This window comes from Ruegeria sp. AM5, assembly GCF_056540645.1.
In genome coordinates this window covers 167,567-248,495 of sequence record NZ_JBQFXC010000005.1, presented here as the reverse complement: position 1 = coordinate 248,495, position 80,929 = coordinate 167,567, and the positions used below count along the sequence as shown (strand labels likewise).

Annotated in this window: 81 protein-coding genes (1 of these 81 only partly in view); 43 read left to right on the top strand and 38 right to left on the bottom strand. The window is 57.8% G+C overall.

The genetic code is table 11. The features are described from left to right. Positions 1–95: 95 nt before the first annotated feature. Positions 96–881: a 23S rRNA (adenine(2030)-N(6))-methyltransferase RlmJ gene (locus ACR0AH_RS14645; protein WP_480592494.1), complete on the bottom strand. Its 786-nt coding sequence runs from the start codon at positions 879–881 to the stop codon at positions 96–98. Positions 882–1,035: 154 nt separating this feature from the next. Here ACR0AH_RS14645 and ACR0AH_RS14640 point away from each other — a divergent pair, with 154 nt between their 5' ends. The 6 genes from ACR0AH_RS14640 to ACR0AH_RS14615 are packed head-to-tail and all read left to right on the top strand — an operon-like array spanning position 1,036 to position 7,595. After that, on the top strand, positions 1,036–2,082 hold the full coding sequence (locus tag ACR0AH_RS14640) for a rod shape-determining protein (protein ID WP_039523195.1): 1,047 nt from the start codon (positions 1,036–1,038) through the stop codon (positions 2,080–2,082). A gap of 56 nt (positions 2,083–2,138) precedes the next feature. Further along, positions 2,139–3,041: a rod shape-determining protein MreC gene (gene mreC, locus ACR0AH_RS14635; RefSeq protein ID WP_170408296.1), complete on the top strand. Its 903-nt coding sequence runs from the start codon at positions 2,139–2,141 to the stop codon at positions 3,039–3,041. After that, positions 3,034–3,570: a rod shape-determining protein MreD gene (locus ACR0AH_RS14630; RefSeq protein WP_170423786.1), complete on the top strand. Its 537-nt coding sequence runs from the start codon at positions 3,034–3,036 to the stop codon at positions 3,568–3,570. Before mreC ends, ACR0AH_RS14630 begins: the two co-directional genes overlap by 8 nt. Further along, the gene (mrdA, locus tag ACR0AH_RS14625; RefSeq protein WP_170733605.1) at positions 3,567–5,516 is read left to right on the top strand and encodes a penicillin-binding protein 2; all 1,950 of its coding nucleotides are present in this window, start codon (positions 3,567–3,569) and stop codon (positions 5,514–5,516) included. Before ACR0AH_RS14630 ends, mrdA begins: the two co-directional genes overlap by 4 nt. Next, positions 5,513–6,652 carry a rod shape-determining protein RodA gene (rodA, locus tag ACR0AH_RS14620; RefSeq protein WP_170395892.1) on the top strand — a complete coding sequence of 380 codons (1,140 nt, stop codon included), beginning with the start codon at positions 5,513–5,515 and terminating at the stop codon, positions 6,650–6,652. Before mrdA ends, rodA begins: the two co-directional genes overlap by 4 nt. Before the next feature lie 10 nt (positions 6,653–6,662). Beyond that, complete coding sequence (locus tag ACR0AH_RS14615; RefSeq protein WP_480592491.1) at positions 6,663–7,595, top strand: 2-hydroxyacid dehydrogenase; 933 nt, start codon at positions 6,663–6,665, stop codon at positions 7,593–7,595. Here the strand turns inward: ACR0AH_RS14615 and ACR0AH_RS14610 are convergent. From ACR0AH_RS14610 to ACR0AH_RS14585, 6 genes are all read right to left on the bottom strand, one after another. Beyond that, on the bottom strand, positions 7,592–9,607 hold the full coding sequence (locus ACR0AH_RS14610) for a M3 family metallopeptidase (RefSeq protein ID WP_480592489.1): 2,016 nt from the start codon (positions 9,605–9,607) through the stop codon (positions 7,592–7,594). The two genes, ACR0AH_RS14615 and ACR0AH_RS14610, sit on opposite strands and share 4 nt — an antisense overlap. Before the next feature lie 52 nt (positions 9,608–9,659). Next, positions 9,660–10,718 (bottom strand): HesA/MoeB/ThiF family protein, encoded by a 1,059-nt coding sequence (locus ACR0AH_RS14605; protein WP_480592487.1) that lies wholly within the window; start codon positions 10,716–10,718, stop codon positions 9,660–9,662. Further along, positions 10,718–11,173, bottom strand: a complete 456-nt coding sequence (dut, locus tag ACR0AH_RS14600; protein WP_480592485.1) for a dUTP diphosphatase — start codon at positions 11,171–11,173, stop codon at positions 10,718–10,720. Before dut ends, ACR0AH_RS14605 begins: the two co-directional genes overlap by 1 nt. Before the next feature lie 26 nt (positions 11,174–11,199). Beyond that, positions 11,200–12,396, bottom strand: a complete 1,197-nt coding sequence (gene coaBC / locus ACR0AH_RS14595) for a bifunctional phosphopantothenoylcysteine decarboxylase/phosphopantothenate--cysteine ligase CoaBC (protein WP_480592484.1) — start codon at positions 12,394–12,396, stop codon at positions 11,200–11,202. Positions 12,397–12,459: 63 nt separating this feature from the next. Next, entirely contained in the window at positions 12,460–13,281 is an 822-nt protein-coding gene (locus tag ACR0AH_RS14590; protein ID WP_170395880.1) for a ChaN family lipoprotein, read from the bottom strand. Continuing rightward, positions 13,278–14,156: an RNA polymerase factor sigma-32 gene (locus ACR0AH_RS14585; RefSeq protein WP_170566354.1), complete on the bottom strand. Its 879-nt coding sequence runs from the start codon at positions 14,154–14,156 to the stop codon at positions 13,278–13,280. The genes ACR0AH_RS14590 and ACR0AH_RS14585 overlap by 4 nt, the downstream gene beginning before the upstream one ends. A 103-nt stretch (positions 14,157–14,259) precedes the next feature. On the opposite strand from ACR0AH_RS14585, the gene cobU reads away from it, so the two are divergent. From cobU to ACR0AH_RS14565, 4 genes are read left to right on the top strand one after another with little or no spacing between them, the layout of a single operon-like run. Then, entirely contained in the window at positions 14,260–14,781 is a 522-nt protein-coding gene (gene cobU, locus ACR0AH_RS14580) for a bifunctional adenosylcobinamide kinase/adenosylcobinamide-phosphate guanylyltransferase (RefSeq protein WP_170514161.1), read from the top strand. After that, on the top strand, positions 14,778–15,356 hold the full coding sequence (locus ACR0AH_RS14575; protein WP_480592482.1) for a histidine phosphatase family protein: 579 nt from the start codon (positions 14,778–14,780) through the stop codon (positions 15,354–15,356). The genes cobU and ACR0AH_RS14575 overlap by 4 nt, the downstream gene beginning before the upstream one ends. 58 nt (positions 15,357–15,414) lie before the next feature. Further along, positions 15,415–16,299, top strand: a complete 885-nt coding sequence (locus ACR0AH_RS14570) for a glutathione S-transferase N-terminal domain-containing protein (RefSeq protein WP_480592480.1) — start codon at positions 15,415–15,417, stop codon at positions 16,297–16,299. A 47-nt stretch (positions 16,300–16,346) separates the two neighbouring features. After that, positions 16,347–17,861: a YifB family Mg chelatase-like AAA ATPase gene (locus ACR0AH_RS14565; protein WP_170733597.1), complete on the top strand. Its 1,515-nt coding sequence runs from the start codon at positions 16,347–16,349 to the stop codon at positions 17,859–17,861. On the opposite strand, the gene gshB is transcribed toward ACR0AH_RS14565, so the two are convergent. The 3 genes from gshB to rsmI all read right to left on the bottom strand — a co-directional run bounded on the left by gshB (position 17,858) and on the right by rsmI (position 20,082). After that, positions 17,858–18,790, bottom strand: coding sequence for a glutathione synthase (gene gshB / locus ACR0AH_RS14560; protein ID WP_170733596.1), 933 nt, complete (start codon positions 18,788–18,790; stop codon positions 17,858–17,860). The two genes, ACR0AH_RS14565 and gshB, sit on opposite strands and share 4 nt — an antisense overlap. Positions 18,791–18,851: 61 nt before the next feature. After that, the gene (locus ACR0AH_RS14555) at positions 18,852–19,223 is read right to left on the bottom strand and encodes a YraN family protein (protein WP_170395869.1); all 372 of its coding nucleotides are present in this window, start codon (positions 19,221–19,223) and stop codon (positions 18,852–18,854) included. 1 nt (position 19,224) lies between these two features. Then, positions 19,225–20,082 carry a 16S rRNA (cytidine(1402)-2'-O)-methyltransferase gene (gene rsmI, locus ACR0AH_RS14550; protein ID WP_170626156.1) on the bottom strand — a complete coding sequence of 286 codons (858 nt, stop codon included), beginning with the start codon at positions 20,080–20,082 and terminating at the stop codon, positions 19,225–19,227. Positions 20,083–20,169: 87 nt separating this feature from the next. On the opposite strand from rsmI, the gene ACR0AH_RS14545 reads away from it, so the two are divergent. Genes ACR0AH_RS14545 through murJ form a run of 3 tightly spaced genes read left to right on the top strand, consistent with a single transcriptional unit; the run spans position 20,170 to position 25,659 of the window. Then, on the top strand, positions 20,170–21,342 hold the full coding sequence (locus tag ACR0AH_RS14545) for a penicillin-binding protein activator (RefSeq protein ID WP_170395865.1): 1,173 nt from the start codon (positions 20,170–20,172) through the stop codon (positions 21,340–21,342). Beyond that, a complete protein-coding gene (locus ACR0AH_RS14540; protein ID WP_170408311.1) occupies positions 21,302–24,121 on the top strand; it encodes a [protein-PII] uridylyltransferase in 2,820 nt (939 codons plus the stop codon). The genes ACR0AH_RS14545 and ACR0AH_RS14540 overlap by 41 nt, the downstream gene beginning before the upstream one ends. After that, complete coding sequence (gene murJ / locus ACR0AH_RS14535; RefSeq protein WP_170802379.1) at positions 24,118–25,659, top strand: murein biosynthesis integral membrane protein MurJ; 1,542 nt, start codon at positions 24,118–24,120, stop codon at positions 25,657–25,659. Before ACR0AH_RS14540 ends, murJ begins: the two co-directional genes overlap by 4 nt. A gap of 6 nt (positions 25,660–25,665) precedes the next feature. Here the strand turns inward: murJ and ACR0AH_RS14530 are convergent, their stop codons facing one another. Further along, entirely contained in the window at positions 25,666–26,352 is a 687-nt protein-coding gene (locus ACR0AH_RS14530) for a rhomboid family intramembrane serine protease (protein WP_170423757.1), read from the bottom strand. 86 nt (positions 26,353–26,438) lie between these two features. Between ACR0AH_RS14530 and trpS the strand changes: the two genes are divergently transcribed. Next, complete coding sequence (gene trpS / locus ACR0AH_RS14525; RefSeq protein WP_170408313.1) at positions 26,439–27,467, top strand: tryptophan--tRNA ligase; 1,029 nt, start codon at positions 26,439–26,441, stop codon at positions 27,465–27,467. Between the two features lie 66 nt (positions 27,468–27,533). On the opposite strand, the gene ACR0AH_RS14520 is transcribed toward trpS, so the two are convergent. Beyond that, positions 27,534–28,583, bottom strand: a complete 1,050-nt coding sequence (locus ACR0AH_RS14520) for a Glu/Leu/Phe/Val dehydrogenase dimerization domain-containing protein (RefSeq protein ID WP_170395855.1) — start codon at positions 28,581–28,583, stop codon at positions 27,534–27,536. Between the two features lie 129 nt (positions 28,584–28,712). Between ACR0AH_RS14520 and ACR0AH_RS14515 the strand changes: the two genes are divergently transcribed. From ACR0AH_RS14515 to ACR0AH_RS14455, 13 genes are all read left to right on the top strand, one after another. Continuing rightward, on the top strand, positions 28,713–29,174 hold the full coding sequence (locus tag ACR0AH_RS14515; RefSeq protein ID WP_170408315.1) for an Lrp/AsnC family transcriptional regulator: 462 nt from the start codon (positions 28,713–28,715) through the stop codon (positions 29,172–29,174). A gap of 59 nt (positions 29,175–29,233) precedes the next feature. Next, positions 29,234–30,097, top strand: coding sequence for a branched-chain amino acid aminotransferase (locus ACR0AH_RS14510; protein WP_170408316.1), 864 nt, complete (start codon positions 29,234–29,236; stop codon positions 30,095–30,097). 73 nt (positions 30,098–30,170) lie between these two features. After that, entirely contained in the window at positions 30,171–30,626 is a 456-nt protein-coding gene (locus ACR0AH_RS14505; protein WP_170733589.1) for a universal stress protein, read from the top strand. 9 nt (positions 30,627–30,635) lie between these two features. Further along, positions 30,636–31,229, top strand: a complete 594-nt coding sequence (locus ACR0AH_RS14500) for a 2-hydroxychromene-2-carboxylate isomerase (RefSeq protein WP_170776382.1) — start codon at positions 30,636–30,638, stop codon at positions 31,227–31,229. A gap of 69 nt (positions 31,230–31,298) precedes the next feature. Continuing rightward, positions 31,299–31,862 (top strand): NifU family protein, encoded by a 564-nt coding sequence (locus tag ACR0AH_RS14495; protein WP_170395847.1) that lies wholly within the window; start codon positions 31,299–31,301, stop codon positions 31,860–31,862. After that, positions 31,852–32,442 (top strand): tRNA (adenosine(37)-N6)-threonylcarbamoyltransferase complex dimerization subunit type 1 TsaB, encoded by a 591-nt coding sequence (tsaB, locus tag ACR0AH_RS14490; RefSeq protein ID WP_480592476.1) that lies wholly within the window; start codon positions 31,852–31,854, stop codon positions 32,440–32,442. Before ACR0AH_RS14495 ends, tsaB begins: the two co-directional genes overlap by 11 nt. After that, the gene (locus ACR0AH_RS14485) at positions 32,439–32,870 is read left to right on the top strand and encodes a GNAT family N-acetyltransferase (RefSeq protein ID WP_480592474.1); all 432 of its coding nucleotides are present in this window, start codon (positions 32,439–32,441) and stop codon (positions 32,868–32,870) included. Before tsaB ends, ACR0AH_RS14485 begins: the two co-directional genes overlap by 4 nt. Before the next feature lie 135 nt (positions 32,871–33,005). Further along, positions 33,006–34,004, top strand: a complete 999-nt coding sequence (locus ACR0AH_RS14480) for a BMP family lipoprotein (protein WP_170395841.1) — start codon at positions 33,006–33,008, stop codon at positions 34,002–34,004. A gap of 81 nt (positions 34,005–34,085) precedes the next feature. After that, positions 34,086–35,615 (top strand): ABC transporter ATP-binding protein, encoded by a 1,530-nt coding sequence (locus ACR0AH_RS14475; protein ID WP_170395839.1) that lies wholly within the window; start codon positions 34,086–34,088, stop codon positions 35,613–35,615. Positions 35,616–35,618: 3 nt separating this feature from the next. Continuing rightward, positions 35,619–36,713 (top strand): ABC transporter permease, encoded by a 1,095-nt coding sequence (locus ACR0AH_RS14470; protein ID WP_170733584.1) that lies wholly within the window; start codon positions 35,619–35,621, stop codon positions 36,711–36,713. Beyond that, the gene (locus ACR0AH_RS14465) at positions 36,713–37,723 is read left to right on the top strand and encodes an ABC transporter permease (protein WP_170408321.1); all 1,011 of its coding nucleotides are present in this window, start codon (positions 36,713–36,715) and stop codon (positions 37,721–37,723) included. The genes ACR0AH_RS14470 and ACR0AH_RS14465 overlap by 1 nt, the downstream gene beginning before the upstream one ends. A 260-nt stretch (positions 37,724–37,983) precedes the next feature. Beyond that, positions 37,984–38,904: a sulfite exporter TauE/SafE family protein gene (locus ACR0AH_RS14460; RefSeq protein WP_170395834.1), complete on the top strand. Its 921-nt coding sequence runs from the start codon at positions 37,984–37,986 to the stop codon at positions 38,902–38,904. A 1-nt stretch (position 38,905) separates the two neighbouring features. After that, positions 38,906–39,670, top strand: a complete 765-nt coding sequence (locus ACR0AH_RS14455) for a TIGR02186 family protein (protein WP_170395832.1) — start codon at positions 38,906–38,908, stop codon at positions 39,668–39,670. 3 nt (positions 39,671–39,673) lie between these two features. On the opposite strand, the gene ACR0AH_RS14450 is transcribed toward ACR0AH_RS14455, so the two are convergent. From ACR0AH_RS14450 to ACR0AH_RS14425, 6 genes are all read right to left on the bottom strand, one after another. Next, positions 39,674–40,402, bottom strand: coding sequence for an SDR family oxidoreductase (locus ACR0AH_RS14450; RefSeq protein WP_480592471.1), 729 nt, complete (start codon positions 40,400–40,402; stop codon positions 39,674–39,676). Continuing rightward, positions 40,399–41,931: an AAA family ATPase gene (locus ACR0AH_RS14445; protein WP_170733582.1), complete on the bottom strand. Its 1,533-nt coding sequence runs from the start codon at positions 41,929–41,931 to the stop codon at positions 40,399–40,401. Before ACR0AH_RS14445 ends, ACR0AH_RS14450 begins: the two co-directional genes overlap by 4 nt. Before the next feature lie 60 nt (positions 41,932–41,991). Continuing rightward, positions 41,992–42,630, bottom strand: coding sequence for an acyl-homoserine-lactone synthase (locus tag ACR0AH_RS14440; protein ID WP_170589699.1), 639 nt, complete (start codon positions 42,628–42,630; stop codon positions 41,992–41,994). An 83-nt stretch (positions 42,631–42,713) separates the two neighbouring features. After that, entirely contained in the window at positions 42,714–43,433 is a 720-nt protein-coding gene (locus tag ACR0AH_RS14435; RefSeq protein ID WP_480592468.1) for a helix-turn-helix transcriptional regulator, read from the bottom strand. A gap of 367 nt (positions 43,434–43,800) precedes the next feature. Then, positions 43,801–45,087, bottom strand: coding sequence for a crotonyl-CoA carboxylase/reductase (ccrA, locus tag ACR0AH_RS14430; RefSeq protein ID WP_480592467.1), 1,287 nt, complete (start codon positions 45,085–45,087; stop codon positions 43,801–43,803). Positions 45,088–45,198: 111 nt separating this feature from the next. Continuing rightward, the gene (locus ACR0AH_RS14425; protein ID WP_480592465.1) at positions 45,199–46,581 is read right to left on the bottom strand and encodes a 1-acyl-sn-glycerol-3-phosphate acyltransferase; all 1,383 of its coding nucleotides are present in this window, start codon (positions 46,579–46,581) and stop codon (positions 45,199–45,201) included. Between the two features lie 145 nt (positions 46,582–46,726). Here ACR0AH_RS14425 and ACR0AH_RS14420 point away from each other — a divergent pair, with 145 nt between their 5' ends. The 3 genes from ACR0AH_RS14420 to deoD all read left to right on the top strand — a co-directional run bounded on the left by ACR0AH_RS14420 (position 46,727) and on the right by deoD (position 49,850). Beyond that, the gene (locus tag ACR0AH_RS14420) at positions 46,727–48,694 is read left to right on the top strand and encodes a protein meaA (protein WP_170733580.1); all 1,968 of its coding nucleotides are present in this window, start codon (positions 46,727–46,729) and stop codon (positions 48,692–48,694) included. Between the two features lie 115 nt (positions 48,695–48,809). Continuing rightward, positions 48,810–49,121: an H-NS histone family protein gene (locus tag ACR0AH_RS14415; protein WP_170647115.1), complete on the top strand. Its 312-nt coding sequence runs from the start codon at positions 48,810–48,812 to the stop codon at positions 49,119–49,121. Positions 49,122–49,139: 18 nt separating this feature from the next. After that, positions 49,140–49,850: a purine-nucleoside phosphorylase gene (deoD, locus tag ACR0AH_RS14410; RefSeq protein ID WP_170395810.1), complete on the top strand. Its 711-nt coding sequence runs from the start codon at positions 49,140–49,142 to the stop codon at positions 49,848–49,850. A gap of 12 nt (positions 49,851–49,862) precedes the next feature. Here deoD and ACR0AH_RS14405 read toward each other — a convergent pair whose 3' ends face one another. From ACR0AH_RS14405 to ACR0AH_RS14355, 11 genes are all read right to left on the bottom strand, one after another. Beyond that, a complete protein-coding gene (locus ACR0AH_RS14405) occupies positions 49,863–50,726 on the bottom strand; it encodes a DUF1989 domain-containing protein (protein ID WP_170513058.1) in 864 nt (287 codons plus the stop codon). A 286-nt stretch (positions 50,727–51,012) separates the two neighbouring features. Then, positions 51,013–51,153, bottom strand: coding sequence for a hypothetical protein (locus ACR0AH_RS14400; RefSeq protein WP_170395806.1), 141 nt, complete (start codon positions 51,151–51,153; stop codon positions 51,013–51,015). Positions 51,154–51,290: 137 nt separating this feature from the next. Continuing rightward, a complete protein-coding gene (locus tag ACR0AH_RS14395) occupies positions 51,291–52,070 on the bottom strand; it encodes a succinate dehydrogenase iron-sulfur subunit (RefSeq protein ID WP_170408332.1) in 780 nt (259 codons plus the stop codon). A gap of 12 nt (positions 52,071–52,082) precedes the next feature. Then, positions 52,083–53,891, bottom strand: coding sequence for a succinate dehydrogenase flavoprotein subunit (sdhA, locus tag ACR0AH_RS14390; protein ID WP_480592463.1), 1,809 nt, complete (start codon positions 53,889–53,891; stop codon positions 52,083–52,085). Between the two features lie 12 nt (positions 53,892–53,903). Beyond that, the gene (locus ACR0AH_RS14385; protein WP_170395800.1) at positions 53,904–54,287 is read right to left on the bottom strand and encodes a succinate dehydrogenase, hydrophobic membrane anchor protein; all 384 of its coding nucleotides are present in this window, start codon (positions 54,285–54,287) and stop codon (positions 53,904–53,906) included. 13 nt (positions 54,288–54,300) lie between these two features. Next, positions 54,301–54,684 (bottom strand): succinate dehydrogenase, cytochrome b556 subunit, encoded by a 384-nt coding sequence (gene sdhC / locus ACR0AH_RS14380; RefSeq protein ID WP_170597276.1) that lies wholly within the window; start codon positions 54,682–54,684, stop codon positions 54,301–54,303. A gap of 204 nt (positions 54,685–54,888) precedes the next feature. Next, positions 54,889–55,563 carry a DUF1194 domain-containing protein gene (locus tag ACR0AH_RS14375; RefSeq protein WP_480592461.1) on the bottom strand — a complete coding sequence of 225 codons (675 nt, stop codon included), beginning with the start codon at positions 55,561–55,563 and terminating at the stop codon, positions 54,889–54,891. Positions 55,564–55,629: 66 nt separating this feature from the next. After that, on the bottom strand, positions 55,630–56,658 hold the full coding sequence (locus tag ACR0AH_RS14370; RefSeq protein ID WP_480592459.1) for a MaoC family dehydratase: 1,029 nt from the start codon (positions 56,656–56,658) through the stop codon (positions 55,630–55,632). Next, positions 56,658–56,864, bottom strand: coding sequence for a DUF1737 domain-containing protein (locus tag ACR0AH_RS14365; protein ID WP_170408336.1), 207 nt, complete (start codon positions 56,862–56,864; stop codon positions 56,658–56,660). The genes ACR0AH_RS14370 and ACR0AH_RS14365 overlap by 1 nt, the downstream gene beginning before the upstream one ends. Before the next feature lie 12 nt (positions 56,865–56,876). After that, positions 56,877–57,431, bottom strand: coding sequence for an NnrU family protein (locus tag ACR0AH_RS14360; protein WP_170395794.1), 555 nt, complete (start codon positions 57,429–57,431; stop codon positions 56,877–56,879). Between the two features lie 6 nt (positions 57,432–57,437). Further along, positions 57,438–58,295 carry an HpcH/HpaI aldolase/citrate lyase family protein gene (locus tag ACR0AH_RS14355; protein ID WP_480592457.1) on the bottom strand — a complete coding sequence of 286 codons (858 nt, stop codon included), beginning with the start codon at positions 58,293–58,295 and terminating at the stop codon, positions 57,438–57,440. Between the two features lie 175 nt (positions 58,296–58,470). Here ACR0AH_RS14355 and ACR0AH_RS14350 point away from each other — a divergent pair, with 175 nt between their 5' ends. Beyond that, positions 58,471–58,770 (top strand): hypothetical protein, encoded by a 300-nt coding sequence (locus ACR0AH_RS14350; RefSeq protein ID WP_170513929.1) that lies wholly within the window; start codon positions 58,471–58,473, stop codon positions 58,768–58,770. Here ACR0AH_RS14350 and ACR0AH_RS14345 read toward each other — a convergent pair. Next, the gene (locus ACR0AH_RS14345) at positions 58,767–59,522 is read right to left on the bottom strand and encodes a sulfite exporter TauE/SafE family protein (protein WP_170395788.1); all 756 of its coding nucleotides are present in this window, start codon (positions 59,520–59,522) and stop codon (positions 58,767–58,769) included. The two genes, ACR0AH_RS14350 and ACR0AH_RS14345, sit on opposite strands and share 4 nt — an antisense overlap. Before the next feature lie 161 nt (positions 59,523–59,683). Here ACR0AH_RS14345 and mdh point away from each other — a divergent pair, with 161 nt between their 5' ends. The 10 genes from mdh (at position 59,684) to ACR0AH_RS14295 (ending at position 70,776) form a co-directional block, all read left to right on the top strand. After that, positions 59,684–60,646, top strand: coding sequence for a malate dehydrogenase (gene mdh / locus ACR0AH_RS14340; RefSeq protein ID WP_170353522.1), 963 nt, complete (start codon positions 59,684–59,686; stop codon positions 60,644–60,646). 309 nt (positions 60,647–60,955) lie between these two features. Further along, entirely contained in the window at positions 60,956–62,149 is a 1,194-nt protein-coding gene (gene sucC, locus ACR0AH_RS14335) for an ADP-forming succinate--CoA ligase subunit beta (protein ID WP_480592455.1), read from the top strand. A gap of 4 nt (positions 62,150–62,153) precedes the next feature. After that, positions 62,154–62,666: a hypothetical protein gene (locus tag ACR0AH_RS14330; RefSeq protein ID WP_480592453.1), complete on the top strand. Its 513-nt coding sequence runs from the start codon at positions 62,154–62,156 to the stop codon at positions 62,664–62,666. Between the two features lie 15 nt (positions 62,667–62,681). Continuing rightward, on the top strand, positions 62,682–63,563 hold the full coding sequence (gene sucD / locus ACR0AH_RS14325; RefSeq protein WP_058278790.1) for a succinate--CoA ligase subunit alpha: 882 nt from the start codon (positions 62,682–62,684) through the stop codon (positions 63,561–63,563). 34 nt (positions 63,564–63,597) lie between these two features. After that, complete coding sequence (locus tag ACR0AH_RS14320; protein ID WP_170395785.1) at positions 63,598–64,137, top strand: DUF805 domain-containing protein; 540 nt, start codon at positions 63,598–63,600, stop codon at positions 64,135–64,137. Then, on the top strand, positions 64,134–67,091 hold the full coding sequence (locus tag ACR0AH_RS14315) for a 2-oxoglutarate dehydrogenase E1 component (RefSeq protein WP_170395783.1): 2,958 nt from the start codon (positions 64,134–64,136) through the stop codon (positions 67,089–67,091). Before ACR0AH_RS14320 ends, ACR0AH_RS14315 begins: the two co-directional genes overlap by 4 nt. Before the next feature lie 3 nt (positions 67,092–67,094). Continuing rightward, a complete protein-coding gene (gene odhB, locus ACR0AH_RS14310) occupies positions 67,095–68,615 on the top strand; it encodes a 2-oxoglutarate dehydrogenase complex dihydrolipoyllysine-residue succinyltransferase (RefSeq protein ID WP_170408343.1) in 1,521 nt (506 codons plus the stop codon). A gap of 1 nt (position 68,616) precedes the next feature. Continuing rightward, positions 68,617–68,886 carry a hypothetical protein gene (locus ACR0AH_RS14305; RefSeq protein WP_170395780.1) on the top strand — a complete coding sequence of 90 codons (270 nt, stop codon included), beginning with the start codon at positions 68,617–68,619 and terminating at the stop codon, positions 68,884–68,886. 71 nt (positions 68,887–68,957) lie between these two features. Further along, positions 68,958–70,346 carry a dihydrolipoyl dehydrogenase gene (gene lpdA, locus ACR0AH_RS14300; RefSeq protein ID WP_170408344.1) on the top strand — a complete coding sequence of 463 codons (1,389 nt, stop codon included), beginning with the start codon at positions 68,958–68,960 and terminating at the stop codon, positions 70,344–70,346. A 121-nt stretch (positions 70,347–70,467) separates the two neighbouring features. Beyond that, positions 70,468–70,776 carry an EthD family reductase gene (locus ACR0AH_RS14295; RefSeq protein WP_170513910.1) on the top strand — a complete coding sequence of 103 codons (309 nt, stop codon included), beginning with the start codon at positions 70,468–70,470 and terminating at the stop codon, positions 70,774–70,776. Between the two features lie 17 nt (positions 70,777–70,793). Here the strand turns inward: ACR0AH_RS14295 and ACR0AH_RS14290 are convergent, their stop codons facing one another. From ACR0AH_RS14290 to ACR0AH_RS14275, 4 genes are read right to left on the bottom strand one after another with little or no spacing between them, the layout of a single operon-like run. Then, positions 70,794–71,399: a pyridoxamine 5'-phosphate oxidase family protein gene (locus ACR0AH_RS14290; RefSeq protein WP_170612867.1), complete on the bottom strand. Its 606-nt coding sequence runs from the start codon at positions 71,397–71,399 to the stop codon at positions 70,794–70,796. Next, complete coding sequence (locus tag ACR0AH_RS14285) at positions 71,386–72,126, bottom strand: lysophospholipid acyltransferase family protein (protein ID WP_480592451.1); 741 nt, start codon at positions 72,124–72,126, stop codon at positions 71,386–71,388. Before ACR0AH_RS14285 ends, ACR0AH_RS14290 begins: the two co-directional genes overlap by 14 nt. Continuing rightward, positions 72,126–73,025, bottom strand: coding sequence for an FtsX-like permease family protein (locus tag ACR0AH_RS14280; protein ID WP_170408348.1), 900 nt, complete (start codon positions 73,023–73,025; stop codon positions 72,126–72,128). Before ACR0AH_RS14280 ends, ACR0AH_RS14285 begins: the two co-directional genes overlap by 1 nt. Next, positions 73,022–73,699: a cell division ATP-binding protein FtsE gene (locus ACR0AH_RS14275; protein WP_170423929.1), complete on the bottom strand. Its 678-nt coding sequence runs from the start codon at positions 73,697–73,699 to the stop codon at positions 73,022–73,024. Before ACR0AH_RS14275 ends, ACR0AH_RS14280 begins: the two co-directional genes overlap by 4 nt. A 182-nt stretch (positions 73,700–73,881) precedes the next feature. Between ACR0AH_RS14275 and ACR0AH_RS14270 the strand changes: the two genes are divergently transcribed. Next, on the top strand, positions 73,882–74,649 hold the full coding sequence (locus ACR0AH_RS14270) for a zinc-ribbon domain-containing protein (RefSeq protein WP_480587270.1): 768 nt from the start codon (positions 73,882–73,884) through the stop codon (positions 74,647–74,649). Here the strand turns inward: ACR0AH_RS14270 and ACR0AH_RS14265 are convergent. The 4 genes from ACR0AH_RS14265 to argH form a co-directional block, all read right to left on the bottom strand. Next, entirely contained in the window at positions 74,646–77,132 is a 2,487-nt protein-coding gene (locus ACR0AH_RS14265; protein ID WP_480592500.1) for a TIGR02302 family protein, read from the bottom strand. The two genes, ACR0AH_RS14270 and ACR0AH_RS14265, sit on opposite strands and share 4 nt — an antisense overlap. A gap of 96 nt (positions 77,133–77,228) precedes the next feature. Further along, positions 77,229–78,494 carry a diaminopimelate decarboxylase gene (gene lysA, locus ACR0AH_RS14260; RefSeq protein WP_480592449.1) on the bottom strand — a complete coding sequence of 422 codons (1,266 nt, stop codon included), beginning with the start codon at positions 78,492–78,494 and terminating at the stop codon, positions 77,229–77,231. 294 nt (positions 78,495–78,788) lie between these two features. Beyond that, positions 78,789–78,971: an argininosuccinate lyase gene (locus ACR0AH_RS14255; RefSeq protein ID WP_480571486.1), complete on the bottom strand. Its 183-nt coding sequence runs from the start codon at positions 78,969–78,971 to the stop codon at positions 78,789–78,791. Further along, a complete protein-coding gene (gene argH / locus ACR0AH_RS14250; RefSeq protein WP_480592447.1) occupies positions 78,971–80,359 on the bottom strand; it encodes an argininosuccinate lyase in 1,389 nt (462 codons plus the stop codon). The genes ACR0AH_RS14255 and argH overlap by 1 nt, the downstream gene beginning before the upstream one ends. A gap of 21 nt (positions 80,360–80,380) precedes the next feature. Between argH and ACR0AH_RS14245 the strand changes: the two genes are divergently transcribed. After that, positions 80,381–80,929, top strand: the 5' portion of a protein-coding gene (locus ACR0AH_RS14245; RefSeq protein WP_170395758.1) for a TlpA disulfide reductase family protein. It continues 18 nt past the right edge of the window; the window shows 549 of its 567 coding nt (coding positions 1–549); the start codon lies at positions 80,381–80,383; its stop codon lies off the right edge, out of view.

Sequence of the window (80,929 nt, the reverse complement as noted above, 5' to 3'; positions counted from 1 at the left end):
GCGCGCCTCTGGCGCGCTGCCGGGCCCAACGCGTTTGACGGCATCTTTGATGCGGGCAAACAGGACGGGAGCTTTCCCTGTGTAATTCTTGCTTATCAAAGCTGAGCGAACAGCTCCGACAAGCGGCGCGTTTCGTCTTCGATCCCGAAGGGTGCATTCAACATGAACATACCTGATCCGACCATGCGATGACCTTCCCGCGCCGGAGGGAACGTGACCTCATGGCAAATCGTTTTGGGATATCCAGCGGATTTCAGAGACGAAATCATAGCCTTGTGACGTGCATCCGTCAGGATTGGATACCAAAGTGCGATCACACCCACATTCCATTTGCGGTGCAGCTTCGCGATCACCCCAGGCAAACGGTCATACTCGGCTTTCACTTCATAACTGGGATCGATCAGCATCATGCCCCGCCTCGGGGTCGGAGGCAGCAACGATTGGGCCAACTCAAACCCATCCTGCCGATAGACCTTCGCCCCGAAAGGAGACAGCGCCAGTGAAAGTGCCGTATGTTCCTGCGGATGCAGCTCGGCGAAATGCAAGCTATCCTGTTTTCGCAGCAGGTTGGCCGCAATCAGAGGTGAACCGGGATACGCTTGCACGCCGTGACTGGCCTGTATGGTATCCAGCACCCGCGCCATTGGATGATCGGAATCAAACCAACCTTCGCGCCTGACGCGCCCGATCCCGGCGACAGATTCACCCGTTCGAACCGCCTCAGCCGCGTCAAGGTGATATAGTCCACGCCCGGAGTGCGTTTCGATATAGCTGAGGGGTTTGTCCTTTTGGGTCAAATAACGCAGCGTCCACGCCAATAAAGCGTGCTTTTGTACATCAGCCAGATTTCCTGCGTGGTAAATGTGTTGATATGAGAGCATCTTGCCTTCTAAAGTCCCCATCAATAAGGCGGAAAGGTGCTGACTGTCGCGGAATCAGCCCTTTAACCGGGCGAGTTGGCACCCTATAAGGCATCCGTCCCGGAACCGTCGAGTCGCGGGCAGTGGAAATTCTGACAAACGGGATCAGGGAAATATGGGCATCTTTGGCAATCTGGGCGGCCTGTTCACAGCGGACATGGCTATCGACCTTGGAACAGCGAACACGCTGGTTTATGTCAAAGGGCGCGGAGTGATCCTGTCTGAGCCCTCGGTCGTTGCCTACCACGTCAAGGATGGGGTCAAGAAAGTCCTTGCTGTTGGCGAGGACGCCAAGCTGATGTTGGGCCGGACCCCGGGCTCCATTGAAGCCATCCGTCCGATGCGCGAGGGTGTCATCGCGGACTTCGACACCGCCGAAGAGATGATCAAGCATTTCATCCGCAAGGTGCATAAACGCTCGACATTCTCGAAACCCAAGATCATTGTTTGCGTCCCTCATGGCGCAACCCCGGTTGAAAAACGCGCAATCCGCCAGTCGGTTCTGTCCGCAGGCGCGCGCCGCGCGGGCCTGATTGCCGAACCAATTGCGGCTGCGATTGGCGCGGGGATGCCGATAACCGATCCGACCGGCAACATGGTTGTCGATATCGGCGGCGGTACCACCGAGGTCGCGGTTCTGTCGCTGGGCGATATCGTCTATGCCCGCTCGGTCCGCGTTGGTGGCGACCGGATGGATGAGGCGATCATCTCGTACCTGCGGCGTCAACAGAACCTGCTGGTGGGTGAATCAACTGCGGAACGGATCAAGACCACCATCGGTACCGCACGGATGCCGGACGATGGCCGTGGCCAGTCGATGCATATCCGGGGTCGCGACCTGCTGAACGGTGTGCCCAAGGAAATCGAGATCAGCCAGGCTCAGGTGGCCGAAGCGCTGTCTGAACCCGTGCAGCAGATTTGCGAGGCGGTAATGACAGCTCTGGAAACCACGCCGCCCGATCTGGCTGCCGATATCGTGGACCGGGGTGTTATGCTGACCGGAGGCGGAGCTTTGCTAGGTGACCTTGACCTTGCTCTGCGCGAACAGACCGGTCTGGCCGTGTCGATTGCCGATGAAAGCCTGAATTGTGTGGCTTTGGGCACGGGCAAAGCACTCGAATACGAAAAACAACTGCGCCACGCGATTGACTACGAAAGCTAAGGCGCGCACCCTGATCGGGTGAGAACTCGGGCACGAGCAGCACGGGAAGGTAACCTGTGGCAAAGGACCGATCACAGCGCGATGAATACACGACACCCCTGCGCCGATTGCTTCTGGGGATCGTTGTTCTGTGCCTGCTTGGTATTTTCCTCGTCTGGCGCATTGACAGCCCGCGCGTTGAACGGTTCCGCGCGCAGGTGGTGGATACGGTTGTCCCCTCGATGGAGTGGGCGATGGTTCCGGTCACTGCGCTGGTGAACCTGTCTCGTGATTTCCAAAGCTATCAGCGGCTCAGCGAGCAGAACCAGGAATTGCGCAGCGAGCTGCGCCTGATGCGCGCCTGGAAAGAGGCCGCGCTGCAGCTGGAACAGGAAAACGCCCGCCTGCTGGACCTTAACAATGTTCGGCTTGATCCGCGCCTGACCTATGTCACCGGGGTGGTGATGGCGGATAGCGGCTCACCCTTTCGGCAATCTGTGCTGCTGAACGTGGGGGAGCGTGACGGGATCGTGGATGGTTGGGCAACGATGGACGGGATCGGAGTGGTCGGGCGCATATCGGGTGTTGGCCCGGATACCGCGCGCGTGATCCTGATGACCGATGCCTCAAGCGCGATCCCGGCGACGATCCAGCCTTCGGGGCAGACGGCGCTGATCGCAGGTGACAATACTTCGGCCCCTGCAGTGGAGTTTCTGGAAAACCGGGAACTCGTGCGACCGGGCGACCGGGTCGTTACATCAGGCGATGGTGGCGTGTTCCCCGGTGGCTTGCTGATCGGTCAAATCACGGTTGATCCCGGTGGCAGGTTGCGCGTGCGGCTGTCAGCAGATTTCGAGCGGCTCGAGTTTCTGCGCGTACTACGCTATCAGTCGGCCCCACCAATCACGGAATCCGGTGATATCGTCGGCCCGCGTCAACCCGAAGCATCCTTGACCCCATCCGAGGTCAATGATGGATAGGTCGGTCTCAGGTCTGTGGGCCAAGCGCGGTCTCTATGTCGCTCTGGCGGCATTTGTGGTGTTTCTGCACCTGTTGCCGCTGGATACAAAACCTGATCGCCTGCCCTTTCCTGACATACTGATCGCTCTTACTTACGCTTGGGTTTTGCGGCGGCCGGAATATATTCCGATCCTGATCATTGCCATGGTCATGTTCATGGCCGATTTGCTGTTGCAACGCCCACCGGGGTTGCTTGCTGCGTTAGTGGTTCTGGGTGCAGCCTATCTTCATTCCACTGCAGCTGGCATGAAAGACAGTGGGTTTGTGGGCGAATGGGCAACCGTCGGGGCAGTGATCACGGTTGTGTTTGTGCTCTATCGACTCATTCTTGCTATCCTCTCGGTGCAACAGGCAACTCTGGGACCGGTAGTGGTGCAAGTTATTCTGACAATCGCAATCTATCCTGTGATGGTTTTGATGAGCCAAACTGTGTTTGGCGTAAGGCGCAAATCTGTTGCCGACAGCACGATGCCACGGGTGCGGCCATGAAGCAGCGCAAACCAAAGCCCAAGGGCCTTGCTTACAAACGTTTGCCGCGCCGCGCCTTGATCCTCGGTGGGCTACAAGCGGCCTTTATCGGGGGGCTGGCAGCCCGGATGCGGTTCATGCAGGTGGATCAAGCGGATGAATACCGTCTGCTGGCCGAAGAAAACCGGATCAACATCCGTCTGATCCCACCAACCCGGGGCCGGATATATGACCGGAACGGGCAGATCATAGGATTAAACTCTCAGTCCTATCGCATCGTCATCGTGCGCGAGGATGCAGGCGATATCGACAAGGTTATCGCCAAGCTTTCGGAACTGATCCCATTGACCGAGGATGAGATCGAACGTGCCATAACCGAGATGCGTCGATCGGCCCCGTTTCTGCCGGTCACACTGGCTGATCAGGTAACTTGGGAGGATATTTCAAAAGTCGCAGTCAATGCCCCTGCATTGCCTGGCGTCACGCCCGAGGTCGGCATGACGCGCCAGTATCCACGTTACGAGGATTTTGCCCACGTTGTTGGCTATGTCGGCCCGGTCAGCGATTACGATCTAAGCCAAATTGAAGACCCTGAACCGGTACTACGTATTCCAAGGTTTCAGATCGGTAAGGTCGGGCTGGAAGCCAAGCAAGAGATCACATTGCGCGGTAAGGCGGGCGCCAAGCGGGTTGAGGTCAACGCCACAGGCCGGGTGATGCGCGAGCTGGACCGCCAGGTCGGTGAAGCCGGGGCAGATTTGCAATTGTCAGTCGACGCCAATCTGCAGCAATACGCGCAGGCGCGATTGGCTGGGGAAAGCGCCGCTGCGGTCGTGATCGATTGCGAAACCGGCGACATTCGCGCCATCAGCTCGGCCCCCAGCTTCGATCCGAACCTGTTCGTGCGTGGGATCTCGGTGGCGGACTATCAGATGCTAACGCAGGACAAGTATCGCCCGCTTGCCAATAAGACGGTGCAGGGCACCTACCCTCCTGGATCGACTTTCAAAATGATTACCGCCATGGCTGCGCTCGAAGCCGGGGTGATCAGCCCTTCCAGCACGGTGTACTGTCCGGGTCACATGAAAGTGGGCAGCCGCCGCTTTCACTGCTGGAAACGCGGCGGGCACGGGACGGTTGACCTTGAAACTTCGCTGAAGCGCAGTTGCGACGTCTACTATTACGACGTGGCAATACGCGTCGGGATCGACAGGATTTCCGAGATGGCACGCACCTTCGGACTGGGTATCAAACATGACATTCCGATGTCTGCCGTTGCTGCCGGGCTTGCCCCCAATCAGGAATGGAAGCAGCGGGTTCACGGACAGGACTGGCTGGTAGGCGACACCGCAAACGCGTCGATCGGTCAGGGGTTCATGCTTGCCTCACCGCTTCAATTGGCCGTGATGACCGCGCGTTTGGCGACAGGTCGCGCCGTGCAACCACGCCTTGTTCGATCAATCAATGGGGTTGAGCAACCCTCGGGCGCGGGTGAACCGCTGCAGGTGAACCGCAACAACCTTGAGCAAGTGCGCAAAGCCATGTTCACAGTCTCGAATAACAGGCGTGGCACCGCGTATCGCAGTCGCATCATCGCCGATGAGTTCCGCATGGCAGGCAAAACCGGCACCAGTCAGGTGCGCAATATTACCAAGGCAGAACGCGCCGCAGGTGTGATCCGAAACGAAGACCTGCCATGGGAGCGTCGAGACCACGCCCTGTTCGTCAGCTTCGCCCCCTATGACAATCCGAAATACGCTGTGGCTGTGGTGGTGGAACACGGCGGCGGCGGCTCCAAAGCCGCGGCCCCAGTGGCGCGCGATATCATGCTGCAGGCACTCTACGATGGCACGCCACCGCTCGAGGCGTATCCGGCCGGAGACCGAGAGCGCATCAAAGAACAACAGAAACGGCTGGAGGGTGACCGTCGCCCCAAAGCGCGTCCTGACGAGAAGGACCGCGCATGAGCTATCTTGAATATGCCGTCAAATCCACGCCGTCAGGGTTTCGCAAGTTCCTTTATATGAACTGGCCGCTCACCCTGTTGCTGATCAGCGTGGCAAGCGCGGGGTTCCTGATGCTCTACTCGGTCGCGGGTGGATCCTGGATGCCGTGGGCGGAACCGCAAATGGAACGGTTCGGTCTGGGCTTGGCAGCCATGTTTATCATCGCGCTTGTGCCTATCTGGTTCTGGCGGAACATGTCGGTTGTGGCCTATCTGGGCGCGATCGGTCTACTGATCGTGGTCGAACTGTTTGGAACGATCGGCATGGGGGCGCAGCGCTGGATTGATCTGGGCTTCATGCGGCTGCAACCCTCAGAAGTAATGAAAGTGGCGTTGGTGATGGTGCTGGCCGCCTATTACGACTGGCTGCCGGCGCACAAAACCTCGCGCCCGCTCTGGGTGATTATCCCGGTCATTCTGATCCTGATCCCTACATTCATGGTGCTGCGCCAGCCCGACCTAGGCACATCGATCCTGTTATTGGCTGCTGGTGGTGGTCTGATGTTCCTTGCCGGGGTGCATTGGGCCTATTTCGCTGCCGTGATTGCAGCGGGGGTTGGCCTGATTGCTGCAGTGTTCAACAGCCGAGGGACTGAATGGCAGTTGCTCAAAGATTACCAGTTCCGACGCATCGATACGTTTCTGGATCCTTCAACCGATCCGTTGGGAGCGGGATATCACATCACGCAATCGAAGATCGCTCTGGGTTCGGGGGGCTGGAATGGGCGCGGTTTCATGCAGGGAACGCAATCACGTCTTAACTTCCTGCCCGAAAAACACACCGATTTCATCTTCACCACCTTGGCCGAAGAGTTCGGCTTTGTCGGCGGCATCACACTGTTGATCCTTTACGGTCTGATCCTGATCTTCTGCATGGTCACGGCGCTGTCGACCAAGGATCGTTTCTCGTCTCTGGTGACACTTGGGATCGCGCTGAATTTCTTCCTGTTCTTTGCCGTCAATATGTCGATGGTGATGGGGCTGGCCCCAGTGGTCGGAGTACCGCTGCCGATGGTCAGTTATGGCGGCTCGGCCATGCTGGTCCTGATGGCCGCCTTTGGCATCGTTCAAAGCGCCCATATACATCGTCCCCGCTGAAAGGTTTCCCATGCCCGTGAATGTCCTGTTTTCCGCGCGCCCTGAGTTGTGGCCCGAGTATGAAGCTCTGATGCATCAATACTTGTCGGACGCAGGGCTAGATTTTCATCTGGCCACGGACATCCCTGCCGGTCAGGTCGACTACATCGTTTACGCCCCGAACGGAGGGGTGCAGGATTTCTCCCCCTTCACACGGCTCAAGGCGGTGCTGAGCCTCTGGGCGGGGGTTGAGAAAATCTCGGGTAATGAAACCTTGACCGTTCCGCTGGCGCGTATGGTTGACGGGGGGTTAACGCAAGGCATGACGGAATGGGTGGTGGGCCATGTGCTGCGCTATCACCTTGGGATGGACCAACACATTACGTTACAGGATGGGGTCTGGACACCTGATGCGCCACCACTGGCCCAGCAACGCACCGTCTGCATCTTGGGTTTGGGCGCATTGGGTGAGGCATCGGCCCACGCGTTGGCAGCGTTGAATTTCCATGTCATCGGTTGGAGCCGTACCGCCAAGACTATTCCCGGCGTGACCTGCCTGCATGGTAAGGACGGGCTGCGCGATGCACTGTCCCAGGCCGAGATAGTGGTTTTGCTGCTGCCAGATACTCCGGCGACCGAAAACACGCTCAACGCCGAAACACTGGCGCTGTTGCCGAAAGGGGCCAAGATCATCAATCCGGGTCGCGGGCCGCTTATCGATGATGAGGCCCTGCTGGCCGCGCTGAATTCAGGGCAGGTCGGGCACGCCACGCTGGATGTCTTCCGCACCGAACCCCTGCCGACCGAGCATCCCTATTGGGCACATCCCAATGTGACGGTGACGCCACATATAGCCTCGGAAACCAGACCTGTTACCGCAGCTCAGGTGATCTGCGAGAACATTCGCCGAGGTGAAGCGGGTGAACCCTTTCTCCACCTCGTTGACCGAAAGCTTGGGTACTAGGCCGCGATCAGCCCGCGGCCTTTCAGCAAGGCTTCGACGCCAGGCAGACGTCCACGGAAGGCCAGATACAGCTCTTCCGCCTCGCGGGATCCGCCAGTTGACAGGATGTGTTCCTCCAGTGCCTTGGCGCGTTCGGGATCAAACGCACCGCCCGCTTCTTCAAAGGCGGCAAAGGCGTCGGCATCCATGACTTCGGACCACATATAACTGTAATAGCCCGAGCTATAACCGTCGCCCGCAAAGACATGGGCGAAATGCGGGGTGGCGTGGCGCAATCCAATGGCCCGAGGCATGCCGATTTCGGCCAGCACCTCGGCCTGTTTCTCCATCGGATCAGCGGGGGCAGCCCCCTCATGAAACGCCAGATCGACCAGGGCCGAGGCGACATATTCCACCGTCTGGAACCCCTGATCGAAATTGGCGGCCTGTAGCACCTTCTGCAACATCTCTTGCGGCATCGGTGCGCCGGTTTCGGCGTGGGTCGCGAACTCGGCCAGTACATCAGGCACTTCCAGCCAGTGTTCGTAAAGCTGGCTGGGCAGTTCAACGAAATCACGCGCCACCGAGGTGCCCGAGATGCTCTCATAGGTCACATTGGACAGCATCTGGTGCAGGGCATGGCCGAACTCGTGAAACAACGTTCGGGCGTCATCATAGGACAAAAGCGCTGGTTCACCTTTGGCAAAGTTACAGACGTTGATCACGACCGGAGCCTGTTCTTTCGGGTATTTCGCCTGCCCGCGCATTGCGCTGCACCATGCACCCGACCGTTTCGATCCGCGTGCAAAGTAGTCACCGATGAACACCGCAATATGCTGCCCGTCACGGGTCACCTCCCACGCACGGCAATCGGGATGATAGAGCGGCACATCAAGCGGCGCGAACTCCAGCCCGAACAGCCGTGTGGCGCAGGCGAAAGACGCCTCGATCATCCGGTCCAGTTGCAGGTACGGCTTCAGCGCCGCTTCATCGAGATCATGTTCGGCCTTGCGGCGTTTCTCGGCATAGTAGCGCCAATCCCACGCCTCCAGCGGGCCATTTACGCCATCCTCTTGCATCATTGCCGTCAGCACCTCGGCATCTGCGTCGGCGCGGGTTTTGGCGGGCTCCCACACATCCAACAGTAGCTCTCGCACGCGATCTGGTGTGCGGGCCATCTCGGTCTCAAGCTTGTAGGCGGCGAAGCTGGCATACCCCAGCAGCTTGGCGCGTTCTTCGCGCAGGCGCAGGATGTCCGCCGCAATCTCGCGGTTGTCGGTCTCACCTCCATTCGCCCCCCGCGCAATCCACGCGCGATAAGCCTTTGCACGCAAATCCCGGCGGGGCGAGAATTGCAGAAAGGGCACGATAATCGACCGAGAGAGGGTCACCACCGGGCCATCCGCCCCCTTTTCCTGACCCGCTGCGCGCGCTGCATCGATAACAAAATCCGGCAAGCCTTGCAGGTCTTCTTCGGTCAAATCCATGAACCAGTCGCGTTCATCCGCCAGCAAGTTCTGCGTGAAGGACGTGCCCAGAGACGCCAAACGGGCCTTGATCTCTTGCATTCTCGCATCGTCGGCGCCGGTCAACGCCGCCCCCGCCCGCACGAACCCGCGATGAGACAGCATCAAAAAGCGCGCCTGTTCATCGGTCAGGTCCAGATTATCGCGCCGGTCCCATAAATCCGCCACCCGCTTAAACAGTGCTTTGTTTGATGAGATGCGTGAGTAGTGTGCCGCCAGCTTGGGTGAAAATTCGCGTTGCAGTTCTTCACGCTTGGGGTTGCTGTCCGCACCTGCAACGGTGAAAAAGACCGACAGAACCTTATCCATCTGCTCGCCTGCAGCCTCCAGCGCTTCGATCGTATTGGCGAATGTGGGCGTGTCCGGACTCGCTGCTATCGCCTCAATCTCGGCATCATGTGCGTGCATCGCCTGTTTCAGCGCGGGGGAAAAATCATCATCCGAGATTGTGTCAAACGGTGCGATTTCGAAAGGCGTGTTCCAGTCAGAAAGGATCGGGTTGGTCATTGAGGTCTCCTTTGACCTCATAGCTAAGACCGCCCGACACAATGATCCAGAGCTAGTCTGAACTTTGAACCCCTGACCCGCAAATCGGGCAATCTGCGCGGCGCGCCAGGGTGATCTTGCGGCTTTCGCCGTAAAGCGCATCGTAGATCAACATCTCACCCCGCAACGCCTGCCCAGCGCTGGTGATGACCTTGATCGTCTCAATCGCCATCATCGAACCAACCACGCCGGGCAGTGGGCCGATCACCCCTGCCTCGGCGCAAGAAGGCGCAAGGCCGGGGGCGGGTGCTTCGGGGAAAATGCACTGATAACATGGGCCGGTGGTGGCAGGGTCAAAGACGCTGAGCTGCCCTTCCCACTGCGACAGCGCGCCAGATATCAGGGGTTTTCCCAGTGCAACCGCCGTACGGTTTGCAAGGTAGCGGGTGTCGAAATTGTCAGTGCCGTCGAGGATCAGATCAAAATCAGCAAACAGATCTGCTGCAATCTCTTCGGTCAGGCGACGGTGGTACGGCAAGACGACCACGTTGGGATTCTGCGCCACCATCGCCTGCTGGGCCGAGAACACTTTGGGCATGCCGATATCTGCGTCGCGGTGGATCACCTGCCGCTGTAGGTTGGCGTTCTCGACCACGTCATCGTCGATCACGCCGATTGTTCCCACTCCGGCGGCAGCCAAATATTGCAGGGCGGGCGCGCCGAGCCCCCCCGCACCGATTACCAGCACTCGCGCCTGTTTCATTCGCTTTTGGCCGGGACCGCCCAGTTCACGCAGAACGATGTGGCGGGCATAGCGTTCAAGCTCGGTCTCGCTGAACTGTTCGGATGGCTTGGCGGGCTCCGACGTCTGGCCGGACGCGGCGCGATTTCGCAACGCCTTCAAACCCCGCCCATAAAGCAGCACCAGCACAGCCGCTCCAGCGAGGATCAGCCACATCGCTGCCGACCCACCGGTCGCCTGACGCAACGGGTTTCCCTCAGGCAGCAGAAGTTGAGCAATAATCACGCCTGTCAAGAGCGCGCCAACAGAAACCAGCCGCGCGCTGCGCGACACCCCGGCGATATAGCCGACACCCCAAAGCCCGGCAGCAAGGATCAGAACCAGCAGCATCAGCCCCGCCCGGTTGAACCGAACCCGCCCGCGCCGCGATCAGTCTTGGTCAGAGCCTCAACGTCCTGGAACATGGCCTGCACCACCGGTGCAACGATCAGTTGCGCGATACGTTCGCCATGCGCAATCTCGAAGGGGTCCTGACCCGCGTTCATCACGATCACGCCCAATGGCCCGCGATAGTCGCTGTCGATTGTACCCGGAGTGTTGGGCAAGGTGATCCCGTGTTTCAAGGCAAGGCCCGATCGTGGACGCACCTGAACCTCGAACCCCTGCGGAATTTCGATCCTAAGGCCTGTCGGTATCAGCGCACGACGGCCCGGTTCCAGAATAATAGACGTACCATCCGGCAGATTGGCGCGCACATCCGCCCCGGCAGCACCCGCGGTTTCGTATGAAGGCAAGGGCACCAACGGGTCAGCCCCCTCCTCTCGGATCACGCGAATTGCCACCATACCTGTACCTCTTGTCTTTATGGCTGCTATCTGGTCAACGCGCCGGCGATCTTGGCTGCTAACCGCTTTGCCACATCATCCTTGCCCATACGCGGCCACTCTTCGGCACCTTGCTCTGAGATCAGGATCACCGCATTCTCAGAACCGCCCATGATACCTGTCGCGGGGCTGACATCATTCGCAACGATCCAGTCACATCCCTTGCGGGCACGTTTGGCCGTAGCATGTTCGATCACGTTGTCTGTTTCGGCGGCAAAACCCACCACCAAATCGGGCCTGCCACTTCCCATTCGCGCGATGCGCTTCAAAATGTCGGGATTCTCGGCAAACTCTAGCGCGGGCACCCCGTCGCGGCTTTTCTTCAGCTTCTGGTTCGAGGCACTGGATACCCGCCAATCGGCCACTGCAGCTGCAAATACCCCCGCATCCACCGGAAGCGCCGCGTCGACCGCATCCGACATTTGCAGCGCGGTCTCTACACGCACGACCTTTACGCCGTCTGGCGGAGGCACGTCAGCCGGACCCGTAACAAATGTAACATCGGCCCCCAGCGCAGATAGCGCGCGTGCAACAGCTGTTCCCTGAGCGCCCGACGATCGGTTGGCGATGTATCGTACCGGATCAATTGGTTCATGTGTCGGACCCGATGTCACCAGAATACGTTTGCCAGCCAAAGGCCCATCCCCGAACTGCGCCTCGATCGCCGCGACAATTTCAAGTGGCTCCGACATGCGGCCCGGACCGTATTCACCGCAAGCCATATCGCCTTCGTTCGGGCCGACAAAACGCACGCCGTCTGCTTCCAGTTGCGCATGGTTACGCCGGGTTGCGGGATGCTCCCACATGCGGACATTCATCGCAGGCGCACACAGAACCGGCGTATCGGTCGCCATCAAAAGGGTCGAGGCCAGATCATTAGCTAACCCGCCTGCCATCTTACCCATCAGATCGGCCGTTGCCGGAGCAACCACGATCAGATCAGCCGAACGGGAAAGCTGAATATGACCCATCTCCGCTTCATCGGTCAGATCAAAGAGATCTCGATAGACCTTTTCACCGGCCAGGGCAGACACGGATAACGGAGTTACGAATTCTTCGGCAGCACGCGTCAAAACCGGCGTGACCGCCGCACCACGTTCCCGCAACCGCCGGATCAGGTCCAGCGACTTGTAGGCCGCAATCCCACCGCCGATAATCAGCAAAATACGTTTCGATGACAGCATGGCTCGCCCTTCCCGTCCCGGTCGGCCCTGACATTAGGCAACGCTGGCGGGCAGTTCCAGCAGTTAATTCTGCACCTCAAAGGCTTTGCAGGGGTCTTCTCGCTCGACTGTGGGGCTATCGATAACAGCATCAAAATCCCCGCTCACGACCCCATCTTCGGATTGTCCAAGTACAAAGACCTTCAAACCGGGGCGCAGTCGCGACAGAAAAGTCGGAATTCCGCGATCCTTACGGGCATGGCCATTGCCAGTGATGACCGCGACAGGCCCACCAGTTTCGTCGGTGGCGCGCAGAATGGCTCGGGTCAACACAGCGTCCCTCAGACGTTGAATGGCTACCATCTGCGGTAGAACTTCAGCGGGCAATGCGTCGCAATGTGCCGCCAGTTGATCAGCCTCGCGTGCGGCTTGATCTTCATCCGACAGGGGTACCGTCAATCCATATCTGGCCGCATCAGCCCCCAACGCTGTGGCCGCCCCGCGTTCCATAGCAGCGCGGGCCGCCTCACGCGGAACCATCGCGCCATACACCGGCACATCCGCGGCCTGAAAAATGGGGTAGTACATTCTGAGAGGCGGCCAGCCGGATTCTGCCCAGCGCAGAATTCGGGACAGCTCCTCGGGATTGGTTGCCGCTTTTTGAGCCAACCGCTGAGCACCTTCTTCGGTCACCATCTCCCAGACAACCGCCGTGGGCGTGATTGCTTCAACTGCTTCGGCTTGGACCAGATGATGCTGAGGGTTGTCATGTATCTCGCCCAGAATGACGACATCCGCGGCCCGCATGTCGGCCAACACGTCCTGAGGGATAAATTCAGCAGCTCGAACCGTTTGAGGCAAAGTGGCGAGCAACACAAAAGCTGTAAGAATCGCAAGAGGTTTCATGCGAAGAAGTGTTGCACCTCGCGCGATTGCGCTTCAAGGTTCTTGCGCATCTTTGTGAACGCTGCCGCCTCGAGCTGGCGCACACGCTCTTTCGACAGGCCAAGCTCTTTCCCAAGACTTTCCAGCGTCCGGGCAGGCTCACGCAGTTTTCTTTCGCGAACGATAAACCGCTCGCGATCGTTCAAAGCTTGCATCGCCGCCACCAGCCATTCGCGCAGTTGCTGGTTGTCGTGGCTGTTCTCTACTACCTCGGCGGCTTGTTCGCTGTCATCTTCCAGCGCATCAATCCACTCGCGCCCGTCCTCATCTGCAGACTGCACCGCATTCAGCGAGAAATCGGACCCTGCCAGACGGCCTTCCATCATCTCGACATCACGCAGCGGGACTCCGATTTCGGCGGCAATCTTCTGATGCAACTGATGGCGATCCAGCTCCAGCCCCTCAGTTGCGGCTTCGCGCTCCAGACGCGCCTGTACCCGACGCATATTGAAAAAAAGCGATTTCTGGGAGGAGGTCGAACCAGTGCGCACCATCGACCAATTGCGCATCACATAATCCTGAATGCTGGCCTTGATCCACCACACTGCATACGTTGAAAACCGCACACCCCGATCCGGATCGAACTTGTCGGCGGCTTTCATCAAGCCCAGTCCCGCCTCCTGAATCAGATCATTCATCGGCGCGCCGTAGCGTTTGAATTTCGCCGCCATTGATATCGCCAGCCGCATATAAGCCGTAATGAGGCGATGCAGCGCCTGCTCATCGCGTTCATCGCGCCAGGCATAGGCCAGTTTCAGTTCTGTCTCGGCATCCAGCAACTCGGCCTTCATTGCCTTACGGGACATCGAAAAATCATGTGCGTTGTCGAGTGCCATGCAATTCTCCCCTTTTATCACGGGCGATGGGCCGGGCTTGCCTTGCCGACTTGTGGTCGATACGCAGGACAAAACCGGGTGGATCACCAGAAAGGTAATAAAAGTGCATGCCGATTTAACCTTTATCTTAGGCGGCGCTGCATCCGGAAAATCTGCTTTTGCGGAGCAACTTGCTGTTTCAACTGGGAAAAGTCGCGTTTACCTTGCGACATCACAAGTGTTTGATGACGAGATGCGCCTAAAAATCAGGCAACATATTGCACAACGCGGCAGCGGGTGGACGACGATCGAAGCGCCATTTGATCTATTGCCGGAACTCGCCAAGCTGACAAATGATCAGATTTGCCTGATCGATTGTGCAACCATGTGGCTGACAAATCACCTGCTGGCAGAGAATAACCTAGAGGAAGCACAGGCCGGACTGCTTGAGGCGATGAAGACCTGTGCCGCCCAGATCGTCGTGGTATCAAACGAAGTCGGCCACGGGATCGTCCCCGACAACGCCTTGTCCCGTCGATTCCGCGAGGCGCAGGGACGGCTGAACATCGCTCTGGCTGCGCAGGCAGATCGGGTGGTGCAGGTTACGGCCGGGCTGCCGCTGGTTCTCAAAGGGCAACCCCTATGACGCGCCTGCATTTGGTACGGCACGGCCCCACCCATGCTAAAACTATGGTAGGCTGGTCCGACCTTCCTGCCGACTTGAGTGATGAGGCCGCGATTGCACGGCTTGATGCGCATCTGCCTTCCAATGCCGTCGTAATCTCATCAGACTTGTCACGCGCCAGCGATACGGCCAGCGCCATTCAAGGCACGCGCCTCCGCCTTCCGCACAACCGCGATCTGCGCGAAATCAATTTCGGCAACTGGGAGATGCGCCCCTTCGCCGAGATCGAGGCGGAAGACCCCGAGCTTTGCTTTGCCTACTGGGATAATCCGGGCGAGGTCAGGCCTCCAAACGGGGAAAGCTGGAATGAGGTCCGCGCGCGTGTCGATAGGGTCGTCGACACCCTGATCGCGGCCCATACCGGATGTGACCTAGTCCTGGTCGCCCATTTCGGAGTGATCCTGACTCAGGTCCAACGCGCTCTGGACGTGGACGCCCAACACGCGTTTGGTCACCGCATCGATAACCTGTCCGTCACCGAGATCACGCGCCATAACGATGGTTGGACTGTAGGTCGGATTAATCACCGACCGTGATAAGGGTGCGCACAAATCTCTGATTTACCGACGCGTCTCTGTCCGACATCGTTGCCGCATGACATATGAGCTCTTTATCGGTGACCGGTTATTTTCCAGCTGGTCCATGCGCGGATGGCTGATGCTTGAGAAATTCGGCCTGCCATACCGCACCCACATGATTGGCCTTTATTCCGGCACCATGGCGGCGGATATAGAACCACTGGCCCCGGCGCGCCTTGTTCCTGCGCTGCGTCTTCCAGACGGAACCGTGGTCGGCGAAAGCCTCGCGATGGCAGAGACATTGGCAGAACGCCATCCCGAAGCAGGGCTTTGGCCGTCAGACCCCTCCGCCCGCGCCACAGCCCGGTGGCTTTGTGCTGAAATGGTTGCCGGTTTCACAGCGCTGCGGGGGCAATGCCCCATGCAGTTGAAACATTGCTGGGAAGGGTTCAAACCTTCACCTGAAACGATAACTGATTTGCAGCGGATTGAAACCCTCTGGGCCCATGCACGGAAGGTCTCTGGCGCCGCGTCGGGCTCGCTGTTTGGTGCCTATTCTCTGGCTGATGTTTTCTACACGCCGGTCGCTGCGCGAATTATTGGCTACGGACTGCCCGTCTCCGAAGACAATCGCGCATACTGCATGCACCTGCTCTCGGATATCGCAGTTCGACAATGGCGCGCCATGGGCATGACGATCGCGTATGAGCCCTTCCCGTACCCGCAAGACCTTCCCGCACACAGCTGGCCAATTGGTGGGGATTCAGAGGCATTGGCAGTCAGCACAGGCCCCTCGGTCAACACAGCCTGCCCCTATTCCGGCAAGCCTGTACAAGAATATCTGGAACTCGATGGCAAGATTTGGGGCTTTTGTAATCCGTTTTGCCGAGACAAGACCATTGCCGACCCTGAGGCGTGGCCGAAATTTACGGCGATGGTTGCTGACGTTAACGATTCTTAAACTGCAGCCATGGCAGCAACGTCCTGTTAACCAAGAACAGGATTGCCATGGTCGCCCGCGCCCACACTGTTGCCTTTCAAGGAGTCGATGCCCGCCCGGTCGAGGTGCAATGCGCCGTCTCACCGGGCCTTCCGGCCTTTTCCATCGTGGGATTGCCTGACAAGGCAGTCTCCGAAGCACGGGACCGGGTACGCAGCGCGCTAAGTTCGATGGCGATCGCGCTGCCGTCGAAACGGATCACGATTAACCTTTCGCCTGCCGATCTGCCCAAAGAGGGCAGCCATTTCGACCTGCCTATCGCCGTCGCTTTGTTGACTGCGTTGGAAATCATCCCAGCGGATGCTGCCGAGGGCGCTGTCGCGTTGGGCGAGTTGTCTTTGGATGGTTCTCTGGTACCCGTCGTCGGCGCGCTGCCCGCTGCCATGACAGCAGCCGCCGATGATCGCAGCTTGCTTTGTCCCAGCGCCTCGAGCGCCGAAGCCGCGTGGGTGGATGCCACGCAGGTGATCGGAGCGGGCTCGTTGGGGGATGTAGTAAGGCACTTTACCGGTCAGTCTGCGCTGCCCGCTGCGACACCGGGCGAAGTGAAACTATCACCCAACGCACGGGACCTGCGGGACGTGAAGGGGCAAGAGCGCGCCAAACGCGCCTTGGAAATCGCCGCAGCCGGGCGGCATCATTTGATCATGATCGGGACACCGGGTTCCGGCAAATCCATGCTGGCGGCGCGTCTGCCGAGTATTTTGCCGCCTCTGAGCCCGGTCGAAGCTTTAGAGACATCGATGATCCAGTCGCTTTGCGGCTTACTGGACGAAGGTGGCATCAGCCGCGCCAGACCGTTTCGCGAGCCGCACCATACCGCTTCGATGGCCGCGATCGTGGGCGGTGGCAAAGGCGCGAAACCCGGTGAGATTTCACTGGCGCATAACGGCGTCCTGTTCATGGACGAGTTTCCCGAATTTCCGCGCACAGTTTTAGAAACCCTGCGCCAACCTATTGAAACCGGCAAGGTAATGGTCGCCCGCGCCAACGCCCATGTGAAATACCCATGCCGCTTTATGCTGGTAGCCGCCGCGAACCCGTGCAAATGCGGATACCTGACGGACCCGTCCCGCGCCTGTTCACGCGCACCGGTCTGTGGCGAGGATTACTTGGGGCGTATCTCAGGGCCGTTGGTGGACCGGTTCGATCTGCGCATCGAAGTCCCTCCGGTCGGATTTACCGATCTCGACCTGCCGCCTACCGGCGACAGCTCTGCGACCGTCGCAGAGCGGGTCGAAGCGGCGCGCGCCATACAAGCAGATCGCTTTCGCGACACGCCAAATACCCGTCAAAACGCAGATGTCGAAGGCAATGTGCTGGAAGAAATCGCCGCCCCTGATGCCCAGGGCAAAGAACTATTACTGAAAGCCGCGGAACGCTTTGGCCTGTCGGCCCGCGCCTTTCACCGCATCCTACGCGTGGCCCGCACCATTGCCGACCTCGAAGGTGAGCCGGATGTGCGCCGCCCCCATGTCGCAGAGGCGCTGAGCTTTCGCATCAGCGCCAAAGCAGGAGCTTAAAGTTTCGCCTCAATCGCTTGCCAGATTTTCTCGGCGATGTTCACGCCATTGAAGCGCTCAAGCTCCTGAATACCAGTGGGTGAGGTCACGTTGATCTCGGTCAGGTAGTCGCCAATTACATCGATCCCCACAAAGATCTGACCACGTTCCTTCAATAACGGTCCAATCGCAGCGCAGATTTCCATATCTCGCTCGGACAGGCCGATTTTCTCGGGGCGCCCGCCCACATGCATGTTCGAGCGGGTCTCGCCCTCAGCCGGAACGCGGTTGATGGCGCCCACCGGCTCACCATCGACTAGTATGACCCGCTTGTCGCCATTGCGCACGTCCGGCAGGAATTTCTGCGCAATCAATGGCTCACGAGAAAAGCCGGTGAACAGCTCATGTAGCGATGTCAGGTTGCGGTCATTCGCATCAAGACGGAACACGCCAGCACCTCCGTTGCCGTAAAGCGGCTTGAGGATGATATCGCCATGCTTTTCCTTGAACGCCTTGATGGTTCGCAAATCCCGCGCAATCGTGGTGGGCGGAGTCAGTTCAGGGAAATCCAGAACCAGCAGCTTTTCGGGATAGTTTCGCACCCAAAACGGATCGTTAACCACCAGGGCCTGCCCCTTTAGCCGGTCAAGCAAATGGGTCGAGGTGATGTAGTGCATGTCAAACGGGGGGTCTTGGCGCAGCCAGACGACATCAAATTCAGCAAGGTCCACTTCACGCTCAGGGCCCAACACTGCCGGGTTGCCAGCGACTCGTTGCACCGTCATGTCATGGCCGCGCGCCGTGGTCTTGCCTTCCTGGTAAGCCAGTTGATCCGGGCCATAAAAAAACAGCTGGTGGCCGCGCACCTGAGCCTCTTCTGCCAGACGGAAAGAGCTGTCGGCGTTGATATCCACGGCCCCGATTGGGTCCATCTGAAAGGCGATCTTCATGGTGTATCCCTCAATTCCACGCTCGATACATGGCGCAGAGGCTTGACGGGTTCAATGGGGGTCAGTCCAAACCAAAGGCGTTTTCGATGATTTGAACAGTTCCAGTGTCATCAACCAGTGCCGCATCAAACCGAGTATTCGTCAGCTGACCAGCAGGCTCCTGTTCAAGAAACTGGGCAGCGGATGCGCAAATTCGATCCATCTGTCGGCGACTAATCCGAGCGGCTGCACGGTCAAAACTACGGCTTTTCTTAACCTCAATGAAGACCAACCCATCTGCGTTGCGCGCGATCAGATCTATTTCACCGCCAGCACCGCGCCACCTGCGTCTTGCGATTGAATAACCCCGGCGCACGTATTCGGCGGCCACGCAAAGTTCGGCGGATTGTCCAGCGTGATAAGATACAGAACCCCGAACGGATCTCTGTGCCATATCATCCCTTTCCCAGCTTCAGAGCCATCTGATAGATCGGGCGGCGCGGCAGGCTGAACATCTCTGACACCAAATCTGCCGCATCACGCACCGAATGCGTTTGCAAAGCTTTTATCAATGCCTCTTCTACGTCAGAGTCCTTAACAGATTGCGAATGGGCGCGATCCACAAGCAGAACCACCTCGCCCTTTACCGATGCGCCCTCGTACTCTGTTGCCAGATCAGCGAGCGTCCCTCGGCGAGTTTCTTCAAACTTTTTGGTGAGTTCACGGCACAGGGCCGCCTGTCGGTCTCCACCCAAAATATCCGCGAGATCAGAGAGGCAGGCAGCCACGCGCTTCGGCGATTCATAGAAGACAAGCGTTCCGGGGACGCTGCGCAGGGATTCGATTCGTGAACGCCGTGCGCCAGAGGCATTGGGCAAGAACCCGGCAAAGAAAAATGCATCCGTGGGAAGCCCCGCCAATGTCAGCGCCGTCAAAACAGCAGACGGTCCCGGAGCACATGTCACGTTGTGCCCAGCCTCAGCCGCCTGACGGCCCAAATCATAGCCGGGATCGGCGATCAGCGGCATTCCCGCCTCGGACGCGTAAGCCACCGATTGCCCTTGTTCCAGCGCCTCAAGTATTTTGCCCCGCGCGCCCGCGCCGCTGTGATCGTGATAGGCCAATATACGGCGCCCTTCGAGCGGCACGCCATGGATTTCCATCAAACGTCGCAAGCTGCGTGTATCTTCGGCAGCAATCATGTCCGCCGAGGCCAAAACATCGAGCGCCCTGAGCGTAATATCGCGTGCCGTCCCGATTGGGGTGGCAATAAAGTACAGCCCAGCGGCCAATCTGATCTTTTGGAAATTCAAAGCTGGACCCTCACAGCGTGACGTTTATTATCGCGGTTCAATAGACCAAGGTGCCCTCAGACGCCGGATCAGGGAGTTTTCTTTTAGATGTTTACCGTTTGCAAGCCCGCACGCAAACTGGCGAAATCCGCCATAGTACTGGCCACGGCCGCTTTTCTGGCCGCCTGTGAAGTCGGCGGCATCAGCGGAGGCCCCTCGATCGACACCTCTGACCCGGTTCCGGTGGCCCTGTTGGTCCCAAGCGGATCACCTCAGTCTGGCGATGCGGCCCTTGCCCGTAGTCTTGAGAACGCAGCGCGGCTGGCTATAGCGGATTTGCCGAACGTCAAGATTGATCTGCGCGTCTACGACACGGCCGGCAATGCCGGAACGGCCTCGGCGGTTGCACAGCAAGCTGTAGCGGACGGGGCCAAGATCATTCTTGGGCCAGTGTACGCACAAGCCGCAAACGCGGCAGGACTTGCGGTGCTAAACAACAATGTGAACGTGCTGTCCTTCTCGAACAACACCAGCATTGCGGGCGGCAATGTCTATGTGCTTGGCCCCACTTTCCAGAACACGGCCAACAGGCTGGTGAACTACGCCGGACAGCAGGGTAAAAACAGTACTGTCATTGTGCACAGCAATGACTCAGCGGGCCAGCTAGGCCAGTCTGCCATCGCTGCCGCGCTCAGCAACAGCCGCGTCAACAATGCGGGCACAGTTGGATATGACCGGTCTCAGCAGGGCGTGATCGATTCTGTTTCGGCGATTAAAGCAACGGTCGATTCGACCGGCGCAGATTCGATTTTCCTGACCGCGACAACCGCAGGCGCGCTGCCGCTTTACAGCCAGTTGTTGCCCGAGGCTGGTGTGTCTCCTGCGACAACTCAGTATATCGGCCTGACACGTTGGGATATTCCAGCCCAAACGCTGGAATTGCCTGGCGTACAAGGTGGCTGGTTCGCACTTCCCGATCCGGCAAAGGCACAGGCGTATCGCCAGCGTTACAACAACACCTACGGTGAGGCACCACACCCGATCAGCGGGCTTGCCTATGACGGAATCGCTGCGATCGGAGCCTTGGTTAGCCAGGGCAAATCGAACGCGTTGACAGGTGCAGCATTAACCCAGAACGCCGGTTTTCAGGGTGTCGGCGGTATTTTCCGCCTGCGGCCGAACGGTACGAACGAACGCGGTCTGGCTGTTGCCACGATCCAGAACAAACAGGTGGTTGTGATTGACCCTGCCCCACAAAGCTTCTCTGGCGCCGGATTCTAATCGACCGGCGCAGGGCTCTGCGCCCGATGTCAATCTGATCTGCGCGGCTGACGAGATTTTTAACAACGCCGAGGTCAATGCCAACCTGTCCGCCGCTGTTGAAAACAGTTCGGACAACGCAGCCTTGCGCGCCGAGACGGTGCGCATACTGCGAGAGGCGCAAAAGACAGGCCGCAAGGCGATTGCGGACGCCTTTGCCGAGCGCCCATTTGATGCACTGCCGCTGACGCATTCCTATACCTATCTGACGGACCAGATGGTCGGCACAGCGATGCGCATCGCCAGCGAGCATCTGCATCCGCTGGCAAATCCCACGCAAGGCGAGAAAATCGCCGTGCTGGCAGTGGGAGGTTATGGCCGGGGTGAGATGGCCCCGTCATCCGATGTAGATCTGCTTTTTCTGACGCCGTACAAAATCACCGCCTGGGCCGAGAGCGTGATCGAATCCATGCTCTATATTCTCTGGGATCTGCGGCTGAAGGTCGGTCACTCTTCACGCACGATCAAAGATTGCCTGCGTCTGGGGGCCGATGACTTCACCATCCGTACCGCCATGCTGGAACAACGGTATCTCGTCGGGGATCAGCCCCTTGCGCAAGAACTTGAAGCGCGCCTGAAGACCGATCTTTTCAAAGGCACCGAGCGGGAATTTATCGAAGCCAAGCTGAAAGAGCGCGATGAGCGGCACCTGAAGCAGGGTGAACGCTATATGGTCGAACCCAATGTCAAAGAGGGCAAGGGCGGCTTGCGCGACCTGCAATCGCTCTACTGGATCGCAAAATATATCTATGGCGTAACGGATGTGGCCGAATTGGTCCCTATGGGCCTCTTTACGCCCGAAGAGTTTGACGAGTTCGCGCAAGCCGAAGAATTCCTCTGGGCCGTCAGGTCTCATTTGCATCTGGTGACGGGCCGCGCGACGGAACAACTGACCTTCGATCTGCAGGTCGAGGTGGCCGATCGTATGGGATATCAAGACCGCGCCGGTCGGCGCGCCGTCGAGGTGTTCATGCAACGCTATTTCCGCGAAGCCACCCGTGTGGGCGAATTGACACGGATTTTCCTGACCAAACTGGAAGCCTCGCACATGAAGGGCGCGGCCTTGCTGGAACGTATTTTCCGCCGTCGCCCCCGCGTCAAGGCCGGTTACCGCGTGGTCCATGGCCGTCTGGATATCGCGGACCCTGACACGTTCCTGTCAGACAAGGTCAACCTGTTACGGTTGTTCGAAGAGGGTTTGCGCACGGGTATGCTGATCCATCCCGACGCAATGCGGTTGGTAACGGCCAACCTGAACCTGATCGACGATGAGATGCGCAACGACAAAGAGGCGCGGCGCATCTTTCTTGATCTAATGCTGAAACACGGCAACCCCGAACGTGCCCTGCGACGCATGAACGAGTTGGGGGTTCTGTCAGCCTTTTTGCCCGAGTTTGAGCACATCGTGGCGATGATGCAGTTCAATATGTATCACAGCTATACGGTGGACGAGCATACGATCCAGTGCATCGTCAATTTGGCGCAGATCGAGCGAGGAGAGTTAATCGAGGAACTGCCCTTGGCGTCATCCATCCTGGAGGGTGGTGTTAGCCGAAAGGTTCTATACGTGGCTCTGTTGCTGCACGACATCGGCAAAGGACGCCCCGAAGATCATTCAATTCTGGGTGCGCAAATCGCGCGCAAAGTGGCGCCACGATTAGGGCTGAGCAAGGCGGATTCGGAAACCGTCGAATGGCTTGTACGCTATCACTTGCTGATGTCCGATATGGCGCAAAAACGCGACATCTCAGACCCGCGCACAATCCGCGATTTCGCGAAAGCTGTTGCAACCGTCAAACGGCTGGACTTGCTGACGGTGCTGACAGTCTGTGACATCCGCGGTGTCGGACCAACGACCTGGAACAACTGGAAGGCTACATTGCTGCGCGCTTTGCATGCTGACACCAAACACGCACTGGAATCCGGGATGGAGGCGCTTAACCGAGCCAATCGTGGAGATGGGGCGAAAAAGCGGTTGCGGGCCGAATTGGAAAACTGGTCCAAATCTGACCTGAAAACCGAAACCGGGCGGCATTATGATCCGTATTGGCAGGGACTGAACCTTTCGACACATGTCGAATTCGCGGAAATGTTGAAATCGCTGGAGGACAGCGGCGATCCGGGTGCCGTAGAAATCCGACTGCATCCGGATGAGGATCGCGACGCCACCCGCGCGTGCTTTGCCATGGGTGATCATCCGGGTATTTTTTCTCGCATAGCGGGGGCACTTGCCCTTGTAGGAGCCAACGTGGTTGATGCCCGCAGCTATACGACGAAAGACGGATATGTAACTGATGCGTTCTGGGTTCAGGACGCCGAGGGCCATCCCTTCGAGGCTACGCGCCTGCCTCGGCTGACCCAGATGATTCACAAGACACTCAGGGGTGAGGTTGTCGCACGGGACGCATTGAAATCCCGCGACAAGATCAAGAAGCGCGAACGCGCCTTCAACGTCCCGACCCATATCACCTTCGACAACGAAGGTTCAGAGATTTACACGATCATCGAAGTCGACACCCGCGACCGGCCCGGACTGCTATATGATTTGACGCGCACGATGGCAGCCGCCAATGTCTATATCGCGAACGCAGTGATCGCCACCTATGGCGAACAGGTGGTCGACACGTTCTATGTCAAGGATATGTTCGGCCTGAAATACCACTCTGAGGCCAAGCAACGCGGGTTGGAAGCCAAGCTGCGCGCGGCCATCACCGAAGGTGCCGAGCGGGCCGCATCATGAAGCCGATCCGCCTGATTTCGGGCTTTTTCACCGTTGGGTTCTGGACCTTGGCAAGCCGCATTCTGGGCTTTTTGCGGGAAATCCTGCTGACCGCTTATATCGGGCCCGGACCGGTGATGGACGCTTTCGTCGCAGCCTTCCGACTACCCAATATGTTCCGCCGCTTCTTTGCCGAGGGCGCATTCAACGCAGCCTTTGTTCCAATGTTTTCAAAACGCCTTGAAGGCGGTGAAGACGCCGAAGGTTTCGCACAGGATGCGTTTAACCTGTTGGCGGTGGCGGTGTTGGCGCTAGTCGGTCTGGCGATGGTCTTCATGCCCGCGTTGGTTTGGATAACCGCCGAAGGATTCTATGGCGATGAACGCTTCGATCTGGCGGTGGATTATGGTTACGTCGTGTTCCCCTACATCCTGTTTATGTCCCTCGCTGCGCTGTTTTCCGGAGTATTGAACGCAACCGGACGCTTCGCCGCTGCAGCCGCCGCTCCTGTGCTGCTGAACATATTCGCCTGCTCCGCGTTAATCTTTGGCGCGATATCTGGTGGAGAAATCATACGCTGGCTCATCGCGGTCATCCCAGTCGCAGGCATCGCGCAATTGGCGCTTGTCTGGATTGCGACTGAACGCGCCGGAATTCGCATTCGGCTCGGTCGGCCAAAGCTCAGCCCGGAAATGCGCCGCATGGTGCGGATCGCGGTTCCTGCGGCGTTGGCCATGGGCGTAACGCAAGTCAATCTTGTAGTCGGACAGCTTGTGGCATCAAAAACCGAAAAGGCAGTCAGTTGGCTGTTTGCCGCAGATCGTTTGTATCAACTGCCGCTCGGAGTGGTTGGCATTGCCGTCGGCATCGTGCTGTTACCCGACCTGTCGCGCCGCCTGCGCGCAGACGACAAAGATGGAGCACGCAACGCCTTTTCAAGAGCCGGAGAGTTTACTCTGCTGCTGACCTTGCCTTCGACAGTTGCCTTTATGATCATCCCCGGCCCGTTGGTCTCGGTCCTGTTCCAACGCGGCCAGTTCAGCGCCGAAGATACAGCGGCGACCGCCTTGGCCGTGGCCATCTATGGTATCGGGCTGCCCGCATTCATGCTGCAAAAGCTGCTGCAACCGTTGTTCTTCGCCCGCGAAGATACCAAATCACCGTTTCGATACGCAGTGGTTGCGATGGTGGTGAATGCCGGACTTGCCTTTGGGCTTTATCCCATTGTCGGGTGGATTGCGCCCGCAATCGCAGCGTCGACTGCTGGCTGGGCCATGGTTGCGCTGCTTGCAATCGGCGCGCGCAGAATGGGCGACGAAGCCCGATTTGATGACCGGTTCAAACAGCGGATCTGGCGGGTCGTGGCGGCATCGGCTGGCATGGGGGTGGTGTTGTTTACGGCCATTAACCTCTTCGGCTGGACGTTCGGCGTACCAGGCTGGCGTTACCTTGCGCTGATCGTGCTCATTGTAACTGCGGCGGTGGCCTACTTCCTTTTGGGGCACCTCTTGGGGGCCTTCAGGATTTCGGAATTCCGAACAGCGCTGCGCCGTAGCTAAAGCGCATCAATCCCGCCGGGTTTTGCTAAGGATACGCGCCCATCCACCCGGAGCCAGAAAGAAAGACAAACCAAACCCGGTGGCAAAACCGCCCAGATCGGCGACCCAATCCGAGGTCCCACCGAAGATCAGACCGAACAGCAACTGAATGCCCATAAGAACCGCGATCAGGCTGAATGCGCGCGATTGGTTTTCACCCACCAGAGAAAGCTTGCGCCATAGCAACCACGTGAACGCACCGATTAGCCCGTAGACCGGAGGAAACCCACCAACCAATGGATATGGCGGGTTCAACAGCACCGCATAGGCCAACGCTCCGCCGACACCGGACAAGACGAATATGATCAGCATGGCGACGCTGCCAAAGACCTCAGCCACCATCTTCCCCATCGCCAGAACAAACACGCAGACAAACACAGCTTGTGTGAAATTGGCCTGAACAAAGGGATATGTGACAAAGCGGATCACATGTTCGAACGGCCAGCGCCCGTTCTGGACCATCCAATCGAATATATCGGGCGAAAAGGTATATTGCTGCAACGCATCCAAGCGCCAACCAACAGCAGTCGGCCCTCCGACCAAGCCCCTGCTGCCAAGCAAGAAGATCAGTTCAATCCCGATGATGAACAGAACCAGCGCCACCACGACCGGCGGCAGAGGGTTCACGGGCGGTGTATAATGCTCACTGCTCATTGGGCTGGCCTTTCGCGGCTGTTGACGTCCCTTGGCCTCATGGGTAAGCGACGGGGGCTGATTTTTCCAGACAGGAGTTTCCTTCGATGACCGAGACCCAATTCACGCCGCGCGTGTTTTCCGGCATCCAGCCTTCAGGAAACCTGCACTTGGGTAATTACCTGGGTGCACTTAAACGTTTCGTGGATATGCAGGGGCCGGAATACGAGACCGTCTACTGCATGGTCGACCTCCACGCGATTACTGTCTGGCAAGATCCGGATCGTCTGCGTGAAAAGACCCGCGAAGTTTGCGCGGGGTTCATTGCCGCTGGTCTGGATCCCGAGAAATCCATCCTGTTCAATCAGAGCCAGGTGCCCGAGCACACACAGCTGGCATGGATCTTCAACTGCATCGCCCGTATCGGCTGGATGCAGCGAATGACACAGTTCAAGGACAAGGCCGGTAAGAATGCGCAGAATGCTTCGCTGGGTCTGTTCGCCTATCCTGCCCTGATGGCGGCAGACATTCTGGTCTATCACGCGACCCATGTGCCTGTTGGTGAAGACCAGAAGCAACATCTGGAACTGACGCGCGACATCGCAATCAAGTTCAACCATGACTATGGCGTCGATTTCTTTCCGGTAACCGAACCGGTCATCGGTGGGCCTGCGCCCCGTGTGATGAACCTGCGTGACGGGTCCCGGAAGATGTCGTCGTCAGACCCGTCTGATATGACGCGGATCAACATGACCGATGATGCCGACGCCATCGCCAAGAAGATCCGTAAAGCCAAGACCGATCCGGACGCTTTGCCATCGGAGGTCGATGGCCTTGAAGACCGTCCCGAGGCGCGCAATCTGGTGAATATCTATGCCGCGCTTAGCGACCAGACGGCCGCACAAGTGCTGGCTGAGGTCGGCGGGAAGCAATTCGGTGAGTTCAAGCCATTGTTGGCAGAACTTGCGGTCTCGAAACTCTCGCCCATTTCAACCGAAATGGCGCGCCTGATGGGCGAAGAGGCCGAGATTGATCAGATTCTCGCCCGAGGTGCTGAACGGGCACGTGCAATCGCGGCCCCGATTCTGCAGCAGACCTACGAGATTGTAGGGATGGTCGGTGCGGGCAAGTCCTGACCACGCGATCGCAATCCAAAAAGAACGCCGCCCTTTCTCGGGCGGCGTTTTTCGTTCCGTCGGCTCTTATGCCGCCTGCAGGCTCAGCATCTCGTGCACGATGGATTCCGCAACTTCGTGCGGGCTGACCGCTTCGGCTTTGGCCCGTGTCAGGATGCGATCCATCGTCTGCTCCAGCGCCTGCAACCTACCGGCGACCCAAGCTTCACGCTCTGCGACACGGAGGATTTCCGTCGCCACATTCACGATACCACCGCCATTGGCGACGAAGTCAGGGGCGTAAAGAATGCCACGCTCGTGGAGCAACTGCGCGTCCCGATCGCTGGACAACTGATTATTTGCCCCTCCGGCCACAGCGCCGACTTTCAGTAATGGAATACTCGTTTCGTTCAGGATGCCGCCGATCGCACAAGGCGCAAAGATATCCGCTTCAACGCCGTAGATCGCATCGGGTGCAACGACCCGTGCCGCAAACCGTTCGGCCACGCGGGCCGCTTGCCGGGTGTCGATGTCAGTTACGATTAACTGCGCACCAGAATCGTGCAACAACTGGCACAAATGCTCGCCTACATGGCCAAGACCCTGAACCGATACCGTCAGGCCTTTAAGGCCAGAAAGCCTGAACCGGTGCTGCGCTGTCACCCGGATAGCATTGAATATCCCGCGCGCCGTTATCGGAGACGGATCACCGCTGGCGAACTCACCTTCCGCCAGCCCAGCCACAAATTCGGTTTCAGACCCGATATGCGCCATATCTGCAGGCGTCATACCCATATCTTCTGCCGTCCAGTACAGACCGTTCAAACCTTGAATCACGCGCCCAAAGGCCTGCAAAAGTTCAGGTGATTTATCCTCATGAGGATCCCCGATAATGACAGCCTTGCCTCCCCCGAGCGGCAGATCTGCCGCGGCGTTCTTGAACGTCATGCCCCTTGCCAGTCGCAAAGCATCGTCCAGGGCCTCGGCTGGGTGGCCATAAGGGCGCATGCGCACACCGCCCGCAGCGGGGCCACGTTGCGTTGAGTGGATCGCGATGTAGCCCAATAGACCAAGTGAGTTATCTTTGAATTCGACCACGCGCTCGTGCTCTGGCGCGTCTACGATGGTGATGTCCATTCTTCTCCTCCGGAATGCTTCCGAGAGTTTGCCACCTATCGTCGAGTGATTTTCACCCTTTTGTCACTATATTAGGGAAATTTTTGGTGCTAACATCTAAAATTGAAAACTTTTGTGGAGTTTTTCGCCATGGATGATATCGATTCCAAGATAGTCCGCGCCCTTCAAAACGATGGCCGTATGACTGTCATTGATTTGGCGGAGCATGTCGGGCTGTCCCCGACACCCTGCGCACGGCGTTTGGATCGGCTGCAGCGGGACGGGATTATCACCGGCTACGCCGCACAGGTCGACCCCGAGCGGCTTGGATTCGGCGTCACAATCTTTGTGTCTGTAGAGTTGGAGAAACAGGATCGCAACGCCATCGATTCCTTCGAAAAGGCCATTCGTCGCTGCGACGAGGTGATGGAATGCTACCTCATGACCGGATCACGCGACATTCTGCTGCGCGTGGTTGCCAAAGACCTCAATGCGTTTGATGCATTTCTGGAAAACCGGCTTATGAAAATTTCGGGCATTCGAAACCTACGATCAAACTTCGCTTTGCGCACAATGGTCAAACGCGAAGCGCTGCCCCAGCATCACGGATAATCTGCTGGACCTTGCGTCAGCCCCAACCTAGGTTTCCCCGAAGCTTGAGGGAGGGCGCAATGGCAGTCGGCAAAAACATCCGCACCTATTTCAACGGCCAATGGCATGACGGGGACGCACCGATCATGCGCGCTGCTGACCATGGCGCATGGCTGGGCTCATCGGTGTTTGACGGTGCCCGGTACTTTGATGGAATGACCCCGGATCTGGATGCCCATTGTGCCCGCGTGAACCGTTCAGCCGAGGCGCTGATGCTGACACCTTCTGTAACAACCGAACAGATGGTCGATCTGGTTTACGAAGGGTTACAGAGTTACGCACCAGACACCGCCGTTTACATTCGCCCCATGTATTGGGGCATCGACGGGGATCACACCGCCATCGTCCCTCAGGAAAACAGCACTGGCTTTGCCATCTGTCTTGAAGAAATCCCAATGGCACCCGAAACCGCCTCGGCGACGCTGACAACCACTCGGTTCCGCCGTCCTGTCCTGGAATCCGCTGTGGTCAATGCAAAGGCAGGGTGCCTGTATCCGAACAATGCCCGGATGTTGCAGGAGGCACGCAGCAAGGGCTTTTCGAACGCCCTTGTGGCCGACGCGATGGGGCATGTGGCCGAGACTGCGACCGCAAATATCTTCATGGCGCGCGATGGTGAGGTTTTTACTCCAATCCCCAATGGGACATTCTTGGCCGGGATTACACGCGCGCGGCATATTAAAAACCTGCGCGCCGACGGGGTAACCGTGCATGAAACCGTGCTGAGTTTCGATGACTTTCACGACGCGGACGAAGTGTTCATGAGCGGTAACATGAGCAAAGTGACGCCAATCACCGCGCTGGATGACACCCAGTATCAGGTGGGCCCAATCGCCCGTCGCACACGCGAGATGTACTGGGATTGGGCTGCAAGCAATTGCTGATCTGCTCCTTTTCTGTTTCAGTTGCCACTGCTTACCCTGTGGGGCATGATCCCGAAAACAAACGAGGACAAACATGCGCAAGTTCCTAGTCGTTCTGGACGACAGCCGTGAATGCCTGAACGCCATGCGCTTTGCCGCTATGCGTGCGGCACATACTGGCGGCGGGGTTACGGTTCTTTCGGTAATTCCACCGGACGAATTCAACCACTGGATCGGTGTTGCCGAGGTGATGCGCGAAGAAGCGCGTGAACGTATTCACGCCCATTTCGAGGTGTTCGCCAAATGGATGCGCGACAAACAGGGTGTCGAGCCCGAATTGGCAATCCGTGAAGGCGATCCGGTGGCCGAAATCATTGAACATGTCCAATCCGATGCCGAGATCGGCGTATTGGTTCTGGGTGCAGGTACCGACAAAAAAGGCCCCGGACCGTTGGTGACGCAACTGACCCGGAACTCTGGAAGCTTGCCCATTCCTATTACCATCGTGCCCGGCGATCTGAGCAAAGAGAAGCTGGAAGCCATCACCTGAGGTGAATTTATGTCCGCGAAGCTGCAGTTCTGGTTCGACTTCGCATCGACCTATTCTTATCTCAGCGCGATGCGTATCCAGCAGGCGGCTTCGGAATATGGAGTTGCCATAGAATGGCACCCATTCCTTCTGGGGCCGATCTTTGCTGAACAGGGATGGAACAACTCGCCGTTCAACCTCTACCCGGCAAAAGGTCGGTACATGTGGCGAGACATGGAACGGCTTTGCGCCGCGCGCGATTTACCATTTCGGCGGCCCGAGCCATTTCCGCAAAACAGCTTGAAAGCAGCAAGGCTAGCGCTGGCGATCGAACCAGCTGATCAACGGGCAGCCTTTGTACGCACTGTCTATTCTGCGCAGTTTGGTTCCGGTCGTGATATATCGAATCCGGCGGTTCTGGTTGAGTGCCTTACCAAATCTGGCGTTTCGACTGATCTGATGGATCGGATAAGCGACCCCGCGATCAAGGCTGCCTTGTTCGAGCAAGTTACTCAGGCCAAGGCTAAACACATCTTTGGTGCGCCGAGTTTCGTTATTGGGGACGAGCTATTCTGGGGTGATGATCGTCTGGATGATGCGATTTCTTACGCCGCCGCAATTTAGAACGGTTCCAAATCTTGACTTCCCCCGCACGGACGCGCATATCAGGTGCATCTTAGACGGAGCCGCGCCATGTTCATTCAAACCGAATCCACACCCAACCCGGCCACACTAAAATTCCTACCCGGCCAGACGGTTCTGGAAGCAGGCACCGCTGATTTTCCAAGCGCCGACGCTGCAGAAAAATCACCGCTCGCCAAACGCATTTTCGGTGTAAACGGCGTAACAGGCGTGTTCTTCGGCAACGATTTTGTCACGGTAACCAAATCTGATGACGTGCAGTGGGATCACATCAAGCCCGCAATTCTCGGCGCTGTGATGGAGCATTACCAGTCCGGCCAACCGGTTATGGGCGCAGGCGCAGAGACCGCCTCGGGCCACGCTGAACACACCGGTGAAGATGCAGAGATTGTCAACCAGATCAAAGATCTGCTGGATAGCCGCGTGCGTCCTGCTGTGGCTCAGGACGGCGGTGACATCACCTTCCACGGCTTCGACCGCGGCGTTGTTTATCTGCACATGCAGGGAGCCTGCGCGGGCTGTCCGTCCTCGACCCTAACGCTGAAAATGGGGATCGAGAACCTGTTGCGTCACTACATCCCCGAAGTGACCGAGGTTCGCCCTGTTGCCGTCTGAACCGACGATTTTGGCATTCGATACATCGGCCGCGCATTGCGCGGCCGCTTTGCTGCGAGAGGGCAAGATTATCGCATCGCACGCCGAGGCGATGACTCGTGGGCAGGCGGAACGGTTGATACCCTTGCTTGAAGAAATCCTGACCCGGAACAATTGCACATGGCGGCACCTTGATACGATCGCCGTCGGAATCGGCCCCGGGAATTTCACCGGCATCCGAATCTCGGTATCCGCAGCGCGCGGGTTGGCGCTTGGGCTTGGTGTGCCGGCGGTCGGGGTGTCGGGGTTTGATGCAGTTGCGGAAATTGCGCCCGACGGGCATCTCCCGGCGATAGCTGCACCGCGCGATCAGGTTTATGTGCAGCCTAAGGGGCGCGCGCCTTACCTAACCTCACGTCATGCCGCTGACGATATTGGTCCCTTGTATTTCTGCGAGGACCCAGAACAGCAGGCCCGTGCGATCGCCCAGGTGGCTGCTGGTCGTTGGACGACAGTTCAAGCGCCACCTGCTCCGCTTTATGTCCGCCCTGCAGATGCAGCCCCTTCCAGCGATGTACCACCGGTGCTTTTGGACGAATGACACCACAGGACATGGCAGAAACCCACGCCGCAGCCTTCACACAGTCACGTCCGTGGAGCGCTGAAGAATTCAGCAATCTGATCGCCAATCGCTTTACCCATGTTGTTGGCGACAAACGGTCTTTTGCCGTCATTCAAGTGATCGGTGAAGAGGCCGAGCTGCTCACGATCGCGACACGTCCAGACTACCAAAGACGCGGGCTGGCGCGGCGCATCATGGCAGACTGGCACGCCAAGGCACGAGAACTCGGTGCAATCCGTGCATTTCTGGACGTTGCCTCAGATAACCATTCGGCGATCTCTCTGTACCAAACCTGCGGATACACGCCATGCGGCAATCGCGCAGCCTATTATCATCGCAAAAGTGGCCCAAACGCCGATGCGATCGTCATGGAACGCCCCTTGAGCGAAAAATATTCGCTTTTTTAGACCATATGGTCAAAAATGTGTTGACCGAAGCTGTTGCAAACAGCTTCAATTCCCGCCATCACAACAGGTATGCTCGCTCTGAGTGGGTACCGGGCGATTAAGCCCCGGACCGATAACAGCCAACGGGAGTAACAAATGACATTTATGAAATCCTTGATGGGCGCAGCCGCTGCGGTTGCACTAACAGCAGGTGCTGCTATGGCAGAACCGGCCCTTATCTTTGATCTGGGTGGCAAGTTCGACAAATCGTTCAACGAAGCCGCGCATAATGGCGCTCAGCGTTGGGCGGAACAGACCGGCAAAAGCTATCGCGAGATCGAGCTTCAGTCGGAAGCGCAACGCGAACAGGCGCTTCGCCGCTTTGCCGAAGCAGGCGCAAACCCGATTATCACAATGGGCTTCGCCATGGCCGATCCATTGGCTGCAGTGGCAGGTGACTATCCGGATACCAAATTCGTTGCGGTCGACGTGACCTGGCTGGAAGCCCCGAACATTCGCCAGATAGGATTTGCCGAACATGAAGGATCATACCTGGTCGGCATGATGGCGGCGATGGCGTCCCAATCCGGCACGGTGGGCTTTATCGGTGGTATGGATATCCCTCTGATCCGCCACTTTGGTTGTGGTTATGCACAAGGCGCGAAGTCCGTGAACCCGGACATCAACGTTGTTGCCAATATGACAGGCACCACCCCTGCAGCATGGAACGACCCGGTGAAGGGCTCGGAGTTGACCAAAGCACAGATCAGCCAGGGTGCTGACGTGATTTACGCCGCTGCGGGCGGTACCGGTGTTGGCGTTCTGCAAACCGCAGCCGACGAAGGCATCCTGTCAATCGGTGTCGATAGCAACCAGAACCACCTGCACCCGGGCAAGGTCCTGACCTCGATGCTCAAGCGTGTGGACGTTGCTGTATATGACGCCATGAAAGCTGGCGAAGACGTCCAGACCGGTGTTTACACCATGGGTCTTGCACAAGATGGCGTTGGCGTTGCGATGGATGAAAACAACGCGGAACTGGTGAGCGAAGAAATGAGCTCGGCCATTGAAAGTGCCCGTCGCGACATCATCGATGGCAACGTAAGCGTTGTCAGCTACTACGAGAACGACAGCTGCCCTGCACTGCAGTTCTGATGTAACTGGGGGCGGGGGCCATGGCCTCCGCCCTGCACCACTCTGCCGCATGCGGCCCTTTCGGCAACCCAAGGACAAGATATGACCGTCCCCGCCATTGAACTCAAAGGGATTTCCAAAGCCTTTGGGCCGGTTCAGGCTAATAAAGATATTTCCATCAGCGTCGCCCGCGGAGCGATCCACGGGATCATCGGTGAAAACGGAGCGGGCAAATCCACGCTGATGAGCATCCTCTACGGATTTTACAAAGCCGACAAAGGCGAAATCTGGATCAACGGCACCAAGACCGACATCCCTGACAGCCAGGCGGCGATCGCCTCGGGCATCGGGATGGTGTTTCAGCATTTCAAACTTGTCGAGAATTTCACCGTTCTGGAAAACATCGTTCTGGGTGCGGAAGACGGTGGGCTGTTAGCTCCGTCGCTGGCGAAAGCCCGGAAAGAGCTGAAAGACCTAGAAGAAGAATACGAACTTTTCGTCGACCCTGACAAACGCATCGATGAGATCGGTGTGGGCATGCAGCAGCGGGTTGAGATTCTCAAGGCGCTCTACCGCAAGGCCGAAATTCTGATTCTGGACGAACCCACGGGCGTTCTTACCCCTGCCGAGGCGGACCAGCTGTTTCGCATTCTCGACCGGCTGCGGTCCGAGGGTAAAACAATCATCGTGATCACGCACAAGCTGCGCGAAATCATGGAGAACACCGATACGGTTTCGGTTATGCGCCGCGGTGAGATGACCGCCACCGTCAAAACAGCTGACACCAATCCGCAGGCACTGGCCGAATTGATGGTTGGCCGCAAGGTCTTGCTACAGGTTGATAAGGTGCCTGCACAGCCGGGCAAACCGGTTCTGGAAATCGAAAACCTCAGCGTCACCGATTCGGCCGGTGTCGAGCGTGTCAAAGGCATCGACCTAACCGTTCGTGCGGGTGAAATCGTTGGCATCGCGGGCGTTGCTGGCAACGGGCAGTCCGAACTGCTTGAAGTTTTGGGCGGTATGCGACCCGGGGTAGGCTCGATCAAACTGAACGGCGAACCTCTGGCGTTGCACGGCCCCGGATCGGACGGGCAAGCGCGACGCGCCCGACATATCGCTCATGTCCCCGAGGATCGGCAGCGCGAAGGTCTGATCATGGATTTTCACGCGTGGGAGAACGTGGCTTTCGGCTACCACCGCGACCCTGCTTACAAACGCGGGCTGTTCATGGACAACGCCGCCCTGCGTGCCGACACCGAAGCCAAGATCGAGAAGTTCGACGTACGCCCGCCCAATGGCTGGCTGACGGCAAAAAGCTTCTCGGGCGGCAATCAACAGAAAATCGTCGTTGCACGAGAAATCGAGCGCAATCCCGATCTGCTGCTGGTGGGCCAGCCCACACGCGGCGTGGATATCGGTGCCATCGAGTTCATTCACAAACAGATCGTCGCCTTGAGGGATCAGGGCAAAGCAATCTTGCTGGTCTCGGTCGAGCTGGAAGAGATCTTCTCACTCTCGGACCGGATCGCGGTTATGTTTGACGGACATATCATGGGCGAGCGTCTGCCCGCCGAGACGGATGAAAAAGAACTGGGCCTGCTGATGGCCGGTGTTGCAGGAGAGGCCGCCTGAACCATGGAAAAAATGCCCAAATGGGCCGATGTGGTACTGATCCCGCTAATCAGTCTGCTTCTAGCCACAATCCTTTCGGCAATCGTGATCCTGGCCATCGGGGAAGATCCGCTTGAGGCGGTAAATCTGATGGTCACTGGGGCCCTAGGGTCAACCTACGGCTGGGGCTATACACTTTATTATGCAACGAACTTCATCTTCACCGGACTCGCGGTTGCAGTTGCCTTTCACGCGCGCTTGTTCAACATCGGCGGCGAGGGTCAGGCCATGCTGGGCGGACTGGGCGTTGCCATCGTCTGCCTATCGGTTCCTTGGCCGCATTGGACAATAGCTTTGCTGGCCGCCTGTGCTGCTTCGATGATCTTCGGTGCAGCCTGGGCCGCGATCCCGGCCTATCTGCAGGCGAAGCGGGGCAGCCATATCGTGATCACCACGATCATGTTCAATTTCATCGCTGCCGCTTTCCTGAATTACATGCTGGTCAACGTCATGCGCCCGCAAGGGTCGCAAGATCCAGCAACGGCTCGTTTCCCCGAGGCAGTGCATCTCCCGACTTTCCAGTCGATGTTCTCGAGCGCCGAAAACATCGTTTTCCGAGGTGCGCCTGCCAACATCTCGTTCTTCGTCGCAATCCTTGCGTGTTTTGTTGTCTGGGCGCTGATCTGGCGAACTCGGCTGGGCTATGAAATCCGCGCCTACGGCCATTCGGAAACCGGTGCCGTCTACGCTGGTATCTCGCCTGTACGTATCACGATTATTGCCATGCTGATCTCGGGCGCTCTGGCGGGCCTGATGGCAGTCAACAACGTGATGGGCGAAGCCGAGCGGTTGGTGCTGAACGCAACCGAAGGCGCGGGTTTCATTGGAATTGCCGTGGCACTGATGGGTCGGTCGCATCCATTCGGGGTATTTCTAGCCGCTGTTCTGTTTGGGTTTCTGTATCAGGGCGGTGCCGAACTGGCGCTTTGGACATCAATTCCGCGCGAACTGATCGTGGTCATCCAAGCGTTGGTCATTCTGTTTACCGGAGCACTGGACAACATGGTGCGCATGCCGCTTGAAAAGCTGTTCATGGCGCTTCGGAAGGGGTCGGCCTGATGGATTTCTTCCTGACACTCATCCAGGTTCTGGATTCGACCATCCGACTGGCTACGCCTTTGCTGCTTGCCTGTCTGGCCGGTCTATACTCCGAGCGCGCGGGCATCTTCGACATCGGCCTTGAAGGCAAGATGCTGATGTCAGCATTCTTCTCGGCTGCCGTCGCCGCCGTAACCGGTTCGGTGTGGCTGGGATTGCTGGCCGGGATCGCGGCATCTCTGGTCCTTTCGGCGCTACACGGGTTTGCGTCGATCACGTTCCGGGGCAATCAGCTTATCTCGGGGGTTGCGATCAACTTTCTTGCCTCAGGTATGACCGTTCTTGTCGCCCAAAGCTGGTTCAAGCAGGGTGGTCGTACGCCATCATTGTTCGGTGAAGGGCGGTTTGAATCTGCAGAATTCCCTTATGCGATCGGTCCGGCTGACGCCGAACTGACAGGCCGTCCGGTTTCCGAGCTGATGTCTGAAACCAATCCCCTGCATATGGCCTATTCCGAGCTTCTGTCTGGCCATTCCATTCTGGTGTATGTGGCTTTCCTTATGGTGCCACTGACTTGGTGGATTCTGTTCCGCACCCGGTTCGGGCTGCGTCTGCGCGCGGTCGGAGAGAATCCTGCGGCGGTGGATACTGCTGGAGTTTCGGTTGTAGGTCTCCGCTACGCAGCGGTTGCGATTTGCGGCGTACTTTGCGGCATCGCAGGTGCCTACCTGGCCACCGCGCTGCAAGCAGGCTTTGTGAAAGAGATGACCGCTGGGCGCGGATTTATCGCACTGGCTGCTCTGATCTTTGCAAAATGGCGTCCGTGGCACGCGATGTGGGCATGCCTCTTGTTCGGGCTGTTGCAGGCCATTGCCTTGCGGTTCCAGAACATCGATTTGGGCGGGGTCGTGATCCCGGTGCAGGTCATGGACGCTCTGCCCTATATCCTGACCGTGGTGATTCTTGCCGGGTTCGTCGGCAAGGCCATACCGCCACGCGCAGGCGGCGAACCATATGTAAAGGAACGCTGATAGAGCCAGTTCAGGACTGCCCCTCAGTCCTGTTTGCTGCAAAGCGGCATACAGAGTTGATTTTGTATGCCGCAACCGCTCTAAGGGGGTATGGACGTGTCCCGCATCAGTTCCGCAGCCATGCTATCGACTATTTTCAGGTTGAGCCACGGAAACAACTAGATGGCCCCACCTGGCACGCGCGCTTCGTCTGTTGAGATTTATGTTACCAATGGCTTTGCCACACCGCGTGGTACGGCCTCTCCTGTCTAGAAGAAGCCATGCAGATTTACCTCCCGATTGCCGAAGTATCCGTAAACGCGTTTCTACTGTTTGGACTGGGTGGAATGGTGGGCATTCTGTCTGGAATGTTTGGCGTTGGCGGTGGGTTTTTGATGACTCCACTGCTGTTCTTCATCGGCATTCCGCCTGCGGTTGCGGTCGCAACCGAGGCAAACCAAATTGTTGCTTCATCATTTTCTGGGGTGCTGGCGCATTTCAGGCGCCGAACCGTGGACCTTAAAATGGGTACAGTCCTTTTGGTCGGAGGGCTGACAGGCGCTGCGTTGGGTGTTGTTGTCTTCAACTATCTCAAGAGCCTCGGACAGGTCGATCTGCTGGTCAAACTTTGCTATGTCGTATTTCTGGGCATCATCGGCAGTCTGATGTTTGTCGAAAGCCTGAACGCGATTAGAAAAACGCGGAAAGGCGGCACGCCGCCTCCGAAACGACGCCAGCGCGGTTGGGTGCACGCCATGCCGTTCAAGATGCGGTTTCGGACGTCGGGCCTGTACATCTCGGTCATTCCACCGCTTGTCGTAGGCCTGTTTGTCGGTGTCCTGTCTGCTATCATGGGTGTCGGCGGCGGGTTTATCATGGTGCCCGCGATGATCTACCTATTGGGCATGCCGACCAAGGTTGTTGTCGGAACTTCGCTGTTTCAGATCATCTTTGTAACCGCCTTTACCACTATGCTGCACGCCACCACCAACTATACCGTTGATGTCGTGTTGGCGGTTCTTCTGCTCGTCGGTGGCGTAGTTGGTGCCCAAATCGGAACAGTCATCGGTGCCCGAATGCCGGCTGAACAACTGCGTGTTTTGTTGGCGGCTCTGGTACTTGTTGTCTGCGGCAAGCTGGCGCTTGATCTTCTGCTTCAACCCGCCGAGTTGTATTCGCTTGGCGATGCAGGAGGGCATTAAGATGCTGCGTCTGATTGCTCTTCTTTGTCTGATCTGTCTGCCAGCCTACGCAGCCGAAGAACAGGTTGTTCTGGGCCTAAGTCAGGATCGGGTGTCGATTACCGCCAATTTTGACGGGTCCGAAATACTGGTTTTCGGCGCGGTAAAGCGCGAAGCTCCAATCCCGGACGGTCCACCGCTTGAGGTCATCGTATCGGTGGTCGGCCCATCCGAACCAGTCACCGTACGCCGCAAAGAGAAACGGTTCGGTATCTGGGTGAACACCGACAGCCTTGTTGTTGATCTGGCACCAAGCTTCTACGCCGTTGCCACCAGCGCCCCGTTTTCCGAGGTTCTGACCCAGACCGAAGACCTACGCTATAAGGTTTCGATCGAGCGTGCCATCCGGTCGGTCGGTGCGGACATGAGCATTCAAGGCGCACAGGATTTTTCCGAGGCGGTCATCCGCATCCGCGAAGATGAAGGGCTGTACTCGATCCGGGAAAACACAGTGGCTGTGGACGAACAGACGTTGTTCCGCACATCAATCGACATGCCGTCGGACCTGACCGAAGGCGACTACAGCGCCCGTATCTTCCTGACACGAGACGGAAAGGTGGTCTCGACCTTTGAAACCTCGATAGGAGTACGCAAAGTCGGGCTTGAGCGTTTCTTGTACGCGATGTCGCGTGAACAACCCATTTGGTACGGGCTTATGTCACTGGCCATCGCGATTGCCGCCGGTTGGGGCGCTTCGACAGCCTTCCGCCTACTGCGCGAGAACTGATCGTCATCCGCGACCGATATAGGGCATGGTCGTGGCCATAACGGTCATGAACTGCACATTCGCCTCAAGCGGCAGTTCGGCCATATGCAGTACCGAGCGGGCGGCATCCCCGACATCCATGGTGGGATCAGGGTCGCGGCCTTCGGCAATTGCCTCATCGACCAGCCCTTGCACCATCGGGGTGCGCGCATTTCCGATGTCGATCTGACCACAGGCAATTCCAAAACTCCGCCCGTCCAGAGACAGGCTGCGCGTCAGACCGGTAATCGCGTGTTTCGTCGCAGAATAATGCACCGAGTTCGGGCGCGGCACATGAGCAGCGATTGAACCGTTGTTTATGATACGCCCCCCCTGCGGCGCCTGAGCCCGCATCGCAGCAAATGCAGCCCGTGCACACAGGAACATGCCGTTTAGGTTCACATTGACCGAGCCGTACCAATCCTCAAGCGCGATCTCGTCGATGGTGCCACCAGAGGCAAAAATCCCGGCATTGTTGAACAGCACGTCCAGTCGCCCGGTCTGTCGGGTGAATGCAGTAAAGGCGTTTGCAACGGCATCCGGGTTAGTCACATCGGCAACCAGCGGGATCGCCGAGGCGTTATGCTGTGCCATAGCAAGAAGTTTGTCAGCGCTGCGGGCCAGAAGCCCGACAGTCCATCCTTCTGACAGAAACAGCTCGGCGGTGGCGCGGCCTATGCCCGAGCTTGCGCCGGTCACGATGATCGTCTTCATGTCTCTTCCGGCTCCAATGTCAGGGATGGTGCCGCAACCGCACGCAGGTCATCCACACGCAACGGGTGGGTCGGTTTCGACAAGCGGTTCCGCACAACCCAGATTAGCCTCTCCTGTGCGCGGGTTATGGCGACATAAGCTAGGCGCTTCCACAACGGTTGCCCGGCCTCAGTACGGCCCATGCGGGCGGCTGCGTAGATGTCTGGCGCAAAGACCTGAACCGTGTCCCATTGCGACCCTTGCGCCTTATGGATCGTCACAGCGGCACCATGCAGGAACGTTGCCCCCATACGGGCAGCATAGGGAATGAACGGCTCCTCCTCATCGGGCTTTTCAATCTGCACGATCGACGCCGCCGAGACCTGAGGGTCTTCGGCCCCCATTACATGCAACCGCGAAAAACCCGGCTTGCGACCAGGGCCAAGATAGATGACCTGTGCACCCTTGATCAGCCCGCGCGCCTCAAGGTCCAGCCGCTTTTTGCGGTGCTTCAATGGCAGCTCAATACCGTCGCAAATCAGCGGCTCCCCTTCCAGCAATTCGGTCTCCGGCGCGCCATGCACGGTACGAAACGCCTGGATCAGCCGGATTCGGGTCGCATTGCGCCAGACAAGAACCGGGCTGCGCGCCATCAGATCAACTTCGACCCGTTGCCCCCAGACAACGCGATCATCTTTGCGGGCGGTTTCTTCGATCAAGCGTTCGAAATCCTCAAACCCCATGACCGGATCGGACAGCGCATGGGCGAGGTCTAGGATCGGGTTGTCCGCAGTTTGCCGATGCACGCGATGCAGGATTTGCTTGCGCGGCTCGGGCAATCCGTCAAACACCATCGAGCCTGATTGATTGACCGGTGCCAATTGCGCCGGATCACCAAATAGCAACAAGGTCGGGAAGATTTCCTTCAGATCCTCGAATTGTCGGTCGTCCAGCATCGAGGCTTCGTCGACAAAGCCTATATCCAGCGGCTCATCCCGACGTTTCCAGCCGGTGATGAAATCGGAACCACGTAACCCAGCAGCGGCCAGCGCGCCGGGGATGGATTTGTTGTTGGCGTAAAACGCGGCTGCACGGTCGAGCGCTTCATCCGTCAGCCCTTCGATCTCGGGCCGTTCGTCATTGCCCGCCAGCCATTCGGCGATGCGCTCGTATTCGGGGTCATAAACAGGCGTATAAAGGATGCGATGGATTGTCGTCGCGGGCACCCCACGCAGCCGCAATACGCTGGCGGCCTTGTTCGTCGGCGCAAGGATCGCAAGGCTGCGCTTGTCGCGGGATTTGCGACTTTCGAAATCACCCGAGATAAGGTTGACCCCCGTCTCGGCCAGGACTTTGTAAAGCTCTGCCAGCAACAGGGTTTTGCCCGATCCGGCCTTGCCAATGACTGCCATCACGCCAGACTTTCCGTTGCCAGGCAGTTTCAGCAGCGCGTCGTCTTCAAGGTCTACGCCAGCTGTGCGCAACATCTCGGCAATGTTGTCGAAAGCGGCGGCCTGATCTTCGGAAAAGTTGACTTGGGGCAAGGACATGGCGCGACCCTACAGGGACGCGCCGCGCGCTGCCAGATGCCGATTGGTTTTTCCGCGCGCTTAGGCCGACAAAGCGAACCGGTGCTGTGCGCCATGGCCAAATGCCGTCTTGAACCACAGGCGCGACAACTCGCGCGGGATACCTGCGCGGGCCGCGACACGGTTGCAGTCTTCCGCTGAATATGGCCACAGGCCAACCGAGATTTGATCGCGCCCTTTTCCTTCGGTTCCCAGAACCACTGGGGACGATCCGATCATTCGATAAATCCGGATCATGCGGGCATCAAAAACGCCTGCTATGTGGGTCAGGCCAAACCCTTCCATCACCTCACCTCCGCTCAGCATGATGGCCCCGGCAGTATGAGCGCTGGCGTTGCGCGAGAGGCAAAAGCGGGTGACTTCCCAGATCAGCGGGCTGCAAATCGGGCTGCCTCCGGTCAGATGTCCGAATACCTCATTCACCATGACCGGACCGGTCGTCGGCAAAATCCGCATGGAACCACCATGGCTGCCATCCGCCTCTTCCCAGATCACGTAGAGCGGGTTGAGATCATCGTACTGGTCCCGCTCTTCCCCCTTTTCATTAACCTTAACGTCCCAGCCAAGGCGGGTTTTGAACTGATCAGCGCGATCCCTGAACATTCCCTTGGCCAATTCCGGAAATTTATGCAGCTCATCAGCATACAAATAACGCAACATGACGTGTTCCCCTTATCGTCCACAGTTGGAACAAAGGGGGTACGAACACGTGGTTAAATTAAGGTGAGACCACCGTACGGTCGTTAAACGACTATTAATCCTCTACTGAGTGCAGTGGCGATTGCATGAGTCGTATTTTGCGCACCGAGTTTTGAGCGTGCGCTTTCGATATAGGCCCTGAGCGTATGCTCAGAAATGGAAAGCGAGTGCGCCACCTGCGCTCGGCTATACCCCAGCGCCAGCAATGTCATTGCATCGATTTCGCGGGGCGAGAGCCCCCGCATGTTGTCCGGCTGCCGTTCTTTTGCAAATTCCAGCGCTTTTCGATTGAGGAAATGCGCCACCAATATGAGATCGCGGCCGTACGTTTCGACAAATGCCTGCCATGCGATGTCATCACAGCTGTTGTTGACCGTAAACAGCGCGAATTGCCCGCCTGGCCCCCGCAGCGGGATCGAATAGCCCTGATTGCCGACGCCATGTTCCTGCGCGTCCTGCAGGAAGGCCTTTACTGCTTTGCCCGACCAATTCAGCTGTTTCCAGTCCACAGCGTGAAATCGCTGAAAACAACCCAGAATAACCGGATCAATACGATGATAATTCCTGTCTCGATACCGTTCATCCCAGGCATCCGAATAAGTCGTGAACCCGTATTGATCCCCGGCCCCATCAACCCAGTGATATGTCATGTGGTCAATTTGCAGCTTGTCCCGCAACTGGACTGCTACGCTGGTCAGCTCATCAAGCGTGTTGGTGCTTTCCAAATCCCCTAGGATCTGGCTCAAATCGAATTTTCTTCCCATTCGCGGGCGCGCAAGCCTCATCCTTTGAGGACGCAATCTCGGCCGCGGCGATCAGTCTTGTGTCGTCAAGCTGCTCGGCCAGCGCGCTCAACCCATTCGCCACAGCAAAGGCGTTGAGGTCCGACAGAACGTCCAAAATCCACTCATTTTGCGCCATCAGGGTGTCCCCGAAATAGTTAACGAAGGGTTAACACAACCATAACATGTGCAGACTAATTCGGCCTACTCGCTGCTTTCTACTCCCCAGAAATAGCGGGGCGCGATTTCTTAAAGCATTGAAAATGCATAATCATCGATAGAAACGATGAACACCCGCAAGGCGTGTTTGCGCCCTGCGGGTGTTGCAGCTGCTGTTTGCCTGAGACCGTTAGTCGCGGGCAGCCAATACTTCTTCAAGGGTGCGCATGCCTGTATGCGGAGCCTGAACCAGCACCGACATGTTGCCCGGCTTGTGTTCGTTGCGCATCATCTTCATGTGCGCCTCAGGCAGATCCTGCCAAGTGAACACTTCGGACATGCACGGATCCAAGCGGCGCTCGACCATTAGCTGGTTTGCAGCCGAGGCCTGTTTGAGATGCGCAAAATGCGAGCCCTGCAAGCGTTTCTGGTGCATCCACATGTAACGCACGTCGAAGGTCAGGTTGTAGCCAGTGGTCCCGGCGCAGATCACAACCATACCTCCCTTTTTCACGACAAAAGTGGACACCGGGAACGTGCTTTCGCCGGGGTGCTCGAACACCATGTCGACGTTCACACCTTTGCCGGTAATATCCCAGATGGCCTTGCCAAACTTGCGGGCTTCTTTGAACCATTCAGCATATTCCGGAGTATTCACCGTGGGCAGCTGGCCCCAGCAGTTGAAATCCTTGCGGTTGATGACGCCTTTGGCGCCAAGGTCCATCACAAACTCACGCTTGCTTTCATCCGATATCACGCCGATCGCATTGGCACCCGCAGTGTTGATCAACTGTATCGCGTAAGAGCCCAGACCGCCCGATGCGCCCCAAACCAGGACGTTCTGGCCCGGCTTTAGATCGTGCGGTTCGTGCCCAAAAAGCATCCGATAGGCTGTTGCCAAGGTCAGCGTGTAGCAGGCGCTTTCTTCCCAGGTCAGGTGCTTGGGACGCGGCATCAGCTGCTGTGCCTGAACATTTGTAAACTGCGCGAACGAGCCATCAGGTGTCTCATATCCCCAGATGCGCTGGCTGGGCGAATACATCGGATCACCACCATTGCAGTGTTCGTCATCGCCATCGTCCTGGTTGCAGTGAATCACGACTTCATCGCCGACTTTCCAGCGCTTCACTTTGTCACCAACCGCCCAGACGATGCCCGACGCATCTGAACCTGCGATGTGAAAGGGTTGGCCGTGGCCATCAAACGGGCTGATCGGCTTGCCAAGCGATGCCCAGACGCCGTTGTAGTTTACACCCGCCGCCATAACGAGAACCAGCACTTCGTGGCTGTCCAGCTTCGGGACATTAACGACTTCCAACTGCATCGCTGTGTCTGGCTCACCGTGGCGCTCTTTCCGGATGGCCCAGGCATACATTTGCTTGGGAACATACCCCATAGGGGGGATTTCACCCATCTCGTAGAGGTCCTTTTCCGGCGCCTCATACGACGCGATACCGCTGTCGACATCCAAAGCCATGCTGGCCTCCTTTTTCCAACTGTTGCCGCGCCGCAGAATCGCGGCTTTCCAAAGACGAAATATTAGTCCTTGAGTAATATTGCAACCGTTTTTGGTATCTATTTTGTAATTTTATGACCCAGCGGTTGCAGAAATACTTTCTGCACCTGCATCACTCTCAGCCCGAACAACGGGTTCTGATGCTGCCGCGTAATAAGCAAGCAGCTCTGATCGCTCGCCTGATGGGCGCAACACTCCAGCCTCGCGACGCAGAATCCGTCGCTCGACCAACTGATTGATGGCATCGTCAACAGCCTCTCCATCATCCTGGGCAACCGCGTCGCCGCCCAACGTCAGCAAACGCGCCTTCAACTCCTGCTCTGACATCTCACCTTCTTCCTGAACCAGCCGACACGCTGCAGGCACTGGAACAAAGGGAATTGCGGCGCCGATCCTGCGCATCAACTCGCGGGCCAGATCGGTCGTTAGGTCCCGTTCGTGCGCGACTCGGAATTCTTTCAGTGAAATCGGTGTCGCATACCGCACCGAGGCAATCCCGAATCTCTTGTAGCGCCCGACAAGCCTGCGCCAAATCTGCTTGAGCGACCAGCGGGTGATAACCCCGATCCGCGCGCGGAAGCGGCGTTCACTATCCTTCGCTGCCGCTGTTAATACGGTATCTTCAAGCACCCGATCATAGTTCAAAGCAACCGGAACAAACACCACATCCCGCCCCTGCGGTTCGACTCCGTCAAGGATATACTTCAACAATCCCAGCTTGGGGCGCCCCAGTTTGCCAGTCAGACTCAGCCCGCCCTCAGGGAACATGGCCTGCGTCACGCCCGCTTCGGTCGCGTGTCTTACATAGCTTGCAAGGACCTGTCGATATAGGTCGCTACCCGACTTGCGGCGAATGAAATAGGCCCCCATCGCGCGAATCAATCGACTTAGAGGCCAGACACGGGCCCATTCGCCCACAGCATAGGATAAGGTCGAATGATCTGCCGCCAGATAGGTGACCAGCACGTAATCCATATTGCTGCGGTGGTTCATGACATAAACGACCGTCGCATCGGGATCGATGCTGTCCAGCGCGGCTTTGTCCTCGTAACCCAACTGCACCTTGTAAAAGGCGTTGCTCAGCATGCGGGCAAAACGGATCGCGATGCTGAAATACGCCACTGTCGAGAATGAGGGCGCAATCTCGCGCGCATAACGCCGTGCTAATTCTGAGGCAACAGCGTCAGGCACACCTTCTTCTTTGGCATGCTGCTGCACCGCCCGGCTTACTTGCGGGTCATAGATAAGCCGTTGAATCATGTCATGCCGCCCCGCCAACTTGAACGGTTGGATCGGACGCTGCAGTCGCTTGTTCAACCGTGCGACGGCGCGCTCAAGGCGGCGGCGGAAAAACCAGCGCACCGACGGAAACAAAAAATGCGAGGCAAATGTGACCGCGGCAAACAGCACGATCAGCACAAACAGCCAAAGCGGGATTTCCACAGTCTGCATCATTCGGGCACAGTGCCATCAAACGCGACCACCCACAATCTGCAGAAACCGTCGATGCCGCAACGCAGCGAATTGACATGTACTGAAAATTACTATTTACCACCATAGAACGTAATTTTGTTACCCACCGATCCGCGAGGCCCGACCCATGACGCAGTTGCAGAAAGATCGCCCCTGGCTCATCCGTACATATGCCGGTCACTCAACGGCCAAAGCGTCAAATTCGCTTTATCGTGCGAACCTAGCCAAAGGTCAGACCGGCCTGTCCGTGGCCTTCGATCTGCCAACCCAAACAGGGTATGACAGCGATCACACTTTGGCGCGCGGCGAAGTTGGAAAAGTTGGGGTTCCGATCTGCCATCTGGGGGACATGCGGGTTCTGTTCGATCAAATTCCGCTGGAACAGATGAATACCTCGATGACGATCAATGCGACTGCTCCTTGGCTTTTGGCGCTATATATCGCAGTTGCCGAGGAACAGGGCGCGGATGTCTCGAAATTGCAGGGGACCGTCCAGAACGACCTGATCAAGGAATACCTGAGCCGCGGCACTTATGTGTGCCCACCCAAGCCATCGCTGAAGATGATCGCGGACGTGGCCGAATATTGCTACGATAACGTGCCCAAATGGAACCCGATGAATGTGTGTTCGTACCACCTGCAAGAAGCAGGCGCGACGCCCGAGCAAGAGCTGGCCTATGCTCTGGCGACTGCCATTGCAGTGCTGGACGAACTTCGCCCGCGCGTTCCGGCTGAAGACTTCCCGGCACTCTGCGGGCGGATTTCGTTTTTTGTGAATGCGGGCATCCGGTTTGTCACCGAAATGTGCAAAATGCGCGCCTTTGTGGATCTTTGGGACGAAATTCTGCAGCAGCGCTATGGCATTGAAGACCCCAAGTTCCGCCGATTCCGTTATGGCGTTCAGGTAAACTCGCTGGGACTGACCGAACAGCAGCCGGAAAACAACGTTTATCGCATACTGATTGAAATGCTTGCGGTGACGCTATCCAAACGTGCCCGCGCACGTGCGGTGCAGTTGCCTGCATGGAACGAAGCGCTCGGCCTGCCTCGTCCATGGGATCAACAATGGTCGATGCGGATGCAACAAATCCTCGCCTATGAAACCGATCTGCTGGAATATGGCGATTTGTTCGACGGCAATCCGGTTGTCGACGCCAAAGTCGAAGAACTTAAAAATGGCGCACGGGCCGAATTGGCTAATCTCGAATCGATGGGCGGCGCGGTAGCCTCGATCGAATACATGAAATCGCGGCTGGTCGAGTCCAATGCCGAGCGCCTGAACCGTATTGAACGCAATGAAACCGTTGTCGTTGGCGTAAACAAATGGACCGAGGGCGAAGCCTCACCTTTGCAGACCGAGGATGGCGGCATCATGGTCGTCGACCCGGCGGTTGAACAGGAACAAATCGGGCGCTTGAACGACTGGCGTGCGGATCGGGATGACGCCGCCGTGGCTGCGGCGTTACAAGCCCTGCGCGAAGCAGCGAAATCTGGTGCCAATGTGATGGCACCTTCAATCGCTGCGGCCAAGGCCGGTGTCACAACTGGCGAATGGGCCGAGGAAATGCGCAAGGCCTACGGTACATATCGTGGACCAACCGGCGTCTCGGGATCTGTTTCGAACAAAACCGAAGGTCTGGAAGACTTGCGCGCGGCCGTAGATGCGGTAAGCGACCGTCTGGGGCGCAGGCTGAAGTTTCTTGTTGGCAAACCTGGTCTTGACGGACACTCGAACGGAGCCGAACAGATCGCCTTCCGCGCACGCGACTGTGGCATGGATATCAGTTACGAAGGTATTCGTCTTACGCCCGAAGAAATCGTAACTGCGGCACAAGAAGACAAAGCGCATGTGATTGGTCTATCGATCCTCTCTGGCAGCCACCTGCCTTTGGTGAAGGACGTGATGACACGGCTGAAAGCAGCAGGGCTAAGCGATATTCCCGTCATTGTTGGTGGGATCATCCCCGATGAGGACGCGGATCAATTGCGTTCCATGGGTGTATCGAAAATCTATACGCCGAAAAATTTCGAATTGAATGCAATCATGGGCGATATCGTCACATTGGTTGACCCAACGGAAATTGCGGCTGAATAGAAAAGCATATTACAGAAATCTCCATTTCTATTTCCGGTAAAATGGGAATAGATAGGTTCGGGTTTATTCAATTTCCCCTGCAATAAGTAGGGGAATAGCCGAAATGGAGAAGATTATGGCGATCGATCTTGAAAAAATGTCGCGCAAAGAACTGCTCGAATTGCGCAATCGGGTCGAAAAGGCGCTAAAAGCCGCCGAAGTGCGTGAGCGAAAAGAAGCGTTGAAAGCCGCCGAAAAGGCGGCGGCGGAATATGGGTTTTCGTTGTCTGAATTGTCAGGAGACAGCGCTAAATCGGTAAAATCATCTAAAGCGAAGTATCAAAATCCGAACAATCCGTCGCAAACCTGGACCGGGCGGGGCCGCAAACCGCAGTGGGTTCATGACGCCATAAAAGCCGGTACCGATATTACTGATCTGGAAATCTGATCGGGGGCAAGTGGCAAAATGACTATCCATATTGGAGCCCAAAAAGGCGAGATTGCCGAAACCGTTCTTTTGCCCGGCGACCCGTATCGTGCAAAATGGGCGGCCGAAACGTTTCTTGAAGACGTAAAGCTGGTAAACGAAGTGCGTGGCATGCTGGGGTTCACCGGCACCTGGAAAGGAAATCGTGTTACCATTCAGGGTAGTGGCATGGGGATGCCGTCTCTGTCGATCTACGTGAACGAATTGATCCGTGACTACGGCGCCAAAACTCTGATCCGGATCGGGTCATGTGGCGGGATGCAAGACAGTGTGAATGTGCGTGATGTTATTCTGGCGATGACGTCGACCACACTCAGCACCCCTTCGCGCGGGATCATGAGAGAAATGAACTTCGCCCCTTGCGCGGATTGGGGTCTTTTGCAGTCTGCAGCATTGGCTGCACAAGCCAAAGGTACGCCAACCCATGTTGGCGGCATCTATTCATCCGATGTCTTTTATGACGAACGCCCGGACCTGAACGAACAAATGGTTCGGCACGGTATTTTGGGTGTCGAGATGGAAGCGGCAGAGCTTTACATCCTTGCCGCGCGTCACAAATGCCGCGCATTGGCGGTACTGACAGTCTCGGACCACCTGCTGACCGGCGAAGCCCTGCCCTCCTCGGACCGAGAAAGCAGTTTTGGCGACATGGTCGAAATCGCGCTGCAGGCGGCGTTCCCGGACAGCTGAATTGCGCGATATCTAGCGCCCGTGCGTGCGGTCATATCCGTTGCGCGCGGGGCTGCGCCATCCCTCAAGAGCACCTTCAGCCGGGGCAAAGGTTTCTACCAGCAGGGGATAACAGGCTGCGGTATCCGATGAATGCTCGGACGAGCAATCACCGCCCGGGCACGCGCTTAGATTTCCCAGCAGGTCAATCTCGGCGAAAAACTCAAGATAGTCTCCCGGACGGACAGGTGAGGCTTTCATGAAATACTGCCCGGTATCACGCGTGAAACCGGTGCACATGAACACGTTCAATACATCATGTACCGCAGGCTCGGCTTCGGCCAAAGAGACGCCCAAATGATCCGCCAGCGCGCGTGTCAGATTCGAATGGCAACAGTGATGGTACTGGGATCCAGCTAGCAGATTACCGGTATAGGGATCACATCGGGTCCCGATCACATCGTGCACCGACCCGCCGAAATCATCGATTCCGTACCACCCCAGCGTATCTGCAATGATTGTCGCCATCGGTCGCATATGTGGAAAGCTCGACCACATGCGCTCACCCACGGTGATATGTGTGCCATGCAACGCGCGCGTCTTGCCGGAATAGAACCGCTCGGAAAGGTCGTTGAGGTTCCACAGGTTTAGATCGCCAACTTGCGATCCTTCAACAGAAGTGATCCTAAAGAAATGCCCTGCAGGCACCTCAAAGCATCGCGCATCTCGCGGTGGCACCAACACCTCACCCGTTTTGTGCGCTGTATCACGCGCAGTTTGATAGAGCCCTAGATCGGGTTTTGGTAGCCCTTCATTCGGGTAGCAAATAACGGGCGCAATCGCGCGGCGCGCATCTGCATCCATGGGTGGGCGGGGAGTATTCCGAGATTCTGACATGGGCCGAGAGTGGCGCAGTTCGGCCCGGTGGGAAACCCCCAACAGCAGCTATTGTCCTTTCAGACACTGCGTGGGCTCAACATCAGATTTTGACACCGCGCCACAGTAAGCACAGCGCCACTGGCCCTCGCTCCGATGTTGCCGCCACCTGCAGTCGCGCGTCAGAGACGACGTGCGGGACCGCCAGAAAAAATAGGCAAAAACGCCAGCGGCGAGCAGAAGCAATAGAACGGGCATAGCTCTGCATTGCCTATTGTGTCGTAATTTTCAAGCCCGCGCGACACGGTCAGGCCGCGTTCGCATATTCAAACAATTCTGGTGTTTCGTCTTTGGCCGGAACTTTGGGCTCGGGCGTATAGTAGGCCCAGGCTTGCTCCAGAAATTCCAGCGCTTTGGCCGCGTCGTGTTTTTGGTTTTGCATGTTCATCGGAGTGACCTCTTTTCGAACTCATCACTCCTCCCTGCGCCAACTTTAGATCCGCGCTCGTACAAGCGCATCGCATAGTTTTGCAGAGGCGGCATGCACTTGCCGCAACCCGGCAAGTGCTTTGTTTTGGTGCGTGATCAGACCGCGCGGTCCACCATCATCTTCTTGATTTCTGCAATCGCTTTGGCCGGATTCAGACCCTTGGGACAGGTCTTGGCGCAGTTCATGATGGTGTGGCAGCGATACAGCTTGAACGGATCTTCCAGCTCATCCAAGCGCTCACCGGTGGCCTCATCCCGACTGTCGATGATCCAGCGGTAAGCATGCAACAGCGCGGCAGGGCCGAGATAGCGGTCGCCGTTCCACCAGTAGCTGGGGCACGAGGTCGAGCAACTGGCACACATCACACATTCATAGAGACCATCCAATTTCTTGCGGTCTTCGATGGATTGCTTCCACTCTTTTGCAGGACGATTGGTCTTAGTCTCCAACCACGGCATGATCGAGGCGTGTTGGGCGTAGAAATGAGTCAGATCAGGGATCAGGTCCTTTACCACCGGCATATGGGGCAGCGGGTAGATCTTCACGTCGCCCTTGATCTCATCCATCCCATAGATACAGGCCAGCGTGTTAATCCCGTCGATGTTCATCGCGCAGGACCCGCAGATGCCTTCGCGGCACGAACGGCGGAAGGTCAGAGTCGGATCGATCTCATTCTTGATCTTGATCAGAGCGTCCAGAACCATCGGGCCGCAAGTATCCATATCGACGAAATAAGTATCGACGCGCGGGTTCTGGCCATCATCCGGGTTCCAGCGATAGATCTGGAATTTGCGCACATTGGTCGCGCCGTCGGGCTTGGGCCAGGTTTTACCGGTGGTGATCCGGGAATTCTTGGGGAGGGTCAGTTGTACCATAAGTTCCTCTCCTTAGAACGTCCGCGCCTTGGGCGCGATTCTTTTCATGCTTATGCCGCCCTCGTCTTCGGTCGTCAGCGGATCAACGATAACCGGACGGTAGCTAAGCTCTACTTTATTGCCATCGACACGGCTGACCGTGTGGACGCGCCAGTTCTCATCGTCGCGCTCGGTGAAATCTTCATGGGCGTGCGCACCGCGGGATTCCTTACGCGCTTCGGCACCAACGATGGTGGCGAGCGCGCTTGGCATCAGGTTGGTAAGCTCGAGCGTCTCCATCAGATCGCTGTTCCAGACCAACGATCTGTCAGAAACCTTCAGATCATCCATCTTGGCGGCGATCGCCGTCATCTTCTCGACGCCCTCAGCCATGGTCTTCGAGGTGCGGAAAACCGCCGCGTCCTCTTGCATGGTGCGCTGCATCTCAAGCCGCAGATCTGCGGTTGGAATTGCACCGCTGGCGTTGCGCGCCGCATCGAACCTGTCAAACGCTTTATCTACAGAGGCCTGGTTCAGAACCGGGTTCAACGCGTCGGCATCCACAACTTTGCCCGCCCGGATCGCCGCCGCACGGCCAAACACCACGAGGTCGATCAGCGAGTTTGAACCAAGTCGGTTTGCCCCGTGAACCGAGGCACACCCGGCCTCGCCCACAGCCATCAGGCCAGGGACCACGGCAGTCGGGTTGTCGGCTGTCGGGTTCAGCACCTCACCCCAATAGTTCGTCGGGATACCACCCATGTTATAGTGCACGGTCGGCAGAACCGGGATCGGTTCCTTGGTAACGTCAACACCGGCAAAGACGCGCGCAGATTCTGAAATGCCCGGTAGGCGTTCCGCCAAAGCTTCGGCTGGCAAATGGCTGAGGTTCAGATGGATGTGATCGCCGTTGTCACCGTGGCCGCGCCCTTCGCGAATTTCCATGGTCATTGAACGGCTAACGTAGTCGCGCGGCGCGAGGTCTTTGTACTGAGGCGCATAGCGCTCCATGAACCGCTCGCCTTCCGAGTTGGTCAGGTATCCGCCTTCACCACGTGCACCTTCAGTGATCAGGCACCCCGATCCGTAGATGCCGGTTGGGTGGAACTGAACAAATTCCATATCCTGCAGTGCAAGACCCGCGCGGGCCACCATACCACCACCGTCGCCGGTGCAGGTATGTGCCGAGGTTGCACTGAAATAGGCGCGGCCATAGCCGCCGGTCGCCAGAACAACCATCTTGGCGTTGAAGACGTGCATCGTGCCGTCGTCCAGCTTCCAGCACACGACACCCTGACACTGTCCGTCCTCAGACATTATCAGATCAATGGCGAAATACTCGATGTAGAACTCGGCGTTGTTCTTCAGCGACTGACCATACAGCGTGTGCAGGATCGCATGACCGGTCCGGTCGGCGGCGGCACAGGTCCGCTGCACAGCGGGGCCTTCGCCAAATTCGGTGGTGTGGCCACCAAATGGGCGCTGATAGATCTTGCCTTCTTCGGTCCGGCTGAATGGCACTCCGTAGTGTTCTAGCTCATATACGGCTTTGGGTGCTTCACGCGCGAGGTATTCCATCGCATCGGTGTCACCCAGCCAGTCCGAGCCCTTTACGGTGTCATACATGTGCCACTGCCAATGGTCTGGCCCCATATTCGACAAGGACGCCGCAATGCCGCCTTGGGCGGCCACTGTGTGTGACCGGGTCGGGAATACCTTCGTCACGCAAGCGGTGCGCAAACCCTGCTCGGCCATGCCCAATGTTGCACGCAGACCCGCGCCACCGGCACCGACAACCACCACGTCATATTCGTGGGTTTCGTATTCATATGCTGCTGTCATTGTTCTTGTTCCTTACTGCGCATATCCGAGAGCCAGACGCGCGAGCGCAAAGAGACCCGCAGCAATCAGTGTGTATGCAAAAGCCTGCGCTGCCATCAGCGCCAGCTTTTCCGCGACGCCATGCACGTAGTCCTCAATCGCTTCCTGGGCTTCGCGCAACAAATGCGGGACGACAACAACCAGTGTCAGACCCATGATAATCGCCGGGAACGGGCGGCTGTAATAGGCCAGAGCCTCTTCGTAGGTTCCACCCAAAGCGTGCCCGAAGGTAAATACAAACAGCGGAACAAGGATGACCAATGCCGCCGAGCTGAGCATCATTTGCCAGTGGTGATGTGTACCTGCACGTCCGGCCCCCATGCCCTGCGCGCGTTTACGGTCTGTGAGAAACTGCATCGCGAACCTCCCCTTAAAGCGCTACGGCTGTGATCAGAGCCAGAACAGTTGCCAGCACGAACATGCCAATGCCCATCTTCTCGGACACCTCAACATCCACGCAATATCCCAGATCCCAGATGACGTGCCGCAAACGGCCCAACATGTGATAGAAAATGGCCCATGCCGCGCCAAACATGACCAGATCACCCAGGAAACTGGTCATCAATCCATTGATCAGCTCAAAGGCGCTTTCCGATGTGGCCGCAGCAAGTAACCACCAGACGACCAACAAAGCCAAACCAAAAGACGCAAGACCCGTGATGCGCACCATAATCGAAGATATGGACGTCATCTGTGGACGATAGATCGTCAAATGTGGAGAAAGCGGGCGGTTGCCTCGATTTACATCGGCCATGTTGGCTCCTTTTCGGTTGGCTACCGAACGTTTTACTGTTTTTTACGACTCTGTCACGCGCTGCAGGTGCAAAATCCAGTAAATTTAACGCAAAATCGCTGATAAGCCGTGTTTGTGATCACACAAAATATTCTCGTGATCACAAATTACATTCGATACCGCCAATGTTAGCGTTTTCAATGAAAAAGCAATGTGATCACGAATCTATTGTTGGAGCGGCGTCAGCCCTGCAGTCTGCTGTGTCACCTCGCGTAAAAGCTTCTTGCGAATACGTTCGGGATAATCCGCGAAGCCTGCTGCAGAGACGACAAAGGCCCCCTCGCCAACGATGACGTTCTCGAAGAAATAGGCTGTCAGATCGGGTTCACTTTCTTCAATCGCGATCGCGTTCACCGTGATGCCGCGATCCCGCAGTTTGGCGTGGATGGTCGACGGCTCGATTCCTTCATTCGAAATTCCGTCGCCCGAAAGATCAATAAGATGCCTTTCGCATTCGGGTACGTCGTCAAAGCTGGCAACCGTCATATCGAGCGCCTCACCTATCGCAGTTGAGAAGTTACGCCAGACACGAGGGTCAGCTGCGACCAGATCAGCAAAACTGTCCAGGGTGTTAAAACTATCGATCCGGGTCCAGGGGATCGTGATCCTCTGGCGAGAACTGCCTGTCCATTGCACAAGCATCAGCCGAGCCTGTCCGCGCACCAAGGCCTCGGATACGATAGGGTCCCGCAGACCTGCGGCAAGACCGTCCATTTGGATACGATATTCCTCGGAATCAACCGAGCCTGAAACGTCTACGGCCAAGGCTAGAGCCAAATCACAAGCATAGGCCTGAGATGCCAGATACAGGCTGGCGGCGAGCGCACGAAACATCATCATGCGCCAAGCGTAGCATGGATTTCGCGGACCGTGATCACTTGAATGTCAGCCGCCAGAAGGCATTGGCTACATCGGCATAAGAGCCCAATAATCCAAATCTAGCAGAACGTTAGGAAGATATCTCCCCTCGTCATTGCGCAGAACGAAGGGCTCGCCGCCTTTGGTCGCAACCAAGCGCAAGCGGATGGCACCGATTCCGGGAGTTCCAGTCTCGGCCTTGTCCAAAACCTCGGACCAGGCTTTGATAGTATCGCCCGAGAAACAAGGGTTGGCGTGGGCACCGCCGTTCAGGCCAACGATCATCTGCGCATTCGCCAGGCCATTAAACGACAAGGCACGCGCCATCGAGATAACGTGGCCGCCATAGATCAACCGCCCCTCTGGTCGGAAGGTGAGGTCGAAATGCACTTTGGCGGTGTTCTGCCACAGGCGGGTGGCCAGCATGTGCTCGGCCTCTTCGACGGTCACGCCATCGACGTGATCAATCGTTTCTTCCGTGTTGTACGCATCCCAGCGGTGGTTTTCGCCGGATTGTACAAAATTGTATTTCGAGAAATCGAGCCCCTGTGGTACCACCAGATCGCTGACATCAAGCGCCTTTTTCAGATTGGGCACCACCGTCTCTGGTGCAGGCGCATCGAGGTTTGATTTGCGCACCATGACCCAGCGAACATACTCGATCACCACTTCGTCGCGTTGGTTCAGCCCGCGGGTGCGGACCCAGACGACACCGGTTTTGCCGTTCGAGTTCTGCTTGAGGCCGATCACCTCAGATTCAGCGCGCAGCGTATCACCGGGGTAGACCGGTTGCAGCCAGCGCCCTTCGGCATAACCCAGATTAGCCACCGCATTCAGCGAGATATCGGGAACCGTTTTACCGAACACCACATGGAAGGCCGCCAGATCGTCAATCGGACTTTGCGGCAGGCCACAATTCCGGGCGAACTCATCCGAGGAATAGAGTGCGTGTCGCGCGGGATAGAGCGCGTGATAAAGCGCGCGCTCGCCATCTGTCACCGTGCGCGGCACGGCGTGATGCAGGATCTGCCCGACTGAATAATCCTCGAAAAAGTTACCCGGATTGGTTTTTGCCATTATTGCTGTCCCAGTTTCATGTCGGGGGTGTAATCAGCGGCGACCTCTTTGGTCACAGCCTGCGCGCAACGCATCACGTTATTTGCGGCGTCAAAGGCATAAGACGGGTCGCCATAAAGCTCCCATCCCTTTGCCAACGCGTCCGAGACCTTGTGGCAGAAGGCTGATGTGTCTTCCTCGGTCAACAAACGATAAAGTTTCGCCATTGATTAGGCCCCTTATCCACCAAACGGAGACGGACCAACCAGCCCGTGAATATAGCCCACAACGCCCAGCAGCACGATGGAGCCCACAAAGAACATGGCATCTTTGCCGTATGTGCCGGGTTCGCCCGGTGCCCAGTCTGGTTCGGATTTGTTGATCACGATCACTTCGACAATTGCCCAGGCCAGCAAGCCACCAAACAGGATGATCGAGGCCAGATCACCGTTCACCAACAGGTGCGCAAAGGCCCAGAGTTTAAAGCCACCCAGCATGGGGTGACGGACCTTGTTCAACAGGCGACCTTTGGTTCCCGCAGGGCTGGCCAGATAGAACGCGATCAACACCAGCAGGTTGTTGACGTGAATCAGAAAGGTTGGCGGCGCCCAGACATATATGAAATCGGTCATGCGATAACCGAAGATCATCAACAATACCGAGGCCACCAAGGCGAGCGCCACGACGCCCTTGCCCGCGTCGCCCATGGCGGCACGTCGTTCCGGCATCGCGCGCTTAAAAAGATGTGCGGCCCACCAAAGTGCCACACCAAGGATCAGAAGAACAAAGCCCATACTGGCTTACCCCGCTTGCAAAGCTACTATCGCCTCTGCTTTTGCCAGAGTTTCGCGGGCAGTTACAACGTGTAGGTTTTCAACAATCTTGCCATCGACAACGGCGACCCCCTGCCCCTGCGACTCGGTTTCCTCGAAAGCGGCAATCTGACGGCGAGCCAGATCAATCTCATCCTCGGAAGGGGCAAAGGCGGAGTTTGCGATGTCGACCTGGGCCGGGTGGATCAGGGTTTTGCCATCAAAGCCCATGTCGCGGCCCTGGGCACACTCGGCGGCCAGACCGTCGGTGTCCTTGAAGGCATTGTAGACGCCATCGACGACGATCAGCCCCTCTGCCTTGGCCGCCAACAGGCACAGGCCAAACGAGGTCATCATCGGCAAACGGTCGGGGCGGAAGCGCGTCTGCAGCTCTTTCGCAAGATCGTTGGTCCCCATGACAAAGCCTGCCATCAGCGGATGTGCGGCAATTTCGGCTGCGTTCAGCATCCCGCGCGGCGTCTCCATCATCGCCCAGATCGGCAGGTCTCCGGTGATTGAGGTCAGCGCATCCACATCCGCAGCAGAACTCACCTTTGGTAACAGAACGGCATCCGCATCCATCTCGCGCACGGCTTCGGCATCCGCGCGCCCCCATTCGGTATCAAGCCCGTTGATCCGCACGATCTTGACCCGAGCACCATAGCCTCCGGCGGCCAAAGCCGCCTTGAGGGTCTCGCGCGCGTTCTCTTTCTCATCAGCCGCAACCGCGTCTTCAAGATCAAAGATGATGGCGTCCACCGGCAATGTGCGGGCCTTATCAAGCGCGCGTTCACGCGAGCCGGGGATGTATAGTACCGAGCGATAGGGGCGTTGGCGCGGGTCCACTGGACTCTCCCATTGAAATAATGTTGCGCGGAATGGGGCATTTTTTGACGGAAAGTTCAAGAACAAAATCGCCGCAGCGCAGCATTTCCTGCGCTGCGCAACGTGCGTTGCCTTAACGCGATGTCCTTTTGCCTACGGCACGCTGCTTTGAGGAAGAGCTTTAAAGGGGTGACCAATGAAAACGATTATGCTGAAAATGACGATTGGCTTGGGCATCATGGTACTGGCAGCGCAACAAGTCAGCGCACAGAATTGTGCGCCACGCGAAGACGTGATCAAGCGATTGACAAAGTCATATGGCGAAACCCGACGAGGCATCGGTATTGCGCGTCAGGGAGCGGTGATGGAGGTTTTTGCCTCGGACCAAACCGGCAGCTGGACCATTGTTGTGACCTTGCCGGAAGGTGTGACCTGCCTGATCGCCTCGGGCCAGTCTTATGAAACACTGGCCGAAACGCTGCCGCCCAACACCTAAACCAGCGCATCCCAGATCAGTTTGCTTCCCGTCAGGGTCAGCAAGACATAGGCAATGTTGAAAAACAATCGTTCGGAGAGCATGAAATGCGCCCGGACGCCCAGCCAGGCCCCGAGGATCGCAAACGGGGTCAGCAACAGGTCTGCCAAGGCTGTGTGCCAAGTGAAGAGGCCCAGATAGGCGAAGGGCACGAATTTGACGGCGTTGATTACCCAGAAGACCAGCACGGTCGAGGCTTGAAATTCGGTTTTCGTCAGGCGTTGTGACAGCAGGTACACGGCGGCGGGTGGGCCGCCCGCATGGCTGACAAAGCTGGTGAATCCGGCGATCAGCCCGGCAAACAGGCCCGCCGATGGAGGCAACCGGTTGGCAAAACCCCGCACCCAGCCTCTGGTCTGGGCAACGTGCCAGATCACAAAACCGACCGATATTCCGCCAATCAACAGACGTAGCAGATCGTCATCCGTCGCACGATAAAGCCACGCGCCCAGCGCGATACCGGGTACTGCGCCCAACATCAGAAGGCGCGAATCTGGCCAGCTCCAGCGTTTCCAATACGGCTTTAACGTCGCCAGATCGATCACCATCAGTATCGGCAGCATTAGCGCTAGCGCCTGTCCTGGCGTCAGTATCAGAGCCAGAATCGACGAAGATGCAAACGCCACTCCCGAGCCGAACCCACCTTTCGAGATGCCCGCGAAGATCACCGCCGGGATCGCCACTGCAAAAAACATCAGGTTCATCTCGAACATCAGGCACCCCGGAAATATGCATGATTCACAGGCGGTTTAGCGCAATCGGCGGGGTGGGTGCAAACGGTATGCGGTGGCATGCCGCGCCGCAGAAGGCTTGCGTGACGCCGCTTTTGCGACTAGCACAACCGCGATTTCAAAACCGACCGGAGATATTCCAAATGGCCAGACCTAAGATCGCGCTGATCGGCGCAGGTCAGATCGGCGGCACGCTCGCCCACCTCGCTGCAATGAAAGAACTTGGTGACGTCGTGCTGTTCGACATCGCCGAAGGCACCCCGGAAGGAAAGGCGCTGGACATCGCCGAATCCGGCCCCTCGGAAGGCTTCGACGCCAAGCTGAAAGGCACCCAGTCTTATGAGGATATCGCCGGTGCCGACGTCTGCATCGTCACCGCTGGCGTGCCGCGCAAGCCGGGCATGAGCCGCGACGACTTGCTGGGCATCAACCTGAAGGTCATGAAATCGGTCGGTGAAGGCATCGCCGCAAACGCTCCGGATGCGTTCGTCATCTGCATCACCAACCCGCTGGACGCGATGGTTTGGGCGCTGCGTGAATTCTCGGGCCTGCCGCACAACAAAGTCTGCGGCATGGCGGGCGTTCTGGACTCGGGCCGTTTCGCACACTTCTTGTCGGAAGAGTTCAATGTGTCCATGCGCGACGTCACCGCCTTTGTTCTGGGCGGCCATGGCGACACGATGGTGCCTTCGGTGCGCTACTCGACCGTTGCCGGTATCCCGCTGCCCGATCTGGTAGAGATGGGCTGGACCACGCAGGAAAAACTGGACGCCATCGTTCAGCGCACCCGTGACGGCGGCGCAGAAATCGTTGGCCTGCTGAAGACCGGCTCGGCTTTCTATGCACCGGCGACTTCGGCGATCGAAATGGCCGAAGCCTACCTGAAAGACCAGAAACGCGTTCTGCCCTGTGCTGCCTATTGCAACGGCGAACTGGGTGTCGACGGCATGTATGTCGGCGTGCCTACCGTAATCGGTGCAGGTGGTATCGAGCGCGTCGTCGACATCAAGCTGAACGAAGAAGAACAGGCCGGTTTCGACAATTCGGTCAATGCCGTTAAGGGCCTGATCGAAGCATGCAAGGGCATCGACAGCTCGCTGGCCTAAGTCACGAACCCTAAAACCAATGAACCGGCCCTCTTCACGGGCCGGTTTTCTTTTACACGGTGCCAAGCTGGCTAAAAGATGTTCGCGCAAACGTCGCAAAACTCATCTATGAATGTGTTTTGTGGGCATGATCCTGGATCATCGAATCAATTTCCACGTCCCACAATTTTTGTGATCACACCCCAAAAACCTGTGATCACAAATACTGAAAATCTTCGACAATTTCCCGTGACCTGTCAAAAAACTCTTTAATTTTGGCGCTTAGACACCCCTATAACGGTGTAATCGTAGTCAGACGGGACAATTTCGATGAACATTCACGAATATCAAGCCAAAGCGCTTCTTCGCAGCTATGGCGCTCCGGTCTCCGACGGTCGCGCCGTGTTGCGTGCCGAGGAAGCCAAAACCGCCGCTGGTGAGCTGGACGGACCGCTTTGGGTCGTCAAGGCGCAAATTCACGCAGGCGGTCGTGGCAAGGGATCTTTTAAAGAAACCGACGCCGGTGAAAAAGGCGGTGTCCGTCTAACCAAGTCGGTGGAAGAAGCCGCCGAAGAAGCCAAGAAGATGCTGGGCCGCACGCTGGTCACGCATCAGACCGGCCCCGCAGGCAAGCAGGTCAACCGCATCTATATCGAGGCCGGGTCCGGCATCGAACGCGAGCTGTATCTGGCCCTGCTGGTGGATCGCCAGACCAGCCGCATCTCGTTCGTGTGCTCGACCGAAGGCGGCATGGACATCGAAGAAGTGGCCGCTGCGACGCCCGAGAAAATCCTGTCCTTCTCGGTTGATCCCGCCACTGGTTATCAGCCCTATCACGGCCGCCGCATCGCGTTTTCACTGGGTCTGCAAGGGGCGCAGGTCAAGCAATGCGTCAAACTGATGAGCCAGCTTTACAATGCCTTCGTCGAGAAGGACATGGAGATGCTGGAGATCAACCCGCTGATCGTCTCGGATAAGGGCGACCTAAAAGTACTGGACGCCAAGGTCGGTTTTGATGGCAACGCGGTCTATCGTCACCCAGATATTGCCGAACTGCGCGACACGACCGAGGAAGACCCCAAGGAACTGGAAGCCAGCAAATACGACCTGAACTACATCGCGCTGGACGGTGAGATCGGCTGCATGGTCAACGGTGCCGGTCTGGCGATGGCGACGATGGACATCATCAAGCTGTATGGGGCCGAGCCTGCCAACTTCCTCGATGTGGGTGGCGGTGCCACCAAAGAGAAAGTGACCGAGGCGTTCAAGATCATCACCTCGGACCCGCAGGTCAAAGGCATTCTGGTCAACATCTTCGGCGGCATTATGCGCTGTGATGTGATTGCCGAGGGCGTCGTGGCCGCGGTGAAAGAGGTTGGGTTGCAAGTGCCGCTGGTCGTGCGTCTGGAAGGCACCAATGTTGAGAAGGGCAAAGAGATCATCAACACCTCTGGCCTGGACGTGATCGCGGCGGACAACCTGAAAGACGGTGCCGAGAAGATCGTGAAGGCGGTTAAGGGTTAAGTTCTTGGGCCACGCACTCCGCCTTAATCGTTTCACCCAAGAGGGCGAATCTTTGAAACTTTGGTCAGAATCTGAAGCCTCTGCCGAAGCGGTGAAGCTATATGCCCTCTGTAACTCCCCCTATCCGAGGAGTGAAAGTGACTTGATGAAGGTCGTGCTAAAGGACGTTCTGAATACGGCCTTTCGTTTTGCGGTTCATGCGAGACGTGTGCTTGAGTTCGAAGGCGACACGACATCGCCCGTGGCTCCCACTGGAACTGAAAACTTTCTAGGAAAAAAGTATAGCGAGACTTTCTCGTTCGAGAGAAACCTCCGCAAAGCAATCAGCAAGATCATTCATGCCCGTAAGGTGGCCGTACTAACAGACCGAGGAACGGAGCGTGGCAATGGCGTACTTCAATTCGAAGAAGCCGATATGATCGTTGCTTTCGAAATCAAAAGTGATCGCGGTGAAGAGTTCCATGTATCTCCTCAGGGAGTCGCATGGGGCTACCTTTACCGAGGCCAATTAGCTTAATAGGAGACTCCTAACATGGCAGTCCTCATCGACGAAAATACCAAAGTGATCTGTCAGGGCTTTACGGGCTCGCAGGGCACATTCCACAGCGAACAGGCCATTGCCTATGGCACCAAGATGGTCGGCGGCGTGACCCCCGGCAAAGGCGGGATGACCCATCTTGACCTGCCTGTGTTCAACTCGGTCCACGAGGCAAAGCATGTGACCGAAGCCAATGCCAGCGTGATCTATGTACCGCCGCCCTTTGCGGCTGACTCGATCCTCGAAGCGATTGATGCCGAGATGGAAGTGATCGTCTGCATCACCGAAGGCATCCCGGTTCTGGACATGATGAAGGTGAAGCGCGCGCTGGAAGGCTCGAAATCCCGCCTGATCGGCCCGAACTGCCCCGGTGTCATTACGCCCGACGCCTGCAAGATCGGCATCATGCCCGGCCACATCCACAAGCGCGGCTCGGTCGGCGTTGTGTCCCGTTCGGGCACCCTGACCTATGAGGCCGTCAAGCAGACCACCGATGTGGGTCTGGGCCAGTCCACCTGTGTGGGCATCGGCGGCGACCCGATCAAGGGCACCGAACATATCGACGTGCTGGAATGGTTCTTGGCCGATGACGAGACCGAGAGCATCATCATGATCGGTGAGATCGGTGGCTCGGCCGAGGAAGAAGCCGCCCAGTTCCTGGCGGATGAGGCCAAGAAGGGTCGCAAAAAGCCGACCGCTGGTTTCATCGCAGGCCGCACAGCCCCTCCGGGCCGCCGCATGGGCCACGCGGGCGCAATTGTCGCCGGCGGCAAAGGCGGAGCCGAGGACAAGATCGAAGCCATGCGCTCGGCCGGTATCGTCGTGGCCGAAAGCCCGGCGCAGCTGGGTGAGGCTGTGCTGGAAGCCATCGGTTGACCAGAATTTGACTGCTTTGGGAGGAGCGGTAAACATGACTTTCGGCGAAGCCATTAAAACCTGTTTCTCCAAGTTTTTCACCTTTTCGGGCCGTGCCTCGCGGCCCGAATACTGGTTTTTTTTCCTGTTCATCATGATCTGGAGCATCATTGCCGGGATCATCGACTGGCAGTTCTTCACTCAGGTCGCAGTGACCGAAACCGAAACATCCAAATCCGTCACGGCTACCTCGACAGGCCCGGTCCAAAGCATCGTCAGCCTGATTGTCTTCTTCCCGCATCTGGCCGTCGCGTGGCGGCGGATGCATGATACCGGGCGCAGCGGGCTTTATGCTCTGCTGCCGATCCTGCTGATACTTGGTGCGCTTGCCGTCCTGATCTTTGGCATCGGCCTTGCCAGCCAGTTCCATGGCGGCACGTTGGATATCCTGTTCACCCGCGCAACTCTTCTTATTGTCATTCCGACACTTCTTGTCCTGTTTGTGTCGCCCCTCCTGGTTCTGTGGTGGCTGACCCGCCCCAGCGAACCAGGCACCAACCAATACGGTCCCAACCCATATGAGGTAGCCCAATGACCGAACACTCGCCCAACACCGCCTTTCATGCCTCAAGCTTCATGCAGGGGCATAATGCCGAATATCTGGAGCAGCTTTATGCCCAGTACACCAAGAACCCCGGTGCGGTCGACGCAGCCTGGGTCGAGTTCTTCAAGGCCATGGGCGATGACGCGCCGGATGTGCAGCGCGAGGCCGAGGGCCCTTCGTGGGCGCGCAGCGATTGGCCTCCGATGCCTGCCGATGATCTGACGGGTGCGTTGACTGGCGAGTGGGCCGAGATCGACGCCAAAGCAGCGGGCAACAAAATCAAGGATAAGGCGGCGGCCAAGGGTGTTGAGGTCAGTGATGACCAGATCAAGCGCGCGGTGCTGGACAGCCTGCGGGCGCTGATGCTGATCAGGGCCTATCGTATCCGGGGCCATCTGGCAGCTGATCTGGACCCGCTGGGCATGCGCGCCGCCAGTACGCATCCCGAGCTGGACCCGAAGACTTACGGGTTCACCGATGCTGACATGGATCGACCGATCTTTATTGACAACGTGCTGGGCCTGCAGATGGCCAGCATGCGCCAAATCGTCGAGATCGTGAAGAGGACCTATTGCGGCACCTTCGCGCTGCAATACATGCATATCTCGAACCCGGAAGAGGCAGCGTGGCTGAAGGAACGCATCGAGGGGTTCGGTAAGGAAATCGCCTTCACCAAGGAAGGCCGCAAGGCGATCCTGAACAAGATGGTCGAGGCCGAGGGTTTCGAGAAATTCCTGCATGTGAAATACATGGGCACCAAGCGGTTTGGTCTGGATGGTGGCGAGGCGCTGATCCCTGCGATGGAACAGATCATCAAGCGCGGCGGCGCCTTGGGCCTCAGCGATATCGTCATCGGTATGCCACACCGGGGTCGTCTGAACATTCTGGCCAATGTGATGGGCAAGCCCTATCGCGCGATCTTCAACGAGTTTCAGGGCGGCAGCTTCAAGCCCGAAGACGTGGATGGATCAGGCGACGTGAAATATCACCTCGGCGCGTCAAGCGACCGAGAGTTCGATGGCAATAGCGTTCACCTGTCGCTGACCGCAAACCCCTCGCACCTTGAGGCGGTGAACCCGGTGGTTCTGGGTAAGGTCCGCGCCAAGCAGGACCAGTTGAACGACGAAGACCGCACCAAGGTGATGGGCATCCTCCTGCACGGTGATGCGGCCTTTGCCGGTCAGGGCGTTGTCGCCGAAGGCTTTGGCCTGTCGGGCCTGAAGGGGCACAAGACCGGCGGCACCATGCATATCGTGGTAAACAACCAGATCGGCTTTACCACCGCGCCACATTTCAGCCGTTCCAGCCCTTATCCCACGGATATCGCGCTGATGGTTGAAGCTCCCATCTTCCACGTGAATGGCGACGACCCCGAGGCGGTGGTGCATGCCGCCAAGGTGGCGACCGAGTTCCGCCAGAAGTTCCACAAGGACGTGGTGCTGGATATTTTCTGCTATCGCCGGTTTGGTCATAACGAGGGCGACGAGCCCATGTTCACCAACCCGATCATGTACAAGAAGATCAAGACGCATAAGACCACGTTGTCGTTGTATACCGAGCGCCTTGTCAGGGACGGGCTTATCCCCGAAGGCGAGATTGAAGACATGAAGGCGGCCTTTCAGGCACATCTGAATGAGGAGTTTGATGCCGGGAAAGACTACAAGCCAAACAAAGCCGACTGGCTGGATGGGCGCTGGTCGCATCTGGACAAGCACAAAGACGAATACATGCGCGGTGAAACCGCAATTACACCAGAGACGCTGGCCGAGATCGGCACCGCTCTGACCAGCGCCCCCGAAGGTTTTGCGATGCACAAAACCGTGGGCCGGTTGCAGGACCACAAGAAACAGATGTTCGAAAACGGAACCGGCTTTGACTGGGCAACGGGCGAGGCTCTGGCGTTTGGCTCTCTGCTGACCGAAGGCTACCCTGTACGTTTGGCCGGACAGGACGCGACGCGTGGCACATTCAGCCAACGCCATTCCGGATTTGTCCATCAGGAAACCGAGGAACGGTATTACCCGCTGAACAATATCCGCAAGGGCCAATCACATTATGACGTGATTGACTCGATGCTGTCCGAATACGCGGTGCTTGGGTTCGAGTATGGCTATTCACTGGCCGAGCCCAACGCGCTTGTTCTCTGGGAGGCACAGTTTGGCGATTTCGCCAATGGGGCACAGATAATGTTCGATCAGTTCATCAGTTCGGGTGAATCGAAGTGGCTGCGGATGTCTGGTCTGGTCACGCTGCTGCCGCATGGGTTCGAAGGGCAAGGCCCAGAGCACTCATCCGCACGGCTTGAGCGGTTTCTGCAAATGTGCGGTCAGGACAACTGGATCGTGGCGAACTGCACAACGCCTGCGAACTATTTCCACATCCTGCGCCGTCAATTGCACCGGACCTTCCGCAAGCCGCTTATCCTGGTGACGCCGAAGTCGCTGCTGCGCCATAAGCTGGCTGTCAGCAAGGCCGAGGAATTCACTACAGGCTCGAGCTTCCATAGGGTGCTGTGGGATGATGCTCAACAGGGCAACTCGGACACTAAACTGGTGGCAGATGACAAGATCAAGCGGGTCGTCATGTGCTCGGGCAAGGTCTATTTTGATCTGCTTGAGGAACGCGATGCGCGCGGCATCGACGACATCTACTTAATGCGGATCGAGCAATACTATCCTTTCCCTGCGCATTCGCTAATCAACGAGCTTGAGCGCTTCAAGGGGGCCGAGATGGTCTGGTGTCAGGAAGAACCCAAGAACCAGGGGGCCTGGACCTTTATTGAGCCCAATATCGAATGGGTTCTGACCCGCATTGGCGCAAAACACACCCGTCCGGTCTATGCCGGTCGCGCAACTTCGGCCTCGCCCGCGACGGGTCTGGCCAGCCAACACAAAGCCCAACAAGAAGCGCTGGTGAACGAAGCGCTGAGCATTGAAGGAAAGTAAACGATGACGATTGAAGTTCGTGTTCCCACGCTGGGCGAGTCTGTCACCGAAGCCACCGTTGCGACATGGTTCAAAAAACCCGGCGATGCAGTCGCCGTAGATGAGATGCTATGTGAACTTGAGACCGACAAGGTCACGGTCGAGGTGCCCTCACCCGCTGCTGGCGTGATGGGTGAGATCGTTGCAGCCGAAGGTGAGACCGTGGGCGTCGATGCCCTGCTTGCCACGATAGCGGCGGGCGAAGGGGCTGCGCCTGCTCCGGCAGCGGCGGCCCCGGCCCCGGCCCCGGCGGCAGCGGCACCCGCAGCATCAGGCGGCAGTGTAGATGTGATGGTGCCGACATTGGGTGAATCCGTCACCGAGGCTACAGTCTCGACATGGTTCAAACAGGTCGGCGACAGCGTTGCACAGGATGAAATGCTGTGCGAATTGGAAACCGACAAGGTCTCGGTCGAGGTCCCTGCCCCGGCGGCAGGCGTTCTGGCTGAAATCGTTGCGCCTGAAGGCAGCACGGTCGATGCTTCTGCCAAATTGGCGGTGATCTCGGGCGCAGCCGCAGGTGCAGCAGCGGCTCCGGTGGCGGCCGTCGCCGCTCCGGCTGCAGCCAGCACAGGTAAAGACGTGTCCAACGCTCCATCGGCTGAGAAAGCGATGGCCGAAGCCGGTCTGTCTGCGGATCAGGTCACTGGCACCGGACGCGATGGTCGTATCATGAAAGAAGACGTGGCAAAGGCAGTTGCAGCAGCTACGGCCCCAGCGCCTGCGGCGGCTGTGCCCGCCCCCGCTGCCCAAACTCCGCGCGCGCCTGTGGCTGCCGAGGATGCGAGCCGCGAAGAGCGCGTGCGCATGACCCGTCTGCGCCAGACCATCGCCAAGCGCCTGAAGGACGCGCAGAACACCGCCGCGATCCTGACCACCTATAACGAGGTGGACATGACCGAGGTGATGGCCCTGCGCAACCAGTACAAGGACCAGTTCGAGAAGAAGCATGGCGTACGTCTGGGCTTTATGTCCTTTTTCACCAAGGCCTGCTGTCATGCGCTGAAAGAAGTGCCCGAAGTGAATGCCGAGATCGACGGCAATGACATCGTCTACAAGAACTTCGTGCATATGGGTGTGGCCGCAGGTACGCCGCAAGGGCTGGTGGTTCCAGTCATCCGGGATGCGGACTCGATGTCTTTCGCAGCGATCGAGAAAGCCATCGCCGAAAAGGGCAAGCGCGCCCGTGATGGTAAACTCTCGATGGCGGAAATGCAGGGCGGCACTTTCACGATCTCGAACGGAGGCGTCTACGGCTCGCTGATGTCTTCACCGATCCTGAACCCGCCGCAATCGGGCATTCTGGGCATGCACAAGATCCAGGATCGTCCCATGGTCATCAATGGTGAGATCAAAATCCGCCCGATGATGTATCTGGCGCTGTCCTATGATCACCGTATTGTGGACGGCAAGGGTGCTGTGACATTCCTTGTCCGCGTAAAAGAGGCGCTGGAAGACCCGCGTCGCCTGCTGATGGATCTTTAAGATGGCGACTCATGTACTGTGGCAAGCCGATGTGGCCGATTTCGATGCCTGGCTGAAAGTGTTCCGCGAGGATCAACCGATGCGCAAGGCCGCGGGTATCCGCGACCTGCATGTCTGGCGCGATCCAGATCAGCGGGATCATGCGATAGCGATGTTCGAGGTTATGAATCTGGATAAGGCCAAAGCCTTTTTTGGGTCCGAAGAACTGGCGATGCACCACGAACGCGGCGGCATTGCGCATATATCAATCAAGCTGCTGGAACCCGTTTGAAATATAGGTACCCGACCCACCACACCGGATCGGGACGCTGCCGGATCACCCGGTCGATTTAGGAGAATGTAATGGCAAATTATGACGTCATCGTAATCGGCGCCGGACCCGGCGGCTATGTCTGCGCCATCCGTTGCGCCCAACTGGGCCTTAAAACCGCAGTTGTCGAGGGGCGCGAGACGCTGGGTGGGACTTGCCTGAACGTGGGCTGCATCCCCTCGAAAGCATTGTTGCATGCCAGCCATCAGTTGCACGAAGCCGAACACAACTTTGCAAAGATGGGTTTGAAGGGGAAGTCACCTTCGGTCGATTGGAAGCAGATGCAGGCCTACAAGGACGAGGTCATCGATGGCAACACCAAGGGCATCGAGTTTCTGTTCAAGAAGAACAAGATCGATTGGCTGAAAGGCTGGGGCTCAATCCCTGCTGCGGGCAAGGTCAAGGTTGGTGATGAGGTCCATGAGACCAAGAACATCATTATCGCGTCGGGTTCTGAGCCGTCAGCGCTGCCCGGCGTCGAGGTTGACGAAAAGGTCGTAGTGACTTCGACTGGCGCGTTGTCTCTGGGCAAAGTTCCCAAGAAAATGATTGTGATCGGTGCCGGTGTGATCGGGCTTGAATTGGGCTCAGTCTACAGCCGTTTGGGCGCAGAGGTGACGGTGATCGAATTCCTCAAGGAAATCACGCCGGGTATGGACCCCGAGGTTCAAAAGACTTTCCAGCGCATCCTGAAGAAACAGGGTTTGAAGTTCGTCATGGGCGCTGCGGTGCAAAAGACCGAAGCCACCAAGACCAAAGCCAAGGTAACGTACAAGCTGCTCAAGGATGACAGCGAGCACGTCATCGATGCTGATGCCGTGCTGGTGGCCACCGGGCGCAAGCCCTATTCGGAGGGTCTGGGGCTGGATGCTTTAGGCGTCGAGATGACCCCGCGCGGCCAGATCAAGGTCGGCAGTGATTGGCAGACCAACGTGCCGGGCATCTACGCCATCGGCGACGTGACCGAAGGCCCGATGCTGGCCCACAAGGCTGAAGACGAGGGCATGGCCGCAGCCGAGCAGGTTGCAGGCAAGCATGGTCATGTGAACTATGGTGTCATTCCGGGGGTCATCTACACTTGGCCCGAGGTGGCCAATGTGGGTGAGACCGAAGCGACACTCAAAGAACAGGGCCGCGCCTACAAGGTCGGCAAGTTCATGTTCATGGGCAATGGCCGGGCCAAGGCGAATTTCGCAGCCGACGGGTTCGTCAAGATTCTGGCAGACAAAGAAACCGATCGCATTCTGGGCGCGCATATCATCGGCCCCGCGGCCGGAGACCTGATCCACGAGGTTTGCGTCGCCATGGAATTCGGCGCATCAGCCGAAGATCTGGCCCTGACCTGTCACGCTCACCCGACCTATTCCGAAGCAGTGCGCGAGGCAGCGCTCGCCTGTGGTGACGGGCCAATTCATAGCTGACCAAACCTGAGCAGGTCCTCTACCTAGTCTCCTTGAGCGGCACCCCGTGTCGCTCAAAACCATTTGCGGCAGGTGATCAGACGCGGTTTACTGACTCCATTGCTTTTGGAAAGGAAGTCAGATGAGCGTCAGTTTACAGGTGATCTATCCCATAGGTACAGAAACACATTTCGATTTCGACTATTATGTCGACACACATCTTCCGCTTGTCGGCGAGCACATGGGGTCACATATCGAACGTACGGTCGTAACCAAAGGCATTGCGGGAGGCCCTGAAGCGCCAGCAGGTCATTACGCGATCGCAACGATCATGTTTGAAGATCAGGACGCCATGAACGACGCTATGTCAAAGGCAGGCCCTGTCCTGGCCGATCTGCCAAACTTCACCAATGTCAAACCGCAGATGCTGATCGGTGAGGTGATCGGCTGAATCAGAGCCATCCTTGCCTACCACATGGTTTTAGCGGCGCGGGCACCCCATTCCTGATCATATTGCGCGCCGCCTTCCTCTCCTGACGTCATTTCCGACAATATCTCGCCAGCCGTCGGCAGGCCCTCGCTTTCATCGTGGCCACTCCAGGTTCTGGCCCGGATCAGGGCGCGCGCGCATTGTGTGTAAATCTCGGATATCTCGATTACGATGACGGTTGCGGGGCGTTTTCCGTGTTTTTCGAACCGGGCGCGCAGGGCTTCATCAGCAGTCAGTTGAGCGTTCCCATTTACCCGAACCACATTGTTCGAACCGGGCACCATGAACAACAATGAGACGCGTGGATCGAGTACGATATTTCGCAGGGAATCCAAGCGGTTGTTTCCCCGCCAATCCGGCAGTGCCAGGGTGCCTTGGTCCAGTTCCAACACAACTGGCCCTTCATCTCCACGCGGGCTGCCATCGACACCTTCGGAGCCGACGGTGCTGAGGATACACAAGCGTGAGGCCATAATCCATTTGCGGTAGAGCGGAGTTAGCCGCCGCGCCACTTTGCGTATGGAGGCTGCGCCGGGCGTGCCATACAGAGCCTCAAGGGCAGTGATATCCTTAACGAATTCCATCCAGGTCAAACCCCACTTCTCGCATCAGTTCGTTGGACCGTGTCTCAATAACGTTTTCCAGCCGTTCCAGAAAGTCATTCCGCGCAACGCCGGGTTCGATTGGATTTAGGAAATCGACAATCGCCGTGCCGGGCTTGCGCATGACACCGGTTCTGGGCCAGAAGACGCCCGCATTTGTGGCAACGGGTACGCACGGGAACCCGAGCCCTTCATACAGAACCGCCGTTCCAACCTTGTAGGGCTTGTGCACCCCAGGCGCGACGCGCGTACCTTGCGGGTAGATCACCAACTGACCGGGTTCGCTGAACTCGCGGGCGACATCCTTGACCATCTTCGCAACCGCCGCCCCGCGTTTGCCGCGATTGACCGGGATACATCCCAGACGGCGCGCATACATTCCGATGACCGGCGTCCACAGAAGCTCTCGCTTCATGATGAATTTGCCGTGTGGGATGGCGTCGAAGATTATGATGATGTCCAGAAACGACTGGTGCTTGGCGCCGATCACAACCTCGCCATGTGGGACTTCTCCGCGCACTTCGCAGCGAATACCAACCATCCAGCGGGCCAACCACTTGGTTGTGCGCGCATAGGTTTTGCATGCTCGCAATGCGCCACGCTTGGCGAACAGCGCATAGGGGGCAAAGACAAGCCCCAGTACCAGCATCCAGGCATAGATGGTGATCATGAAGATCAGCGACCGGACCCATTGAATAGCCATGAACATCACGAAAGCTCCTTCAACTTGCGCTGCGCGGCTGACCATGTGGCCAGAAACGCAACGGCCGCGCCCAATACCGGGATCAGCACGGGCAGGATCCAACCGATACCCTGAAACCCAAGGCCAGTGAGAAAACCACCCGCATCCGAGGCTTCGGGGAGCAACAATACACCCGTCATACCCAGCAAAGTGCCAACTGCTGCTCCAAACAGCGCCCGGAACGTAAAGCGGCGCACGAACGCTCCGGCGATGAACCGGTCCCGCGCGCCGACCTGACGCAGAACCTCGATTATCTGCGCGTTGGCGGCAAGCGAGGCGTTGGCGGCAAGCGTGATCATGGCGGCAGTGGCGCCACCGATCAGCAGGATCGAAATCCAGCCCAGACGCCGCAGTGAATTGGCCGCATCAACCAATGGTTCGCGCCAGCGAGTGTGATCATCCAGCACTGCGCCCGGCACCTCAGCCCCTAGCCGCAGCCGCAGGCCAGCCGCATCAAGACCCGGCTCACCTTCGATAATCTCTATAAGCTGCGGAATTGGTAAAGTGTCCAGAGGCAAGTCCGGTCCGAACCAGGGTGACAGCAGTGTGGCCTGCTCTTCGCTCGTCAACGCGCGAGCCGAAGCCACACCCGGCGTTTGCTGGAGGACATTCAAAGCAGCCTCGGTTTGCGCCGCACGTTGATCTGCAGGGGCATTGATCCGCAAGGTCGCTGCCCCCGCCAACTCTGAAGCCCAACGATCCGCCACACGGCCCGAGGCTAACGAAAGAGCCAGCGCAAAAACCGCCAGAAAGGCCATTGCACCAGACACGAACAGGGTCAATTGCGCGGTAAAGCCCGTGGGTGGCACCACCCGGTCGGCGCGGCTGTCACGGCGCAGCAAATTGCGGATCGTGCCCTTGCTCATAGATCCGCCCCCGCAAGCTGCACCCGGCGCTGCGCGATACGCAGAACGCGAGCCTGAACCTGGCTTTTGGCGGCGCGGATCAGGCTTAGGTCATGGGTGGCGATCAGCACGGTTTTTCCCATCCTGTTCAATTCGACCAGCAGGCGCAGAAGTCGTTGCGACATCTCCCAGTCCACATTGCCGGTGGGCTCATCCGCAAGCACCACATCGGGCGATAGGATGACTGCGCGGGCCAATGCGGCACGCTGGCGTTCGCCCCCCGATAGTTCAGGCGGGTGCGCCTCAAGCCTGCTGCCAAGCCCGACCCAGCCCAGCAGTTCGGTCAGATCGTCCTGCTGCCCATTTTCAGAGCGCCCCGAGACCATCAGCGGCAACGCGACATTCTCGGCCAGCGTCATGTGATCCAAAAATCGGCAATCCTGATGCACCACGCCAATTCGGCGGCGCAGCAGCGCCATCTGATCGCGGTCCATGCGGGCGATATCCTCACCAAAGGCCATCAACCTGCCCGAGGTTGGCAACAACGCGCCATAACAGAGTTTCAGCAATGTGGTCTTGCCCGCACCCGAAGGCCCGGTCAGAAAGTGGAACGATCCGGGCTGTAATTGCAGCGAAACATCGCTTAGCAACTCACCACCGCCGTAGGTATAGCTGATATTCTCCAGCTCGATCACGCCTGCCCCCTTTATTCTGCTCACCTCTTGCCCGAGCGCAGCGGTGGATTCAATGCCTTGGGCGGGGCCAATTGGCGACACTTGGCCCGCGAAACCGAAAACACGCTTTGCTGTTGGGTCTTAACGGAATATCATCCCTGAAAAAACTATTATCAGGCCAGCCTTGAAGGTCAGGAGGCAGAATGCGTTTAACGTGTCCGAATTGCAGCGCCCAGTACGAAGTCCCGGACGAAGTGATCCCCGAGGACGGGCGCGAAGTTCAATGCTCGGCTTGCGAAGAGACCTGGTTTCAGGAAAAGTATCCAGTCGCCAGCAAAGCAGAGCCGGAAGCGAAATCTGCAACTGCAATCCAGGCAGCCTTTGCCGAACCGGAAGATGTTAAGTCAGAGGATGCGCCAGAACCCGATACGGCCAAGGCCGAGCCAGAAAAGGTTAAGGCAGAAGACACACCAGAACCCGATGCGCCCGAGGAATTGAGTGTTGGAAACGTAGACCCAGTGGTATCCAGCATCCTCAAGGAAGAGGCTGCACGCGAGGCAGAGCTGCGCGAGCGTGAAGGCAGTAATCTGGAAAGCCAACCTGATCTGGCATTGGATCCGCCTGAAGAGCCCAAGGTCAAACCGAAACGGCCCTCGGCCACTGAAACCGCCGCTGACGCAGGTCAGAAAGATGAGCTGCCGGATGTTGAGGCGATCAACTCGGGTCTGCGCAGCGACTTGACATCGGACGAAGCTGAAGCCGTTGCTCCGGCCCGCAAATCCGGTGGGTTTCTGCGTGGCTTTGCCTTGATCATTATCATCGGCGTCATTCTGTTTCTGATATATGGAAACGCCAATCAGATCAGCGAGGCGGTTCCTCAGGCTGATCCGATGCTGAAATCATATGTCTCACTGGTCGATCAAGCGCGCCTTTGGCTTGAGACACAGACCGGGGGCGCAGGGCAGAACTAGAACCTTTCGAGCAATCGCTTGAGGTATTCCAATTCGATCTGAGGCCGATCCTGTTCACCGGTCCTACGGCGGATTTCATCCAGCAACTCGCGCGCACGGCGATATACATCTTCGCCTTGCAGCAGGTTGTCGTCGGTCGAGATTGATCCCGCGGAACCTGGCGTACGACCCAATGGATCGCGGTTATTGGCCTGCATGTCGCCGGCCTCGGTCCCTTGACCCGGCTGGTTCTGCTGGTTCTGCGCCAGGGCTTCGCCCAGTGAACGCATGCCTTCGCGCAAGGCTTCCATCGCCTCGGATTGACGGTCAATCGCCTCGGCCAGATCATCGCTGCGCAAGGCGTCTTCGGCGTCGTCCATGGCCCGGCCCGCACGGCCCAATGCTTCGCGCGCAGCGTCGCCTTCGGGTTTACCACCGCCGGGCAGACCTTGTTGTTGCCGACTCAACTCATCCCGCAGCGCCTGCTGCCGATCCGCCAGTGACCCCTGTCCTTGCTGGCCTTCACCAGCCTCATCCTGCCCCTGGCCCTGGCCGCCCTGGCCTTCATGGCTCTGGCCGCGTCCCAGACCACCGTTGCGACCCTCATTGCCCTGACTTTCGCCCGCTTGCGCACCGGGGTTGAACTGTTCCTGCAGGTCGCGGAATGCCTGATCGCTGAGGCCCTGTTGTTCGCGCAGGGTTTCTGCCAGCCCTTCCATGGCCTGCTGTCCTTCGGACTGGCCACCTTGGCCCTGCCCTTGTGTGACGCGCATGTTTTCCATCATTTGCTGGAACTCTTCCAATGCCTGCTGCGCCTCGGCCATGCGGCCTTGTTCCATGAGCTCCTGAATGCGGTCCATCATTCGCTGCAGGTCATCCTGCGTCATCTGCAGGGTTTCGCCGTTCTGGCCCTGCTGTCCTTGCTGCGTCTCACCGTTTTCCTGCGCCAGACGCTGGAGTTGCCGCATGTAATCCTGTGTCGCTTCGCGCAGCTCCTGCATCAGTTCGGCAATCTCTTCGTCGCTGGCACCGTTCTGCATCGCTTCGGTCAGACGCTCCTGCGCACGGCGCATCCGTTCCAGTGCGTCGGCCAGCGTGCCATCCTCGATCAGAACCGCCAGATCCCACAGCGCTTGCGCAATTTCTTCCTGCTGTTTGACGTTCAGTGCGCCGTATTTGTCGAAGGTCTCCAGCCGCCGCAGGATCACACGCAGACGCAGATACGCTGTATCTGAGCGGAACAGGTCCTCGGGTAGGTGCGAAACCGCACGCAGCAATTGCGATACACGCAGCGCGTTTTCGCGCGACCATAGCAGATCGCGCCGCTGTTCGATCACCGCAGCAGCCAATGGGTCAAAGAACCTACGGGCCGGCAGTTCTGTCAGATAGGGTTCCGCCACCGTTTCTTGATCCGCCGCATCGATGGCCATGAGGGTTATTTTCACCGGCAAATGTGCCCAAGGGTGCTGCGAGAAATCCTCGATCAAGTCTTCGGTGAAATCGGTCCGATCGCCTGTAATCGGCATTGGCAACTCGACCGTAATGATCTCGCGCGGTTCTGGCTCGGTCGCAAGACCGAATTGACGGTTGACCGCTGGCAGGTCCAATTCGATCCGGGCTGTGCCGGAGACGATTCCATAGTCATCCGCAGCAGCGAAAGGCAGCTTCATCTGTCCGCCAGCCTCTGATTGCGCCACTCCTGCCGTCGCGATCCTGGGCGCAGTGTCTGGAAGGATCTCAAGCGCCCAATCGCGCCCGGCCGGGCCATCGATCCGCATCTGACCCGAGCGTTCGGCAACAAATTCCTGTTCCGGTTCTGTCGCGGCTTCGGTGCCCAGAGGTGTCGAAGATTCTGTCAGGCTGTGCGCGCCGATCTCGCCGTAGAACCGAAGTGTGATGCGGCTGCCTTTAGGCACCGTCAACGTCGGATCGGTCTGATCGGCCAGATAGAGCGTTGGCAGTCCGGTGTAGCGCGGCGGTTCAACCCAACCCTCCCAAGTCGGGCCCTGCCCCGCCTGAGCGGTCCCCGGCGTCATGTCAGCGACCGAGCCTATCCGCCAGAACGAGCCGAACAGAGCTGCAACGACGAGTGCCAATAAGGCAGCATAGCGAAGCGCATAGGGATCGCGAGACGCCAGCCGCAAGTCGGGTTTCACCGGATCGGCCTTTGATGCACGATCTGCCATGCGCGTCTGGTGCGCATGCCACAGTGCCACCGAATCCGCATCCATCGCACCGATTGCCTGATCGTCCATCAGTGCTTGTATCGGGCGTCCGGGCAGGGTTTCATCCAGCCGAACCAGCGCCTCGGCCCGGGTTGGCAGGTGGAACCGTCTGATTCCCAAAACCGCTGTCGCAATTAAAGCAATCAATCCGACCGCTGCAGAAATCCAAACGGCTTCAATGCGCACAAGATCGTGCAGACCCAGCATCAGGGCGGCCAGCAGCGCCATAAGAATAGAAAAGAACGGCCAGAAGGCGCGCATCACCTGCTCAGCCAGCATACCCCCGTGCGTCAGCCACAGGGACAGTCTTGGAATTGGCAAGGTCTGGTTGTCGCGCAAGGCGGGCCTCCTGATCGGCCCGACGCGCCTATCGCGTCAAAGCCACTCTGGTATGGTATCGCGGTTTATGATTTCGTCAAAGCTTGGGCGTTCACGAATTACGGCAAATTGATCCCCGTTCACCAGAACCTCAGGGATCAGGGGCCGCGTATTGTATTCGCTAGACATGACTGCACCGTAGGCACCTGCACTGCGGAATGCGATAAGATCGCCCGATTTCAAAGCCGGCATGTTGCGTTGTTTTGCAAAGGTATCCCCGGATTCACAGACCGGACCAACGATGTCATAAGGGCGTTGTTCGACCCCGGCGGCAGGTTCTTCGACTGCCACAATATCATGATACGCCTCATACATCGCGGGGCGGATCAGGTCGTTCATTGCGCCATCGAGGATCAGGAAATCGCGGTCTTCGCCGGATTTAACATAGATGACCTTGGACACCATCAGACCCGCATTGCCAGCGATCAGCCGACCGGGCTCAATCTCGATCTCGCAGCCCAGATGGCCCAGTGTTTTCTTGACCATCGCACCATATTCAACCGGCAGCGGAGGCGCGTCGTTGGAACGGGCATAGGGAATACCCAAGCCACCGCCCAGATCAAGGCGGCGGATGTTATGCCCCTCTGCGCGCAGACGCTCGGTCAGCTCGGCGACCTTATTGTAGGCCAGTTCAAACGGTTCCAGCTCGGTCAGTTGTGAGCCGATATGGACGTCGATCCCAATCACCTCCAACCCCGGCAGGCTGGCGGCCAGCGCATAAACCTCGGACGCGCGCGAGATCGGGATGCCGAACTTGTTTTCAGATTTGCCGGTGGCAATCTTGGCGTGGGTCTTTGCATCCACGTCCGGGTTCACCCGGACGGTGATCGGCGCAACCTTGCCCAATTCTTGTGCAACCGCGTTAATCACCTGCATTTCGGGTTCAGATTCGACGTTGAACTGACGAATGCCACCAGTCAGAGCGGTGCGAATCTCATCCGCCGTTTTGCCGACGCCAGAGAAGACGATCTTGTCTCCGGGTACGCCTGCGGCTTTGGCGCGCAGATATTCCCCGCCCGAAACCACATCCATCCCCGCGCCAGCTTGCGCCAGCGTCTTCAGGATGGCCTGATTGCTGGCCGCTTTCATCGCATAGCAGATAAGGTGATCAGTGCCCTCAAGCGCGTCATCGAACAGCTTGAAATGCCGCTGCAGCGTCGCCGTCGAATAGACATAGAACGGGGTTCCGACCGCGGCTGCGATTTCGGAGATTGGCACATCCTCGGCGAAAAGCGCGCCGTCGCGGTAGAGAAAATGATCCATGCCTGCGCGCTTAGACCAAAAGAGGTATGTGGATCAAATGATTCCGGTAGGGTTGTGGTCACCGTCGCGGTTCAGAACGTCTTTGACGCGCCAACCCTCGCATATCCTGAAACCGAGACCCCGGACCCGCTGGGTGCGGCCGTTGGTTCCGTTCGGGGTGCGCCTGTCGGGTCGCAAGCTGCAAGTACGGCGAGGCAGAGGATCAGGCCGACAGGTCTCATGCATTTTCTCTTTGTCATTCAGGACGTGTCAGATGCAGATGGGTGTGCGATCAGTAAATTGCAATTTTGGAGTTCAGAGCCCCAGATAAACGCCCAGCCCACCGCGTCTGAGACCAACGCCAACACCGCCATAGGTGCCGCTGCTGCCTACGCCGACGCTTGCGCTCATGGTGGGCTGTATGGGTTCGCCATCGGCACCACACCCGGCCAAGGCCGCTGCGACCGCAATCAATAGCACCACCCGTCGTATATGCATTACACCAGCGCCTTCCATCGCTTGATCTGGGTCCGCACCTGATCCGGTGCGGTGCCGCCATAGGATTGGCGAGAGTTTACCGAATTTTCGACGGTAAGAACAGAATAGACGTCATCGGTGATGTCCGCGTGGACCGATTGCATGTCCTCCAGCGTCAGATCCGGCAGGTCGCAGCCCTTGCTTTCAGCCATGGCCACCAGCGATCCAGTGACGTGATGCGCGTCGCGGAAGGGCAGGCCCAGCACGCGGACCAACCAGTCGGCCAGGTCGGTCGCAGTTGAAAAGCCAGACCCGGCAGCGGCAGCCAGGCTTTCGCGATTGGCGGTCATGTCCTTGACCATGCCTTCCATCGCGGCAAGTGCCAGCATCCAGTTATCTGCCGCATCAAATACCTGTTCTTTGTCTTCCTGCATGTCCTTGGAATAGGTCAGCGGCAGCCCCTTCATCACCATCATCAGGCCAGTATTCGCTCCAAATATGCGGCCAACCTTGGCACGGATGAGCTCAGCTGCATCGGGGTTCTTCTTTTGCGGCATGATTGATGAACCAGTCGAGAAGCGATCAGACAGTGATACAAACCGGAATTGGGCCGAGGACCAGATTACCAGTTCCTCGGCAAAGCGCGACAAGTGCATGGCGCAAATCGAGGCGGTCGACAGGAACTCCAACGCGAAGTCGCGGTCGCTGACAGCGTCCAGTGAGTTGGCTGCGGGGCGGTCGAAGCCCAGCGCCTCGGCTGTCATCTGGCGGTCGATTGGGAAAGAGGTCCCGGCCAACGCGGCTGCGCCCAAGGGGGATTCGTTCATCCGGGCACGGGCGTCGCGCACGCGGGACAGATCGCGGCCAAACATCTCGACATAGGCCATCATGTGGTGACCCCAGGTTACCGGCTGCGCGGTTTGCAGGTGGGTGAAACCGGGCATGACCCAGTCTGCCCCGGCCTCGGCCTGCGCCAAAAGCGCGCGGATCAGGGCCAGAAGACCGGATTCTGCGGCATCTAGCTGGTCGCGAACCCAGAGTTTGAAATCGGTCGCCACCTGGTCGTTTCGCGACCGGCCCGTGTGCAGTCGGCCTGCGGGTTCTCCGATCACCTCTTTCAGTCGCGCCTCGACATTCATGTGAATGTCTTCCAGCGCAGTCGAGAACTGAAATTCTCCGTTCTGAATTTCTGACAAAACGGTGAGCAGGCCTTCCCGAATGGCGTGCGCATCACTATCAGTAATAACGCCTGTGGCAGCCAACATGGCGGCATGGGCGCGCGAGCCTGCGATGTCCTGGGCTGCCATCCGCTGATCGAACCCGATCGAGGCATTTATCGCCTCCATGATCGCGTCTGGACCAGCGGCAAAGCGGCCGCCCCACATCTGGTTCGAAGATTGATCGGTCATGAAAGAAAACCCGGAGTTGATATGCGCCTGTTACGTCTGATCCCCCTTTATATGGCCCTAGCGCTGGGTGCAAACGCCGCTTTGGCAACAGATGCGGCAACGCTTGGCCCATTGCGTGAGGGCAGCCTGAAGCGGCTGATCCTGCATAGTGAGCCCAAGCCGGTCAAAGTGGTCGATTTTGAGCTAGAAGATGATGGTGGCACCGGATCGCTGGCCGACTACAAAGGCAAGTATGTGCTGCTGAACTTCTGGGCCACATGGTGTGCGCCGTGCCGCAAAGAAATGCCTCAGATCGCTGAACTGCAACAGGAGTTTGGCGGTGACAAATTCGAGGTTCTGACCCTGGCGACCGGTCGCAACACACCTGCCGGGATCAAGAAGTTCTTTGACGAAAACGGCATCGACAACTTGCCGCGTCATCAGGATCCGAAACAGGCGGTTGCACGCGAAATGGGAGTGATTGGCCTGCCGATCACTGTGATCATCGACCCCGATGGCAATGAGATCGCACGCCTGATCGGTGATGCAGAATGGAACTCGGACAGTGCCAAGGCGATAATTTCGGCACTT

Coding starts and splice junctions, on each gene's coding strand:
- ACR0AH_RS14645 (WP_480592494.1), bottom strand. CDS start 881: ATGCTCTCATATCAACACATTTACCACGCAGGAAATCTGGCTGATGTA.
- ACR0AH_RS14640 (WP_039523195.1), top strand. CDS start 1,036: ATGGGCATCTTTGGCAATCTGGGCGGCCTGTTCACAGCGGACATGGCT.
- ACR0AH_RS14630 (WP_170423786.1), top strand. CDS start 3,034: ATGGATAGGTCGGTCTCAGGTCTGTGGGCCAAGCGCGGTCTCTATGTC.
- mrdA (WP_170733605.1), top strand. CDS start 3,567: ATGAAGCAGCGCAAACCAAAGCCCAAGGGCCTTGCTTACAAACGTTTG.
- rodA (WP_170395892.1), top strand. CDS start 5,513: ATGAGCTATCTTGAATATGCCGTCAAATCCACGCCGTCAGGGTTTCGC.
- ACR0AH_RS14615 (WP_480592491.1), top strand. CDS start 6,663: ATGCCCGTGAATGTCCTGTTTTCCGCGCGCCCTGAGTTGTGGCCCGAG.
- ACR0AH_RS14610 (WP_480592489.1), bottom strand. CDS start 9,607: ATGACCAACCCGATCCTTTCTGACTGGAACACGCCTTTCGAAATCGCA.
- ACR0AH_RS14605 (WP_480592487.1), bottom strand. CDS start 10,718: ATGCTGCTGGTTCTGATCCTTGCTGCCGGGCTTTGGGGTGTCGGCTAT.
- dut (WP_480592485.1), bottom strand. CDS start 11,173: ATGGTGGCAATTCGCGTGATCCGAGAGGAGGGGGCTGACCCGTTGGTG.
- coaBC (WP_480592484.1), bottom strand. CDS start 12,396: ATGCTGTCATCGAAACGTATTTTGCTGATTATCGGCGGTGGGATTGCG.
- ACR0AH_RS14590 (WP_170395880.1), bottom strand. CDS start 13,281: ATGAAACCTCTTGCGATTCTTACAGCTTTTGTGTTGCTCGCCACTTTG.
- ACR0AH_RS14585 (WP_170566354.1), bottom strand. CDS start 14,156: ATGGCACTCGACAACGCACATGATTTTTCGATGTCCCGTAAGGCAATG.
- ACR0AH_RS14575 (WP_480592482.1), top strand. CDS start 14,778: ATGACGCGCCTGCATTTGGTACGGCACGGCCCCACCCATGCTAAAACT.
- ACR0AH_RS14570 (WP_480592480.1), top strand. CDS start 15,415: ATGACATATGAGCTCTTTATCGGTGACCGGTTATTTTCCAGCTGGTCC.
- ACR0AH_RS14565 (WP_170733597.1), top strand. CDS start 16,347: ATGGTCGCCCGCGCCCACACTGTTGCCTTTCAAGGAGTCGATGCCCGC.
- gshB (WP_170733596.1), bottom strand. CDS start 18,790: ATGAAGATCGCCTTTCAGATGGACCCAATCGGGGCCGTGGATATCAAC.
- ACR0AH_RS14555 (WP_170395869.1), bottom strand. CDS start 19,223: ATGGCACAGAGATCCGTTCGGGGTTCTGTATCTTATCACGCTGGACAA.
- ACR0AH_RS14545 (WP_170395865.1), top strand. CDS start 20,170: ATGTTTACCGTTTGCAAGCCCGCACGCAAACTGGCGAAATCCGCCATA.
- murJ (WP_170802379.1), top strand. CDS start 24,118: ATGAAGCCGATCCGCCTGATTTCGGGCTTTTTCACCGTTGGGTTCTGG.
- ACR0AH_RS14530 (WP_170423757.1), bottom strand. CDS start 26,352: ATGAGCAGTGAGCATTATACACCGCCCGTGAACCCTCTGCCGCCGGTC.
- trpS (WP_170408313.1), top strand. CDS start 26,439: ATGACCGAGACCCAATTCACGCCGCGCGTGTTTTCCGGCATCCAGCCT.
- ACR0AH_RS14520 (WP_170395855.1), bottom strand. CDS start 28,583: ATGGACATCACCATCGTAGACGCGCCAGAGCACGAGCGCGTGGTCGAA.
- ACR0AH_RS14515 (WP_170408315.1), top strand. CDS start 28,713: ATGGATGATATCGATTCCAAGATAGTCCGCGCCCTTCAAAACGATGGC.
- ACR0AH_RS14510 (WP_170408316.1), top strand. CDS start 29,234: ATGGCAGTCGGCAAAAACATCCGCACCTATTTCAACGGCCAATGGCAT.
- ACR0AH_RS14505 (WP_170733589.1), top strand. CDS start 30,171: ATGCGCAAGTTCCTAGTCGTTCTGGACGACAGCCGTGAATGCCTGAAC.
- ACR0AH_RS14500 (WP_170776382.1), top strand. CDS start 30,636: ATGTCCGCGAAGCTGCAGTTCTGGTTCGACTTCGCATCGACCTATTCT.
- ACR0AH_RS14495 (WP_170395847.1), top strand. CDS start 31,299: ATGTTCATTCAAACCGAATCCACACCCAACCCGGCCACACTAAAATTC.
- ACR0AH_RS14485 (WP_480592474.1), top strand. CDS start 32,439: ATGACACCACAGGACATGGCAGAAACCCACGCCGCAGCCTTCACACAG.
- ACR0AH_RS14480 (WP_170395841.1), top strand. CDS start 33,006: ATGACATTTATGAAATCCTTGATGGGCGCAGCCGCTGCGGTTGCACTA.
- ACR0AH_RS14475 (WP_170395839.1), top strand. CDS start 34,086: ATGACCGTCCCCGCCATTGAACTCAAAGGGATTTCCAAAGCCTTTGGG.
- ACR0AH_RS14470 (WP_170733584.1), top strand. CDS start 35,619: ATGGAAAAAATGCCCAAATGGGCCGATGTGGTACTGATCCCGCTAATC.
- ACR0AH_RS14465 (WP_170408321.1), top strand. CDS start 36,713: ATGGATTTCTTCCTGACACTCATCCAGGTTCTGGATTCGACCATCCGA.
- ACR0AH_RS14460 (WP_170395834.1), top strand. CDS start 37,984: ATGCAGATTTACCTCCCGATTGCCGAAGTATCCGTAAACGCGTTTCTA.
- ACR0AH_RS14455 (WP_170395832.1), top strand. CDS start 38,906: ATGCTGCGTCTGATTGCTCTTCTTTGTCTGATCTGTCTGCCAGCCTAC.
- ACR0AH_RS14450 (WP_480592471.1), bottom strand. CDS start 40,402: ATGAAGACGATCATCGTGACCGGCGCAAGCTCGGGCATAGGCCGCGCC.
- ACR0AH_RS14445 (WP_170733582.1), bottom strand. CDS start 41,931: ATGTCCTTGCCCCAAGTCAACTTTTCCGAAGATCAGGCCGCCGCTTTC.
- ACR0AH_RS14440 (WP_170589699.1), bottom strand. CDS start 42,630: ATGTTGCGTTATTTGTATGCTGATGAGCTGCATAAATTTCCGGAATTG.
- ACR0AH_RS14435 (WP_480592468.1), bottom strand. CDS start 43,433: ATGGGAAGAAAATTCGATTTGAGCCAGATCCTAGGGGATTTGGAAAGC.
- ccrA (WP_480592467.1), bottom strand. CDS start 45,087: ATGGCTTTGGATGTCGACAGCGGTATCGCGTCGTATGAGGCGCCGGAA.
- ACR0AH_RS14425 (WP_480592465.1), bottom strand. CDS start 46,581: ATGATGCAGACTGTGGAAATCCCGCTTTGGCTGTTTGTGCTGATCGTG.
- ACR0AH_RS14420 (WP_170733580.1), top strand. CDS start 46,727: ATGACGCAGTTGCAGAAAGATCGCCCCTGGCTCATCCGTACATATGCC.
- ACR0AH_RS14415 (WP_170647115.1), top strand. CDS start 48,810: ATGGCGATCGATCTTGAAAAAATGTCGCGCAAAGAACTGCTCGAATTG.
- deoD (WP_170395810.1), top strand. CDS start 49,140: ATGACTATCCATATTGGAGCCCAAAAAGGCGAGATTGCCGAAACCGTT.
- ACR0AH_RS14405 (WP_170513058.1), bottom strand. CDS start 50,726: ATGTCAGAATCTCGGAATACTCCCCGCCCACCCATGGATGCAGATGCG.
- ACR0AH_RS14400 (WP_170395806.1), bottom strand. CDS start 51,153: ATGAACATGCAAAACCAAAAACACGACGCGGCCAAAGCGCTGGAATTT.
- ACR0AH_RS14395 (WP_170408332.1), bottom strand. CDS start 52,070: ATGGTACAACTGACCCTCCCCAAGAATTCCCGGATCACCACCGGTAAA.
- sdhA (WP_480592463.1), bottom strand. CDS start 53,891: ATGACAGCAGCATATGAATACGAAACCCACGAATATGACGTGGTGGTT.
- ACR0AH_RS14385 (WP_170395800.1), bottom strand. CDS start 54,287: ATGCAGTTTCTCACAGACCGTAAACGCGCGCAGGGCATGGGGGCCGGA.
- sdhC (WP_170597276.1), bottom strand. CDS start 54,684: ATGGCCGATGTAAATCGAGGCAACCGCCCGCTTTCTCCACATTTGACG.
- ACR0AH_RS14375 (WP_480592461.1), bottom strand. CDS start 55,563: ATGATGATGTTTCGTGCGCTCGCCGCCAGCCTGTATCTGGCATCTCAG.
- ACR0AH_RS14370 (WP_480592459.1), bottom strand. CDS start 56,658: ATGGCAAAAACCAATCCGGGTAACTTTTTCGAGGATTATTCAGTCGGG.
- ACR0AH_RS14365 (WP_170408336.1), bottom strand. CDS start 56,864: ATGGCGAAACTTTATCGTTTGTTGACCGAGGAAGACACATCAGCCTTC.
- ACR0AH_RS14360 (WP_170395794.1), bottom strand. CDS start 57,431: ATGGGCTTTGTTCTTCTGATCCTTGGTGTGGCACTTTGGTGGGCCGCA.
- ACR0AH_RS14350 (WP_170513929.1), top strand. CDS start 58,471: ATGAAAACGATTATGCTGAAAATGACGATTGGCTTGGGCATCATGGTA.
- ACR0AH_RS14345 (WP_170395788.1), bottom strand. CDS start 59,522: ATGTTCGAGATGAACCTGATGTTTTTTGCAGTGGCGATCCCGGCGGTG.
- mdh (WP_170353522.1), top strand. CDS start 59,684: ATGGCCAGACCTAAGATCGCGCTGATCGGCGCAGGTCAGATCGGCGGC.
- sucC (WP_480592455.1), top strand. CDS start 60,956: ATGAACATTCACGAATATCAAGCCAAAGCGCTTCTTCGCAGCTATGGC.
- sucD (WP_058278790.1), top strand. CDS start 62,682: ATGGCAGTCCTCATCGACGAAAATACCAAAGTGATCTGTCAGGGCTTT.
- ACR0AH_RS14320 (WP_170395785.1), top strand. CDS start 63,598: ATGACTTTCGGCGAAGCCATTAAAACCTGTTTCTCCAAGTTTTTCACC.
- ACR0AH_RS14315 (WP_170395783.1), top strand. CDS start 64,134: ATGACCGAACACTCGCCCAACACCGCCTTTCATGCCTCAAGCTTCATG.
- odhB (WP_170408343.1), top strand. CDS start 67,095: ATGACGATTGAAGTTCGTGTTCCCACGCTGGGCGAGTCTGTCACCGAA.
- ACR0AH_RS14305 (WP_170395780.1), top strand. CDS start 68,617: ATGGCGACTCATGTACTGTGGCAAGCCGATGTGGCCGATTTCGATGCC.
- lpdA (WP_170408344.1), top strand. CDS start 68,958: ATGGCAAATTATGACGTCATCGTAATCGGCGCCGGACCCGGCGGCTAT.
- ACR0AH_RS14295 (WP_170513910.1), top strand. CDS start 70,468: ATGAGCGTCAGTTTACAGGTGATCTATCCCATAGGTACAGAAACACAT.
- ACR0AH_RS14290 (WP_170612867.1), bottom strand. CDS start 71,399: ATGGAATTCGTTAAGGATATCACTGCCCTTGAGGCTCTGTATGGCACG.
- ACR0AH_RS14285 (WP_480592451.1), bottom strand. CDS start 72,126: ATGTTCATGGCTATTCAATGGGTCCGGTCGCTGATCTTCATGATCACC.
- ACR0AH_RS14280 (WP_170408348.1), bottom strand. CDS start 73,025: ATGAGCAAGGGCACGATCCGCAATTTGCTGCGCCGTGACAGCCGCGCC.
- ACR0AH_RS14270 (WP_480587270.1), top strand. CDS start 73,882: ATGCGTTTAACGTGTCCGAATTGCAGCGCCCAGTACGAAGTCCCGGAC.
- ACR0AH_RS14265 (WP_480592500.1), bottom strand. CDS start 77,132: ATGCTGGCTGAGCAGGTGATGCGCGCCTTCTGGCCGTTCTTTTCTATT.
- lysA (WP_480592449.1), bottom strand. CDS start 78,494: ATGGATCATTTTCTCTACCGCGACGGCGCGCTTTTCGCCGAGGATGTG.
- ACR0AH_RS14255 (WP_480571486.1), bottom strand. CDS start 78,971: ATGCATATACGACGGGTGGTGCTATTGATTGCGGTCGCAGCGGCCTTG.
- argH (WP_480592447.1), bottom strand. CDS start 80,359: ATGACCGATCAATCTTCGAACCAGATGTGGGGCGGCCGCTTTGCCGCT.